This window comes from Thalassovita sp. (assembly GCF_965218685.1).
Lineage (GTDB): Bacteria > Pseudomonadota > Alphaproteobacteria > Rhodobacterales > Rhodobacteraceae > Thalassobius.
Genome location: NZ_OZ244657.1, coordinates 515,001 through 627,246, shown reverse-complemented (window position 1 = coordinate 627,246; position 112,246 = coordinate 515,001). Strand labels below are relative to the sequence as shown.

Sequence of the window (112,246 nt, the reverse complement as noted above, 5' to 3'; positions counted from 1 at the left end):
TCACGCACGTGCTGCGTTATGATCGACTTGCCTCAGAGCTGCCTATGTTGCTGAACTCCCTTGGGATACCTGATTTTTCGCTCAGAACCCGCGCGAAATCCGAGTATTCTCGGAAGGTGTTGATCACCCCTGACCAGGTGACGGCCGCGCAACGGGACAAAATTGAACGGGCCTTTCGCCCGACCACTCAGTTTCTAGGCCAGTTCGCCAATATCGACTGGTCGCAGCCCTAGGATCTATATGACCGAGCTCATTCAGAAACCCTATGAGAAACGCTTTTTGCTGGCGCTGGTGATCGTGGGCATTCTGGCCTACCTTTTCTGGACCGGCTCTCGTTATCCGGCGCTGAATGAAAAGGCGATGATGTCCGGCGCGATCCAGCTGGAGGACGTGCTGAGCTTTGAGGCCAGGTTCCCCATTACCCCCGAGATGAGCATTTTCGAGCGGATTTTCTGGTCAACGCTCAACTGGATCAACACCAACAAGAAAGGGATGACCTTTGGCGTCCTGTTCGCTGCGGCCTTTCTGACGGCCGTGTCCTATCTGCGGACCAAAAGCTTTCGTGGCGGGCTGGCGAACTCGTTCCTGGGGATGGCAATTGGCACGCCGCTGGGGGTTTGCGTGAATTGCGCCGCGCCAATTGCCCGAGGGATGTATTCCAGCGGGCTGAGGGCGGAAACGACGCTTAGCGCGATGATCGCCTCGCCTACCTTGAACGTGGTGGTGTTGACGATGCTGTTCAGCCTGATGCCGGTCTATATGGCCATCACCAAAGTTGCGTTCAGCCTGCTGATCATCCTGGCGCTGGTGCCCCTGATTTGCCGGTTCCTGCCGCAGACCCAATTGCCCGCAGATCAGCAGATTGCCAGCCCAACACCCTGGAGCACAGAAGAGCTGGGCGCGGCCCCCAAGGAAACGCTGCCCGAGGCGCTGATCGGGGTCGTCGTGGGCTATGCCAAGAACCTTTGGTACATCATCGTGAAAACCGTGCCGCTGATGCTGCTGGCGGGATTTTTGGGAACCGTCGTGGCCGTCGCCCTGCCCGGAGAGATGATCATGGATCTGCCGTTTTCGGTTCTGGTGCTGGTCGTTCTGGTGGCGATTGGGGTGTTCCTGCCCGTGCCCATCGGCTTTGACGTGGTAATGGCCGGTGTGCTTCTGGCCTCGGGGTTAGAGCATGGTTATGTCATGGCGCTGCTGTTCACCTTGGGCAGTTTCTCGGTTTATTCCTTCATGATCGTGGTGCAGGCGCTTGGCGCGCGTGCGGGCTGGATGATGGCTGCGGCCGTCGCGCTTTGCGGTGCGGTCACCGGCGCCGGGGTGCATTACTATCATGAATGGCAATCTGATCGCGCGCTGAAGATGCTGTATGGCGAGGCGCCGACGCCTTGGCTGGCGGCGCATGCGTCCACGGCCCAGCCTGATCCGGCGCCGCAGGTGACCAGCGCGGATGCCGCCGCAATCGCGATCTTGCAGAAGCCGTTTCAGCCGCAGACCAAGGGCGAGACTCCTTTTACCCGGGTCGAAGCCCGCACCCACGGTATCGACAAGCCTTTGGAATTTTCCTTTCGCGACATGTGGCCTCCGTTCTGGGAGGGGCGCAGCCTGTCCACCGCTGACATCGACCGTGACGGGGATCTGGACGTAGCCATCGCATCGACGGAACAAACGCTGTACCTGTATGAAAACGACGGCACGGGGCAGTTTACCCGCCTGACACCCGACCTTGGCCTGCTGGAGGGGCTGGAGCTGTTCAACGCTGCACTTGCGGATATCGATAATGACGGCTGGCCCGACCTGTTCCTGACCTCTTACGGCAAGGGCAACTATCTGTGGCGCAACGTGAATGGCCAATTCGGTCCCGAACCTGCCCAACCTGTTGCGAACAATCCCCAAACACCTCTGACACTGGCGCTTACCATGGCCGACGCCGATCAGGACGGCGATCTGGACGTTGCCTTGGGGAACTGGGCTGCGGGCTGGTATCGCCGCGTCCCCGGCGAGGAATCGCGCAACCGCATCCTGTGGAACCAAGCTGGCTCCCTGACCGGAGAAGCCTTCACTGATCTGCCCGGCATCCCCGGCGAGACGCTGACGATCCTGTTCTCGGACCTTAACCAGGACGGTGCGGCTGATTTGGTCGTGGGCAACGATTTTGACATCCCGGATTACTTTTATTTCGGCGATGGGCAGGGCGGGTTCCGCCAGATCACCCATGCCGACAAACTGATCCCGCATACGACAACCACGACCATGGCCATTGCTTCGGGTGATCTGACATCCGATGGCATCCCCGAGGTCTATATGGCGCAAATCGCCGGTCGTTCCTCGGGTGTGTCCAGTAAGCTGAAGATGCAGCCGCTGGAACATTATTGTGACGTGATCCAGAACCCTGACGATCTGGCCAAGTGCCAGCAGAACATGCAGATCAAAGGCTGGTACAAATCGGGCAACAACTTCGATCCGACCTATGCAAAGAACTGTCAGAAACTGTCTGGCCGCTATCAGGCCGAATGCAAGGCGATGCTGGTCAAGGACTTGGCAATCCAGCGCCGTGACCCTTCGATCTGTCAGCTGATCCCGGCCAGCCAGCCGGTGCCGCGAGCCTATTGCGATATTCATTTCATGCCCCCCCGGGCATTTACCAAGGCCGAGGCCGAGGACTCGATTCAGCAGGTGCTGCGCTCGAACGTGCTGCTGCAATGGGATGGCGCGCGCTATCAGGACATTGCCGGTGACCTGGGCCTGGAGATCGGAGGTTGGAGCTGGGACACCAAGCTGGGTGATTATGACAACGATGGCGATCTGGATGTCTATGTGGTCAACGGCACTTGGGTCCCGAACGAGGTGTCGCCCTCGAACCTGTTTTTTGAGAACGACGGTCAGGGCCATTTCACCGAGGCCAGCGGCCCGTTTGGTTTGGAAGATTACCTTATGACCGCCGCCGCGCTGCAGTTCGACATGGACAATGACGGCGATTTGGATGTGTTGACGCACACTGTCAACGGCCCGCTGGTGCTGTTCCGGAATAACAGCCAAAACGCCGCGCTGACGGTGGCGCTGCAGGACATGGCCGGAAACCGTGACGGCATTGGCGCTGTGCTGACTTTGACAACGCTGGACGGCCGCAAGCTGCTGCGTGAGGTGCAACTCGGCGGAGGTTTCATGTCCTTTGACGCCCCGGTTGCCCACTTCGGTTTGGGCACGGCATCGCAGGCTAAGCAATTGCGGATCAAATGGCCGGACGGGCAGGAAACCGTGATCCAGGGCCCGCTGAGTGCCGGCGTGACCTATCAGATTACCCGCGCCGCGCAGTAAGGCCGCCTAGTCAGACAGCTTGGCATGCACCTCGGCCAGATCAATTTGGCCAGTGGGCAGTTTGTTGCCCGGGTTCTCGAAATCATAGCGGAAGAGTTTGAAGTCCGATTTGTAGATCTCGTACATCAGGTGCATCGACAGGTCGTCAAAATAATCCTCGACCGGGTGGGCGCGCTTGGGGCCATGGCCTTCGGATTCGTTGAACCGCGGCATCGAGGTCAGATCGACAGTGTGACGCGTCTCGACGTTGTCCAACACGGTCTGCATCCCTTCATTGAACTTTTCGGTCCAGAAGATGTGATCGTATTTGCCGCCATTGCGGATGAACGTCGACACATGCCCCGAAACCGAGGACCAGTGGATGTCCGGGCCCATCGGTTTGCCAAAGCGGATGGTGTCGCGCACGAACAGAAGAAACCGGCGAAAGCTGCGGATTTGGTCGAACTCCTGAGTCCCGTCGGGGCCACCGACCTCGACCCCGTATTTCTGGATCAGCAGGGGGACCAGGTTTCCCCGATACCGGCGCCCGTTTCGCTGGATGCCGCAAATCTTGTCAAAGAACGAGCTCAGCACCCGCGTATAAGGATTGCGCACGCAGGTGAACGCATAGGTCTTGTGTCCGATCACGGCCGTTTTGATCAAAGGCTGGCTGTCTTCGAAGGCCCATTTATGCATCCCTGCATCGGCGTCATGAATGTCGCCGTCGTAGAATTCGCCGTGATCCGAATAGAACATGATCTGTCCGATGGTCGAACAGGCGCATTTGGGAACCACGCGATAGATGACGCTTTCGCTTTCGGTCATCCAGGTACCGGGAAAACCCATAGTGCTGCCTCCGCCTTGGGATCATGCCCAAGTTTATTCATTCGTTATCAACCTGTTTAGATAATAAAACATCTTGCGTAGGGTCAATCAATGCTTCGGCATCTTGCGGTTGGGTGTTGCCGCGAATTTCCAGGGACCCTGTTTCTTTGGGGGCGATTGGGGCATAAAGTGACGAAATCGTAATAGTTTGGACAGGCGCTACTCCGCATGGCGACGATTGCCTTCATACTTCTGTGCCACAAAGACCCCGAGGCTATCGTGCAGCAGGCTCAAAGCTTGACGGCCGCCGGGGATCACATGGCGATCCACTTTGACGGTTCGGCCAGTGACGCCGATTTCGAACGGATCAAACAGGGGCTGGCCGGTAATCCCAACGTGGTATTCGCCAAGCGTGTCCGCTGCGGTTGGGGGGAATGGAGCCTTGTGCAGGCGACGCTGAATGCCCTGGACAGCGCGCTGGAGGCGTTTCCGCGTGCCACGCATTTCATGATGGTTTCGGGCGATTGCATGGCGATCAAATCGGCCGAATTTGCCCATGAATTCCTGGACGCGGACGATTGCGATTACATCGAAAGCTTTGATTTCTTTGATAGCGACTGGATCAAGACCGGGATGAAAGAAGACCGGCTGATCTATCGGCACTACATCAATGAACGCAAACACAAGAGGCTGTTCTACTGGATGCTTCAGGCGCAGCGCAAACTGGGCCTGAAACGTGCGATTCCCGAGGATATCCAGGTTCAGATCGGCAGTCAGTGGTGGTGCCTGCGCCGCCTGACGATCGAATGGATCCGGGAATTCGTGGCGGATCGCCCGGACGTCGTTCGGTTCTTCAAGACAACCTGGATTCCGGACGAAACCTTCTTTCAGACCCTTGTTCGTCATCTGGTGCCCGAGGCGGAAATTCGCTCGCGAACGCTGACTTTCCTGATGTTCTCGGACTACGGGATTCCGGTTAATTTCTATAATGATCACTATGACTTATTGCTTAGTCAGGACTTTCTTTTTGCCCGAAAGATCAGCCCCGAAGCGCATGAGCTGAAAGAGAGGTTGGGTACGCTTTATGCCTCGAAAGGCGTCGAGTTCAAAATCTCGAACGAGGGGCGCAGCCTGTACAAATTCCTTACCGACCGTGGTCGAATCGGGCGCCGTTTCGGTATGCGTTTTTGGGAAACCGAAACGACGTTGGGCCGCGAACGCGAGCTGCTGATCGTGATCAGCAAGAAATGGCACGTGGCCAAGCGATTGCTGGCCTTCATACGGCAGAAAACCAACATCCCCGCGATCGAATACATGTTCAACGAAGAGGACACGGCCCTGCCTGATATGGGTGGGATTCAGAACACTCTGGCCAAACGAACGCGCCACCGGCGGGCGCTCATGCGGATGATGTTCGACTATTTCACAACAGACCGGATGATCCTGTGCATCGATCCCGCCAATATCGAATTGCTGAAGGACCTGACCGGAGACCGTTCGGTCACGCGCCTGCTTGAGATCAGTTGCGAGATGACGGACGAGTATCTGACCGGTCACGCCAAGCGCATTGGACTGGCAGGCGAGCATACCTCGGATGAGACCTGGGAGCGTCTTCTGCCCACCATCCGCAGCGATATCGTGTTCGAAAGCGATCGGATTCGTGATCAGGATTTCGAGAACTACAACAGGATCGAACAGCGCGCCGAACCCGCTGAGAACGCGGTAGCGTTGGCTGAATTCCTTGGGATCTCGACCGAATTGGCCGAAGAAATCACCGCGATTGATTACCTGTTCGAGGACTAGTGCGCCTGCGCCCAGTTCTGACCTTGGCCCGCATCCACCGTCAGCGGCACGGACAGATGCAGGGCGGGAGCTGCGGCGTTTTCCATCACATCGCGGGCGCGGGTGATGACATCGTCGGCCCGGTCGGCATCTACCTCGAACAACAGTTCATCATGCACCTGTAGCAACATTTTCGCGGGCAGATCGGCGATGGCGTCCTCCATCCGGATCATAGCGCGGCGGATCACGTCTGCAGCAGTGCCCTGGATGGGGGCGTTGATCGCGGCGCGTTTGGCAAAGCCGGCGCCGGGGCCCTTGGCGTTGATCTCGGGCGTGTGGATCTTGCGGCCGAACATCGTCTGGACATAGCCGTTGTCCTTGGCGAATTGCGTCGTCTGGTCCATGTAGGCGCGGATGCCGGGGAAACGTTCGAAGTAGCGGTCGATGAACCCCTGCGCCTCGGCCCGTGGGATGCGCAGGTTACGCGCCAGCCCAAAGCCCGAGATGCCGTAGATCACACCAAAGTTGATCGCCTTGGCCTGACGGCGGATGTCGGGGGTCATTTCGTCCAGCGGCACATCGAACATTTCACTGGCCGTCATCGCGTGGATATCCAGCCCATCCTTGAACGCCTGTTTCAGCGCGTCGATCCCGGCCATTTCGGCCAGAATGCGCAGCTCGATCTGGGAATAGTCGAGGCTCAGCAGCACCTTGCCCTCGTCTGCCACAAAGGCTTCGCGGATGCGGCGGCCTTCCTCGGTGCGGACGGGGATGTTTTGCAGGTTCGGATCGGTCGAGGCCAGACGGCCGGTGTTCGCTCCCGTCTGCACGTACGAGGTATGCACGCGGCCGGTGTCTGGGTTGATATGGTCCTGCAGCGCATCCGTGTAGGTGGATTTCAGTTTTTGCAGCTGGCGGTAATCCAGCACGCGAGCGGCGAAATCGTGTTCGGTGGCCAGATCTTCCAGCACGTTGGCGGGGGTAGACCATTGGCCGGTTTTGGTTTTCTTGCCGCCCTCAAGGCTCATTTCCTCGAACAGGATTTTACCAACCTGCGCGGGGGACTGAACGTTGAATTCGTGGCCTGCCAGTTCGTACAGCTCGGCCTCGTAGCCCGCCATTTTCTGGGCAAATGCGTTGGACATGCGCGACAGGGTATCGCGGTCAACCTTGATGCCGTGCATCTCCATCCGGGCCAGCACGGGCGAGAGGGGGCGTTCCAGCGTTTCATAGACGGTGGTCACTTGCGTCTGATGCAGCTGAGGCTTGAACAGCTGCCACAGGCGCAGGGTGATATCGGCGTCCTCGGCCGCGTACTTCACGGCGTCATCGACAGGCACGCGGTCAAAGGTGATTGCGGATTTTCCTGTGCCCAGCAACGACTTGATCGAGATCGGCGTGTGCGACAGATAGCGTTCGGCCAGCGCATCCATGCCGTGCCCGTGCAGACCTGCGTTCATCGCATAGGACATCAGCATCGTATCGTCATAGGGCGTGACGGTGACGCCATAGCGGGCGAAAATCTTGGCATCGTATTTCATGTTCTGGCCGATTTTCATCACCGAAGGGTCAGCCAAAAGCGGTTTCAGCATCTCTAGCGCCTGATCCAGCGGCATCTGCCCCTCGGCCAGGTTATCGCTGCCGAACAGATCGTCCGAGCCATCCTTGTGTGTTAGCGGGATATAGCAGGCCTGCCCGGCATCGACGCACAGTGAAATCCCCACCAGATCGACGCGCATTTCGTCCAGGCCAGTGGTTTCGGTGTCCACGGCGACATGGCCGCGTTCGTACGCGCGGTCAATCCACTTTTGCAGCGCGGCCGCATCGCGCACGCATTCGTAATCCTCGGGTTTGAAGGGTGCGGCTGCGGGTGTTTCTACCTTGCCGGGCTCGGCCCCTGCGGGATCAGTGTCGGCAATCACCGGTGCCTCGGCACCCAATTGATCGGCCACACGTTTGACCAGGGTGCGGAATTCCATTTCAGCCAGGAAGGGCAGCAGGACGTCCGGTTCAGGATCGCGGACCTCAAGGTCATCCAGGGTGAAATCCAGCTCCATCTCGCAATCCAGCTGCACAAGGCGCTTGGACATTTCGATCTGGTCGCGTTTTTCGATCAGAGTCTGGCGCCGCTTGGGTTGCTTGATCTCTTCAGCGCGGTCCAGCAGGGTTTCCAGATCGCCGTATTCGTTGATCAGCAACGCGGCGGTTTTGATCCCGATCCCCGGCGCGCCTGGCACGTTATCCACGCTGTCGCCGGCCAGCGCCTGCACATCCACCACGCGTTCGGGCCCAACGCCGAATTTTTCCAACACACCGTCAGAATCGATGCGCTTGTTCTTCATTGCGTCCAGCATTTCGACGCCGCCGCCCACCAGCTGCATCAGATCCTTGTCCGAGCTGATGATGGTCACCCGACCACCCGCATCCCGCGCCTGGCAAGACAGGGTGGCGATGATGTCGTCGGCCTCGAAGCCTTCGATTTCTTTGCAGGCGATGTTGAACGCCTCGGTCGCGCGGCGCGTCAGCGGGAACTGGGGTACCAGGTCCTCGGGCGCAGGGGGCCGGTTGGCCTTGTACTGATCATACAGATCATTGCGAAAGCTTTTGCCGGAATAGTCGAAAATCACCGCTACATGGGTCGGCGCGTCAGGCCCGGTGTTTGCTTCCACATATTTGTGGATCATGTTGCAGAAACCAGCCACTGCCCCGATCGGCAACCCGTCCGATTTGCGCGTCAGCGGTGGCAACGCGTGATAAGCGCGAAAAATAAAGGCCGATCCGTCGATCAGATGAAGATGACATCCCTTGCCGAATTGCATGGCGGCTTCCTTCCTGCGTTGCGCGTGCGGTATGTTTTGCCACGCAAATCAGGGCGCGACCAGATGCGATCAGGCCGCGTCGCTGCCTTTCAGCACGTATTTCGCGTCGCAATAGGGGCATTCCACATAACCGGTATCAGCAGGAATGGTCAGCCAGACGCGGGGATGGCCCAGGGCACCTTCGCCGCCGTCACAGGCGATCTTGGTGGTCTCGACAATCTTGGTTTCGGGCGCTTGCGTCGTCATTGGGGCTGTTTCCTTTTGGCTGCAAAACAACTAGTCCAGTTATGAGCGATAGGGCGAGCAGGGGCAAGAGCACCATGGGCGGCAACGCAATTGAAATCCGGGGTTTGCGCAAGGTTTATGGCGGAGCCAAGGGACAACCACGCAAAGAGGCGCTGAAGGGGGTCGATCTGGACATCCCGCAGGGGTCGGTGTTCGGGCTTTTGGGGCCGAATGGGGCCGGTAAATCCACCATGATCAACATTCTGGCGGGGCTGGTGGTCAAGACCGAAGGCTCGGTCAAGATCTGGGGCTTTGATCAGGACGTGAATCCGCGCCAGTCGCGCGCCTCGATCGGTGTGATGCCGCAAGAGCTGAACCTGGACCCGTTCTTTACTCCGCGAGGGGCTTTGGAGGTGCAGGCGGGCCTGTACGGCGTGCCGAAATCCCAACGCCGCAGCGACGAGATTCTGCGTCTGGTGGGGCTTGAGGATAAGGCCGAGGCTTATGCCCGCACCCTGTCGGGCGGGATGCGGCGGCGGTTGTTGCTGGGCAAAGCCCTGGTCCATCACCCGCATATTCTGGTGCTGGATGAACCCACGGCCGGCGTGGATATCGAGCTGCGCCAGATGCTGTGGGAAAACGTGCGCCAGCTGAATCAGCAAGGCATGACCATCATCCTGACCACACATTATCTGGAAGAAGCCGAAGAGATGTGCGACGAAATCGCAATCATCAACCAAGGCGAACTGGTCGCGCGCGACAGTACGGCCAACCTGCTGGGCAGTATCGACGCCAAGACAATGGTCGTTCTGCCCGAGGGCACGCCCGCCGCGCTGCCTCAGGCCGAGGGGATCGAGGTCAGCACCCGCGCTGACGGGGGCATCGCGCTTAGCTATCATGCGAACCAGACCAGCGCCGAACATGTGCTGGAAGCGGTGCGTGCTGCTGGCATTCGCATTCGGGATGTCAAAACCGAAGAAGCCGACCTGGAAGATGTCTTCCTGCAACTGACCCGCAGCCGTTAAGGGGCCACCCATGTCGCACGAACACCATCACCGCCCTGACCCCAATCTGGACAGCGGGGACAAGCGCGTGGTGATGGCGGTTGCGGTCAACTTTTTCCTGACGCTGGTGCAGATCGCGGCTGGGGTGATCTCAGGCTCGTTGGCGCTGATCGCCGATGCGATTCATAATCTGTCGGACGCGCTGTCGTTGGTCATCGCTTTTGCAGCCCGGCGGATCGGCAAACGTCCGGCAGATGACCGCATGACCTTTGGCTATGGCCGCGCCGAGGTGGTCGCCGCTCTGGTCAACTATACCACGCTGATCGTGGTCGCGATCTATCTGGCCGCCGAAGGGATCGAAAGGTTGCTGAACCCGCAACCCGTCGAGGGGTGGATCGTGGTCGTTGTTGCCGGGGTGGCGCTGGTGGTGGACACGGTGACTGCTTTGCTGATCATGCGGTTAAGCAAGGACAGCGCGAATATGCGCGCGGCGTTTTTGCATAACTTGGCCGATGCGCTGGGCTCGGTTGCGGTGATCGTCGGGGGCGCGCTGATCCTGTTGTATGACTGGCGCCTGATTGACCCTATCGTGACGTTGATGATTGCCGGTTACATTCTGTGGATGTCTTGGAAAGGTGTCGTGCCGGTGATCCGCATTCTGATGCTGGGCGCCCCCGAGGGCACCGACCTGCACGAGGTGATCAAGGCACTGGGCGAAATGCGCGGCGTGGACAGTGTCCACAATGTGCACCTGTGGCGCATGCAAGAACATGAATCGGGACTTGAGGCGCATGTGGTTCTGGATGGCCAAGAGAACGCCGAAAAGGTGAAGCAAGCGATCAAGACCCTGTTGCGCGAACGGTTTGGCGTCGCTCATTCCGTGCTAGAGCTGGAAGAGCTGGGCGTTCAAAGCGCAGAAGAGAAGATCATCGGGCATTAGGCCCTGCCGAATGCGCTTGCACTTGGGCGGGAAATGCCTCTGACTAAGGGCCCGAGGGACAAATGGGGTAGCCAAATGAGCAACGAGCAAGCGCGCGGACCAGGCCAGTGGCTGGATGATGTACTGGATGTCGAACAGGTCGAGCAGAACTATTTTCGCGGGATTGCAACGCCTCAGGGGCGGGGGCGGTCTTTTGGCGGGCAGGTTATCGGTCAGGCGCTGATGTCCGCCATTCGGACGGTTAGCGATGACCGACCTGTGCACTCGTTACACGCTTATTTCATGCGTCCCGGTGACGCCACGCAGCCTGTTCTTTATCAGGTCGAGCGCGACCGCGACGGGCGCAGCTTTGCCACGCGCCGGGTGATCGCTGTGCAGGCCGGTAAGCCCATCCTGAACCTTGCGGCCAGTTTTCATGGCGAAGAGCCGGGTTTTCACCACCAGGACGAAATGCCCGATGTACCCGGCCCGGACGAGCTGAAAGCCGATCATGAGGTCGGCGAGGAAATGGCTGACCAGCTGCCGCCCGAGTTCCTCAAGTGGTTGCGGTCGCCGCGTCCGGTGGAAATGCGCCCTGTTGGCCTGCGCCCCCCGTTCACCCGCGAGGCCCACGCGCCTTCGCATGCCATGTGGGTGCGTCTGCGTGGCGGTTTTGGGGAAGATCCGGCCATGCATCGCGCGGGCTTGGCTTATACGACCGATTATGGCCTGCTGACCACGTGTATGCTGCCATTCGGAAAGACGTTTACCGATCCGGACATGCAGTTCGCCAGCCTGGATCACGCGGTCTGGTTTCACGATCATTTTCGCATGGATGAATGGCTTTTGTACGTGATGGACAGCCCTTGGTCGGGTGGCGCGCGCGGGTTCAACCGTGGTCAGGTGTACTCGCGGGATGGACGGCTTGTTGCCTCGACCGCGCAAGAAGGCCTGGTGCGCAATATCAACTTCAAAGGCTAGGGCGCCGCGGCATCGAGGGGTGATCCCCCTCGGCCAGACGCCGGGCATAGAAGTCGCGCAAGTTTTTTCCGCGCTGGGGCTTGAAGGGTGGACCCTCGGTCAGATCGGCAATCCGGTCCAGTCGGAACGAGCGGAAATCTTCGCGCAGCTCGCACCAGCCAACCAAGGTCCAGACCTTGCCCCAATACCACAAACCCAAGGGGCGGATGCGGCGGCTGCTTAGCTGTTCGGACAGGTCTAGATAGGTCATGTCCAGGCTGATCTTTGCATTGGTCGCGTATTCAATCTTGTCCAGCCGTTCGCGCTGCAGATCGGACATGTCTGCCGTGCCAAAAGCGTGGACATGTACCTCGTCTGCTTGCGCGCGCGCAGCGTCTGGCAGCACGGCGTTTATCTTAACTAGGGCCTCTTCGGCGGCCGCGGCCATCTTGGCACCGCCCCAAGCCTTGATCATGCGGGCCCCGGCGACAAGCGCAACGATTTCATCCTGGGTAAACATCAGCGGCGGCAAGTCATAGCCTTCGCGCATCAAATAGCCGACGCCCGCCTCGCCCTCGATCGGCACGCCCGAGCCGATCAGGTCGGCGATATCGCGATAGATCGTGCGTGGAGTCACCTCTAGCCGTTCAGCCAATTGCGCGGCTTTCAGCAACCGACCGCCCCGAAGATATTGAACAATCTGAAACAGGCGGTCGGCGCGACGCATGGCTTAGTCCTTGTACTGGAACAGCCCGATGGTGTTGCCGTCGGGGTCGGTGGCATAGAAATACGAACCTGGTGGGATTTCAATATCGGGGCTTTGCACGGTGCCGCCAGCTGGGATCAAACGAACGCGCGTTGCCTCAAGCGAATCGGGAACGTTCAGGTGGACGATATTGCCGGAGCCTGCGGGAGCAGGAGTGCCTTGGATCAGATGCCCCGAGATGCCCGGATCGCCTGCGTAGCTGAAGACGGCCATGGGTTGAGGCCCCATATCGGAGGTGATGGTCATCTTGTTCTGCAACACATCGGCGTAAAAGGCGGTGGCCTTTTCCAAATCGGTGACACGGATTTCGGTCCAGACGACGGCGTCTTTGGGGGTAAAGGTCATTTTAAATTCTCCATCAGTTTGTTGATGAAGCCGGTATGTCATACCCCTCCTGACAGCATCCTGTCAGGAGGGTTTGGGCGCGGGCGATTTTATCCAATCCAACCCGTCCTCGGTGCGGGCTGCGGGGAAGTATTCACCGCTGACGTGGCCAGCATAGCCCTGCGCGTCCAGTTGGGCGAAGAAGGCCTGATAGTCGATGGCGCCTTTGCTGGGTTCGTGCCGCCCTTCGGCACTGGCGACCTGGATGTGGCGGGCGCGATGGCCGTGTTTGGCCCAGGTTGCTGGCATGTCGCCGGTGATTTTGTGGGCATGGTAGGCGTCGAATTGCAGCGCCAGATTGGGGGCGTCGATCGTGTCCAGAATGGCAGCGGCCTGGTCGAAATCATTCAGGAAATAGCCGGGCAAGTCGATGGGGTTAATGGGCTCGATTAGAAGCGAATGGTTTGGCGCACGCTGCGTGGCCCAGCGGAGGTTCTGTACAAAGGTCGCGTGGGCCGTTGGGCCTTTTGCAAGCCCGGCCATGATGTGGATGTGATCCGGGTTCAGCTGCGCAGCGTAGTGCAGGGCGGTTTCAAAGGAAGTCTGAAATTCCTGTTGGAGATCTGGCAGAGCCGCAAGACCGCGGTCCCCCGCGGCCCAGTTAGGGGCGGGGGTGTTGATCAGCGCAAGGTGGAGGTTGGCGTTCTTGAGGGCATGCGCCAGGTCTGGCGCGGGGGCGTCGTAGGGGATCAGTAGCTCGACGGCGGTGAAGCCGGCCTGGCGGGCAGCGTCGAAGCGTTCGAGCAGGGGAAGCTCGGTGAACAGGAGGGTCAGATTTGCGGCGAAGTTTGGCATGTGATGGTGGGGGATCGCCCCCCTCGGGCAGCGCCCGCCCACCCTCCCTGCTGCCCTCGGGGGGCGATGGGCGGTCAGGACAGGTCAGCGGATGGAATGATGGGGAAGAACTGACCGCCCGACCAGAGGCCGAACCAGTTGGTTCCGTCGATGGGGTGATGCGCGCCCAGATCGACGAGGCGGTAGAAGCTTTTGCGGTCGATCAGTGCCTCGAGATTGGTGCGGACAAGGACGTAGGGCGAGGGTTCGCCGGTTTCGGGATCACGGGTGACGCGTATAGGGGCGTCCGGACCGGCAGTTGTTACATCGCCCACATTGGTGTGGAAGGTAAGGGTTTGGTCCACGCCTTTGCCGGTGACGTCAAAATCGACGGCTACGAAGGGCGCGTCATCGACGGTGATGCCGACCTTTTCCACGGGGGTCACCAGGAAATATTTGTCGTCATCCTTGCGCAGGATGGTCGAGAACAGCCGCACCAGCTCGGGCCGGCCAAAGGGTGTGCCCAGGTAAAACCAGGTGCCGTCGCGGGCGATGCGGATGTCCAGATCGCCGCAGAACGGCGGGTTCCACAGGTGAACGGGCGGCAGACCCTTGCCCTTGGCAGCTGCTTTGGCCGAGGCAGCAATACTATTTGCCGATGGTTTCACGATCATTTGTTCGCTCATTGTTTTTGCCATTTCCCCCCAGCGCGATACACTCTTGGAAGAGGATATAGTTTGCGCAGGAGTTTTGCCATGACCGATCAGGACGATCTGGTGGCCCGGATCGAAAGTGTCGAGGAAAAGCTGGCCGAGGCGAAGGCCTCGATCACGCGGCGGTTCATTGGGCAGGAACAGGTGGTCGATCTGACCTTGTCCGCGCTGCTGTGCGGGGGGCATGGACTGCTGATCGGCCTTCCGGGCTTGGGCAAAACGCGTTTGGTGGACACACTGAGCACGGTGATGGGACTGCATGGCAATCGTATTCAGTTCACGCCCGATTTGATGCCAGCCGATATTTTGGGGTCCGAGGTATTGGATTCGGACGAGGATGGCAAACGCTCGTTCCGATTCGTGCCGGGGCCGGTGTTTTGTCAGCTTTTGATGGCGGACGAGATCAACCGTGCCAGTCCGCGGACGCAATCGGCGCTTTTGCAGGCAATGCAGGAAAAACACATTACTGTTGCCGGCGAGGATCGTGTTCTGGGCACGCCCTTCCACGTTTTGGCCACCCAGAACCCGATCGAGCAAGAGGGCACCTATCCGCTGCCCGAGGCTCAGCTGGACCGGTTTTTGGTGCAGATCGACGTGACCTATCCGGATCGTCAGACTGAACGCGACATTTTGCTGGCCACCACCGGTGTAAGCGAGGATGAGGCGCACGAGGTGTTCACCGCCGCCGAATTGCTGGAGGCACAGGACTTGCTGCGCCGGATGCCGGTGGGTGACAGCGTGGTCGAGGCGATTTTGGATCTGGTCCGTGCCTTCCGTCCCGATGATGACAGCGCGGATGAGCGCGTGAAACAGACCGTCGCCTGGGGGCCGGGGCCGCGTGCGGCGCAGGCGCTGATGCTGACAGTGCGGGCGCGGGCGATGTTGCAAGGGCGGCTTGCGCCCTCGATCGAGGATGTACGGGCCATGGCGCGCCCCGTCCTGTCGCATCGGATGGCGCTGAACTTTGCCGCGCGGGCGCGGGGTGACAACCTGGCCGATCTGATCGACACCACCGCCACGCGGATCACCCGGGTGGAGGCCGCTGCGTGAGCACTCCCCAGCATCTCCGGGCGCGGGCCGAGGATCAGGCCGCGCGCCTACCGCCGCTTTTGGCGCGGGCCGAGCATCTGGCAGGCACGGTCCTGCTGGGCGAACACGGCCGTCGACGATCCGGGATGGGGGATGATTTCTGGCAGTACCGACCCGTTCAGCCGGGGGACAGTCGGCGGATGATTGACTGGCGCCGGTCTGCCCGTGGGGATGCACAATACGTGCGCGAACGCGAATGGCAAATCGCTCAGAGCGTGATGCTGTGGGTGGATCAGGCGGCCTCGATGCGGTTCGCGTCGGGCAAAGAGCTGCCGGAAAAAATCGAACGCGCCCGTGTACTGGCCCTTGCGATCGCCATCCTGCTGGTCAGGGGCGGTGAACGTGTGGGGCTGACCGGCACCAACCTGCCACCGCGCCGGGGCAACAACCAGATCCTGCGCCTGGCAGAATTCTTTAGCGTCGATTCTGATGACGATTACGCCGAACCCGAGGCCCGGGCCATGATCCCTCATGCCCGCGCTGTGTTCATGTCGGATTTCATGGGTGACATCACCGCCGTTAGGCAAGCCCTGACCAAGGCCGCCGATCGCGGTGTGCGAGGGGTGCTGTTTCAGGTGCTGGATCCGTCCGAAGAGGCGTTTCCTTTCACCGGGCGTACTGTGTTTGAAAGCATGGGTGGCTCGCTGAAGCATGAAACCCTGAAGGCTGGCGATCTACGCGACCGGTATCTGACCCGCCTGGCCGGGCGCAAGGACGAGCTGTCCCAATTGTGCCGGGCCACGGGTTGGCAATTTCACGTGCATCACACGGGCGAAAGCGCGCAGGCTGCGCTGCTGTGGCTTTGGCAGGCGCTGAACAGGGGGACGGCATGATCCTTGGCCCAATAGGTTTTGCAACGCCTTGGCTGCTTTGGGCTTTGGCCTTGTTGCCGGTGCTTTGGCTGATCCTGCGGGCGGTGCCTCCGGCGCCTATCCGGCGGCGGTTTCCCGGTGTTGCGCTGCTGCTGGGGCTTAAGGACGACGACACGGTCACCGATCGCACGCCCTGGTGGCTGCTTTTGCTGCGGATGCTGGCTGCGGCAGCGGTGATCGTCGGACTGGCCGGACCTGTGCTGAACCCCCAGCCCGAGCGTACAGATACTGATATGCCCTTGCTGATCGTGCTGGATGGCGGTTGGACCGGCGCGCAGGACTGGACGGCACGCCGCGAACAAGCCGCGCAATTCCTGGCCGAGGCAGGCCGCCAGGGCCGCCCCGTCGCGATTTTGCAGCTCACCGATCCCAAGACTCCCAGCTTTCAACCGGCCGAGGCTTTGCGCGGACGACTGCCTGGATTTGAACCGCATCCGTGGGAACCCTCGGGCCCAGAGGTTCTGCAGCAGCTGGAAGCCCTTGAAACCCCTGCGTTCCAGACCTTCTGGCTGAGCGACGGGGCCGCGTGGAATGGGCAGCAAGAGGTGCTGGAACGGCTGGAAACCTTTGGCCCCCTAAGGGTGTTCGAAAGCGGCCGTGCGCTGGTGGCGCTGCGTCCTGCTGTCTTTGCCGACGAGGGGATCGCGCTGTCAGCCACGCGTTCGGTGCCCGGCCCCGCCCGTGAAGTGCAGATCGCAGCGCATGGGCGTGATCCGAACGGTGTGCAGCGTGTGCTGGCGCGGATGCCCCTGCGCTTTGATGATGCGCAGACCGAGGCCGAAGGCGTGCTTGTGTTGCCCTCGGAACTGCGCGCCCGCGTCACACGGTTCGAGATCGAGGGGCTGCGCTCGGCCGGGGCGGTCGCCCTGACTGATGACACTCTGCGCCGCCGCGAGGTTGCCCTGATCGCCGGCCGCGACGACCGTGAAGGGCTGGAGCTGCTGGCCCCGCTGCATTACCTGACGCAGGCGTTGTCTCCGACGGTCGAGTTGTTGGATTATCCGCTGATCGAGGTGATCCCAGCCAATCCCGATGTGATCGTTCTGGCCGATATCGCCACCCTGTCCCCCGCCGAGGAAAACGCCCTGACCGAATGGGTCGAAAAGGGTGGGATGTTGCTGCGGTTCGCCGGCCCGAAACTGGCGGCCAGCGATGTCAGCCGCGCCGAAGAACACCCCCTGATGCCGGTACGCTTGCGCTCGGGTGGGCGCAGCGTGGGTGGCGCCATGAGCTGGGGTGAACCCAAGGCCTTGGCGCCGTTCTCTGAGGAAAGCCCCTTTGCCGGTTTGGAAATTCCGGGCGATGTGCGCGTGTCCTCTCAGGTGTTGGCCCAACCCGATCCGTCACTGGCCGACCGGGTGATTGCACAGCTGACCGATGGCTCGCCTCTGGTGACGCGTAAACCTGTGGGCGCAGGACAAGTGGTGTTGTTCCACGTCACCGCCAACGCCGAATGGAGCACGCTGCCCCTGTCGGGCCTGTTCGTGCAGATGCTGGACCGGCTGGCCGTGTCCTCGTCTGTGGCTCAGCCCGAGGCAAGCGAACTGGACGGGACGGTCTGGAGCCCGGTTCAGGTAATGGACGGTTTTGGCCGGACCGAGGATGCCGGAACGCGGCCCGGTGTGGATGGTCCGATGCTGGTCAGCGCGCCCTTGGGTCCTGATCTGCGCCCCGGCATTTATCAGCACGAAGACCGGCGGCTGGCGCTAAACGCCATGACCGCTGATCGCGTGCTGCAGCCTTTTGCCTGGCCTGCGCGCATTCCGGTTTCGGGTCTGGCCCTTTCCGCTGAACGCCCGCTGGCGGGCTTTGTTCTGGCCGCTGCAATCGCCTTACTGATAGCGGATATCGTGGCCTCGCTGGCGCTGTCTGGACGTCTGATTGGCGCGCGGGGGGTGGCGACGGCACTGGTGCTGGGCATCTTGCCGCTTGACGCCAAGGCCGATGAGATGCGCGCCGTCACCGCCGCTGCCGAGGTCGTTTTGGCCTATGTCAAAACCGGCGATGCCCGACAGGATGAACTGTCTGCCGCAGGAATGCTGGGCTTGTCCGACGTGTTGTTTTTCCGCACCTCGGTCGAACCTGGCCCGCCCATAGGAGTGGATCTTGAACGCGACGAGCTGGCCTTTTTCCCGATGATTTATTGGCCGATCACGCAGGCACAGCCGATCCCCTCGGACGAAACCTATGCCAAGCTGAACCAATATCTGCGCGCGGGCGGAATGATCTTGTTCGACACGCGCGACGCCGATATCGCCCGGAACGGTTCGGCCGCCAGCCCGAACGGCCGCAAGCTGCGTCAACTGGCCGGGCCACTGGATATTCCTGCGTTGGAACAGGTGCCGCAGGACCATGTGGTCACGCGCGCGTTTTACCTGCTGCAGGACTTTCCGGGGCGCTTTAATGGCCGCGATGTCTGGGTCGAGGCCGCTCCGCCCGACGCCGAGCTGATCGACGGCATGCCCTTTCGCAACCTCAATGACGGGGTGACGCCTGTGGTGATCGGCGGCAATGACTGGGCCGCCGCCTGGGCTACGGACCAGCAGGGCAACCCTCTGTACCCTGTCGGGCGCGGCTATGCCGGAGAAAAACAGCGCGAGCTAGCGTATCGGTTCGGCGTGAATCTGGTGATGCATGTGCTGACGGGGAACTATAAATCCGACCAGGTGCACGTGCCCGCCCTTTTGGACAGGTTGGGCCAATGAGCGAAATTGTCTTTGATCCCCTGCTGCCTTGGGCGGTGTTGATGGCGCTGGCCGCGCTGGTCGTTCTTGGAATTGGTCTGGCGATGTGGCGCGGGCTGGCAGGATGGGCCATGCGAGCCTTGGCGGGGCTGGTGATCCTGGCTGCGCTTTCGGGGCCCAGTCTAAGGCAAGAGGACCGCAAAGCGCTTTCTGATATCGTGCTGCTGATGGTGGATCGATCCGCCAGTCAGGGCCTTTCGGATCGGCCAGCGCAGATTGACGCGGCAGCCGATGCGATGGAGGCCAGACTGGCCGCTCAGCCCAACACCGAGGTGCGCCGGATCGTGGTGCCTGATGGCACCGACAACGCGGGCACGTTGCTGATGTCGCGTTTGGCCGAGGTGATGGCGCAAGAGCCTAGCGGCCGCATCGCTGGCATCGTTGCCATGACCGACGGACAGGTGCATGACGCGGATCGCGCGCCTGACCTGCCAGCGCCGTTCCACGTGCTTCTGTCCGGACAGCCCGACGATTGGGATCGCCGCCTGATCGTAGAAAACGCACCGGCCTATGCCATTCTGGGTGAGCCGATCACCCTGCGCCTGCGGATCGAGGACATGGGCGCGGCGCCGGGTGACGTCACCACCAATATCGAACTGTCCATCGACGGGAAGGACGCGGGCATCTACGAGGTGCCGATCAACCGCCCGATCGAGCTGCCGCTGACGTTGGACCACGGTGGGCGCAACGTGATCCGCTTTGCCGTGCCCAAGGCGGACAGAGAACTGACTGACCGTAATAACAGCGCGATCGTCCAGATCAACGGCGTGCGTGACCGTCTGCGTGTGCTGCTTGTCAGCGGCGAGCCGCACCCCGGCGGGCGCACATGGCGCAACCTGCTGAAGTCGGACAGCTCGGTGGACCTTGTGCATTTTACTATTCTGCGCCCCCCGGAAAAACAGGACGGCGTACCGGTGGACGAACTGTCGCTGATCGCTTTCCCCACGCGTGAGCTGTTTCTTGAAAAAATCGACGACTTCGACCTGATCATTTTTGACCGCTACAAACGGCGGGGGATTTTGCCCTCGATCTATCTGGATAACGTTCGTGACTATGTCGAAAAAGGTGGGGCGGTACTGGTGGCTGCGGGCCCCGATTTCGCCAGCGCGGATTCGATTTTCCGATCGCCTCTTTCGGCGATCATGCCTGCTGCGCCCTCGGCCCGCGTGATCGAGCAGGGCTTTCTGCCCAGCGTCACCGAATTGGGCGAAAGGCACCCGGTGACCGCCGGTCTTTCAGTCGCGCAAAGCGCCCAGTGGGGCCGCTGGATGCGTCAGGTTGAGGTGGTGCCAAGCGCTGGCAACGTGGTGATGGCCGGGTTCGAGGATAAGCCTCTGCTGGTGTTGGACCGTGTCGGCGAGGGCCGGGTGGCCCTGCTTGCATCCGATCAGGCGTGGCTGTGGGATCGCGGCTTTGAAGGTGGCGGCCCACAACTGGAACTGCTGCGCCGTCTGGCCCATTGGATGATGAAAGAGCCCGAGCTTGAGGAAGAGGCCCTTTGGGCCGAACCCGTTGGTCAATCGATGAAGATCATTCGCCGTTCATTGACGCCCGATGTGGGGCAGGTCGAGGTGACCACGCCCTCGGGGGAGGTGACCCGCGCACCGATGGTTGAGGTGTCTCCGGGGCGGTTCGAACTGGACTATGACGGCCCCGAGATTGGCCTGTATCGCCTGGTGAATGGCGACAAACAGGCGGTGATCGGCCTTGGCCCCTCGGCCCCCAAGGAATTCGAGGCAACGATTGCCAGCATGGATGCGCTGTCGCCTGCGGTGGACGCCACCCGAGGGGGCGCGCTGCCGATCAGCGATGGTCTGCCCAGCGTGCGCGATGTCCGTCCGGGGCGTCCTGCGTCGGGACGGGGCTGGATCGGCCTGACCCCGCGCGAGGCGTTCGAGACACTGAACGTCGTGCATGTCCCGTTGATGCCGGCATGGCTGGTGCTGTTGCTGGTCATGGGGCTGACCGTGGGCGCATGGCTGCGCGAAGGGCGGCGCTAGCGCTTTAGCTCGACCCGCATGAGCGTCTTTGACCAGCCTTTGGTCGAACAGCTCGGACGGATGAAGATCACGCGCTCTCCGTCCGGGACCATCACGTCGAACAGGGAACGGGTAAAGGGCTGTTCTTGCACATGAGGATGCATCAGCTCGCGATATCCCAGGCTGTTGCCCTGACGGTCCAGAACCTCCCAGCCATCGGCATAGTGATCCCAGCCGCTGTCCGGGTGGGACAAGGTGACCGAGATGCGCCAACCCATGCCCGCGCGTTCGGTCGTGACGGATTCGACGATAGGCTCGTCCGCAAAGGCGGCGGTGCACAGGGTCCAGGTCAGGGAAAGGGCAAGCAGGTGCTTCATGCGGTTATCCTATCACTTGGCCGCGGGCTTGTCCTTTGACGATCCCGTGTGTCCCATCTGATCGGTCATCGAAATCAGAACCGAACGCGAGCGCGACGCGAATTCGCGCCGCCAAAGCACCGCGCAGGTGATGGCCACGGCCGCGATCAACGGAACCGAACCCAGCAGCCATGCCGTGGACCCCAGCGCGAAATAGACCGAGCGCAGCCCCTGATTATAGCTGCGTGCGCCGGTGATGTTGATCTCGCCCGCTTTGGCCGCGCGGGGCAAGGCAACGGGGTCAGATGGATCATTGGGCACCGCGCCCATCAGCACGGCGCAGTAGCCGAACAAGCGGTGAGACCAGACGAATTTCAGGAAAGCGTTGGTCAGGAAAATCATCGAGACCATCAGCTTGACCTCCCAGACGAACTTGGGATCGCGCGAGATCGACAGGTCCTGGGCCAGACCGACCAATTGCTCGGCATTGGCGATGGCGGCCAGAAGCCCCCCGATGGCCAGCATGGCGGCCGACGCAAAGAACGAGGTCCCCTGCCGCAGCGTGGACAGTGTCTGTGCGTCAAAAATCCGGGGTTGGCGGGTCACCATCTGGCGCATCCATTCGCGCCGGTATTCCCCCATCAGCTTGGACACGGATGGCCGTTTCGAGTTCGGATTGTCGATCATCCACCCGATACTCAGCCACGCGCCAAACATCAGGCCGACCGCGATCAGGTCCAGCAGGGAAAAGAGAGAGAAACGCTCGGCCCAGTTCATAAGGGGACTATGGCACGCTTAAAACGGTTTGACCACGACGACCCACAAGACGGCGATGGCCCCGAAAACGCTGATCTCGTTGAAGATGCGCAGGAACAGGTCGCTTTCCTTGAAGGCGCCAGCCTTGGCGCGTATCACCAGGCGGCCGGTCCAGATGTAATGCACCGCCAGCGCGGCCACCAAGGTCAGTTTCAGGTGAACCCAAGCGGGCCAGCCCAGATCATGTGCCAGCCACAGGCCCGTCGCCAACGCAATCACCGCCAGCCCCGCCGAGAATCGATACAGCCGGATCGTCAGATCCCCCAGCGGGCCAAATTCGCCCAGACGGTCGTATTCGCGTCTCCAGAAGATCAGCGCGCGCGGCACTGCGAAGATCGAGGTCATCCACCCCATCACGCAGAGAATATGTATGATTTTCACCCATTCCATGCGTCCTTGATGGCCCTAAGGCGGCCCCAGCGCAAGATGTCGCGGCCCCCTGGAAGGAAAAAGAATTGCGCCGCCCACTTTTTTGGTTATATTTGTTTACCAATTTAGGAGGTCAGCCATGGACATGCCGACACCAGACCCGTCTGTACTGAAAAACAAGGCTCAATTGGTCAACCGATTGCGCCAGGTTCTGCCCGAGGGCGCTGTCATTCATGACGAGGTCGAGACGCGCGCCTATGAATGCGACGCCTTGACCGCTTATAAATGCCCGCCGCTGTGCGCCGTGCTGCCGTCCTCGACCCAAGAGGTTTCGGATGTGCTGCGGATCTGTCACGAGATGGGCGTTCCGGTCGTGCCGCGCGGGGCGGGGACCTCGTTGGCGGGTGGGGCTTTGCCGACGGCTGATTGCGTGATCCTGGGCGTCGCGCGGATGAACGCCGTGCTGGAAACCGACTACGACAACCGCTTTGTCCGCGTGCAATCGGGCCGCACGAACCTAAGCGTCACCGGCGCCGTCGAAGAGGACGGGTTTTTTTATGCCCCCGATCCCTCCAGCCAGCTGGCCTGCGCGATTGCGGGGAATATCGCGATGAACTCGGGCGGGGCGCATTGTCTGAAATACGGGGTGACGACGAACAACCTGATGGGCGTCACCATGGTGATGATGGACGGCACCGTGGTGGAAATCGGCGGCGCGCATCTTGATGCCGGGGGGCTGGACCTGCTGGGTGTGATCTGCGGCTCCGAAGGGCAGCTGGGTGTCGTGACCGAGGCCACCTTGCGCATCCTGCACAAACCCGAAGGTGCGCGGCCCGTTCTGATGGGCTTTGACGATATCGTTGTAGCAGGCGAATGCGTGGCCGACATCATCAAGGCGGGTGTTCTGCCTGTTGCGATCGAATTCATGGATCGCCCCTGCATCCGCGCGACCGAGGCTTTTGCCGGTGCCGGTTACCCGGATTGCGAGGCGCTGCTGATCGTCGAGGTCGAAGGCAGTGAGGCCGAGATTCAGTCTCAACTGGAACGCATCATGGCCATCGCTCGCACCCACAACCCGGTCGAGCTGCGCGAAAGCACCAGCGCCGAGGAAAGCGCCGCGATCTGGCTGGGCCGTAAGTCCGCGTTCGGCGCCATGGGGCAGATCAACGATTACATGTGTCTGGATGGGACGATCCCGGTCAGCCAGTTGCCATATGTGCTGCGCCGCATCGGAGAGATGTCCAAGCAATACGGTCTGGACGTGGGTAACGTGTTCCACGCAGGCGACGGGAACATGCACCCCCTGATCTTGTTCGACGCCAATAAACCCGGAGATTTGGAGCTGTGCGAGGCCTTTGGCGCCGACATCCTGAAGCTCTGCGTCGAGGTGGGCGGTTGCCTGACCGGCGAGCACGGCGTGGGCATCGAAAAGCGCGATCTGATGGTGGACCAATATGCGCCCGAAGATCTGGAGATTCAGATGGCCGTCAAGGATGTGTTCGATCCCAAATGGCTGCTGAACCCGGCCAAGGTTTTCCCGCTTGCCTCGAGTGAAACGCGCCGGATCGCGGCGGAATAGGCCTTTAGCTATGAAAATGATGAAACCTGAAACCGAAACGGCCTTGGCCGCGATGATCAAGGGGGCGGATGCTCCGGTGCGGATCGTAGGGGGCGGCACCCGCCCGATTGGGGCCGTCAGCGGCCAAGTGCTGAGCACAACCGGCCTGTCCGGCATTAGCCTGTACGAACCCGGCGCGTTGACCATCGTCGCTGGTGCCGGAACGCCCCTGTCCACGCTGAACGAGGCTCTTGCCGAGGGCAACCAGCGCCTGGCGTTCGAACCGATGGACCATCGCGGCCTACTGGGCACCACCGGAGAGCCGACGATCGGAGGTGTGGTCGCGGCCAATGTCTCGGGTCCGCGCCGCATTCAGGCGGGCGCCTGCCGAGATGCCCTGCTGGGGGTACGCTTTGTCGATGGCTCCGGGCGCGTGTTGAAAAACGGTGGCCGGGTGATGAAGAACGTCACCGGCTATGATCTGGTCAAGCTGATGGCCGGCAGCTGGGGCACTTTGGGTGTGCTGACCGAGGTCTCGCTGAAGGTGCTGCCGGTTCCCGAGGCCGTCGGCGTGGTCTTGATCGAGGGGCTGAGCGACCGCGACGCTGTTCGCGCCCTTTCGATGGCGCTGGGATCCCCGTTTGACGTGACAGGGGCGGCGCATACCCCGCGCGGGATTGATGGCGCGCCGGTGACGATGATCCGTATCGAGGGGTTTGCGGATTCAGTCGCCTACCGCGCCGAGCAGCAGCAATCCTTGCTGGCCGAATTCGGACCCAGTACGGTCGAAACTGATCCCGCACGCACCTCGGCGGGTTGGAAATGGATCCGCGATGTCGAAGCGTTCCATGGGCAGCCGGGGGATGTTTGGCGGTTCTCGGTCAAGCCCTCGGACGGGCCTGAACTGACCGAGCGACTGGCGCAGCAGTGGCCAGAGGCGCAAGTTCTGTATGACTGGGGCGGTGGCTTGGTCTGGGCCTTGCTGCCCGAAGGTGCAGATGCGCGCGCGCCGGGCTTGCATGGGCATGCGACCCTGATCCGTGCCAGCGCCGAAACCTTTGCGCGGGTCCCGGCCTTTCACCCAGAACCTGCCCCCCTGGCCGCGATCAGCGCCGGGCTGCGGGCGAAATTCGATCCAAACGGCATTCTGAATCCGGGGATGATGGGCTGATGCAAACACATTTCACCGAAGCGCAATTGCAAGATCCCGGCACCGAGCGGGCCAATGAAATCCTGCGGGCCTGCGTGCATTGCGGGTTTTGCACGGCCACCTGCCCAACTTACCAGGTGCTGGGGGACGAACTGGACAGCCCTCGGGGGCGTATCTACCTGATCAAGGATATGTTGGAAAACGAACGGGTGCCGGACGCCAAGACGGTCAAGCATATTGATCGTTGCCTGTCCTGTCTGGCCTGCATGACGACCTGTCCCAGCGGCGTGCATTACATGCATCTGGTCGATCACGCGCGCGCCTATATCGAAAAAACTTACAAACGTCCCTTCAGTGATCGCGCCCTGCGCTGGATTCTGTCGCGGATTCTGCCCTATCCGGGTCGGTTCCGGCTGGCTCTGCTGGGGGCCAAGATCGGGCGCCCCTTTGCCTTTCTGATGCCCGATGCCCGGCTAAAGGCGATGCTGCAGATGGCGCCCAAAAGCATCCCTCCGGTCAGTCGCAACGACGATCCGCAGGTTTTTGCGCCTCAGGCGCCGCGCGTCAAACGCGTTGCGCTGATGACGGGCTGTGCGCAAAAGGCGCTGAACACCGATATCAACGACGCCACCATCCGTCTGCTGCAGCGGCTGGGCTGTGAGGTGGTAATTGCGCAAGGCGCAGGCTGTTGCGGCGCGCTGACCCATCACATGGGGCGCGAGGACGAAAGCCATGCCACGGCCGCCAAGAACATTCGCGCCTGGACGGCCGAGATGGACGCGGGCGGGCTGGATGCGATCGTAATCAACACCTCGGGCTGCGGAACGACGGTGAAGGATTACGGGCATATGTTCCGCAATGATCCTCTGGCCGCCGATGCCGCGCGCGTGTCGGGCATCGCCATGGATATATCCGAGCTGTTGATGCAACTGGACCTGCCTGAATTGCCCGACCAGAAGCTGACCATCGGCTATCACGCGGCTTGTTCGCTGCAACACGGGCAGAAGGTGAAAACTTTCCCCAAGGATCTGCTGAAACGAGCGGGTTTCAAGGTGGCCGAACCTGCCGATAGCCATCTGTGTTGCGGCAGTGCGGGGACTTATAATCTGATGCAGCCCGAAATTTCGGCTCAATTGAAAGAGCGCAAGGTGCGGACGCTGGAAGCCATCCAGCCTGATATCATCGCAGCGGGGAACATTGGCTGCATGGTTCAGATCGGCTCGGGAACCGAGGTGCCGGTGGTGCATACGGTCGAGCTGTTGGATTGGGCGACGGGTGGTCCGGTGCCGCCCTCGCTGAACGGTCAGGCCAAGCGCAATGACGGGGTGCCAATTCTGCGCTAACGCCGCAATTTCGCCCAATCCATCCGGTACGACCTTAAACTGTAGTGGAAACAGAGGTCCTCATGCGACGCGCGATTCTGGCGATAGTGGCATTTTGTGCAATGGTAACAGCGGCTTGGGCTGATGATTCGCCCTTGCGCCGCTTGAACACCATGGATGACAGTCGCGGCTGGGAGGCCGTAGGGCGGCTGGAATTGGGTGGCTCGGGGTTTTGCACAGGTGCGTTGATCGCTCCAAATTTGGTGCTGACAGCCGCGCATTGCCTGTTTGACCCAGCCACGAAAAAGCGGGTTGATTTCGGCTCGATCGAGTTCTTGGCCGGGCTGCGCGACGGCCGCGCCGAGGCCTATCGCAGGGTGCGCCGCGTGGTGATCCACCCCTCGTACCGCTATGACGGACAGGCCACGGCTGAGCGTGTGCGCAATGACCTGGCCTTGCTGGAGCTGCTCAGACCGGTGCAGTCTACCTCGATCACCCCCTTTAAAACCGGCCTGCAGTTGCGCAAAGGCGAGAGCGTCGGCGTTGTCAGCTATGCCATGGACCGGGCCAAGGCGCCCTCGTTCCAGGAAAGCTGCGGCGTGATGCATCGGCAAAAAGGCGTTGTGGTCCTAAGCTGCGACGTGAATTTCGGTTCGTCCGGCGCGCCAGTTTTCCGCATTCAGAACGGCGAGGCACAGATCGTTTCGGTCGTGTCGGCCAAGGCGGATCTGGACGGAACCCAGGTGGCACTGGGCGCCCAGTTGGACGGTGCGGTCGAGCTGCTGAAAACCCAACTGGCCAGCGGTATCGGGGTCACCGAGGACTTCATGCCCCGCATCAAGGGGGCCACGCCGGTAACCGGCCGTCTGCAAAGCCAGCGCAGCGTGGGCGGTGCAAAATTCGTCAAACCCTGACGGCCCCTTGAAACCTCTTTTTCGCATCCCCAGATGAATTGCACAGGGACGCCGAATGTCGGGTCCCTGACATCTGCCTGTCCAATTTCGGAAGGCGACATTCTGGTATTGCTCAAGAGAGGATCACCCATGCGTAGCTTTGACCTTGCCCCCCTGCACCGTGCCACCGTTGGCTTTGACCAACTGGCTGATATGATGGACCGCGTGTTCACCAATGACGTGGCACAGCCCAGCTATCCCCCTTACAACATTGAAAAAACTGACGAGAACGCCTATCGCATCTCGATCGCTGTTGCCGGTTTCACTGCCGATGATCTGTCCGTCGAGGTGAAGGAAAACGCGCTGGTCGTGTCGGCGCGTAAAGCTGATGAGCCCGATACTCGCACCTATCTGCATCGTGGCATCGCGACCCGCGCGTTCGAGCGTCGGTTTACCCTTGCCGACCACGTGAAAGTCACCGGTGCAGCCCATGCGGACGGTATGCTGCATATCGACCTGGTGCGCGAAATGCCCGAGGCGCTGAAGCCCCGCCAGATCGAGATTGCCACCGGTGTCTCCGCGCAAAAGGACGTAGTGGACGCCAAAGCGGTGAACTAATTCCCGCGAGACCCTGATCATGCGGCCCGTCTTGCCTTGCGCAAGGCGGGCCTTTTCGTGCTGATCACAAATTATGTCAGCTATATTGACTTAATTTCCCGACTCGGTGATGTTGCGCAACAAAGTTGCAGGAGTCGGTTATGAATTTGTCAGATATTTTTGCCAGTCGTATTCAGGGGATGAAGGCCTCGGAAATTCGCGAGCTGCTGAAGCTGCTGGATCAGCCTGACATCATCTCGTTTGCGGGGGGTATCCCTGATCCCGCGTTGTTCCCGGTCCAAGCGTTTCAGGACGCGATGGCCGACGCCCTGTCGAACGGCAATCACGCCGCCAGCCTGCAGTATTCTACCTCCGAGGGGTATCTGCCCTTGCGCGAATGGATTGCGGGGGAAATGGCGCGGCTGGGCGTGCCCTGCAATGCCGAAAATATCCTGATCACCAGCGGATCGCAGCAGGCGTTGGACTATCTGGGCAAACTGTTCCTGTCGCCGGGGGATACGGCTTTGGTCGGTTGGCCCACCTATCTGGGCGCGCTAGGGGCGTTCAACGCCTATGAGCCGCGGTTTGACCGGTTGCAGCCGGGCGGGAATCGCTCGGCTCAGGATTACGCGCAGGCGGCTGCGCCGGGGCGGGTGAAATTCGCCTATCTGTCGGTGGATTTCGCAAATCCCACTGGGGTAACCCTGACCCGGCCCGAGCGCGAAAACGTGCTGGATATGGCCGCCGCCATGGACTGCGCGGTGATCGAGGACGCGGCCTATCAATCGCTGCGCTACGACGGGGCCGCGATTCCGCCGATTCTGGCGCTGGAATGCGCGCGGACGGGGGATATCAACGCCTGCCGCACGATCTATTGCGGGTCGTTTTCTAAAACCCTGTCGCCAGGGTTGCGGATCGGTTGGGTTTGTGCGGCCAAACCGGTGATTGATCAGCTGGTCCTGCTGAAACAAGCCGGAGATCTGCACACGCCAACTCTGAACCAGATGGCCATTGCCGAGGTCGCAATGGGTGATTTCGAGGGGCATCTAGAGCGCATCCGGGCCTCGTATCGGGCGCGGCGCGACCGGATGCTTGCAGCGTTAGAGCAGCACATGCCCAAGGGCGTTGAATGGACCCGACCCGAGGGCGGTATGTTCGTCTGGTTGACCCTGCCCAAGGGGATGGACGGCGCAAAACTGCTGGCAGATGCGCTGAAGTCCGAGAAAGTGGCCTTCGTGCCGGGTGGGGCGTTCTTCGCCGATGGATCGGGGCAGAACAGCCTGCGCCTGAACTTCTCTAGTTCTTCGCAGCAGCAGATCGACGTGGGGATCGCCCGATTGGGGCGGGTTCTGACGGGCGCACTGCGCGCATAGAAAAACCGCGCGACCCGGTGGGGACGCGCGGCTGATTTTCTTGAAAGGCTGCGCTTAGAACGCGGCGTCGACCTTGCCGATCGAGAAGAACATGGTCTCGCCCGAGTGGTCATCCACACCGTCGTTGTCGGTGGACACGAAGGCGGTGCCGTCTTCCAGGATCGCCAGGCCTTCAACCTTGTCCAGCACGTAGCCGCCGGTCGATTTCAGGTCGGGCAGCAGGTCGCGGACCAGCTCTTTGGAGACCACCGGCAGATCACCACCCAGCGGGGCAGGAACCATTTCGGCGGCGGGGATGCGGTAGACCTTCTTGGTCACTGCGCGGTGGTCATGCTGGTTGTCACGCTCGATGACATAGACATGATCGCCATGAGCAGTGATTTCCGACAGGCCAACCCAACCGGTGGCAGGCTCGGCCTTTTCGTACAGAACGGCGCCCCATTCCTTGGTTTCCAGGTTGTAGGCTACCAGTTTGACGTGGTTTTTAGGATCGTCCTTCCATTCACGCTGAACGGCCATCCACAGGGTGTCGCCGATCTTGGTGATGCCTTCGAAGCCAAAGCGTTTTTCAACGGCGGCCAGCTCGGCGGGGATGCCGATTTCACCCTTCAGGTTCTTGATCTTGCCCTTGGCATTGACATGGTAGATCGCATGAGGGATCAGGCGCTCGGTGCGGCCTTCGGATGCGACGTAGAAGCCGCCCTTACCGTCCAGAGTGATGCCTTCCAGATCAAGCTTCTGAGCCGGACCCGAGGTGCGCTCGACGCGGATGACGTCTACGATGGTGGCGGGGGTGGTCTTGGTGTCGATCTTGAAGATCGAAGGCTGGAAGCCGTAGAAGCTGTCGTTCACAGCCCAGACGATCCCGTCCTTGTCGGCAACCATGCCCGAGATCGCACCCCAGCCGGTCAGCTCATCCATACCTTTGCTGGTCAGATGCGGGTACACGGCCGGCGCGTCCTGCATTTCAAACAGCATGACGTGGGCGCGGGCGCCGCCGTCTTCGATCAGGTCTTTTTCGTTGGCCGAGACCAGCAGGTTACGGCTGGGGATCACGGCATAGCCTTCAGGGCCAACGCCCGAGGGCAGCAGCTGTTTCAACACCGGCGCGGCGGGGTTGGTGACGTCATAGACACCAACGACCGAAGCGCGCTCGGCGCCCACGAACACATAGGGCGTGTCGCCGAACACACCAAAGGTGACCGACTCGGGCTCAACACCCTTGCTGTCCGAACGCTTGTCCGGGTAGTGGCCGATCTGGATGATCGCTTTTTCAAAGTCGGTGCCGTTTTCGTAAACAACGGTGCCGTCCTTGTTGAAGATGGTCCAGCCGCGCGAGCCGCCTTTGTAGTCACCTTCGTTGGCGGTGGCGAACATGTCATCGCTGATCCAGGTCACGGCGTCAGGCTCGCGCAGGCGGCCTTTTTGAGACTCGGTAAAGATCAGGGCGCCACGTTCGTCGGTGGCGTCGATGCCTTCCAGATCCACGCTGCCAGCCGAGAAATGGTTCAGCACTTCGCCGTCTTTCGACACGATGGCCAGGTGGTTGTTTTCCTGCATGGTCACGACGATCTCGCCCAGAGCGTTGATCGAGACGTATTCAGGCTCGGGGTCGGACCCGGCGACGTCGGCCAGACCGGTCAGATCGGCAAAACGCAGGGTGTCACAGGCCAGGGCGCCGTCTTTCAGGTCAACCAGCGCCAGGGTGCCGGCGGGCATCTGGGGGATGATGCCGTCGTTCAGGTCTTCGTCACGCTCGTTTTCGATGGCAACGGCGATGAACGAGCCATCGGGGGCCTTGGCAACGCTGTCGGGCTGACCGCCCAGATCACAGGCGCCGGTTTCGGTCTTGCTGGCCACGTCGACCGAGATCACCTTGCCCGAAGGAGCCACATAGCTTTCCGAGGTGTTCACGCCGACAAATGCGGTGTTGCCCAGAACGGCCACCGAGGTCGGCTCGCCGCCGACATCCATGTTGCCCAGCGGCTTGGGGTCATGCGCGTCGGTGATGTCGACAAAGCCGATCACTTCCAGCGGGCTGTCGGTGTAAACCAGCGTCTGGCCATCGGCGGTAACGTCGATGATCTCGGGCGAGGTTTCGCGCTTGGTATCCTCACCCTCGGCCATGTTCGACACGACGGGGAAAGAGGCAATGCGGTTGAAGTTCATGTCGGCATGCGCCAGGCCTGCGCTAAGCGCAATGGCCGAGGACACACCCAGAAGACGAGTGATCATGATGAGGTCCTTTGATGACATCAATGTGCAGAATGCCAATGACCGCCGCCGTTAACGCTTATGTGACGATTTCAATGCAGTTTTGTAATTCAAGGGGGCAGATCCGAATTGCCCGGCTGTGTTATTTGTTTGTGCTGATTTTTTAGGAGCTTTTCATGAAAGAACAGACCCTTGATCTCATGCGCCAAAGCTTCCCCGTGGTGTTTCAGCACAAGGCCGAGATTTCGCACCATTTCTACCAGCTATTGTTCCGCGATGCGCCGGAAACGCGCGCGATGTTCAGCACGAATATGGGCGAGCAACGCGAGGTCATGGCCTCGGTGCTGACGGCCTTGGCGAAGACGAGTATCGATCCCAATGCCGTTCAGGAAACCCTTGACCGATTGGCGCGTTCCCACGCAAATCTGGGGCTAACGCCCAGACAATTCGAGGTCGGAGAAGCCGCTTTGCGCAATGCGCTGATCTCGGCGATGACGGGCAAGGTCCCGGACGAGGTTTTGGCGGCATGGTTATTGGCTGTCCGGCGGGTGATCGAAGCGATGCAGGAACCGCCAGACAGCTAGATTTATTGTCCTCAGACCGACATGCAGATGTATTTCATCTCCAGGTAATCTTCTATGCCATGGTGGCTGCCCTCGCGCCCCAGACCGGACTGTTTCACGCCACCAAACGGCGCAACCTCGGTCGAGATTATGCCGGTGTTCACGCCAACGATGCCATACTCCAGCGCTTCGGCCACCTTGTAGACGCGGCTTAGATCCTTGGCATAGAAATACGAGGCCAGGCCAAAGATCGTGTCATTTGCCATGGCAATCACGTCGTCTTCGTCCTTGAATTTGAACAGCGGCGCCAGCGGGCCGAAAGTTTCCTCGGTCGCGACGGCCATGTCCTGTGTTGCGCCGGTCACGATGGTCGGCGGCAGAAAATAGCCGGGGCCCTGAATTGGATCGCCACCACCCAGGATAACCTTGGCGCCTTTGGCGGTCGCGTCGGACACATGCTCTTGTACCTTGGCAATCGCATCAGGTGTGATCAGCGGCCCCAGATCAGTGCCATCTTCCAGGCCATCGCCGACTTTCATTTTCTCGACGGCAATTTTTAGTTTTTCAGCGAAGGCGTCATAGACACCCTCTTGCACATAAATCCGGTTGGCGCAGACGCAGGTCTGGCCGTTGTTCCGGAATTTACACAGGATCGCGCCCTCGACCGCGGCGTCCAGATCGGCGTCGTCGAAAACGATGAACGGCGCGTTGCCGCCCAACTCCATCGAGCATTTCATCACCTGATCAGCGGCTTGGCGCAGCAGGATGCGGCCGACCTCGGTTGAGCCGGTGAAGGTGATTTTTCGCACGGCCGGGTTTTCGCAGAATTCCTTGCCGATCTCGGACGAACGCGATGAGGTCACGACCGAGAAAACGCCCTTGGGGATGCCTGCGCGTTCGGCCAGAACGGCCAGAACAATCGCGGACAGGGGCGTTTCAGCGGCGGGGCGCGCGACAAAAGCGCAACCGGCGGCCAGCGCGGGGCCGGCCTTGCGGGTGATCATCGCGTTGGGGAAGTTCCACGGCGTGATCGAGGCGGCAACCCCGATGGGCTGCTTGATCACGGTGATGCGCTTGTCGCGCTGGTGGCCGGGGATCGTTTCGCCATAGATGCGTTTGGCCTCTTCGCCGAAGAACTCGATAAAGGCGGCGCCATATGCGATTTCACCCTTGGCCTCGGCCAGCGGCTTTCCTTGTTCGGCGGTCAGGATGGTGCCCAGGTCATCCTGGTTTTCCATCATCAGGTCGAACCAGCGGCGCATTACGGCGGCGCGTTCCTTACCGGTCCAGCTTGCCCATTCTTTCTGAGCGGCCTCGGCTTGGGCAATGGCATCGGCGACTTGAGCGCGGCTCAGGTCGGCGACATTCGCGATCACGTCGCCGCGCGCCGGGTTGGTCACGGCGAATGTCTCGCCTCCTTCGCCGTCAATCCAGGCCCCTCCGGCATAGGATTTTTCGACCAGAAGGCTGGGATCTTTCAGTCGCGCTCGCAGATCGGTTTTGGTGTCCAGCATTGGGCTCCCCCTCGTTTTCCTCTGGCACAGGCAAATCACTTGACGCTAGTCTTGTCCAGAGACTGATTGGCTGGAATAAACTTAACAAGTTAAATAAAATGAGTCAAGAAAATCTGGACGACGCTTATGCCAACGCGGCCCATATCCCCGATGCGGATTTATTTCCCTCACGGTGGAATGCGCTGGCCGCTGGCTTTCGGGAAGGCATGACCGAGCAGGGTCAGGCCCAACTGGATCTGCCCTATGGAGACACTCCGCGGCAGAGATTCGATCTGTTTCACCCGGTCGGCACGGCCAAGGGGTTGTTGGTTTTCATCCACGGCGGCTATTGGCTGCGGTTCGACAAATCCGTTTGGTCCGGCTTTGCCGCTGGCGCGGTGCAGGCGGGCTGGGCGGTGGCGATGCCTTCGTATGATCTGTGCCCCACGGTCAGCATTGCGGATATCACGCGGCAGATTGCTCATATGATTCCCGTGGTTGCGGACATGGTGGCTGGCCCCATCATAATCGCCGGTCACTCGGCCGGAGGGCATTTGGCCGCGCGGATGTGTGTGCCGGGCGCGCTGCCCGAAACTGTTGCGCAGCGCGTGGTGCGGGCTTTGCCGATCTCTCCGGTGGCGGATTTGCGACCGCTGCTGCAGACTTCGATGAACGAGGATTTCAAACTGGATATGGCCGCGGCCGAGGCCGAAAGCCCTGTCCTGATGCAGCCCTGGCCGCATATCGAGATTTCAGTTTGGGTCGGCGCCGAGGAACGCCCCGCTTTTCTGGAGCAAGCCACTGCATTGGCCGAAGCCTGGGAATGCGCCTGCATCATTGATCCGGGCAAGCATCATTTTGACGTGATCGACGGGCTGAAGGATGCTGAGAGTCGCCTTATGGCGCTGCTGCTGAAGGATTGATCGGTCGGATCGCGCTGGCGGTCTCGATTCCCCTGACCACCAGCGCGTTGACAAACAGTGTCCGTGAGTGTGTTTCGGCCTGTCGTTCCTGACGTATTCCGGTCTTTATACATGACGTCTGGGGCCGGTAAACCGACCCTGTCCAAAAGGACAGGGTCCGGCCGTTATCCGTGCTTTTGGGCCCAGGTGGGTTGCGTGTCGCCCGGCGAGGCACTGGCGTGGAAAACCGCGCGCGCGATTGCACGGGCCATGACGGTTGCGGCTGCGTGACCCAGGTACAGCGTATCCGCAGGGGCAAAGCCCAAGGGCACCGCGCCGGTTGCCGCAGCAAAGATCAGGTCTCCGTCCATGGGGGTGTGAGACGGGAAAAGCCCGCGCGCGAATCCGTCATGGGCTGCGGTGGCCAGTCGGGTGCATTGCGATTGGGTTAGCTGCGCGTCGGTTGCGACGATCCCGATGGTTGTGTTGGCGTGTGCCGCCAGCTTGGTCGGCGGAATATGCGTGTCGGCATAGGTCTGGGCAACACCGCGGCCCCCGAACTCGTCGTTGATTTCAAATGGGGCGGACCAGAAATGGGGGCCGTCCCCCACCGTGGCAGACCCCAATGCGTTTACAGCCACCAGTGCGCCCACAGTGTGGCCCGAAGGCAGTTTGACCGAGGCAGATCCCAGCCCGCCTTTGAAATTCGCCGTGGTCGCGCCGGCGCCGGCTCCGGTGCTGCCAAGGGCGAAATCCTGCTCTGCATTGGCCAATGCCTCGGCCCCCAGTCGTTTATAGGGGTTTTCGGCCCAGTTCTTGTCGCCGCCGTTGATCAGGTCAAACAGGATCGCGCCGGGAACGATGGGCACCAGTTGATCGCCCACGGCAAAGCCGCGCCCTTGCGCTCGTAAGGCGTCTGCTACCCCCGAGGACGCATCCAACCCAAAGGCCGAACCTCCCGACAGGACCAGCGCGTCCACCTGCTCGACCGTTTTGTCGGGGCCCAGAAGGTCAGTCTCGCGCGTGCCGGGGGCACCGCCCATCACGTGAACCCCAGCGGTAAAGGGCACATCTGCAACCAGCACGGTCGCGCCGGTTTTTACGTGCTCATCCTGCGCGTTGCCGACCCGCAGGCCGGCCACATCGGTGATCAGATTGCGGGCGCCGGGCGTCGGAGTGCTGCTCATGATGTCGAAATTCCTTGGATTGCATCGCAAAACATCTTGCCAGATCGCGCACGATGAGCAAGGACAGGGATAAGGCAAGGCGATGGCGTCGCCACATGACCGCGCGTCATTCGTGCAGCATGGCCCCAAAACCGTCCTGAACGCCGGGACCTTTCTTTCACTAGGAGGGTCGAATGACTTCACGTCCTGAGATGTACCGTTTCCACAATGGCGAAAAGGCCAAACTGCCGTTTGCCGAAACTGAATATGCCGCGCGCCTGTCCGGCCTGCGCGCCATCATGACCGAGACCGGGGTGGATGCTGTTGTGTTCACTTCGATGCACTCGATCGCCTACTACAGCGGGTTCCTGTATTGCGCGTTCGGGCGGCCCTATGGGTTGGTCGTGACGCAGACCGACAATGTGACCATCAGCGCCGGGATTGACGCCGGTCAGCCGTGGCGGCGCTGTTTTGGCGACAACATCACCTATACCGATTGGCAGCGCGACAATTACTGGCGGGCTGTAAGTTCGGTTAGTGGGCAGGGCGTGGTCGTCGGTTACGAGGGCGACCACCTGACGCTGGTTCAGCGCGCCAAGCTGGAGGCGTTCCTGGCGCCCTCGAAGCTCGTGGATATCCATGTGCCAACGATGCGCCAGCGCATGCACAAATCCCCGGCCGAGATCGCTCTGATCCGCGAAGGTGCGCGCGTAGCGGACGTGGGGGGCTATGCCATCCGCGACGCTGTCAAGGCTGGCGTTCGCGAGATTGACGTGGCCATGGCGGGCCGCGACGCGATGGAGCTTGAGATCGCGCGCAGCTTCCCCGACGCTGAATATCGCGATACTTGGGTGTGGTTCCAATCGGGCCTGAATACCGACGGTGCGCATAACCCGGTCACCGGCCGGGTGCTGGAACGCGGCGATATCTTGAGCCTGAACACCTTTCCGATGATCAGCGGCTATTACACTGCGCTGGAACGCACGATGTTCGTCGAAGAAGTCGATCCCGCCAGCCTGAAGATCTGGCAGGCAAACGTGGCCGCCCATGAATACGGGATGAGCCTGTTGAAACCCGGCGCCACCTGCGCCGAGGTCACGCACAAGATCAACGACTTCCTGGAAGAGCGTGACCTGCTGCAATACCGTACGTTCGGGTATGGTCACTCGTTCGGGGTGCTGTCGCATTACTATGGCCGCGAGGCCGGGCTGGAACTGCGCGAAGATATCGACACAGTGCTGGAACCGGGCATGGTCATCTCGATGGAGCCGATGCTGACCATCGCGGACGGTCAACCGGGTGCGGGCGGCTACCGCGAGCACGATATCCTTGTTATCACCGAGGACGGAAACGAGAACATTACCGGCTATCCCTATGGGCCGGAATTCAACGTGGTCGGCTAGGTCCCGACCGCAGCGGGGGCGCTTTGGTGTGCCCCCGTCTGATAACCGCCGCAACGGGCGGGTTTCCCCTTTCCTTTGACGTCTGGGTTTGCAACACTTTCGGTGAAATTTTGGATGCCGGGGGATGTAAATCGGCTTCACATTCCCCATATGAGTGAAAATTATTCTTACTGGGAGAGTGTAATGGCCAATTTCGAGGCTCAGGTGTTGGAATCGCAAAAACAGGTCGCCGAAGCTCAGGCAAAAATCGCCGAGCTGACTGGCCGTATTGAAACCGCCCGCGAAAAAATCAAATCGGGCGACGATGCGATGATCGACATCGAGAATGCGACCCTGGATGACGTGCACGCCCATACCGAGGTGATGAACGCCAACATCGCCGAGCTGATCATGGGGCTGGACGATGTGACGGCCGCGTTTTCCAAGGATTTTGATGAAATGCGGACGAAAACCGGCTGGGAAAGCTTTGTCGGTATCTTTAGCCGCGGCAAATCCGAATCCTTGCGTCAGGAACGACTGCGCACCGCCAATATCGATGACAAACTGCAGGACCTGATTGGCAAGTCGGATGTGATTACCAACCTGCTGGAGGCGCAGCTGAACACGCTGAACGAGCAGAAGGCCAAGGTCGAGGTCAACCTGACCGAAACTTTGGACGAGCGTGAACTCACGGTGCAGGACCTGGAAAACGTCCGCGCCGAAATCCTGGCAATGGACCCCAAGATTATCGAGCTGGAAGGCAAGATTGCCGTCACCACGGATGCCGCCGAGCGCACCAAGCTGGAAACCGAACTGGCTGATCTGAACAAGGCCTATAACGCGCTTGTGCAGGATGAACAGGTCAAGCTGGCTAAATCTCAGACGCTCGAGCGATATATCGAGAAGGGTAAGACCTGGGTGGACAGCTTGCAGAACCAGGCGGCCACGCAGATGGTGCTGATCAACAAGCTGCAGACGGACACCAAGCAGCGGGTGGTGCTGTATGATGCGCTGACCAAATCGTTGAAGACTGCTCAGCAGCAGGACGTCGCGCACCGGATCAATGAAATCGGGGTGCAAACGGACAAAGAGGCTCAGGCCGCAATGGCCGCGATCGGCACGGCGACCAACCAGCGCATGGCCGACATGATGGAAAAACACGAAAGCCACATGGTGTTCGCGCGCGAGGTGCTGGAGGCCAAGGCCAAGGCCGACGAACGCTTTGCCCGCCGGTTCCAGGCGATTGTCGAGAAGCACGACAAGAACCTTTACGGTCAGTAAATGTCAGAAAAGGTCGAAATTCAGGCCGATCACGCCGCGCTGATGGAGACCCGCGCCAGCCGTCGGTATTTCGCCAAGTTCAGCGCCATCACTCAGCACGTCACTGGGGTAATCGCGCAGATGCATGCTCAGGGCAAGATGAGCGCGGACGAGGCGGATATCCTGGCACGCTATCTGGCGGAAATCGGCTACAGCTTCCGTGCTCTTAGCATGAAGTACTTGCTGGTCGGGCGCGATACGGGGCAATTCTTTGGTTCGCTTTCCATCGACACGGTGGACAGTGGTTTTCCGACGTTCAACGAGTTGTTGGTGATGGCCAATGACGCGATGCAAGCGGGGCGGCATTTGGACGGCATGCCCTCGACCGAGGCGTTGAAAAAGCAGATGGTCGAGAAGATCGTGGGCGAGCGCGAAATCCCGACCAAACTGCAATTCGCGCTTTCTCAGCGGTTGTATTACGAGGAACTGGCCAAAGGGCAACTTTTCTGGGCGCGCAATGATCCTCGGGTTATTTGGCAATCGGGGGTCGAGGATCGGCGCCGTTACCTGGTGCATTGGGCGGTCTATGACAGCCAGCTTAATCTGCCCGTGATTTACGTGATGGACCTGGAGGATACGGGTCGCGAAGCCCTGCCCAAGGACGAACGCCGCTGGCCCGAGGTGCAGGCACATCTGATGGGGCAATCCCTGGGCGGTCTGAAACTGGTGACCATCGCCAAGGGCTTTGACGAGCAGTTCAATGATCTGCATCCCAAACGGCTGCGGCGCATCCATCTGGGGCCGATGTACTCGCACACCTATACGCGGCAATCGGGGCCCCTGCGCGAGGTTCTGGCCGAGGCCGGTAGCCCCGAAGGGCAGGATTGGGCGCTGGCCTGGACCATGGAAGAGCTGGAAAGCGAACGCGTCACCGAAGAGAAGGTTGGTTGGTTCAGTACCGCCGAACGCGAGATCTTTGCCTTGGATCCATTCGGTGGGCGTGGCGTGGACACGGGCGCAACGCGCACCGAGCGCAGCATCATCATGCCCGAACGCCCCTATCAGGTGCTGGCGGAAAAGAACCCGCCGGGGTTTGCCAGCGTGCGGAAATATGTCGTGAGCGGTGGCGGTCGGGTCTTGAGTTTTTAACGTCGCCTTCGGCGAGAGTATTTTTTGAGCAAAGAATGGGTGGGGTACAATTGAGGCCCGTTGCCTGATCTGGGTGCCGGTGAGGAGAATTAACGGATGAGTTTGACCAGTGATCTGATGGAACTGCGCGAAGAGGAAATTCAGGCGCATTACGCGGCGGCGCTGACCTTGCTGGAAGGGTTCGATCACACGCCTCGGATTGGTCAGGCGCGGCAAGTTTCGGCGCAGCCCGAACGCTCGCCCGGGATCCCGCGGACGCGGCGGTTTCGGTCTACCACGCCAGGGATGGTGACGCGGTCCACCCAGCGGCCTGAAGGAGTGCGCCTGCTGGAGCGGATCGAGGCTGCAGATGGCGGGGATGCGCTGATTTCACCCCTGCAGGCGACGGTGATGAACAGTTTGCGCCGCAGTTTGGCAATTGCGCTGGCTATGGGGCAGAGCTTTTCCGAACGTACCGGTCTGGACGGGCTGAAACGCGCCAACTTGCAGGGGTCGTTGGCGGCCACTCAGAAACATGATTTCGCCGAGCTGCTGGCCGCCGAGGCGCTGGTGGTGATGCATGTTTTCGCCAATGCCACGGCCTATCTGCTGGCGCCGCATCAGGGCGAGATCTCGGTCGAGGTTGGCCAGCCTGGTGAGGTGCTGACGGATAATGCTCAGCTGGGTTTGCATGGCGTGTTGTGGGAGCTGGATCAGGATATCGCCGCGCATGCCAGTGACGAACCGCATCTGGTGGCCACCGTCGCCGCCTTTGCCGAACAATTGATGGAGCGTGTCGCCCTGCGCGCGCAAGAGGCCCCGCGTCTGGACCCGTTCAACAATTCCAGCTGGCGGGTTGAGGCGGACGATCTGACCATCCAGGGCTTCAGCCCCGCGCGTAAGGCTGCCGGCAGCACGCTGACCATGCAGTTCAAGAAACCGCATCAGGTGGTCGGCAACCATATCGCCAAGTATCAGGCGATGCGCTTGTCCAAGATGCTGATGGCCTATGATTTTGACCGCAAGCTGAACCCCTTTGCCGAATTAGGCGGGTTTATCTTTACCTTTATGGGCGATGGCGCGCCGGGCACGGGGAAAACCACCCTGATCCAGATGATGGCGGGGATGGTGAACGAGTATTGCCAGATCGCGGGCTATCCGTTTCGCTATCAGAACTTTGGCATCGACAATATCGACAGCTATCAGGGTAAATCCGGTCAGAATGCCAAGGCGTTTATTAACAATGTGCTGGACCCCGGCGTGATCGGTTTTGGCACGATTGATGACATTGACCAGATCGCGGGCAAACGCGGGGATCGCCAATCCAGCGCGGGTCAGCAAGAGGTCACCGCCGTGTTCATGGAGGCTTTTGCCGGCGCCAACACCGTCGTGCGTGGCAACTGTACCTTCGGCATGTTCAGCAACTACCCTGAGAACGTGGATGACGCGCTGCGCCAGCGGGCCGGGGCGCGGTTCCTGGTGGACGGGCCGCAAACGCGCGAGGATTACATCGATATTCTGGCGCTCTTGATGGGTAAGAAGCACGACATCCCGCTGGGTGATCACGATCTGTACGCCGCGCAGGAAATCAAACGCGCCGTTGCCCGATCCTTCGAGGCGCACGCCCGCCCGCAAGAGGCAGGGTTGTTAGAGGTCTTTGACCGCGTCCATGGCCAAATCGGTGGGCTGGACACCATCGCCAAGCTGGGCACCTATCTCAAGGCGATCCAGCAGGCGGACCCGCGTTTTACGGGCCGGGCGATCAAGAATATCACCGACGCGGTCAAGGTCCGCGCGATGGATTTCGAACTGCCCGACGAATGGATGGAGCAGCCCGACCTGTTCCTGTTCCAACCCTACGAGCGCAAATCGGCCATGATCGAGGATCTGCGCAAACCGATCACCGTGGACATGGTGATCCAGGAAATCAACCGCTACGCCGATTCAGAATTCCGCTATGCCGACAAATCCGACGAGGTCGCCATTGACAATATGGTCCGCGACTTCGCCCGCACAGAAGAGGCCAAACGCCGGTATCTGGAGGGGAAGGGATGAGCCAAGAGCCGGTAAAATCGCGCAAGGCTATTTGGCGGGAACCGCCATTTCTTGTCGGGGTTGCTCTGACCCTACTGGTTTGCGGTGTTTTCGCTTATTCACTTTGGTGCCTGCCAGTGGTTGATACGGATGGCTCCTACTTCACCAAATGGTCCTATTTAAAAGACGCAGCTCCGAATGAGATTGGGGACACCTTGGCCGGTGTCGCGGGGAGCCTGGCGTTTGTGTGGTTGGTTGTAACGGTTTGGCTGCAGGCCACGGAGCTTCGCGAACAAAGAAACGAGTTTGAAAAGATGGCCGAGGCGCAAGAAAAGCAGGTCGATTTACTTACCTTGCAAGGTAAGATTTTCGAAGATGAACAGCGGCAAAGAGAGGAAGAAAGAGCAAAGCTGCTTTTGAATGAGCGCCTGAAAACTCTTAGGGCTGAATTGGATCGGCTCCAATATCGCTGGACATTTGATGAGATGAACAAATCTAGAGAGAACCGCGGTTGCTCGGTTTGGCCTTTTGGGGCTAGCGGAACGCCAAAGGAGTTGTCCCTAGAAGAAGTACTAGGTCGTTTCTGTAGCTCAATGTCGAGGGGGCTGGAAGAAATTGAAACTGGCTCAAATTATCCTGGGATAAACAGCGCACCCAACCGTGAGAACTGGCAGGGGGTTTGCGACAAATTGAGCGAGATTAGTGGATCAAAAGCCGAACTTTCAGATGCTGATCAGGAGTTTGTTCGAAGAATAAATATCGAAGGCTTGCTGGGTGTTTTTCAGAGATATCTAAATGCAAATATCTGGGAAGGTGATGCATGAAACGCCTCATCGAAAAAGGCCTGATGTTTGGCAACCTGATCCATGTGTCCTCGCCTGCGTTGGTGGAGCGGTACAATCGTGCGCTGACGCATCTGACCGGCAAACAGACCCAGCTGACCGATTTTCATATCGACATCAGCGGCTATTCGCCCGAGGTTGGGGATGAGCTGGGGGATATGCAGTACCTCAATCAGGGGGGGTGCAACCGGCAGTTCATCCTGCTCAGCACTGCGCAGAAATCAGCCCCTTTGCTGAATGCGAAATTCTCGATGTCGCGCAGCATTTTGCGCCAGTTCATCACCGAAAACGAGGCGCAGCTGTTCGCCCTGACCACACAGGACGCAGTTGCCGGAGAGCTGCTGAACTCGGTCTATTCCGTCTCTGACCCGGCGCGCCTGCTGGACATCCGCAAGATCGAGATCGAGGCCGACACGACCTCGGGGACCGTGCGGGATGCCGAAAAACTGGGCCAGATGGTGGACCGGTTCATGGGCGAAGATGACGCCTGGTTCGATGATGTGTTGATCGCCGACATGATCGGGCTGGCGCAGAAAACCGGGGATGTGACACGCAATCCCGTGCGGCTGAAGCAGATGGAATTCCGGCAGGAAAATTTCTGGACGGCGCATTTCGGTGGGGCCTATCTGTTTCGTGACGCGGACAAACCGACGGTCATTGCGCGGGATAAATCTGCGCTGAACGGGTTGGGCGTCGAAAATGTCTATGGTTTCAACGAGCGCAATTGGATCGCCCAGTTCCTGGACCGCAACGGGTTGGTTGAACCCATCGTAAAGGCGCGCGGCATCGACGCGGGCGCGATCTTGCGGCAGAAGATGGATTTCATCGTGGTCGATTCTGCTCAGGATCGTGGAATTGACCTGACTGGTGCCACCCGCCGCGAGATCCGGGCCTTGGCGCGGGCGCATGCGGAGGCGCTGCCCGAAGAGTTTCACGCCCTGCAATCCTTGGTGCGTTGGGCCGAGGACGAGGGCCCCTGGCCACGCATTGTCAGCAATCATCCCGCGTATTTCTATACGATCAGGGCGGCCAATCATCCCGATCGCGACCTGGTGAACATGCTGCTGGCTGAACTGGCGCCCAAGGACGTGCGCCAGTTGTTCATCTGCCACAAGGAACTGTTCTACCGGCTTTATGCGGGCTGGTCCGACACCAAGAAATCCTATGTTGCCGATTTCCTGGAACGCGAATACCAAGCTGACAAAGCCGGCGCCCGTGCAGCTTTGTTTGGGCATGACGCCCCCTTGGCCGAAGAGCGCGCCGAGGATCTGATTGACCAGGTTGGCCCGTGGGGGGCCTTGCGGCAGGCAAAGCCATCAGCTGGGTCAAAGTCGAAAAAGAAGACGTCGAAGAAAAAGAAGCCCAAGGTCAAAGGGCCTTGGGGGGGTTAACCGGAAAGGAGCACACACATGCTGGCATTAGGACGTTTGATCGTCGTGGGCTTCGTGGTTCTGTCGATCATCTATGTGATCGTCTCGGTCTGGTCGCGGCTTACGCGGCGCCGCAAACTGATCCGCGCCTGGGAGGCCGAGGGCCGTCCGGGGGATCGCGACGAATATCTGCGCAAAGGGCTGGATGAGTACGACGATTCCTTCCGCCCCAAGCTGATCTTGCTGGTTTACATCGTGCCGGTGGTGGTGATCACGCTGATCATCTACCTGACGAATTTTCACTAAGGAGGACCGCGTGATGGTCTATGTCAAATGGGCGTTCTGGATCACCTTCTGGGTGATCACGGCGGCGTTCTTTCACTATACCCTGCCGCAGCACGATATCGTGCGGGTGACGGATACCTATGAAAAGCGGATCGACTTTGGTGAAAACTCGATTTTCTGGGCCGCGCCAGACGTGGGCAATGACACCACGACGGTGAACCGCGATGTGTTCTTCATCCAAACCCGGATGGCCAACGATAAAGTCATGGTCTACCGCAACGAGGACACCGGCTGGGGCTGGCCACCCTATTTCAAGTTCGACACCTCGAACCTGCAAGCCGAGGCCGCGGACCTGAAATCGGGCGCTGACGCCCCGCAATGGGTGGCGATCAAGCATTATGGCTGGCGGAACGAGTTCCTGTCGATCTTTCCCAATGCAGTGGGTGCGCGCGCCGTCGCGGGGCCGGACGTGACGATCATTCCTTGGCTGAATATCGTGATCTTGGTGATTTTTGCCGCTGTTGTTTGGGCGATCTGGGTGCGCTGGCGGCGGTTCCGTGCGGCGCGTATCGATCCGGTGATCGAAGACTTGGGCGACAGCCTGGATGCCGCTGGGGACAACCTGGCCGAAAAACGCGGACGTCTTTCGCGCTGGTTGGACAGCTGGAAATCCAAGAAATAAGCAAAGGCCGGGTCAGACCCGGCCTTTCATTTTCCGGCGTTGATCAGGCGCAGGGCATCACGGGCAATCTGTCGTTCTTCGTCGGCGGGGATCACATGCACAGGGATGTCGCCTAAAAAGGACAGGTGACCCATGATCTGTTCCCGCACCGGGGCGGCGTTTTCGCCGATGCCACCGGTAAAGGCCACAGCATCCACCCCGCCCATCGCGACGATGGCCGAGCCCGCCTGCCGTGCCGCCCAATAGCAATAATGATCCACAGCAAAGCGCGCGGTTTCGCTGTCCGAGGCCAGAAGGGCGGCCATGTCATTGGTCCCGCCCAGCCCCTTCAGCCCGCTTTCCTTGTTCAGCAGGCGAGTGGCCTCGTCAAAGCCGTAATCCTCGGCGATGCGCAGCACGGCCATGCCGTCCACCTCGCCGGGGCGGGTGCCCATGACCAGACCGTCCAGCGGCGAATACCCCATCGAATTGGCGACCGAGCGCCCTTCGACGATCGCGCACAAACTAGAGCCGTTGCCAAGGTGCAGCGCCAGCAAGCGGCGGGGCAGGTCGGGGCCCAGATTTTCGACCAAGCTGGCGTAAGAAAGGCCATGGAACCCATAGCGGCGGATCCCCTTGGCACGTTCGCTGGCGGGAATGGCATAGGTGGTGGCAAGCGCGTCATTGCCCGCATGAAAGGCCGTGTCGAAACTGGCGTATTGCGGCAGATCGGGCATCAGCTCGGCCAAGGCGCGGATGGCGGACAAGTTGTGCGGATTATGCAGCGGCGCCAAGGTGTTGAACTGTTCGATCTGCGTCAGGGTTTTGGCGCTCAGATGTACGGGGTCGGTCAGGTCGGCGCCCCCATGTACGATCCGGTGTGCGGCGGCGGTCAGGCCTGTAACCGGATGGCCGTGCGCCTCTAACGTGTCCAGAATGGCACCGAACCCGGCCTTGTGATCAGGGGCGGCAATGGCCTCGGCGCGTTTGCCCAGTTTGATCCGGGCGTCCCCGCCGATCTCGGTGACTTTTCCTTCCAGGATAGAGGTCAGGCCAAGGTCAAACAGCTCGACCTTGATCGAGCTGGAGCCAGCGTTCACAACAAGGATCATTCCGGGGCCCTCGCGGCGATGACGCCCAAGGCTGCCGAGGCGATCCGCGCCGGTGCCGCCTGAGCGCGCGAGGTTAGCAGGATCGGAACCTTGGCGCCCAGCACCAGCCCGGCCGCGCAGCAGCCCATTCCCAGAACCATCAGTTTGAATACGGCGTTGGCGGTGGTGATGTTCGGGCTGAGGATGATGTCTGCATCGCCCGAGACCTGCGAATCGAAGCCTTTGATCCGCGCGGCTTCTTTCGACAGGATCAGATCCATCGCCATTGGTCCGTCGACAATGCAATGGGGCAGGGCGGCCTTGGCCCAAAGGGCGATTTCGCGGGCCTCGACCGAATTGGGCAACGAGGGAATAGGGTCCTCGGTTGCCGACAGAATTCCGACCTTGGGATTGGGGACACCCAGCTGGTGCGCCAGTTTGACCGCGTGCCGCAGGCATTCCTTTCGGGTCTCGACGTCCGGGTCGACGTTCAGCGCGCCATCGGTCATCAGCAATGGCCGGTCCGAGCCTGGGGTGGTGACGTGAAACACATGTCCGCAGCGCGTTCCCGGTGCCCGCAGCCCCGCCGAGCTGGGCAGCAGCCCCTTAAGAAAGGTCGAGGTGTGGATCTGCCCCTTCATGATCGCCTGCGCATCCCCGGCGCGGGCCAGTTCAGCCGCCTTCGAGGCCGCGGCAGCATGGGGGGCGTGGATCAGCGGCAGGCCCGAGATGTCCCACTCGATCTCGTCGGCGACGGCTTTGATCTTGTCGGTGTCACCAATCAGAATGGGATTGGCAAGGCCGGCCTCGGCGGCCTCGCGGATACCGGCCAGGGCGGTAACTGACCCGGCGTTGACCAGGGCCACATCCGGAGTGGGAAGCCCCTTGGCCTGGGTCAACAAACGCTGAGGAGCCTGGGCCGAATAGGGGGACAGGAACGGAAACGGATCACGGGCGGAAACTTGCATCAGACCTCTCTTGAAATGGGCGCGCATGCGAAAACTATGGGGCCAACGTAACAAAGCCATTGCCGCGGGTCAGGCGTATCGTCGCGGCAGTGCGGATTTTATCAGAGTTTGGACAGGGTTTGTGCAATCAGCCTGATCCCTTCGGGTATTCGGGCGGACGAGATCGAGGAATAAGCGAGCCTGAAAAAGTTGCTGGGTGGCTGGGGGCCGTGGAAAAAGTGCTGACCGGCCTCGATCAACACGCTTTGATCCCAAAGGTCGGCAGCCAGTTGGCGAGTATCCACGCCCTCGGGTGCACGCATCCAGATAGACGAGCCTCCGAAAGCGCCGCTGCCTGCGATCTGCAGATTGTGGTCGTGAATGGCTTGTTCCATCACGCGGCGGCGCTCGGCCAGGACGGTACCCATCTTGCGGATTTGCGCATCATAATGGCCAAGTGACAGGAAATAAGCGGCCGTGCGCTGAATGTGGCCGGGCGGATGACGCAGCACGCTGGCGCGCAGGGCGCGGGCTTCGCGGATGAACGCCTCGGAGCCGACCAAATAGCCAAGCCGCAGCCCCGGAAACAGCGATTTCGAGAAGCTGCCGATGTAGATAACCCGGCCGTCTTCATCCAGGCTTTTGAGCGCGGGCGAGGGCGCGGACAAAAAGGACATCTCGAATTCATAGTCGTCCTCGACGATCAGGGCATCCATTTGCCGGGCGCGCTCTAACAGGGCTTGCCGCCGTGCCCGAGGCATGGTCGAGGCGGTGGGGCATTGGTGCGAAGGCGTGGTGAAAATGACGTCGCATTGGGGCACCTGATCTGGCGGCAGGCCTTCTGTATCCACGTCCACGGGAACCATGTGGCAACGGGACTGAGACAGGATGTCCGTCTGCGCCGGATAGCTTGGGTTTTCGACCACGGCGACGCGGCGCTGCGTCAGCAAAACCTGTGCGGCCAGCCAAAGCGCATTCTGCGCCCCCAGCGTCAGAAGCACCTGCGAAGGCTGGGCGATGATCCCGCGGCGCGGCAGTGAATGGCGCAGGATATACTCGATCAGCTGCGGGTCGTCCTGATCATAGTAATCCTTTGTCAGTGCTGTAAAATCCCGTTGGCCAAGGGCGCGCAAGGCACAGGCGCGCCAGTTAGCATGGTCGAACAGTGCCGGGTCCGTCTGGCCATAGATGAACGGGTATTTGAAGCGGTTCCAATCGGGCGGCCGGGTTGGTGTCGCCCCACCCGAGAACCTTTGACCGATGGCGCGAGACCAGTCCACTGCGTCGTCCTTGGTCACATCCGGCGGTGCGTCGGGCGGCTTTGGCGCTGTATCTGACACAAAATAGCCCGAGCGGCCCCGCGCGCTAAGGTAATCCGAGGCCACAAGCTCGGTATAGGCCAGCGTCACCGTGATCCGGCTGACCCCCAGATGCGCCGCCAACTTGCGCGAGGAGGGGAGCTTGTCTCCTCGGATGAAACGACCGGACAGGATGCCTTCGGCCACCATCTGCTGGATCTGCGCCTGCAGTGTGCCCTGCGCTTGCGGGTCCAGGAAAAACATGTCTGCCGAAATTGCCATGGCTCAGCGTAAACTGGACTTAAACCGGGTGCAATCTGGCGTGATCGTGACTTGGCCCGCCAGATGGGCCACAGTGGAGGAAGCTGGAGGACTGATATGAAAATCGCAGTAATGGGCGCAGGGGCCGTCGGGTGTTATTACGGGGCAAAGCTGGCGATGGCCGGGCACGAGGTCACTTTGATCGGGCGCCCTGCTTTGGTCGATGCCGTCAGTGCCAACGGTTTGATCCTGGAAATGGCTGGTCAGCAGCATGTGTGCGCTGTCGCGGCAACTACGGACCTTGCCGCCATAGAAGATGCAGAGATGGTGCTGTTCTGCGTGAAATCCGGGGACACCGCCCAAGTGGGGGCGTCAATTGCCTCCCATCTGCGTTCGAATGTACCTCTGCTGAGTTTGCAGAACGGTATTTCGAACCCTGACACCCTGCACAAGGTCACGAACCACCCGGTTATCGCGGCAGTGGTTTACGTAGCCAGTGGGATGATTGCGCCCGGGGTTGTGCGGCACGAAGGGCGGGGGGATCTGGCCATCGGCGGCGCGGGGGCCGGCGCAGTCGCCGAAATCCTGAACGGCGCTCAAATCCAGACCGAGGTTTCCGAAAATGTCATCGGCCTGCTTTGGAGCAAACTGGTGGTCAACTGCGCCTACAACGCCATCTCGGCAATCGCGCGGCAACCCTACGGCACCTTCGCGCCTCGTCCGGGCATGACGGCGTTAATCGAGGATATCGTGGCCGAGTGTCTGGCGGTAGCCAACGCAGAAGGCATTGATGTTCCGCCTGCGACGATGGACACGGTTCGTGGGGTCCCTGAATGGATGCCGCAGCAATATTCATCGACGGCCCAGGACATCATGCGCGCCCGCCCCACCGAGATCGACTTTCTGAACGGAGAGATCGTCCGCCGCGCGGCCAAGCATGGCATCGACGTTCCGATCAACCGCACGCTGACCTTGCTGACCAAGTTGCTGGAACCCGAGTGAAACCTGTTGCACGAAGCGTCGGCTCGATATAACTAAAAAACTAGTTTAATCGAATCGAGGTCGCGTCATGGAATGGGAAACAGCAGCGGGCGGCTTCGCCGCCATGGGGTCCGAGGCCCGGTTACAGGTGCTCAAAACGCTGGTCCGCGCGGGCGAGCCTGGCCTGACCGTCGGAGAAATCCAGAAACGCACGGGAATCGCGCCTTCGACCTTGGCGCATCACCTGAAGTTTCTGGCCGCGGGCGGGGTCGTCGAGCAGGAACGCCGGGGCCGCAGCACCGTAACACGCGCCAAGTTCAGCGAGCTTCAGGCTTTGGCGGATTTCCTGCTGGCCGAATGTTGCGCTGACCTGTGTCGAAAGGCGGCGAACGATGTCTGATATCTCGCAAAACCCCCGCATGTCGCTGCGCGATGCCGCGTCTTATCTGACCTCTCCTTGGGCGCTGATCGTGATTATCGTGGCTTTGGTCGCGTTGCTGGACGGGTCGAGTTTGGTCTCGGTGGTCACGTTCGCGGTGAACGCTCTTCTCCATACGCTTCCGTATATTGTGTTCGCGGTGCTGCTGCTGGCCTATCTAAAAGCCACCGGTGCCGAGGTTCTGGTCGCTCGCGCCTTCGAGGGGCGGGAAACCCGGATGATCCTGCTGGCAGCCCTGTTTGGCGGGCTCGCCCCGTTTTGCAGCTGCGAAGTGATCCCCTTTATCGCGGGCCTTTTGGCGCTTGGCGCTCCGTTGCCTGCAGTCATGGCCTTCTGGCTTAGTTCGCCTTTGATCGACCCTCCGACCCTGCTGATTACCGCGGGTGCGCTGGGCTGGGAATTCGCCATTGGTAAGGCCGTCTTTGCGGTCGCCTTGGGTCTGTTCGGTGGGTTTACCCTTAGATCGATGATGCGCCACGGGGCCTTTGTCAGCCCGCTGAAAACACAAAAATCCAGCGGTTGCTGTGGATGTAGCGGGCCGAAACTGGACGGAACACCCCTGTGGAAATTCTGGAATGAACCTGCACGCCGGGCCACATTCGGGCAGGAGTTTCGCACCAATGCGCTGTTCTTGCTCAAATGGCTGGCCTTCGCCTATGTGCTCGAGTCGCTGTTGGTTCATTATGTGCCCGCCGATCTGATCGCCAAGGTTGTTGGGGGAACCGGCATTGTGCCCATTATCACGGCCGCGTTCGTGGGGATGCCGGCCTATCTGAATTCCTATGTCGCGCCGCCCCTGCTGGCTGGCCTGATCGAGCAAGGCATGACCGCTGGCGCCGCGATGGCCTTTATGATTGCCGGTGCCGTTAGCTCGATCCCTGCGATGGCCGCTGTCTGGTCGCTGGTCAAACCGACTGTGTTCGCAGCCTACCTAACCCTGGGCGTGGTCGGAGCGGTTCTGGCAGGGCTGTTGTTCCAGTTGGTCTGAGGTCGGCCAAAGGACGCCCAGTCAAGATGCAAAACGCCCCCTCATCCTTAAAGGATAGGGGGCGTTTCATCGTTGCTGAAGCGCCTTGAAAAAAGGCTGCGTTTCCCTTTCAGGACGGAAACTATCGGCGGTGCGTTCAGCCGAACACCTTAGTCAGGGCCTTGTCTACGGTGTCGCTGATCAGGTCCACGTCCTCGGGGGTGATGATCAGCGCGGGCGAGAAATAGAGCCCGTTGTTCCGCTCTGGCATTGACCGGTTCGACGCGCCGATGATCACACCGTTGGCCCCGCATTCGGCGACCACGGCAGCGATATCCGCCTCGGCCACCGGCTCCTTGGTGTCGCGATCCTTCACCAGCTCCAAACCCTGGAACAGGCCTTTGCCGCGCACGTCACCGATGATTTCGTGCTTTTCCTGCAGCGCCAGGAAGTTGGCCATCAGGCGCTCACCCATCTTGGTGCAGTTTTCCAGAAGGCCCTCATCCTCGATGATTTTCATGTTCTCCAGCGCTGCGGCGGGGCCAGCAGTGCAGCCGCCAAAGGTCGAGATATCACGGAAGTGGTCCAGCTTGTCCGACGGATCGGATTTGAACATCTCGAACACTTCTTCGGTGGTGACGCAGATGGCGATCGCGGCATAGCCGCTGGCGACGCCCTTGGCCATGGTCACGAAATCCGGCTTGATGCCGTAGTGCTGGTAGCCGAACCAATGTGTGCCGGTCCGGCCGATGCCGCAGACCACCTCGTCAATATGCAGAAGGATGTCGTATTTCTTGCAGATTTCCTGCACGCGGTCCCAGTAGCCCTCGGGCGGAGTGATAACGCCTCCGCCAGCGGTGACAGGTTCCAGGCACAGTCCACCCACGGTTTCGGGGCCTTCACGCAGGATGACGTCCTCGATCAGATTGGCGGCGGCGATACCAAATTCGCGGCCGGACAGGTGGCCCAGACCCAGCTCTTCCTTACGGTACTCCATGCAGTGGGGCACGCGGATGAAGCCGGGTGCGAAGGGGCCGTACTGCATCCCGCGTTCGTCCTGACCGCCCGCCGACATCGTGGCCAGAGTGCCACCGTGATAGTCGCGGTCGCGATACAGGATCTTGTACTTTTTGCCGCCGTACTTCTTGTGCGCGATCTGGCGGATCATCTTGAACGCCTTCTCGTTGGCTTCGGACCCCGAGTTGGTGTAGTAGACGCGGCTCATGCCGGGCATCTTTTCGATCAGCTTTTCGGCGAATTGCGAACCGGGGACCGAGCCGGCGGATTGCGCGAAATAGCACAGCTTCATGATCTGGTCGCGCACCGCATCGGCGATCTGTTCGCGACCATAGCCTACGTTCACGGTCCATACCCCGCCGGACACGGCGTCCAGGTATTCTTTGCCGTTCTGATCCCACACGCGCATACCCTTGCCCTCGATGATGATCCGGGGATCCGTGGTCTCAAAAGGTTTGTGTTGGGTCAGGTGGTGCCAGACATGGGCGCGATCCGCGTCCACTACGGCCTGGATATCGTTTTCCAATGCGCCATCCATCATTGTCGCCTCCGTCAGGTGAATCTGTTCAGAAATTACGCCAGCCTTGGCGTTGTCTTCGCCGCCATTACACACCGGCGCGCGCCAGATTTATAGGTCCAGATTGTTCTGACGATATATCCAGAAAGCGCAGAGGGTATGATTTGAAGCATCAATTCAGGGAGGCTTTGTAAAAGATGCACATGAATTCATCGAAATGACCGGCACAGTGCCACGGGATGGCGGGTAAATCGGGGCTTGCGGTTTTGGCTCAGATTGTCAGGCTTTGACGAAACGGATTTGCACTGACCCGAGGACTCCATGACTGCCACGACACCTGATGAAAAGCTGTTGGTTCAGATGTTCGAGGCCGCGATCAAGGCAGCGGATCCCAAAGCGGCCCTTGCGGCATATTTGCCGGCCAAGCCAAAGGGCCGGGTGGTTGTCATCGGTGCGGGCAAGGGGGCGGCGCAGCTGGCGCGTGCCTTCGAAGAGCTGTGGGACGGACCCGTCGAAGGCGTGGTTGTCACGCGCTATGGCTATTCCTGCGAATGCGATTCTGTTCAGGTTCTCGAGGCCGCGCATCCCGTTCCCGATCCGGCTGGGTTGGTCGCGTCTCAGGCGATGTTCGATGCGCTCGCGGGCCTGACCAAGGACGATCTGGTGGTCGCCCTGGTCTGCGGTGGCGGGTCCGCGTTGCTGGCCGCGCCCGCACCGGGGCTGACGCTGGAGGACGAGGTCGCGCTGAACCAGGCCCTGTTGGCCAGCGGCGCGCCTATCGGGGCGATGAATGCTGTCCGCAAGCAGATCAGCGCGATCAAGGGTGGGCGTCTGGCCGCCGCCGCCTATCCTGCGCGGGTGGTCAGCCTGATCGTCTCGGATGTGCCGGGGGATGATCCGGCGCAGGTTGCCTCGGGGCCGACGGTGCCCGATGCGGTGGGCCGGGCCGAGGCGCTGGCGGCCGTACGAGACCACAAGATTGTGCTGCCCCCAGCGATTGCCTCGTTCCTGGACAGCGCGCCCGAGGACGCGCCCGACCCTGCCGACCCGATATTTGCAAAGAACGAGGTGCACGTGATCGCCTCGGCCGCGAAATCACTCGAAGCTGCGGCAACGGTTGCCGAAAACGCAGGCATCAGCGCCGTGATACTGTCTGACTCGATCGAAGGTGAGGCGCGCGAAGTCGCCAAGGTTCACGCGGCAATCGCCCGCGAAATTGGCACCAAATCACGTCCCTTTAACCCCCCTGTCGTGCTGTTGTCGGGCGGTGAGACAACAGTGACTTTGCGCGGCGCAGGCAAGGGTGGGCGCAACAGCGAATTCCTGTTGTCCTTTGCGTTGGAAGTCGAAGGAGCGGCTGATGTCTCGGCCCTGGCCGCAGACACGGACGGCATTGACGGGTCCGAGGACAACGCGGGCGCCTTTGTCAACGGGCAGACCACGGCGGCGATGCGGCAAGCCGGGATCGATCCCGCCGCCGCTCTGGCAAATAATGACGCTTGGACGGCTTTTGACGCGGTGGGCGGGCTGTTTGTCCCCGGTCCTACCGGCACGAACGTGAATGATTTTCGGGCAATTCTGATCCGTTGATCAGTCCGTGTTCAGCAAGATCGCCTCGACCCGGCGGTTGGCCTCGCGGCCGGCGTCGGTTTGGTTAGGTGCAATCGGGGAAAGATAGCCCATGCCCTCGGCCTCTAGCTGTGCGCGCGGCACGCCGTAGGCGCTGACCAACCTTTCAAGCACTGCCGAGGCACGGCGCTTGGACAGCGCCAGGTTCTGTTCCAGTTGGCCGACCGCGTCGGTATGGCCCACCAGAACGATACGGCGATCGGGGTTGGCCAGTAGATACCCCGAAAGCGCCTGAAGCGAGGCAAATGTCCCCTCGGCCAACGCGGCCGATCCGGTTTCAAAGCTAAGATCCTGCAGAATGGTGCGGCCGTGCGCTTCGAGCGTCAGCAGGTCTGGCGTTCCCGCCTGGGCCAGCGCGGCTGGCTGGACCAGCGTGGGCGTCTCAAGCGAGGCCTGTTCCTGCGCGGGCGTGACCCGGATCATCTGCACAAAACCCGAGTTGTTCGAGCGGCTGACAAGCAGGCTCAGGTGGTCATCGCTGCCTTTTTTGGCCGACAGGAACCGAAAATCGGTCAGGTCCACGTGCATGTCCGGGGCGGGCAGGACCTCGGTTTCAAAGCGGAAATCGAACCCCCCGCATTCGGCACCGCCACATTCGAACAGCACGGTATAGCCTGCCTCTTGCAGCTGGTCGCGCAGGGGCGAGAACAGTTGCAACGAGGTCAGGCTTTCGCTGCCGATCTGCCAGGATTTACGGGTGACCGAACCCTCCAGCCGTTCGCCCGGCAGCGCGCCGTTGGCGAATGGGCCAGTGGGCAAGACATAGTTATCGGCCGCGCTTTGCTGATCGGCCAGGGGCTTGGACGCCTCGGGCAGAGTCAGGGTCAGCGCATGCGAGGCCCCGGCTGGGACGGCCGCCAAAGCGGCCAGGAAAACGGCAAGGCGCAGCATCAACGGAATTGGGCGTGGTACTCGTCATTGGGACGCATATCCAAGGCCGAGGCCACGCGGTTGGTCATGTTATAGAACGCAGCCGTGTTGGCGATGTCCCAGATATCGCGATCGGTCCAACCGGCATCGCGCAGGGCCTGGCGGTCTTCTTCTTCGATCGTGGCACTGGCCTTGGTCATCTTCACGGCGAAATCCAGCATCTCGCGCTGTTTCGGGGTCAGGTCGGCCACGCGATAGTTCATCACCAGCGCCTCGCCCAGCATCGGATCGCCAGACAGCTGACGTACGGCCGCACCATGGGCAGTCAGGCAGTAGAAACACTTGTTTTCCGAGGATACGGTGACCGCGATCATCTCGCGCTCCAGCTTGGTCAGGCCGCTATCGCCCAGCATGATGTCGTTATACAGCGCGGTGAAGGCGTTCAGCTTGTCGATGTCAAAAGCGTGCGCCATCAGGACATTGGGGACCATGCCCAGCTTTTCCTGACAGATGTTGAAATACTTGGCGGTTGCCTCGGGCAGCGGATCAACGGGCGGCAGGTCCAGTGCAATGGGTCGTTTGGGTGTGCTCATATCAAAAGTCTTCTTCGTGTTTTCTGTAATGGTACTGGCCAACAATCGACATGCCCAGATCGGAATACAAGGCGTTGGCGGCTTCGTTATCCTGCGTGCACAGAACCGAGACATGCGTGGCCCCGTTGTCGCGGGCCCAGAAGGCCGCCAGACGCATAAACCAGCGGGCCATACCCTGCTTGCGTTGATGCGGCAGCACATAGATCGCGTGGATCATGGCGATGCCGTTATGGATGCCAGCAAAGGCAGTGCCGGCGGGTGAATCCCTGAGCCTGCCCAGAAGCGATGTCTTGGGCTGCGGCGCACGGTTCATTACCTCGATGCGGCCTGGGCCGACGTCTCCGGCAGCCCACATATCGATCTGAATCGCCAGGGGCTCCCATACGCTGAAGGCGGTCACGGGCGGAGGGAACTGCGTGGCCAGATCCTCGACCGGCGCGACCCACAGGTTGACCGGGTCGACGATGCGATAACCGTTTTCGTCCAGCAGGGAATCCAGCGCCTGATCGTCCTTGCGGATCTGGAACAGGCGCGGTTGGTTCAGCGCCTGCATAGCCGTTTCGGCCTGCGCAAGATCGGCGGCCGTCACCGGCCCCGTCGCGATCGCGGCCGAGACACGTTGACCGCCGCCCAGCCCCTCGCGGATCAACCACGGACCGACTGTCCGTGTCGAGGCTGCTGGCCAGGTGGTGTCGACCACATCATAAAGCTGGTTTTCAGTGGGCAGGGTCATCCAAACAGCTCCGACAGGCGGGTCATCGCGGCATCCACCTGGGCACCGTCATGGCCGCGGATCACGATGTTGGCGCCATAAATGCCATTGCTAACAAAGGGATACGACCCGATGGAAAGGTCCGGAAACGCCTTGGCCAGATCGGACAGAGGGCCGGCGATCTCTCCTTCTCCGCGTTCGATCCGCATGGACTGCGACAGCAGCGGATCACCCCCGGACAGGCTGGGAAGAACGCTGGCGACCATTGCCTCGAATACGGCGGGGACACCGGCCATGACATGGACATTTTCGATGGTAAAGCCCGGAGCGATGGACACCGGGTTGTCAATCAGAGCGGCCCCGTCTGGAATGCGCGCCATGCGCAGGCGGGCCTCGTTCAGCTCGGCCCCGGTGCGTGCGTAATGCGCCTCAAGCAGGGCGCGTGCGTCGTCGCGGATACCGATCGGCATGTCAAAGGCCGCCGCCACACATTCGGCCGTGATGTCGTCATGCGTCGGGCCAATCCCGCCCGAGGTGAACACGTGTTCGTAGGTCGCAGAAAGTGCCCGAACGGCGTCGATGATCGCCTGCTCATCATCCGAAACAACCCGCGCCTCGGCCAGGTCAATGCCAGCGCGGGTCAGCTCTTTGGCTAGGTAGTGCATGTTGCTGTCACGGGTGCGGCCGGACAGGATTTCATCCCCGATCACCAGCATGGCTGCCTTAGGATTGGTCATGATATCCCTCCGTCATCTTGCGAAATTACCCCCATCGGTATAGGCGCTGGATATGCGCTTTCCTACCCCTCTTGTGCCCGCCACGCTGATCAAACGATATAAGCGGTTTCTGGCCGATTGCCGGCTGGAGGACGGGCGGGAAGTGACCGCTCATTGTGCCAATCCCGGCTCGATGATGGGTCTGGCCGAACCGGGGATGCGAATCTGGCTGGAACCCAATGATGATCCAAAGAAAAAGCTGAAATTTGGCTGGCGGTTGGTGGAACATGCGGACGGGCATTTTACCGGGGTCGACACCTCGGTCCCCAACCGGGCACTGCGGGCCGCACTGCAGGCGCATCAGGTGCCGGGTCTGGAGGGGTATGAAACCGTTCGCGCCGAGGTGAAGTATGGCGAGAAAAGCCGTATTGATTTCCTGCTGACGGGCGATGGTCGGGACACCTATGTCGAGGTGAAGTCAGTGACGCTCTCGCGTCAGCCAGGTCTGGCCGAATTCCCCGACAGCGTCACCGCGCGCGGGACGAAACACCTGCAGGAACTCTCGGCCATGGTCGCACAGGGGCACCGCGCCGTGATGTTGTACCTGGTGCAAAGGACCGACGCAGAGCGGTTCGCGCTGGCAACCGATATCGATCCGGCCTATGCGGCGGCCTATGCCAAGGCGCGTGCAGCCGGCGTCGAGGTTCTGGTGATCGGCACGCGGATCTCTCCTGATGGGATTACCCTTCACGCGCCGATTGCCTTGGCCGTTTAGCCGCACTGGCCCTTGGCAAAAAATCGCGCTAGAACCTGTCAAAACGCCAATCCGCCACGGAGAAGACCTTTGCAAACCAAGCACGACGGCCGCGTAACGCGTGAAGGCATTCGCATCCACGAAAACGCTGATTTTGCTGGTATGCACAAGGCGGGTCGCGTCGCGGCCGAGATCCTGGACGAGATCGGCGAGCATGTATTTCCGGGTCAGACCACGGCAGCCATCGACAAGATCATCGAAGAGAAGGTGATCGAGAAGGGCACGACCTCGGCCACTATCGGGTACAAGGGCTATAAGCACGCCAGCTGTATCAGCATCAACCACGTGGTTTGCCACGGGATCCCCGGTGAAAAGACGCTGAAGGACGGCGATATCCTGAACATCGACGTCACGGTGATTGCGGATGGCTGGTTCGGCGATACCTCGCGGATGTACGTGGCCGGCAAGCTGAGCCGTAAAGCCGAGCGGCTGATCCAGGTGACGCATGACGCCCTGTTCAAAGGGATCGAGATGGTCAAACCCGGCAATACTTTCGGGGATATCGGCCACGCCATCCAATCCTATGTCGAGGCCCATCGGATGAGCGTGGTGCGCGACTTCTGCGGGCATGGGCTGGGCACGGTGTTCCACGCGCCGCCGAACGTGCTGCACTATGGCCGTCCGGGCACCGGGCCGATGTTGGAGGAAGGCATGTTCTTCACCATCGAGCCGATGGTCAACCTGGGCCGTCCGGAAACCAAGGTCTTGTCCGACGATTGGACCGCTGTGACCCGCGACAAATCCCTGAGCGCGCAGTTCGAACACTCGATCGGGGTGACTGCGGATGGGTATGACATCTTTACCCTGTCCCCTGCCGGAACCTTTCACCCAACCTATACCGCGTGATCCAACGGTGCGCGCTGACGCGCGCGCCTGATGTCTCGTCATCGGCCTTTGGCCGCTTCCTCGGGGTGCTGCTGCCGTATTGAGGGGTGCGTTTTGCCGCGATCTTGGCCGTCGGCGCCGATTTCGCGGTCAGAACGGGTGCTATCGGTTGCGCTAAAGGGTGCAGGGATATAAGCGCGGGGCGAATGCTTGAGCGGCCTAAAGGGCCGTGCTGGGCTTTATGACAGTTGAACAAGGGGTGTAGCGCCAGCGTCAGGCCCCTTTGACGGAGGCGCGGAAGCCTATGATTTCTCTTTCTTCCTATGGCCGGGAATGGACCCGGAACGTGAAGGGCGATTTGCTGTCGGGGCTGGTCGTGGCCCTGGCTTTGATCCCCGAGGCGATTGCCTTTTCCATTATCGCAGGGGTGGATCCCAAGGTGGGGCTGTACGCGTCATTCTCGATTGCGGTGATCACTGCGATTGTGGGTGGGCGTCCTGGGATGATCTCGGCGGCGACGGCAGCGACTGCAGTGCTGATGGTGACGCTGGTGAAGGAACACGGGCTGCAATATCTGCTGGCCGCGACCATTCTGGCGGGCGTCTTGCAGGTGGCTGCCGGGATTTTGCGGCTGGGCTATGTGATGCGGTTTGTGTCGCGCTCGGTCATGACCGGGTTTGTGAATGCCTTGGCGATCCTGATTTTCATGGCGCAGCTGCCGGAATTGATCGGGGTGCCGTGGCTGACCTATGTGATGGTCGCAGCCGGGTTGGCCATCATCTATCTGTTCCCGCTGCTGACCAAAGCCATTCCGTCGCCCCTGGTCTGTATCGTTCTGCTGACGGCGGTTTCGCTGTCGATGGGGCTGGATCTGCGCACCGTGGGCGACATGGGCGATCTGCCCGACACGCTGCCGATCTTCTTGCTGCCCGACATTCCGCTGACCTTTGAGACGCTGATGATCATCCTGCCTTACTCGGCCGCAGTGGCCGCAGTGGGCCTGCTGGAAAGCCTGATGACACAGAATCTGGTGGACGAGCTGACGGATACGACCTCATCCAAGAACCAGGAATGCGTGGGCCAGGGCGTGGCCAACTTCTTTACCGGGTTCATTGGCGGCATGGCGGGCTGTGCCATGATCGGTCAGTCGATGATCAACGTTAAATCGGGCGGGCGCGGGCGTCTGTCGACCTTTGTCGCCGGGGCTGTGCTGCTGATCCTGGTGGTGTTCTTGGGGGACATGGTCGCGCGTATTCCGATGGCCGCGCTGGTGGCGATCATGATCATGGTCTCGGTCGGGACGTTCAGCTGGTCGTCGCTGAAATCGCTGCGGGACCACCCGCCCAGCAGCTCGATCGTGATGGTGGCAACCGTGGTCTTCGTGGTCTTTACCCATAACCTGGCGATTGGCGTTCTGGTGGGCGTGCTGCTGTCGGGCATCTTCTTTGCCTGGAAGATTGCGCAGCTGTTTGGTGTCCGGTCCGAGCTGTCCGAGGATGGGCGTGAACGTCGCTATATCGTCGAGGGCCAGCTGTTCTTTGCCTCGTCCGAGGACTTCATGAAGGCCTTCGATTTCCGTGAGGCGCTGGAGAAAGTCACCATCGATGTCAGCCGCGCCCATATCTGGGACATTTCTTCGGTTGCGGCGCTGGACATGGCTGTGCTCAAGTTCCGCCGGGAAGGTGCCGAGGTGGAAATTATCGGCATGAACAAAGCGTCTGAAACCATCGTTGACCGTCTGGGCGAGCATGACAAGCCCGGCGCGATGGACAAGCTTTTGGCACATTAAGGAGAGAGCCATGACCGGAAAGATCATCGCATTGGTGGATGGCTCGGCCTATTCCGAGAGCGTTTGCCACCACGTGTCCTGGGTTGCTGGCCGCACTGGCGCCCCGGTCGAGCTGTTCCACGTGCTGGGACGGCGCGAGGGCAATACGGGCGATCTGAGCGGCAACCTGCGGCTGGGCGCGCGGACGAAAATCATGGGCGAGCTGGCCGAGCTGGATGCCCAACGCGCCAAGCTGGCGCAGGCCCAGGGCCGCGCTATTCTGGATGACGCCAAAGAGATCATCGAAGGCGATGGCGTGGCAGACGTTGCCTTGCGCCTGCGCCACGGAGACATTGTGGAAACCGTGACCGAGCAGGAAGAAGGTGCCTCGTTGGTCGTGATCGGCAAGCGCGGTGAGGCGGCCGATTTCGCCAAGATGCATCTGGGTTCCAACCTTGAACGCGTTGCGCGGGCCACCAAGGCGCCGGTGTTCGTGGCCAACCGTGCCTTCAAACCGATCGAGACCGTACTGATCGCCTATGACGGCGGGGTTTCTGCAATGAAGGCCGTGGATTACGTGGCGCGCGATCCGCTTTTTGCCGGGCTGGCCTGCACGCTGGTTACCGTAGGCAAACCCAGCGACACGGTGCAGCGCGGGCTGGAAGACGCGCGTGCAACCCTGTCTGCGGGCGGACACGAGGCCGATATCAAGATCGTTGAGGGCGCGCCCGAAACCGCCTTGGGCGAGCTGGTGGACACCGAGGGTTATGACCTGCTGGTGATGGGCGCCTATGGGCATTCGCGCATCCGCTCGATGATCATCGGGTCCACGACCACACAGATGATCCGGACCTGCAAGGTGCCGGTGGTGCTAGTGAAGTAAGGCCTACGCCTCGAGCAGGGTAATCGTGGTATCGCCGTAGCGGCGCGCGTCCAGTTGGGTCAGCGCCGGCGGCGGGGTGATTGCCGTGTTTTCCTCCCACACGATCAGGGCTTCGGGGGCAACCCAACCCAAATCCAAAGCAACCTGAATGGCGCGTTCGCCCAAGCCTTTGCCATAAGGCGGATCGAGGAAGATCAGATCATAGGGTGCGTCCGGGTTCTGCGGCAGCTTTCGGGCGTCACGGCGGATGATTTTCGTTTGGGCCTTGGCCTCGCAGATCTGGATATTCTGACGCAAAAGCGCGTTGGATTTGTTGCCGTCATCCACAAAGGTTGCATGGGCCGCGCCACGCGAAAGCGCCTCGAGCCCAAGCGCGCCTGTGCCCGCGAACAGGTCCAGCACACGGGCATCGGTGATGGGATCGCCAAAGCGGCCCCCGCCAAGCATGTTGAACAGGCTTTCGCGCGTGCGGTCGGTGGTTGGACGCAGATGAGCACCGGGGTCCCCCTTGCCGACGGCGGCAAGGGCGCGACCCTTGAAGGCTCCGGCAACGATCCTCATTTCATCAGCGATTTCAGCTCGGTTTCGGGGTTCGCGACGGCCTCGGCGTCAGGGGATTTCCCGCTGTCGATCAGGCGCTTGCCGATCATGTAGGCGCGCGGGTCATTGGCGGCGTCAACGGCCAGCAGCGTGTCCCCCTGATAGTACCAGAATGACATCGCGCCGGGCTTATCGCCATTGCGCGTGATCACGCGATCATAACCGGTGTTCAGGCCCGCGATCTGCAGCTTGACGTCGTATTGATCCGACCAGAACCAAGGTTTAGGGACATAGGTTTTTTCGGCGCCCAGGATGTTTTCAGCCACGCATTCGGACTGGTCGATGGCGTTGGGAACGGATTCCAGCCGGATACGCTGCCCGCGATAGGGGAACGAGGCGCAATCCCCCGCTGCCCAGATCGCCGGATCGCTGGTGCGGCCCTGCTCGTCCGTCTTGATGCCGTTTTCGATGTCCAGACCTGCGGCCTCGGCCAGCGCGGTGGCGGGGGCGATGCCGACGCCGACGATCACGAAATTCACGTCCAGTTCGGACCCGTCGGTCAGGCGCGCGCCGGACACACGGCCGTCGCCCAGCAACGTATCCAGGCCGACGCCCTCGCGGATGTCGACGCCGTGCTGCGCATGTAAGTCGCGGAAATAGCTGCTGGTTTCGGGCGAGGCTACGCGCTGCAGGATGCGGTCGGCCATCTCGACCAGAGTGACTTTCAACCCCTTCGAGGCCGCAACTGCGGCTGCCTCAAGTCCGATATATCCGCCGCCCACGATCAGCACCTTGGCGCCGTCTTTGAATGCTGGGGCCATGGCATCGACATCGTCCAGCCCACGCACCACGAAAACACCATCCAGTGCACCGCCGATCTTGGCGGGCAGGCGGTTGGGAACCGAACCGGTGGTCAGGATCAGCGCATCATAAGGCAGCTGTTGCCCGCCGGCGCTGACCATTTTTGCAGTGCGATCGATCGCATCGACGCGGGTATTCAGCGACAGGGTGATACCGTTTTCGGCGTAAAAGCTTTCCGGACGCAGGTACAGTCGTTCAACCTCCATTTCACCCAGCAGGTATTTCTTGGACAAAGGAGGGCGCTGGTAGGGCGGAGCGCTTTCTTCGCCGATCAGGGTGATTGTGCCCTCGAAACCCGATTTGCGCAGTTGAGCGACGGCGGCAGATCCTGCCTGACCTGCCCCGACGACCACGATATTCTTCATTTTTCTCTCCCCTGCCAAAACTTCTGGCCTGCTTTGTCGCGCAGCCTATATCTTTGCAAATGGAAAACGCAACGTAGGACGGAAGAACATTCATGGGAATTTCACTAGGGGAAACGCTGCCCGAGGCGAATTTGCTGCTTATGACGGACGAGGGGCCTCAGACCGTGGCACTTGGCGAAAAACTGAAGGGGCGGAATGTCGTGATTTTCGCGGTGCCGGGCGCCTTTTCAACGACCTGCCACGTAGCGCATATGCCCAGCTTTATCCGCAACAAGGACGCCTTTGCCGAAAAGGGCGTGGATGAGATCATCTGCGTGGCTGTAAACGACCCATTCGTGATGAAGATGTGGGCCGAGGCATCGGGCGCCGACAAGGCGGGGATCACCTGTCTGGCGGACGCTGATGGGGCCTATGCAAAGGCTTTGGGGCAGGACTTCGACGCGGCGGTGGTGGGCTTTTACGGCCGCTCGAAGCGCTATGCGATGTATGTCGAGGACGGTGTGGTGAAGGTGTTCCACCCTGAAACCACGCGGGGCTGCGAGACCTCTAGCGGTGAGGCTCTGCTGGCTGAGATCTGATCGCCGATCTCGATTAGGGCGTAGGCTGAAAAGCCAGTGCAGTTGAGTATTTGCATGAGCAAAGAAGGGGCCGGGCGGGTGGGCGCGGCCCCTTCTTGGGGTTAACTGGCCTGGTTGATCAGGGTTTGCGTGGGGAAGGGGATATCAATCCCGGCCTCGTCCAAAGCCTCTTTCACGGCGCGTTTCATGTCGGCCTGGAAGGCAAAGAAATCGCCCGAGTCCACCCAGACACGCACCAGAAAATCGACCGAGAAATCGCCCAGGTTGTTGACCTGGATAAAGGGTTCAGGATCGGTTTTGGCGCGCGGGTCGGCCATGATCGTGTCGAGGATCACGGTTTCGGCTTTCTTCAGATCAGCGCCATAGCCCACGCCGAACATCCATTCGGCCCGGCGGGTCGGGTAGATCGAGAAGTTGGTGATCGTGTTGCCCCAAACCTGGGCGTTGGGGATGATCACCTGCACATTCGCGGCGCTGGCCAGCTCGGTATAATTCAGCGAAATGGATTTGACGGTGCCCATTTCCCCGCCGATCTGAACGAAATCGCCCAGCTTGATCGGGCGGAAGACGATGATCATCACACCCGCCGCGACATTGGACAGGGTGCCTTGTAGTGCAAGGCCGATGGCCAGACCGGCAGCACCGATGATCGCGACAAAGGACGTGGTCTGAACGCCAAAGGTGTTCAGGATAAACAGCCCGGCAAAAATCAGGACCACATAGCGCGTGATATTGCCCAGAAAGATGAACAGGGTGTCATCCAGTGCTTCATATTTCAGGCCCAGCCGGATGATGCGGCGGCGGGCCCATCCGGCGACAAAGAAGCCCAGGATGAGGATAGCGATTGCGGACAGCACGCTTCCCAGGACCGAGGTCAGAAACTCGGCGGTCAGCATGTCGCCAAGGGTGATGCCATTGGTGATCTCGATCGCAAGAATATCGGTAAGGGTCATGATGTCAGTTGATCCAGTTTTCGGGCCAGTTTCACGTCCTGCGCGCTAAGGCCGCCCACGTCATGCGTGGTCAGCGTCACCGTCACTCGGTTCCAGATATTGGTCCATTCGGGGTGGTGGTTCCATTTCTCCGCCCACATAGCCGCACGGGTCATGAAAGCGAAGGCTTCCGTAAAGTCAGAGAACTCATAGGTCTTGGTGATCGCGTCGCGCCCGTCCAGTTGTTGCCAGCCGGCATCCAGCAGCGGGTGAAGCATAGTTTTGCGTCCGGTATCGCTGAGTTTCTCGGTCATTGGTGGTCCTCCGTCTGGGCCTTTTTGAAGGGGCCGTAATCGGTCAGAATCTCGATCTCTTCGGTGACAGCGCGGCGTTCGCCGTCCAGGAATTGCTCCACTGCGCGGGCAAATCCGGCATCTGCGATCCAGTGAAGCGAGTGCGTTTCCACAGGCAGATAGCCGCGCGCCAGTTTGTGTTCGCCTTGTGCCCCGGCCTCGACCTTTTGCAGGGCATGGGTAATGGCATAGTCGATCGCCTGATAATAGCACAGTTCGAAATGCAGGCAGGGATGATCCTGCACGCAGCCCCAATAGCGTCCGAACAGGGTGTCCTTGCCTATGAAATTCAGCGCGCCGGCAATTGGGAACCCGTCGGCTTCGGCAATGACCATCAGGATGTCGTCACGCATCTTGGCGTGGGCAATCTCGAAGAACTCTCGGGTCAGATAGGGCGACCCCCATTTGCGCGCGCCGGTGTCTTGATAGAACTGCCAGAATGCATCCCAGTGATGCGCTTTGATGTCATCCCCGGTCAGTTGCCGGATCGTGCCGCCAAAGGCTTGGGCCACGCGGCGTTCCTTGCGGATGGTTTTGCGCTTGCGCGAGGACAGCTCGGTCAGAAAAGCCTCGAATTCGGCATAGCCCTTATTGAGCCAGTGAAACTGCTGCCCGGTGCGGTGCATCAGGCCCATTTGCTGTCCGGCCAGGGCTTCTGCCTCGGTGCAAAAGGTCGCGTGCAGGGACGAGACCTGGTGTTCAGTTGCCAGATGCACGGCGCCCTGGATCAGGGCGGACATGCCGGTTAGCTCTTGCCCCGGCAGGGTCAGGAAACGCGGGCCGGTGACGGGGGTAAAGGGCACAGCCAATTGCAGTTTGGGGTAATACCGCCCACCCGCGCGTTCGTAGGCATGTGCCCATGAATGATCGAAGACATATTCGCCCTGGCTGTGGGATTTGGCGTAAAGCGGCGCGCAGGCGATCAGGACTTCGCCGCGTTTGGCCAGCAGATATTGTGGCTGCCACCCCGTGCCCGGCCCGACCGAGCCGCTGTCCTCGAGCGCGGACAGAAACCTGTAGGTGGTGAACGGATCGGGCGCGCGGCCATCACCGGCCCGTGCGCAGGCATCCCATGCGGACGGGTCCACCTGGTTCAGGCTGGAAAGCACCTGAATCTCTATGGTCTCTTCTGCCATTTTGTCCCTTGCGTCCCTTTTGGCAGTATCTGAGCCGAAGGCCCCCGGGATCAAGCGGGGATCGCGGCGGGATAGCCCTCGAAGGTCACATTTTCCGCGATTTTTCTCGCCTCTGCCTCGGCTTGCGCCGAACGGATGGTCCAGCACAGCACATGCGCCCCGCGTTGTTTCAGCTGCGTCACGCGGGGGCGGGGCAGATCGGCGGCCTCGTGGCTGATGAAACAGGCGCCGACGGTGTCATAGTCGGGGATCTCGCGCAGCCGATCGCGCGTGCGGGCGGGCAGCAACTGCCAATCTTCGCGCGTATAGGCGCTGGTGGTCAGCCCGCGCGGCACGTCCGGCGCGTGGATCTGCATTTGCAGCATCGAGTTCGGGTTAAAGGACATCACCGCCACGTCGCCGGCATATCCGGCCAGCGCCTCGGCCGTCGCGCGCTCCAGAATGCCGACATTCGCGCCCATTGCGCCGTCTTGGTCCTTGAGTTCGACCAGCAGGGGGGTGCGTCCGTCAATCAACTCCAACACCTCAGAGAAAGTACGGATCGTATCATGGCCGCCCGTCAGCGTGATCTGGGCCAGTTCCGCGGCCGTCCGCCCCCGGATCGGCCCCTTTTCGCCGGTCAAGCGCCCCAGATCATAGTCGTGAAACACCATTGCCTGTCCGTCCTTGGACAGTTGCAGGTCAATCTCGACCCCATAGCCGGCCTCAATCGCGGCCTGAATGGCGCTGACCGAGTTTTCCACCCGGCCAGCGGTGATGTCATGATAGGCGCGGTGCGCGATGGGGGCCTTTAGAAACCCCGCAGGCAGGGACGTCATTTGATCTGGAAAATGGCTTCGATTTCGACGGCCACGCCCAGTGGCAAAGCGGCGGCGGATACGGCCGAGCGCGCGTGGCGGCCCTTATCCCCCAGCGCCTCGACCAGGAAATCCGAGGCGCCGTTGATCACCTTGGGCTGTTCCACATAGTCGGGGGTCGAGTTCACGAAGCCCACCAGTTTCACCACGCGCACCAGCCTGTCCAGGTCGCCGTCACAGGCGGCTTTGAGCTGGGCCAGAAGGCTGATCGCGCAGGTCTTGGCCGCTGCCGCGCCGTCCGCAGTGTCCATGTCCGCGCCCAGTTTGCCGGTGATCAGACCGGCCGCATCCGACGAGATTTGCCCGGACACGTAAACCATGTCGCCCGCGATCACATAGGGCACATAGTTGGCGGCGGGTGCGGGGGCGTCAGGAAGGGTAACGCCCAGTTCAGCCAGTCGGGTTTCGATGGTTCCGGTCATGTCGGTATCCTTGCGATATGATTTGCCCGCAGGCTAGCGCGCCTGCGCCCAGATGCAAGGTGCCTACTCGCGAAAGGCCTTGGTGAAATAGTCTGACAGGGGTTTGACCAGATATGCCAGCGGTGTGCGGTCGCGCGTGCGGATGAAGGCATCCACGGGCATGCCCGGCAGCAGGGTGCTGCCATCGGGCAAGCGATCCAATTCGCCTTCGTTCACATCGATCTCGACCCGATAGAAGCTGGCGCGGCTGGCTTCGTCCACGAACGCATCGGCAGACACCTGAGCGACTTTGCCGAATAGTTCAGGCGTGGCGCGCTGGTCGAAGGTGGAAAACCGCAAGGTCACGTCCTGCCCCACGAACAGCTGATCCACATGGATCGGTGAGACTTGCGCAGCGATCACCAGCGGGCGGTCCTGCGGCACCAGGAACAGAACCGGATCGGCCGCCCGAATGACCGAACGCGGCGTGAAGAACTGCATCCCGTAGACGATCCCCGAGACCGGCGCGCGAATATCCAGACGGTCCAGACGTTGCAGGATGGCGCGGCGTTTTTCGGCGGACTCAAGCTCGCGGTACTCCAGATCACGCAGGGTGGTGATGGCGTCCTCGCGGCGCTTGGTGCCCAGTTTCAGGATCTCGATTTCGATCTCGGTGATGCGGCCCTCGGACTGAGCGCGCGAGGCGGTTAATTCGCCGACCTCACCGCTTAAACGAGAGCGTTCTCGTTGCAGCGACAACACGCGCGAGGCCTGGGCCAGGCCCTTGTCCAGCAGGGCTTGTTGGCTGGCCAGTTCCTGATCAATCAGGGCCAGCTGGTCGCGCAGCGCCGAGCGTTGGGCATCAACGCCGTCGATCTGGTTCATAATCTGAGAGCGGCGTTTTTGAAGCTGCTCGATCTCTTTCGCGACCGAGGCTGAGCGGGCCGCTAAAAGCCGCTGTTGTCCTTCGATCTGCGCGGCGATGTTAGAGTCCTTGGCGGCGATTTCCAGCAATAGCGGATCGAACTCGGCGATCTCGCGGCCGTCGCGTTCAGCCTCCAGCCGGCCGCGGCGGGCCATCAGCTCGAACAGCTGCCCCTCGACGATCTTCAGCTCTGAATCCAGCTCTGATGGGTCCAGGCGGATCAGCAACTGGTTGGGTTCGACGAAATCGCCTTCGTCCACAAGGATCTCGGTAATGACGCCGCCATCGGGGTGCTGCACCACTTGGCGGTTCTGGTCTACTTCGACCAGCCCCGAGGCCACGACGGCGCCCGCGATGTTGGTAAACGAGGCCCAGCCACCAAAGACACCGACCAGCAGCATCAGTGCCAGCAAACCGACGGTCATCGGGCCGGTGACGGGAAAGCGGGAATTGACGTCGCGGCTCATTGGACGCTTCCTTTGTTCGGTTCGCGCGCGATCTGCTGGTGGTTCTGCACCATGCGTTTAAGCACTTCGTCCTTGGGGCCGAATGCCTTAACCTGGCCAGCTTCAAGCATCAGCAGCAGGTCGCATTCCTGGATCGCAGCGGGGCGGTGGGCCATGATCAGAACCGATTTGCCCTCGGACTTCATAGAGCGAATGGCACGGTTCAGGGCTATGCTGCCCTCGTTGTCCAGGTTCGAGTTCGGCTCGTCCAACACAAGGATCACCGGGTCGGAATACATGGCGCGGGCCAGTCCGATACGCTGAATCTGGCCACCGGACAGGCGTCCGCCCGACGCCGCGACGCGCGTATCGTACCCATCGGGCATTTGCAGGATCATCGCGTGCGCGTCTGCTTTCTTGGCGGCGTCGACGATACGTTCGGCATCGGGATTGGGGTCAAGTCGCGCGATATTCTCGGCGATGGTGCCGTCGAACAGCTCGACCCTTTGCGGCAGATAGCCGATCAGCTGCCCCAAAACATTGGGGTCGTATTGGTCCAGTGCTGCGCCATCCAGACGAATTTTGCCTCCTGCCGGGCGCCACAGGCCGGTCAGCGCCCGCGCCAGCGTGGACTTGCCTGCCCCCGAGGTGCCGATTACCCCGACGGCGGTACCGGGGTTGATGGCAAAGTTCACCATTCGCAAGGTCGCTTGCGCCTGTCCGGGCGGTACGATGGTTAGTTGCTGTACCTCCAGCTTGGCGGCGGGGGTGGGCAGAGGCGTGCGCTCGGGTTCAGGCGCGACGGTGCCCAGCAGAACGGCAAGGTTGTCCCAACCTTTCTTGGCGCGCTGGAACATGGGCCATTGACCAAGGGCCATCTCGATCGGGGCCAGTGCGCGGCCCATCAGGATCGAACCGGCGATCATTGCGCCGGGCGTCAGTTCTCCGATCAGGACCAGATAGGCGCCAAGCCCCAGCATGGCCGACTGCAGGAACAGCCGGAAGGTCTTGGTCAGTGAGTTAAACAGCCCGCCTGCGTCCGAGGCATTCAGCGATTCACTCAGCGCCTTGTTGCGGGCGCTTTGCCAGCGATGGAACGAGGCATCCCGCATCCCCATCGATTGCACCATCTCGGCCTCGGACAACATCTGCCCGGAAATCTGCTCGGACTGAACAACGGCCATGTTGGCAAAAGCAGTGGGGCGCCGGGTGGTGATCTGGTTCAGGATCGCCAGAACGATCAGCAGCGCGCCTCCGACCAGAGCCAGATAGCCCAGCCAGGGATGGAACAGCAAAATCCCGGCCAGAAACAGCGGCGTCCACGGCAGATCAAACAGCGCCATGAACGGGGGGGAAATCAGCAGGCGCTGAATGGATTCCAGATCACGCAACCCCGTTGCGCTGCTTTCATCCGGCGCGATGGCGGATTTGCGGATCACTGCCTCGAACACCCGTTTGTCCAGCCGCGCCTGAAAGCGCGAGCCGATGCGGGCCATGATCCGGGCCCGAGAGAAATCCAGCAGCCCCATCATGCCGTACAAAAAGGCCACGATCAGGGTCAGCCCGAACAGCGTCTCGAAGGAACGGCTGCCCAGCACCCGGTCATAGACCTGCAGCATATAAAGGGGACCGGTCAGCATCAGCAGGTTGACGAAGAAGCTGAAGATTCCCGCCGTCCAGAACAAAGAGCGACTTTCCTTTCGGACCGAGCGAAGCTCGTCCAGTCCTGCTTCGATGCGTGGGTTCTTCATAGGGTAACTGCTGCCATCTTTTGTCATCGGCCGGCAAAAAGACATTTATCTCTGATGCGGGCTTGTTTACTTTGTCTGCTTAACGCCCTGTGTAACGCCCTGTCGCCTTATTGTCACAGGTAGGATGCGCGACCGTGTGTCCGGCTGGGTTTTGTTAATACATCGACTAAATAAAACACCGAAATTAAATTTGTGGAACAAAGTTGTGTTGGTACAGCGATACAGGTCCTTTTTGCGCCCTTCAATGGCGGTGTTCGCTACGTTGGCCGTTTTCTCGGTGGCTGCATGCTCGACCCCCGGTCCGGATTTTCCGGCCGCCGATGTTTATGACCCCTATGAAGAGGCGAACCGCAACACCCATGCGCTGAACAAAGCCGTGGACAAGGCTGTGCTGCGCCCAGTCTCTAAGGCCTATGTGGCCGTGCTGCCAGAAGAGGCCGTTATCTCGGTTGGCAACTTCGCCGATAACCTGGGTGAGCCCGCCAGCGCCGTGAACCATCTGCTGCAGGGTGATCTGCGCGGCGTGGTTCGGAACGTGACGCGTTTCGCGGTGAATTCGACCCTTGGATTTGGCGGGCTGTTCGATGCGGCCGCTGATCTGGGCGTTTACCCGGACGAGGCCGATTTCGGCGAAACCCTGCATGTATGGGGTGCCCCCGAGGGCGCCTATATTGAGCTCCCGCTGCTTGGTCCGTCGAACGAAAGGGATGCCGTCGGCAAGGTGGTTGATCTATTCACCGACCCGCTGGACACCGTTCTGACCGTTCGACAGGCGAATGTTGGCCGAACGACCAAGGTGCTGAAACGTGTCGGCGATCGTGGGCGCTATGCTGATACGGTCGATTCGCTGCTGTATGACAGCGCCGACAGCTATGCCCAGGGCAAGCTGCTGGGGACGCAAAATCGCCGTCACGAACTGGGAATCGACACAGAAGACACCTATATCTCGCCCGAAGACATAGACACCGAAGGTTTTTAAGATGTTTACCCTGTCACGACGTTTTTTCCTGACCTCTTCGGCCGCGACCCTACTGGTGCCAACGTCAGCCCTGGCGCTGAACGACGGGCAGGCCAGGCGGCTGGTCGACGGTTTGGTCGGCGAGATCAACACGGTCATCGATTCGGGTAAAACCGAAAGCGCGATGTACAAGGAATTCGAGCGGATCTTCCGTAAGTTCGCTGACCTGCCCTATATCGCGGCCTATGCGCTGGGCGTGGATGGGCGCCGGGCCACCGGAACGCAGAAGAAGGCCTTTACCAACGCGTTCACGGGCTACGTGTCGCGTAAGTATGGCAAGCGTTTCCGCGAATTCATCGGTGGCCGTCTCGAGGTGCAGGGCGTGAAGCAAGTCAAAAGCTTCTATCAGGTTCGCACGATTGCCCACCTGCGCGGAGAAGCTCCGTTCGAGGTGGATTTCCATGTCTCGGATCGTTCGGGCAAGGACCTGTTCTTCAACATGTATATCGAAGGCATCAACATGCTGCTGACCGAGCGTGAAGAGATCGGAGCCATGCTGGATCGCCGCAAGGGCAATATCGACGCCTTGATCCGGGACTTGAAAACCGCCGGGTAATTAAAAGTCAGGCTTGGACCGCAAGGGCGCAGCATACAACTGCGCCCTTTTTTAGTGGTTGGTGCCCAGCAGATCGTCCAGCAGCTTCTCGATCCCGCGTTTGGTCTTGTCTTCTGGCTTGGTCATGCGCGGCTCCGAGCCGCCCTGCATCATCGGCAAGGGCGAGGGGGGCACGCCCTCGTGGACCCGCACCATGGTCTCGTGCCAGATTTCAGCCGGCAGGCCTGACCCAGTGACCCCGGTCAAGGGCGTGTTGTCGTCATAACCCATCCACACCCCGGCCACGTAATCGGCGCTAAATCCGATAAACCACGCGTCCCGCGCAGCCTGAGTGGTGCCGGTCTTGCCAGCGATCTGCCGGTCGGACAGGGCGGCACGGCGGCCGGTGCCCTCGGTGGCGGCGACATACATCATCCAGGTCAGCTCTTGCGCGGCTTCTCGGCGGATCACCCGCTCGCCGATGCCGCCGGTGGCAGTCATCAGAGGGTCTTTGTCGCCCTGCATCCGCAGTTCGACCAGCCCATAAGGTTTAACCGAGCTACCGCCGTTCAGGATACCGGCATAGGCGCCCGTCATTTCGATTAGCGTGGATTCCGAGGCCCCAAGCGCCAGCGCCGGTCCCTGCGCCAGATCCGAGACCAATCCGAAATCAGCAGCCACACGGCGGACGTTTTCCAGCCCTACCTCTTGCGCCATCTTCACCGCCGGGATGTTCAGCGAGGTGCGAAGCGCCTCTTTCAGGGTCACGCGGCCGTGGAATTTGCGGTCATAGTTCTGTGGGCTCCAGGGACCCGAGCCGGGGATGTCGATCGTGATCTCTTCATCCAGCACCACGTCATTCGAGGACCAGCCCATTTCCAGCGCCGTCGCATAGACGAAGGGTTTGAAGCTGGAACCCGTCTGTCGCAGCGCTTGCGTGGCGCGGTTGAAGGCCCCGGCGACCTTTGTCTTACGCCCGCCAACCATGGCACGCACGGCGCCATCTGCGCTCATGACCACGATTGCGGCTTGGGCTTTCGACCCTTCGCGAACCTTGTTTTCAAAGATATAGGCCAGCGCCTCTTCGGCGGCAGTTTGCAGGCGCTGATCCAGCGTGGTCTTGATCACCACGTCGGTGGTCGAGTTGCGGGTAAAGAATTCCGGACCCGAGGACATGACCCAATCGGCGAAATAACCCCCGGCGCGGGCCTCGGCGGCCTCGGACAGCTGGGCGGGGTTGTCCAGCGCGGCTTGGGCCGCGCGATCGGACAGATATCCCTGGTCTTTCATCAATCCGATTACAACGCCTGCACGGTTTTGCGACCTGGTCAGGCTGTTGGTGGGGGCAAGGCTGGTGGGCGCGGTCAGCAGACCGGCCAGCATCGCGCCCTCGGCTGGGTTCAGTTGCGCGGCGGGCTTACCGAAGAAACGCTGAGCGGCGGCCTCGGCGCCAAAGGCTCCTCCGCCCATGTAGGCGCGGTTCAGATATATGCTGAGGATCTCGTCCTTGGTGTACTTGGCTTCCATCGCCAGGGCAAAGACCGCCTCTTTGCCCTTGCGCCAAAGCGACCCGCGCCGACAGTCGGCCTCGTAGTCGGCCTCGCTGTCCCATTGGGTTTCGTCATAGACAACACCCAGGCACAGCAGTTTCGCCGTTTGCTGCGTGATGGTCGAGCCGCCGTGACCCGACAGGGGCCCGCGTCCTTCGCGCAGGTTAATGCGCACGGCGCTGGCGATGCCGCGGGGGCTGAGGCCCAGATGACGATAGAATCGCTTATCCTCGGTCGCGATTACCGCGTTTTTCAGGTGAGGCGAGACAGAATCGGCCGTGACCACGCCGCCGAAGGTGTCTCCGCGCCAGGCAAAGATCTTCTCGTCCCGATCCATCATGGTGACCGAGCCTTTGGCGCGCCCGTCCAGCAGTTCCGACACCGGGGGCAGGGTGGTGTAGGTATACCCGACGGCCAGCGCCACCAATGCGCAGCAGATCAGGCCGATGCGCCAGGAAAACCCCCAGACAAGGCGAAAGATCCAACGAAACAAGGCCAAAAAGGCGTTGATGATGGGGTTGCCCTTACGAGCAGGCTTTCGCGCCGGTTTGCGTTTTGGGGCGGGTTTCTTCTTTGCAGGCTTCTTGGCAGCCGGTTTCGAGGCCGCCTTTGCACCGGTTTTTTTCGCCGTGGATTTCTTGGCGGACCCATACCGTCTGTCCGCAACCAAAGGAGGCTTCTTGCGCCCTGAATCACTCATGTCTTGCCCTGCCCGAGCCTGCTGTTTTGCCCATCATACTCGGTGAATGCGGGATTGTTGAGGTAGTGATTTGTTCACAAACGCGTTTTTAAGTCGCCCATTTTTTGTGCAAATGAGCAGCCTCGCCCAAAAAATAGGCGTTCAATCCCAATATTAGGCGCTTTTTTGGGCTGATCTCTTCACGCACACCCTCTTCCTCGTGTTTCTCTGCGGATGCAAACAGCGGGGCTTCCCGCAGCATAACGACAAGGGGATCAAGGTGAAACTCATCATTGCTACGATCAAACCGTTCAAGCTGGAGGAGGTCCGCGAGGCGCTGACCGACATCGGCGTGCGCGGCATGATGGTGACCGAAATTAAAGGTTTCGGTTCGCAGTCCGGCCACACTGAAATTTATCGCGGTGCAGAATACGCGGTGAACTTTGTGCCGAAAATCAAACTGGAAATCGTTGTGAATGCTTCGATGGCCGATCAGGTCGTTGAAACCATCACCAACACTGCCCGCACCGGCAAGATCGGCGACGGCAAGATTTTCGTGCTGGATGTCGCACAAGCAGTTCGCGTGCGTACCGGCGAATCGAACGATGACGCGCTGTAAGTCGCGCACGGGGGAAACTAAGGAAATGACTATGAACCTGACGAAAAAACTGGCCCTGGTCGCCGCGCTGACCGCGCTGCCCAGCCTGGGTCTTGCAGACGAAGGGCCGGTTGCGGGCGTAAATCCGTCGACCGATACCGTCTTCATTCTGAACTCGTTGCTGTTCCTTGTGGGCGGCTTCCTGGTGTTCTTCATGGCCGCTGGCTTTGCCATGCTGGAAGCCGGCCTGGTGCGTTCGAAAAACGTTGCCATGCAGCTGACCAAGAACATGGCGCTGTTCGGTCTGGCCGCCATCTTCTACTACCTGATCGGTTATAACCTGATGTACCCGCTGGGTACCTGGTCGGTCGAAGGTATCCTGTCCGGCGTTTGGGGCCCTGGTGTCCTGGAAGCTGTTGGCGTGACCGCCGACGCAGCCGACGATTACTCGTACGCCTCGACCGGTTCGGACTTCTTCTTCCAGCTGATGTTCTGTGCCGCCACCGCCTCGATCGTTTCGGGCACTGTGGCCGAGCGTATCAAACTGTGGCCCTTCCTGATCTTCACCATCGTCCTGACTTCGATCATCTACCCGTTCACCGCATCGTGGACCTGGGGCGGCGGTTTTGTTGGCGAAGCTGGCTTCTCGGACTTCGCTGGTTCGACCATCGTGCACTCGGTCGGCGGCTGGGCTGCTCTGACTGGCGCAATCATCCTGGGCCCGCGTATCGGCAAGTACAAAGATGGCAAAACCATCCCGATGCCCGGTTCGAACCTGCCCCTGGCAACCTTGGGTACGTTCATCCTGTGGCTGGGTTGGTTCGGCTTCAACGGCGGTTCGCAGCTGGCCATGGGCTCGGTTGGTGACGTTGCCGACGTGTCGCGTATCTTCTCGAACACCAACACTGCAGCAGCAGGCGGCGCCATCGCAGCCCTGATCCTGACGCAGATCCTGTACAAGAAACCTGACCTGACCATGGTGCTGAACGGCGCGCTGGCTGGCCTGGTGTCGATCACCGCAGAGCCGCTGACCCCCTCGCTGGGCGCAGCAACCCTGATCGGTATGGTCGGCGGTGTGATCGTGGTCTTCGCGGTTCCCTTCCTGGACAAGCTGAAAATCGACGACGTTGTCGGCGCGATCCCGGTCCACCTGCTGGCTGGTATCTGGGGCACCATCGCTGTTGTCTTCACCAACGGTGACGCAACCCTGGGCGCTCAGCTGTACGGTATCATCGTCATCGGCGCGGCCACCGTGGTCATGTCGGCTGTGACCTGGTTCATCCTGAAGATGATCATGGGTCTGCGCGTCAGCGAAGAAGACGAGATCAACGGTCTGGATATGGCCGAGCTGGGTATGGAAGCGTACCCCGAGTTCTCCAAAGGCTGATTTATCCTTCCTATCAGCTTTGAACCTTGCCCGGGCGGTCATCGCCCGGGCTTTTTCTTTTGTGACATAGGCGGGCGAACAAAGCGGGAATTCCCATTGGCAGAATCGGCGCGGGTCATGCTACAGGTTGGGGTATGTCTCAGGCCAACCCCAAGATATCCACAGATCAGCCCGTTATTCGGCAGCTGGACGACGCCGCAATCAACCGGATTGCGGCGGGCGAAGTTGTTGAGCGCCCCGCCTCGGCCGTTAAGGAACTGGTGGAAAACGCGCTGGACGCTGGCGCGCGCCGGATCGACATCGCGATCGCGGACGGCGGCAAGACCCTGATCAAAGTCACCGATGACGGATGCGGGATTGCGCCCGAACAGCTGCCGCTGGCCCTGTCGCGGCATGCGACCTCGAAAATTGACGGGACGGACCTGCTGAATATCCACAGCTTCGGCTTCCGCGGCGAGGCGTTGCCCTCTCTGGGGGCTGTCGGGCGGCTGACGATCACCAGCCGTGCGGTCGGACAGGACGCGGCCCAAATTGCTGTTGCGGGCGGGGAAATGTCCCCCGTCAAACCCGCAGCGCTGACCGTCGGTACCGTGGTCGAACTGCGCGATCTGTTCTATGCTACGCCAGCTCGTCTGAAATTCCTGCGTACCGACCGAGCCGAGATGCAGGCGATCACCGACATCGTCAAACGTCTGGCCATGGCCGAACCTTTCGTGGGTTTCACCTTGCGCGATGTCTCGGGCGGGGGTGAGGGGCGCGTGACCTTCCGTGCGGATCCCGAAAGCGGTGATTTGTTCGATGCGCTGCATGGCCGTTTGGCCCGCATTCTGGGGGCCGAGTTTGCCGAGAATTCGCTGAAGATTGATGCCGAGCGTGAGGGTTTCATGCTGACGGGCTATGCCGCGCTGCCCACCTATTCGCGCGGCTCGGCTGTGGCGCAGTTCCTGTTCGTCAACGGCCGCCCGGTGCGGGACAAGCTGCTGATCGGGGCGCTGCGTGGGGCGTATTTCGATTTCCTCAGCCGGGATCGGCATCCCGCCGCCGCGCTGTTCATTGAATGCGACCCGCATAAGGTGGACGTGAACGTGCACCCCGCGAAATCCGAGGTCCGGTTCCGTGATCCGGGCGTGGTGCGCGGGCTGATCGTGTCCGCGCTGCGGCACGCACTGGCCGAGGCGGGGCACCGCGCCTCGACCACCGTTGCAAACGCCACGTTGGGCGCTTTTCGTCCCGAGCCTGTGGACGCCCCCGCGCGGGTCTATCAGATGGACCGGCCCTCGAATGGGGCGATGCGCGCCAGCTATCAGGCGCAAGCCCCCGCGCCGGGTTTCGCTGATTTGGGGGAAACCTACAGCGCTCGCGTCGAAGAGGTGGCCGAAGCGCCCGAGGAAACGCCGCTGGAACGGTTGCCTTTGGGCGCGGCGCGCGCGCAGGTGCATGAGAATTACATCATCGCGCAGACCGAAACCGGCATGGTCATCATCGATCAGCACGCCGCCCACGAACGTCTGGTCTATGAAAAGCTGAAGGCGCAGATGGCCAAAAACGGCGTGCCCTCGCAGGCCTTGCTGATCCCCGAGATCGTCGAGCTGTCCGAGGGCGATTGTGCCCGCATTCTGGAGCTGTCCGAGGACCTGCAGAAACTGGGCCTGTTCATCGAAGCCTTCGGCGGCGGCGCGCTGGCCGTGCGCGAAACCCCGGCCATTCTGGGCGAGGTGAACGCCCGCGCCATGATCCTGGATATTCTGGACGAGCTGGCCGACCTGGGCAGCAGCCAGACCGTGCAAGCCCGGATCGAGGCGATCCTGTCGCGCGTGGCCTGCCATGGCTCGATCCGATCCGGGCGCCGTATGCGCGCCGAGGAAATGAACGCCCTGCTGCGCGAGATGGAGGCAACGCCCCATTCCGGCCAATGCAACCACGGCCGCCCCACTTATGTCGAACTGCGGCTGGCAGATATCGAACGCCTATTCGGACGGACAACATGACGATCAACGGACAGACCTATGACCTGAGCGACCCTTTGATGCTGGCTGCTCTGGCAGGTGGGGGCGTTGTGCTGCTGGTGCTGATCCTGCTGATCATGGCCGTCCGCGCGTCGGGCCAATCCGCGCGCATGGCCGCGCCCCTGTCGCAACAGATGCAGCAGTTGGGTCAGCGCGTGCAAATGCTGTCTGACGGGCAGCAGCAGCTTGCGGGCGGTCTGACTCATGTATCCGAGGCGCAGGCGGCCTCGCAGACCAGTATGTTGCAACTGATGGAAAAACGTCTGGCGCAGGTGAACCAGAACATGTCCGAGAACCTGCAAGGCTCGGCCCGCCGTACGGCGCATTCGCTGGGCGAGTTGCAGCAGCGCCTGCAAGCCATCGACAAGGCGCAGGACAATATTACCAAGCTGTCCGGCGATGTTCTCAGCCTGCAGGACATCCTGTCGAACAAACAGACCCGCGGGGCTTTCGGTGAAATTCAGCTGCGTGATATCGTGTCCAAGGCGCTGCCCGCTGATAGCTTTACCTGGCAAGCGACCCTGTCCAATGGAAAGCGTGCCGATTGCCTGATCCACTTACCGAACCCTCCGGGCCCCATCGCGATTGACAGCAAGTTCCCGCTGGAACCCTACGAGGCGCTGGTCCGTGCCGAAACGCAAGAGCAATTCAACCGCGCGGCCACAATGCTGCGGCAGGCCGTGCGCGCGCATATCAAAGCGATCTCGGACAAATACCTGATCGAGGGTGAGACTGCTGACGGCGCGCTGATGTTCCTGCCGTCCGAGGCCGTCTATGCCGAGCTGCATTCGCGCTTCCCTGAACTGGTGCGCGAAGGGTTCGACAAACGGGTCTGGATCGTGTCGCCCACCACTTGCATGGCCACGCTGAACACGATGCGCGCCATCCTGAAAGACGCAAGGATGCGCGAACAGGCCGGCGCGATCCGCAAGGAACTGGCGCTGCTGTTTGCTGATGTTGAACGTCTGGGCACGCGCGTGGAAAACTTGGACCGGCATTTCGGGCAGGCAGCCAAGGATATCTCGGACATCAAGATCAGTGCTGACAAGGCAGGGCGCCGTGCCCGTCGGCTGGATAATTTCGACTTCGAGGAACTGGCCCCTGACACCGACCCGCCCGTGGTGCCTATCGACCGCCCGAAAGGCGCCTAAGCGGCATTTGCCCCAGATCAAAGCGCAGGTCAGCGGTTCGGGCCACTCTGTCCGTTGACGAAGCGCAGACAGGAGAGCACCGATGCTACAGATCAATTTGACCAAAATTGCGAATGTCATTCTGATGGCGCGCGAGCTGGACCGCGCCGAAGGTGAGCTGCGGGCCTTTCTGGATCGGCTAACCGAAGAGGAACAGGTGGATCTGGTCGCCGTGATGTGGATCGGGCGCGACAGCTTTGATGCAGACGAGTTTGAAGAGGCCCGCGCGACCGCCATTGCCGAGGCCACGGTACCCACGCCAGACTATCTGATCGGCACACCGCACCTGTCAGACCACCTTGAAACAGGGCTTGAGGCGCTTGGTTTGTCCGTTCAGGACGAAGAGGACGACCTGATCCGCGGAGGCTGATCGCTTTCTTGGGATTAAAAAATTGTCTTCAAGGGCGGAAATCGACGTTTTTGCCTCTGTGAAAAAGCGTGAGAATTGCCCCGATTTCATGCTGCGCTGCAGCGAAAATCCAAGAATTTCATAGACTTGAACGCTCACAAACATGTGTCGTGCACAAATGCAGAGGTGTTCTGAATTTTCGCACGTATTTCAGTGGGTTGCGGCGCTTGTGTGTCGACCATTTCCGCCCCATCTCGGGTTCAGATCGAACAACGATCATTCAAAAACGGAAAGGAAATACACTATGAAAATCGCAATCATCACCGCTATCGCCGCCCTTGGTTTTGCCGCTCCGGCCGTTGCTCAGAACGTTGATGGTGACGCCATCGTCATGACCCGCAACGCACCTGCCGAAGCCGTCTTTGGCCCCGCAGACTCGGGTTTGAACCTGAACTCGGTTTCGGTCACCTTCGGCGAGCAGATCGTCACCGATCTGGGCGTCTCGGACACTCCTTCGGTAAACGGCGTGACCACCGCTTATGTCTTTGACGGCGCTGGCGACACCGGCAACAACGACTTCGTGGCATACTAAGTCTATGCTGCATGAAAGACGCGCCTGTCACTCCTCGCAGGCGCGTCTCGACCTTCGGGTCAGACGTGGGTCACGACGGCCAGATGCTGGGCCAGGGTGTCAATCTGCGTCAGCCATTCTTCCAGCAATTTCGGATCTGACGGCGCCGCGCTGACACCTGCGGGAATCGCCCTTGCCTGGACGGCCTGAACCGCCAGCGACACGGGAACCGAGACCAGCCGTGCCATCGCACTGCCGCGCGCGTCCCCCCAAGCATCCATCGTATAGGTCTGATGCCAGACGGGCTGTCCGTCTTTTTCCGCCTTCAAGGCAACGCACATGACCACGCGGTCAGGCTCGTCCTCTTCATAGGCGTTTTCGGCCCAGAACTGATCAGACATTTCGGCCAGGCGCGCCTCGCCCTTTGGGCCTTCCAGCGTTTCAATCTCGGTGAATACATCCGCCCAAGCCTGGGCCCAGCCGTTCAGACGCAAGGTGCCGCGGACGAACTCTTTGACCCGCCAGTCGGGATCGAACTTGTAATCCGCCATGAAGGGCAACGAGTCACGGTTGGGGTATACCTCGAAGGTTTCGGGCGCAGGCAGCGGAGCCGCAAAGCTGCTGATCGCATCCCACGGGCGGTTCACGTCCAGTTGCGTAAAGTCCCGGATCGAGCGCGACGGCGAGCGCAGCGCCTTCAGTACGCCCAGAGGCGACCAGCTGAATTTGTACCGGAACGGGTTGGGGTGCTTGGGGATGCCACCGCAGTAGGAAATGAATGACAGCGTGTTGCCAGCGTCATACGCGTCCGAGGCGCGGTAGGCTGCGACCAGCTTGTGTGCCATCAGGTGGTCGATGCCCGGGTCCAGGCCAACCTCGTTCACAAAGCGCAGACCATTTTCACGCGCGGCATCATCCAAGGCGCGCATCTCGGGCGAGATATACGAGGACGAGACGAAATGCGCGTCCTTGGTTAGGCACAGTTTGGCCAGCGGGACGTGCCAGTCACCCGGCAGCATGGACACCACGATATCACCGGGGGCCAGAACGGTGCCCAGGGCGTCGATGTCAAAGACGCGGATATCATCGGTCAGATCACCGACGGCCTCGGTCGCCTTGGCGGTGGTCCGGTTCCAGACGGCGACGGGTTCGCCCTGCTGCAGCAGGCGCCGCAAACCGGGAATGGCCGAAAGGCCAGTGCCACACCAATGGATCATGCTCAAACCTCCGTCACATGTTTCTTGAACTCGGCTTCTGCCCGGCCCCAGACTCCCGCGCTTAGATCATCCAGCGTCAGAAGCGAGGGCAGCAGCTGTTCGGCATAGTCTTCCGAGCTTTCAACCGGCAGCATCGAGGGCAAATTGTCAATCGCCATCACATCCATCACCGGGTCATCGGCCACGCGCAGGGCGGGGGCATCCCAGGTGGTGGCGCGGTCATAGACGGGGACGGGGTTGTAGTCGCTGTCAGGATCGCAGGCGATGTCTCCGATTGCCGTTAGGTTACGTGGGGCGGTCAAGGCATTCGCAGGCACAAAGACCGGCGTGCCAGGACGCGCAAAGATACAATTCAGAAAAAGGTCGTGATCCAGAATCTGGGGGAAGGGGCCTCCGCTGGCTGTCTCAGCCATATCCCACTTGGTTACTTCGATACCCATGGCGCTGCACAAATCTGCCGCGCCCGAGCCGACGCGGCCAAGCGCACCGATCACGATGGCGCGCGGGCGGTCGGGGCCAAGCGCGTCCAGTTCGGCCAGAAGTTCGGCGTTCAGTGCGTCCTTGCTGGGGTAAACTCCGACCGGCCCGCAAAGGGCGTCGCGTTGTTGCGCGGCCCAGGCCTTCAGCGTCACCGCAGCGCCTGCATAGCCCGCCCAGTACCCAAAAGCGGCAACGCGCCGCCCGGCCTGATCCACCAAGTATTCAAGATCATAAAGCGTACCGCCGCCGGCCTTGAACCGTTTCAGCAGCGCCTTCCCCGAATGCTGCCCTTTGTAGGCATGGCCGAACATAATGTGCTTGTGCGGAAGTGGCGTTCCATCGTCGGGCAGTTCCTTCAGGCCGAAGATAATCGCGTCCAGCGGCGCCGTGGGCCAGCTGTTTTCGGGCGCGATTTCGGCGCCCGCATCAATGTACCCCTGCAGGGGGATCGCGCGGGTTTTGCTTTCCTCGACCGTCACATGGATACCGGCTGCGATCAGCGCCTTTACGCCTTCGGGCGTCAGGCCAACGCGGTCTTCGTTAGCGCGCTGCTCGGCGCGGACCCAAAGATGTGTCATGGCTGCTTCCTTTGATTACAGGTGCGTTTGGGCGAACTGGCGGTCAGGTCGATCCAGATGCGGGATGGCGTTGAACTGCGTCATGCTCAGATCGTCTCCGATCCGGTGCAGCCGGTGCATCGAGGTGTTCATGATCGCCATGCAGGTGCGCGAAAAGGCGGTTACGTCCAGCCGCATCGCCTGTTTGAAACACATGCCGATCAACCCGCCCGAAGTCACCACCAAGGAAGGCCCGCGGCCCTGATCAATGTCCAGAATCGCTTCCCACACGCGGGATTCGAACTGCTCAAAGGTTTCATAGGGGTCCTGAATCTCGCCCGCCTGCCACTTGCTCAGCATCATCGGCATATAGGTCACGAAATCTTCGCGGTTTTTCGGCAGGGGAATGCCTTGCTGGTCCAGCAAGAGATTGGCGAGCGTGAAGAACTCCATCTCGTTCAGGCGCGGGTCCTGAATGATTTCGGCGTGGGTATGGGCACGCATTTCCTCGGCCGTTTGGCGATGGCGGCGCAGGGTGCCACAGTAAACGCGCTCGAAATGCTCGCCTGTGTCGTCCAGGTGATCGCCCAGCCACGTGGCTTGCTGACGACCCAGATCGCTGAGATTGTCATAGCTGTCTTCGTCTTGGGCGCTGGTGTTGGCCTGACCGTGACGAATAAGTGTAATGGTGGACATGGGCGCTCCGGCTTTGCTTGGGACAGGGGTAGGCAAAGCCAGAGCAAGGTTCAAGCGCCGTTGATCAAACTGACGCCAAGTTTGGCGTGATCACGCCAGCAGAATGATCGAAGATTCACCGATGCTGCGACGTTTGTCATGCAGAGCGGCCAGTTCCGCGTCCTCGAACCAGTTCATGGCGCTTTCACGGTCGGGGAAGGAAAGGATGCCCGCCATGTCCGGTTCGTTAACCGGGCCTTCCAGCTTGGTCGGCTCGGGCACAACTGTGACGAAACCACCTCCGTGTTTGGCCAGCGCGTCTCCTGCCTTTTCGCGGTAGGCCAGCATGGCGTCGTGGTCGTCGATTTTCAAATGAACGAATGCATAGATCATGGGGTTTCTCCTGAGTTGATACCCGAAAATTGCGCGGGGTGCGGCGCAAAGAAAACGCGTGTCTTTGCTTGCAGATTATGCGAAAATGCATGTCATGGAGATATCGTGGGATGATCTGCGCACGGTTCTTGCCGTGGTTCGTGGGGGGACGCTGGCAAAGGCGTCTCAGGCGCTTGGCGTGAACTACACGACCGTGGCGCGGCGCGTGTCCCGGTTAGAGGCGGCCTTGGATACGCGCCTGTTTGATCGTTTGGCCGATGGGTACCATCCGACACCGGCCGGACTGGCAGTGGCCCGCCGCGCCGAGGCAATGGACACCCAAAGCCAAGACCTGCTGCGCGAGGTATCCAGCCTGCAAGAGGATGTCGCCGGGCCCTTGGTCGTGACCGCGCCTCAGTTGTTGATCGCCTCGCATCTGCACCAGGTGATTGGCGATTTCATGCAGGCCTACCCGCAGGTTGATTTGACGGTGCGGGCTACGAATGACCTGTTGGATCTGAACCGACGCGAGGCGGATCTGGCCATTCGCATTCAGCGAAACCCCCATGAAACCCTGGTTGGGAAAAGGCTTGCCGCGCAACAGACTGCGGCCTTTGCCTCGGCTGAGCTGGTGCAGCGGATGCGGGATGGCAAGGCATGGGGATGGTTGGGGTTTACCAACTGGACGCAGCCACCTCAGGCCTCGTTGCGGCGCTTTCCGGATGCTCGGATCTTGCTGCGATTTGACGACATGATCGCGGTCATCGCTGCGGCCAAGGCCGGCATAGGTGTGGCGCGGATGCCTTTGTTTGTGGGGCGGGACAACGGGCTGCAGCAGGTCGATGTGATGGAGTCGCAGGACTATGCCGATATCTGGGCGCTGTCGCATCGCGACATTGCGCGGGTCCCCAAGGTGCAGGCCTTTCGCGACATGCTGGACCCGTTTTTTCGGGCGCATCGGCAGGATTTCGTGGATCAGGCGCGCAAATAACCACGCTTCAAGGTGCGCTTTCTGGCTTTGTCGGCGGCCTCGGAGGCTTTGCGCAGGCTGTTGAAAATATCGATGCGCGTTGCACCGCGCCCGCCCTGAAGGCCCCATTCGCGCAGAAGGGAAACCTCCTCGAACAGGTTATAGCAGAGTTCCACACGGTAATATCTGGCGCGCCCGGTTTTGGGGCAATCGCGGTACATCAGGCAGCTGAGCATACCCCAGCGTATCGTGACGCCGAATCGGGTGCAAGAGGGTAAGCTGCTGGCTTGATTAAGGAAAACTTAGCGCCAGTCGACGTCGCCCAGGAAAATATAGCCCGCGCCATAGATTGTTTTGATCAGGCGCGGGTTTTTCGGGTCTTCCTTCAACTTGGTGCGCAGCCGCGAGATGCGAACATCCATTGCCCGATCAAAGCTTTCCCCCGCTGCACCGCCCAGCGTTTCTTGCATCAGTGCGCGCGAGATCAGGCGCTTGGGGCGTTCCAGGAACAGGCGCAGCACCTCGCCTTCGGCATGTGAAAACGGGGTCTCGGTGCCAGTGTCGTCTTCAAGGATATAGCGGTCGAAATGGGCGTTCCAGCCGTTGAAAACCGCGGTGTTTCCGCCCTGAGGCGCCGGCTTGTCGCGGCGCAGGCGGGCACGGATGCGGGCGACGACCTCGGATGGATCGAAGGGCTTGATGATATAGTCATCGGCGCCCAGCTCCAGCCCGGTCACGCGGTCCTGCACATGGGCGCGCCCCGAGATGATGATGACGATCGCGCCTTGCTCCAGCGCCAGACGGTGCACCAGCGTCAGCCCATCGCGATCGGGCAGGGAGAGGTCCACAAGGCAAACGTCTGGGGTCGCGCTTTTCAGCGATGCTTCGAATTCCGTCGCGCGGGCAAAGCTCATGGTGCGGAAACCGGCCTCTTCCAAAGCATCGGACAGCATCGAGCGGATGGCCGGTTCGTCGTCAAGAATGGATACAAGCGGTGTGTTGGTCATGGTGTCGGTTGTGTCGTCTGAAGCAGCGTGGCCAGTTGGGCCTGATTAAAGGGCTTGGGCAAGACCGGAGCCATCTGCACGGCGTCCATGAACAGCGGGTGTTCCGTCGCCAGTGAGGTCATGAGGTAGCAGGATGGATGCCCATTTGGAAGAGCGCGCAGAAAATCAACGCCGGTCATGTCCCCGGCCAAAGAGATGTCGGACAGGATATGGGTGATCTCTGGCAGCTCGGATTGCAGCAACAGGGCCTCTTCGGCGGACGAGGCTTCGATCACCGTGTGACCAAGGTCGGTCAGCATCTCGCGGATGCCGGTACGCAGGTCCGGACTGTCTTCAACAAGCAGAACCAAGCCCGGTTCGGCCACCGAGTTCACCACCCGTAACGGCAGGCGAAGGATCACCTGGCCGCCCCCGTCCTCGGTATTGCGCAGTCTCACGCGGCCACCGGCAAGTTTGGTCATGTCATAGACCATCGCCAGCCCCAGCCCCGAGCCCTCGCCGCCCTTGGTGGTAAAGAATGGCTGCAGGGCGTTTTCCAGCGCTGCGTCGGAAAAGCCGGGGCCGTCATCCACCACCGCAAATTCAACCCAGATCCCCTGCACCGGTGAGGCTGTCAGAGTAATCTTGCCCTTGCCCTGACAGGCATCGCGCGCGTTAAGGATCAGGTTCAACAAGCTGTCCTGCAACATGCCGGTATCCAGCATCAGCATATCGTCCTTGACCAGATTGTTGACGTGCAGCCGGATCGTGTCGGGCAGGGCGGGCAGGGCGGGCAGGGCCAGGGTTTTCATGTCGCGCAGCAAGGCTGACAGGCTGGCAGGCTGGGGGTTCCAGTCACGCGCGCCGGTAATGTCTGCCAGACGGTTCAGCAGGGTGCCCCCGCGCTGGGCGGCCGAAAGGGTGGTGGTCACCAATGCGCGCGCAGGGGCTGGCAGTTCCATTTTTTGCAGGCGGCTTTGGCTGCCCAGCATGATCGTCAGCAAGTTGGAAAAGTCATGCGCCAGCCCGCTGGTCAACTGGGCAGCCATCTCGCGGCGGCGGGTTTGTTGCAGCGCGGCGCGGGCCTGAGTTTCTTCGGTGACGTCCATGGACATAATATAGACCCCGGCGACCTCGGCCTCGTCTCTGTTCTGATCGGGGGTGAACGAGACTCGGATGCGGCGGCTGCTTTGCTCGTCATTGAATTCGAACACCGAAGGGGTGCCCAGAAAGGCCGTATCCAGATGCGGCCTGATCGCGTCATAGGCCGCCTGGCCAAGGGCATCGCCGATGAACATGCCGACAATATCCATGGGACGACCGGGCATCACGGACGACAGACGCCGGTTCGAGAAAGTATAGCACCGGTCCAACCCCACATGAGCGATATGAGCGGGCATCATCTCGGTTGTCAGGCGGGTGCGGGCCTCGATTTCGGTCAGGCTGCGCTTGGCCTCTTCCAACGCGCTGATGGTGGATTCCAGTTTGCGGTTGGCGGTGGACAGTTCCTCGGCATAAGCCAGCACCTTGTCTGTCAGCTCTTCCGAGCGGGCGCGCAGCAGTTCCTCTTGTTTCTTGATCCGGGTGATGTCGGTATAAACGGCAACCCAACCGCCCTGCGGCAGGGGGCTTCCCTCGATCGAGATACGTTGACCATTCGGTCGCGTACGTTCCAGATAGTGCGGAGCGAAGGCCAAAGCCTGTTCGACCCGTTGCTGCACGACCCGATCGCCATCAGTCGCGTCCCCGTATTCACCACGCTCGGTCAGGAACCTGATCGTGTCTTCAAAGCTGGCGCCGGGGGTGACTAATTCGTCGGGCAGGTCGAACATTTCGCGAAACCGACGGTTGCAAACGACCAGCTTCAGCTCGGAATCATAAATCGAGAGCGCCTGCTGAATCAGATTCAGCCCGGCCATGGTCAAGGTGCGCGTATCGCGAAACAAGATCGACTCTCCGATATATAAGCTTCTGTTTTTCAAGCCATAAACAAGAAAACCAGCGCGGGTTCAGGCAGGAAAAACAGCGTGGGTTCCCTACTGTTATCGCCATTTGTGACAAAGAAATAGACCCTGTTACAATTTGTAATGATTGGGAAATGTTCACGAAAAAGTTGACCGCGAAAGATTAGTGCGCACCCTAGCAAACGGGAGAATCGTCGTTCGCGGGCTGCACAGGCCATCAAGAACGGCCATTTGGGAGGAACAGATTTGGCACAGTCGTCACAGGCTGCCGGTGGGCTTTCGTCCATCCCGGCGCTTTTGCAGCGTAACGCCACCGAGTTCGGGGATCGCCCCGCATATCGGGAAAAAGAGTTCGGCATCTGGCAGAGCTGGACGTGGAGTGAGACCAAGCGCGAGATCAACAATCTTGCCCGCGGCTTGATCAACATGGGCGTGAACGAGGGCGATTTCATCGCCATCATCGGTCGGAACCGTCCGCATTTTTATTGGTCGATGGTTGCAGCCCAGTCAGTGGGCGCTATCCCGGTGCCGCTGTACCAGGACAGCGCTGCCGAAGAGATGGCCTATGTGCTGGACCACTGCGGCGCGCGCTTCATCATCGCGGAAGATCAGGAACAGGTCGACAAGGTGATCGAGGTGCAGGACCGTCTGCATCAGTTCGAACACATGATCTATGTCGATCCGCGCGGAATGCGCAAATACGACCACACGCAGCTGCATGAATTCAGTCACATTCAGGAACAGGGCTTTGCTGCACGCGACGAGCTGACCCCCGAACTGGACCGCCGCAAGGCTAAGCTGGACTACGACAGCCAATGCGTGATGCTGTACACCTCGGGGACGACCGGCAAGCCCAAGGGCGTGGTGCTGTCCAACCGCAACGTGATCGAAAGCGCCAAGAACTCGGCTGAGTTTGACCACCTGGCAATCGACGAGGAAATCCTGGCCTATCTTCCGATGGCCTGGGTTGGCGACTTTATCTTCTCGGTCGGTCAGGCCTATTGGTGCGGTTTCTGCGTGAATTGCCCCGAAAGCGCCGAAACGATGGGGACGGACCTGCGCGAGATTGGGCCCAGCTATTACTTTGCCCCGCCGCGCGTTTTCGAAACCCAGCTGACCAATGTGATGATCCGGATGGAGGACGCTGGCAAGTTCAAGAAGGGCCTGTTCGATTACTTCATGGCACATGCCAAAAAGGTCGGCCCGGCCATTCTGGATGGCAAACCCGTCGGCGCCTTGGACCGTTTCAAGTACTGGCTGGGGGATCTGTTCATCTATGGCCCGCTGAAGAACACCCTTGGTTTCACCAACGTCCGTGTCGGCTATACCGCGGGCGAGGCGATCGGGCCTGAGATTTTCGAGTTCTACCGTTCGTTGGGGATTAACCTCAAACAGCTTTATGGTCAGACCGAAGCAACAGTGTTCATCACGCAGCAGCCGGATGGCGAAGTGCGCAATGACACGGTGGGCGTGCCCTCGCCGGGGGTTGAGCTGCGGATCGATGAAAACGGTGAAGTGTTCTATCGCAGCCCTGGCGTGTTCGAGTCCTACTACAAGAACCCCGAAAGCACGGCCTCGACCAAGGACGCCGAAGGTTGGGTGGCTACGGGGGATGCGGGCTTTGTCGAGCCTGACACCGGCCACTTGCGGATCATCGACCGCGCCAAGGACGTTGGCAAAATGGCAAACGGCAAGATGTTCGCCCCCAAGTATGTCGAAAATAAGCTGAAATTCTACCCGAACGTGTTGGAGGCTGTCCTGTTCGGTAATGGCCGCGACAAATGCATGGCCTTCATCAACATCGACATGAGCGCCGTGGGTAACTGGGCCGAGCGCAACAACATCGCTTATTCCAGCTATCAGGAACTGGCGGGGCATCCGAAGGTTCTGGAAACCATCAAAAGCCACGTCGAAGAGGTGAACAGCTCGGTCGCGGAAGACGAGATGCTGTCAGGCTGTCAGATCCACCGCTTCCTGGTGCTGCACAAGGAACTGGACGCGGATGACGGCGAAATGACCCGGACCCGTAAGGTGCGCCGCCGGATCGTCGAAGAGAAATTCGATGACCTGATCAGCGCCCTGTATGACGGTAAGGACGAAATCTACACCACCACCGAAGTGACTTACGAGGACGGCCGCAAGGGTTCGATCAGTGCCACGCTGAAACTGATTGACGCTGCCGTGGTCCCGGTGAAAACGCAAAAGGTGGCCGCAGAATGAGCCAGGTTATGCAAGAAGAAGGCTACGTCACCGCAGACGGTCGCAAGATCGGCGGCACCCTGATGGAGATGAAGAACATCACGCTGCGTTTTGGCGGGGTGAAGGCGATCACCGACATCAGTTTCGACATTAAGGAAGGCGAAATTCGCGCCATCATCGGCCCGAACGGCGCCGGGAAATCCTCGATGCTGAACGTGATCTCGGGGTTCTATATTCCGCAGGAAGGCGAGGTCTGGTTCAAGGGCGCACGCCGCCCGCAGATGCGCCCCTATGAGGTCGCGCGCCAAGGCATCGCCCGGACGTTTCAGAACATCGCGCTGTTCGAAGGTATGACTGTGCTGGATAACGTGATGACCGGCCGTCTGAACTATATGAACACCAACCTGCTGCAGCAGGCCATCTGGAAGGGCAAGGCCGAGAAGGAAGAGGTGGAGAACCGCGAAGTCGTTGAGAGGATCATCGACTTTTTGGAAATCCAGTCGATCCGCAAAACGCCTGTGTCGCGACTGCCTTATGGCCTGAAGAAACGTGTCGAACTGGCCCGTGCTCTGGCGGCCGAACCGATGTTGCTGCTGCTGGACGAACCCATGGCCGGCATGAACGTCGAGGAAAAAGAGGACATGTCCCGCTTTATCCTGGATGTGAATGATGAATTCGGCACCACCATCGCGCTGATCGAGCACGACATGGGTGTGGTGATGGATCTGTCTGACCGCGTCGTGGTGATGGACTACGGCAAGAAGATCGGCGACGGCACACCCGACGAGGTGCGCAACAATCAGGCCGTCATCGACGCCTATCTGGGGGTGAGCCATGACTAAGACCTTCAAAAACATTAGCAGTGGAGGCCAATCCAATGCCTGAACAACTCCTTTACGGCGCCGAGGTTGTCCTGAACGGTCTGATGGCGGGTGTACTTTATGCGCTGGTCGCCTTGGGCTTTGTGCTGATCTACAAAGCGTCCGGAATTTTCAACTATGCTCAGGGTGTTATGGCCCTGTTTGCTGCGCTGACGCTGGTTGGCATCATGGAGGGCCAGGTGCCCTTTGCCCACCTGATCAACGTGATCTTCGGCACCGAAATTCATCACTTTGGCTGGCATGTGCCGGGCGTTCTGGCGATCATCATGACCATGGGTGTGATGGTATTGCTGGCCTGGGCGGTGAACCATTTCGTGATGCGTCACCTGGTCAACCAGGAACCGATTATCCTGTTCATGGCAACCATCGGTCTGGCCTATTTCATGGAAGGTGTCGGAGACCTGATGTGGGGCTCGGACATCAAGACGCTGGACGTTGGTTTGCCCCAGGGTGGCAGCCTGTGGATCGAGGAAAACACCCAGTGGCTGGGTTTTGGCAACGATCGTTTCTACGGGTTCTTCCTGGATAAACTGGACATGATCGCGACCGTGGTCGCCGCCATTCTGGTGATCGCTCTGGTTCTGTTCAGCCAGTACACCAAGCAAGGCCGCGCCATGCGCGCCGTGGCGGATGATCACCAGGCAGCCCTGTCGGTTGGCATCTCGCTGAACTTCATCTGGGTGATGGTATGGTCGGTCGCGGGCTTTGTCGCGCTGGTTGCGGGCATCATGTGGGGCGCCAAGTCGGGCGTGCAGTTCTCGCTGTCGCTGATCGCACTGAAGGCCCTGCCGGTTCTGATGCTGGGCGGCTTTACCTCGATCCCCGGAGCGATCGTTGGCGGGCTGATCATCGGCGTGGGTGAAAAATTGTTCGAATTCTCGGTCGGTCCCTACATCGGCGGCGCGACCGAGAACTGGTTCGCCTACGTTCTGGCACTGATCTTCCTGGTGTTCCGTCCCCAAGGCCTGTTCGGCGAAAAAATCATCGAGAGGGTCTGACCATGAGCAAGCTGATTGCCATCATCAACGTGATCTCGTGGTCGGGGTTCTGGGCCTTTGGGTATATCGCCCTGACAGCCTCGGAGCTGACGCAAAGCCAGATCCTGATCGCAGCGGTCCTGGCCGGCGTCGCCTTCCTGACGGGTGTCATCGCCTATCTGAAGCTGTCGCGCGGTCACAAAGTCAACAATTCGGCGCTGGGGTTCACCCACGCCAACGAGCAGGGGTAAGGAAACATGTTCTATCGTGAAGCGGGCGATTTCAAAACGTCCTATACCGAGGACAACCAGACCTTTCCGATCAAGTTCGACCGGTATCGGTACTATGCGGTTCTTTTGATCGCCTTTCTGGTCGTGCCCTTCGTGGTCAATGACTACTGGGTCAACGCAATCTTTCTGCCGTTCCTGATCTACTCGATCGCAGCGATCGGTCTGAATATCCTGACGGGCTATTGCGGGCAGGTGTCGCTGGGGACCGGGGGATTCATGGCTGTGGGCGCCTATGCCTGCTACAAGCTGATGACCGCGATGCCCGAGGTAAACATCTTCTTCCACATCCTGCTGGCGGGGGGCATCACCGGTATCGTCTGTGTGCTGTTCGGTCTGCCCAGCTTGCGGATCAAGGGCTTTTACCTGGCCGTGGCGACGCTGGCAGCGCAGTTCTTTCTGGTGTGGCTCTTCAACCGGGTTCCGTGGTTCTACAACTACTCGGCCTCGGGTCAAATCAACGCGCCCGAGCGCACCGTCTTTGGCGTGGCCGTCACCGGCCCCAACACCGATGCGTGGGCGACCTACATGTTCTGCCTGGTCTTTGTGACCATCAGCGCGATTATCGCCCGTAACCTGACCCGCGGCACACAAGGCCGTCGTTGGATGGCGATCCGTGACATGGATATCGCCGCCGAGATCATCGGCGTGAACCCCCTGAAGGCCAAGGTCAGCGCCTTTGCAGTGTCGGGCTTTTTCGTCGGCATCTCGGGCGCGCTGCTGTTCGCGGTGTTCCTGGGTGCGGTCGAGGTCGGCGAGGCTTTCGGCATCACCAAGTCGTTCCTGGTGCTGTTCATGATCATCATCGGCGGTCTGGGTTCTATCTTTGGCAGCTTTGCCGGCGCCGCGTTCCTGGTGGTTCTGCCTGTGGTGCTGAAGATCGTCGGCGTGGATTGGCTGGGCTGGCCCACCGACATGGTGGCACACTTGCAGCTGATTATCGTGGGCGCCCTGATCATCATTTTCCTGATCGCGGAACCGCACGGGCTGGCACAGCTGTGGCGTGTCGCGAAAGAGAAATTACGACTTTGGCCCTTCCCCCACTAGGGCGGGCCATCACTAATACGGCCCGGGGCGCGGGGACGCGCCCCAGCCACTCCATCGGACAAAACCAAGGGAGGAGAAACCCGATGAAAACGAAACTGGCAACTCTGGTACTGGGCGCGGCCCTGGCCGCAGGCCCTGCGATGGCGGACCTGGTGTTCCCGTCGCTCAGCTACCGTACTGGCCCCTTTGCGGCAGGCGGCATCCCGTTTGCGGATGGCTATTCCGACTATTTCACCCTGCTGAACGAACGTGATGGCGGGATCGGCGGCGAAATGATCTCGGTTCCCGAGTGTGAAACCGCTTATAACACCGAAAAAGGCGTGGAATGCTACGAGGCCACCAAAGGCGAAGGCGCGCTGATCTATCAGCCGCTGTCGACCGGCATTACCTATCAGCTGATCCCCAAAGCCACCGCGGACGGCATTCCCGTTCATACCATGGGCTATGGCCGGACCTCGGCGAAAAACGGTAAGGTTTTCAGCCACATCTTCAACTATCCGGTAAACTACTGGGATGGTGCCTCGGTTGGTGTGAAACACTTCAAGGACGTCTCGGGCGGCTCGCTGAAGGGTAAGAAAATCACCCTGCTGCACTTCAACGGCGCGTACGGTAAAGAGCCGATCCCGACCCTGGAGAAACTGGCAGAGGTCGAAGGCTTTGATTTCAATGCGATCCCGATCGACTATCCCGGTCAGGAACAGAAGTCGCAGTGGCTGCAAATCCGCCGCGAGCGCCCTGATTTCGTGATCTTCTGGGGCTGGGGCGTGATGAACCAGGTTGCCGTTCAGGAAGCTGCGAACATCCGTTTCCCGATGGAAAACTTCATGGGTATCTGGTGGTCGGGCGCCGAGCTTGATGTTCTGCCCGCCGGTGCCGGTGCAAACGGTTATAAGGCGCTGCAGTTCCACAATGTGGGCTCGGATTTCCCGGTGTTTGACGACATCAAGAAATACGTCGTTGATGCAGGCAAAGCCGCAGGTGCTGGCGATCAGATCGGTACGGTTCTGTACAACCGTGGTGTCTATGCGGCCTTCCTGGCTGCCGAAGCTGCCAAGGATGCACAAGCCGCCAACGGCACCTCGCAGATCACCGCAGCCATGATGCGTGATGCAATGGAGAGCCTTGAAATCACCGCAGCCGAAATGGAAGCCGCTGGCCTGCCGGGCTTTGGCCCCGAGTTCAACGTGACCTGTGAAAACCACGGTGGTGACGGCATGGCTGCTGTTGCTCAGTGGGACGCGGGAGCCAAGAAGTGGTCGCTGATCACCGACTTCACGCCTTCGGATGCATCAATTGTTGGTCCGCTGATCGAGGCCGACTCGGCCGCGTTCGCCAAGGAAAACAACATCGCGGAACGCTGCAACTAAGCGTTTGAAATTGTCCCGGCCGGGCCGTGTCTGGCCGGGACCCCCGAATTTCGACAGGAAAGACAACGCACATGCTTGACGCCGATCACAGCCAGGAAACGCTTCTGGAGGTCAACAACATCGAGGTGATCTACAATCACGTGATCCTCGTGCTCAAAGGGGTCAGCCTGAGTGTACCCAAGGGCGGCATCACCGCGCTGCTGGGGGGCAACGGTGCTGGGAAATCCACCACTTTGAAATCCATTTCCAACCTGCTGCGATCCGAACGCGGCGAGGTTACCAAGGGCTCGATCAACTATCGCGGAGAACGGATCCAGGATCTGAACCCCGCCGATCTGGTGCGCCGCGGCGTGATCCAGGTGATGGAGGGCCGCCACTGTTTCGAACACCTGACCGTCGAGGAAAACCTGCTGACCGGTTCGTACACCCGCGGTGTCTCGCGCGGGGATATCGATGCCGATCTGAACATGGTCTATGAATACTTCCCGCGCCTGAAGACCCGCCGCAAAAGTCAGGCTGGCTATACCTCGGGCGGCGAGCAGCAGATGGTAGCAATCGGCCGGGCGATCATGTCCAAGCCTGAATGCATCCTGCTGGACGAACCCTCGATGGGGCTGGCACCGCAGCTGGTCGAGGAAATCTTCAACATCGTGAAGAACCTGAACGAGAAAGAAGGCGCGACCTTCCTTCTGGCCGAACAGAATACCAACGTGGCCCTGCGGTTCGCACATTATGGCTATATCCTGGAATCCGGCCGCGTGGTGATGGACGGCCCGGCCGCCGAACTGCGCGAGAACCCGGACGTGAAAGAGTTCTATCTGGGTATGTCTGACGAGGGCCGCAAATCTTTCCGTGACGTCCGCTCGTACCGCCGCCGCAAGCGTTGGCTCAGCTAATCGCCCCCTTTGCATTGACCCGCCACGTGCCCCGGCCAGGAGACCAGTAAATGACCCGCTACTTTGACGACCTTGAAACGCGCAGCGCCGATCAACGTGCTGCTGCCATTGCCCAAGATCTGCCTCGGCAGATCGCAAGGGCGAAGGGGTTGCCGGGCTTTGCCGACGCGCTGGCCGAGGTCGATCCCAAGGCGATCACCGGGATCGAAGATCTGGCCGCACTGCCGGTTCTGCGCAAATCGGATCTGGTCAGCGCACAGGCCGCGGATGCGCCCTTTGGTGGACTGACAACGCGGGGTGTTTCCGGGTTTGCACATATCTTTCAGTCTCCGGGTCCTATCTATGAGCCCGGGGGAACCGAGCATGACTGGTGGCGCATGGGGCGTTTCCTGCATGCCTGCGGGATTGGGCAGGGCGACATCGTGCAGAACTGCTTTGGCTATCATCTGACCCCGGCGGGAATGATCTTTGAATCCGGGGCGCGGGCGGTTGGGGCCGCTGTGCTGCCGGCCGGTACTGGCCAGACCGAACTGCAGGCCCGTGCGGCCGCCGATATCGGTGTCACTTCCTATGCTGGCACCCCCGATTACCTGAAGGTCATTCTGGACAAGGCCGAGACGATGGGCCTGAAGATGAACATCACCAAGGCGGCCGTTGGCGGTGGGGCGCTGTTCCCCTCGTTGCGGCAGGAATATGCGGATCGCGGGATTTCCTGCCTGCAGTCCTATGCCACTGCGGATCTGGGCAACATCGCCTACGAATCCGAAGCGATGGAGGGCATGATCCTGGACGAAGGCGTGATCGTAGAGATTGTTACACCTGGGACTGGCACCCCTGTGGCACCCGGCCAGGTCGGCGAGGTCGTGGTAACCACACTGAACCCGGACTATCCGCTGATCCGGTTTGCCACCGGCGATCTGAGCGCGGTGATGGATGGAACCAGCCCCTGCGGACGTACCAACACCCGTATCAAGGGCTGGATGGGTCGCGCTGACCAGACCACCAAGATCAAGGGCATGTTCGTGCGCCCCGAGCAGGTGGCTGCGCTGGTCTCGAAACACCCGGAAATCGTCAAAGCACGCGTGATCGCGGGCCGTGAAGGCGAGATGGACACGATGACGGTGCAAATCGAATCAGAAGGCGGCTCGGCGAACGCATATGCCGACTCGGTCGTGGATGCCCTTAAACTTAAAGGGAAAATTCAGGTCGTCGCACCGGGGTCATTGCCTAACGATGGAAAAGTTATCGAAGATCAACGCACTTACGACTAAGCTGAAAGGCAGTTCCCTAAAGGAGGTCTGCCATGTTGAGCTTTCGATCGATTCTAGGGGCCGTGGCACTGATTGTGTCCACGGCCTTGCCGTCCCTGGCCGAGGATTTTGCCTTGGTCCTGACCAACCGTTCTTATCCCGCGCGTGCGGATGCAAAGGATGTGGCGCGGCATAACGGGTTTAAATCGGCGCTGGAACGGGCCGGGTTCTCGGTGCTGCAAGGACAGGACATGGACGCTCAGGAAATGTCCCGTCTGGCCGCAGATTTTCATGCGCGGCTGCGCCGGGGGCAGGTCGATCGCGTGATTGTGGTGCTGTCCGGACATTTCGTGGATGGCCCTGCGAATTCCTGGCTTTTGGCGCGCGACAGTCGCGCACTGAACGCCTACAGCGTCGGACAGTTCGGCCTGTCGATGGCCGCAATCAATGATACGCTGGCCCAACATGCCGGTAAAGCGATGCTGGTACTGACACCGTCTGGTGCGAATCTGGAGCTGGGCGCGGGTCTGCGCAAAGGGACCGCGCGCGTAAGTCTGCATCATGGGGTGACCATGATGCAGGGGCGCGCTGACCCGGCACTGGATATTTTGCGCAGTCGGGTTTTGGCGGGCCATTCCCTGCGGCGCGTTGCGCGTGATGCGGCTGGCGTGACCTTGTCCGGCTATCTGCCCGACCAACCCTTGGGGGGCATCACCGTCCCGCCGCGCCGCGTTGTTTCCGAGGCCGAGGAAAGTTTCTGGCGGGCAGCGCGCAGGCTGGATTCGATTGAAGGCTACGAGGCCTATCTGCGGCGCTATCCGAACGGGGCCTATGTGGACACCGCCCGCCAGCGGATTGCCGAGCTGCGCGATGGTCCCCGCCGCACAGCCAAAGATGCCGAGGACGCGCTGAAGCTCACCCGTGCCGACCGCCGGGAAATCCAGCGCAAGCTAAGCTATCTGGGCTTTGATACCCGCGGCGTTGACGGCGTTTTCGGCAGAGGAACCCGCGCGGCCATTGCAGAGTATCAACGCTCCAAAGGCGTGCCGGCCACGGGCTATCTGACCGGCAACCTGATCGTAATGCTGAACCGTGATTACGAAGGTGCCGGCCGTGACCGCCGCTCTGACGAGGAACGGGCGCGCATCGCCTGGGAACAGGTCAGCGCCGAGGATACGATCGAGGCTTATCGCGATTTCATGCGCCACTATCCGAATTCTCAGTATCAGGCCGAGGCTGAAGCGCGGGTTCAGGAGCTGCTGGAAGACAGGAGCAACCGCAAAGCCATCGAGCGTGACAGGGCAGAAGAGGAAAAGTTCCTGCGAGGCAGCAATGCACGTCTGTTGATCGAGAAGGGGCTGCAGGCGCGGGGCTATCAGCCCGGCTTTCTGGACGGGAAATTCGACAGAACTGCCCGCCGTGCCATCCGCAAGTTTCAGCGGGACAGTGGGATGACGCCCACCGGCTATGTCTCGCACAAGACGATGCTGCTTTTGATGATCCCGGTCGAAAGGAACTAGTCCAGGAACACGTAGCTGCCGGGTGCCGCCATCAACGGAGGCAACCCGGCATTCGGCGCCCCCATCTGCGGGGGCGTTACGGGCTGCTGATCCCCCTGATGCTTCGACAGCCAGCTTGACCATTCGGGCCACCACGAGCCCTCGTGGATCTCGTGATTTTGCACCCAGGTGTCTGGGTCCATGTACAGCGCGCCGGGTTTGCGGTGGCCAATGCGGTAGTGTCGCCGGGGATGGCCGGGCTCGCTGACGATGCCGCCGTTATGGCCGCCTTTGACCAGAACGAAACTGGCGTCCCCGTCGGTGAACAGTTTGGTCTTATAGACCGAACGCCATGGCGCGATATGGTCTTTTTCGGTGCCGACGATGAAGAACGGGATCTTGATATCCTTCAACGCGATCACCCGCCCATCCACGGCATACCGCCCTGCAGTCAAACGGTTTTCCATGAACAGCCCCCGCAGGTATTGCGAATGCATCTTGGACGGCATCCGCGTGGCATCCATGTTCCAAACCGAGATATCGGCGGCCTTATCCTCGATTCCCATCAAGTATCGGCGCACCGCGCGTGTCCAGATCAGATCTTCGGCGCGCAGAGCCTGAAAGGCGCCGCTCATTTGCCGCTGATCCAGATAGCCCTGGTCCCACATCATGTCCTCAAGATAGGCGACCTGGCTTTCGTCCAGAAACAACATCAGCTCGCCGGCCTCGGTGAAATCGGTCTGCGCGGCCAGCAGAGTGATTGAGCCCAGCCGGTCATCGTGGTCCCGCGCCATGGTGGCGGCGGTGATGGACAGGATCGTGCCCCCCAGACAATAGCCGCAGGCATGGATTTTCTGGTCTGGAATGATGGCGGAAACTGCGTCTACGGCGGCCAGAACGCCCTTGGTGCGATAGTCGTCCAGCTCCAGATCATGCTGCTGGGCCGTGGGGTTCACCCAAGAGATCGCAAAGACGGTAAATCCTTGCTCGACAAGATAGCGGATCAACGAATTATGCGGGCTGAGATCCAGGATATAGTATTTCATGATCCAGGCGGGCACGATCAGGATCGGTTCGGCCTGAACCTTTTCGGTTTTGGGCGAGTACTGGATCAACTCCATGATCTCGTTACGGAAAACCACCTGACCTTCGGTGCAGGCCAGTGTTTCTCCTACTTTGTAATCGCCGTTGTTCTGATGGGTTTCGCCTGTGACCGCGTCTTCGGTGTCCTGCATCAGTAGGTTCAGCCCGTCGATGATCGACTGCCCCTTGGTTTCGCGCGCCTTGTTTAGAATCTCGGGGTTCAGGGCCGGCAAGTTCGAAGGAGAGATCATGTCCAGCATCTGCCGCACCATGAAACTGACGCGATCGGTGTTTTGCGGCAGGGCGCCGGGCACGCAGCACGTTGCATGGTCCCACCAATCCTGTGTGGCCAGGAACCCTTGCTGCATTAAATCGTACGGAGGTTTGGCCCAGTTGGGATCGGTAAAGCGGTGATCCTCGGGCTTGGGATGGAACGGAGGCTTTGTTTCGCCGTTCATCTGCCCGGCCCAGAAAGCGGCCAGTTTCGCGGCGTTCCGCTGAGCGTGCTCGACCATTTCCACCTGCCGGCCGGGGGCGGCGGCAAGATGCACCAGCCAATCGTTCCAGGCCGCAACAGCCGCATAGGGTGACAACCCCGAGGTCATCCTTGCCATGGCTGCGCGCAATGCACGGTCAAAGGTCTCGTGTTTGTGCGTCAGCGGTTTCGCTGCGGGGATGGGGCTGGTCTTGGGCGCGGAATCAGTCATCGTGGCCTCTGCATATCGACGTTTGGTCATAGGCCACATGACACGCTAGGCATGTCGGTATTTTGACGCCGATCAAGTTTACGCTGCGTTTGCAAAGAAAAAGACCGCCTCGGGTGAACCGAGGCGGTCTTTTGCATAAACTCTGATCGAGTTCTTAGCCCTGACGAGCTTTGAAACGACGCTGAGTCTTGTTGATCACGTAGACGCGGCCTTTGCGGCGCACGACACGGCAATCGCGGTGACGCTGCTTGAGCGAGCGGAGCGAGTTCTTGACCTTCATGGTCTTCTCCTTCATTCGCGGCGCCGGGCGCCTTAGGTTACGGGTCGCTTCGAAAGAAGCGAAAGAAATGGTGGGCGATACAAGGATCGAACTTGTGACCCCTTCGATGTCAACGAAGTGCTCTACCGCTGAGCTAATCGCCCGAATTTGTCCAGTTTGGCCCCTTGCCCCTAATGAAAGGGGCGCGGAATTCCGCGCCGGTTCGCGCTCTATAAAAGGAGTCGGCGGGGGGATCAAGGGCTTTTGGTCACAAGATTATTCAGTCTATGATATTTCTTGTGTAAGGAGATTTCATGATCACGTCCGCCTTTAGCCTTTCGATGCCAGAAACACGCAGTTCCAGCGTTGTTTTTGCCTCTCCGCACAGTGGGCGCGAGTATTCTGCAGGGTTTTTAACCCAATCCGTGCTGGATGACGTGACAATTCGGTCTTCGGAAGATGCGTTCGTGGATCAACTGTTCGCGGATGCGCCCTCGTTTGGGGCTCCTTTGCTGATGGCGACCGCACCGCGCGCCTATGTGGATCTTAACCGCAGCCCGGATGAACTAGACCCTGCATTGATCAAGGGAATTCGCACCGTCAGTCATAATCCCCGAATCGTTTCGGGTCTGGGGGTGGTGCCGCGGGTGGTGGCCAATGGACGCTGTATTTACCGTGGAAAACTGTCTTTGGACGACGTGCAGGGCCGGCTGCGCCGATGCTGGCAGCCCTATCACGACCAGTTGTCTTCGCTTTTGGCGGACAGCCATGCCCAGTTCGGCGAGGCGATCTTGATCGATTGCCACTCCATGCCGCACGAGGCGTTGGACAGCGTGGCCCGTACCATGCCGTGCCGCCCCGAGGTGGTTTTGGGGGATCGGTTCGGCGCCTCCGCCTCGCGCGAGGTGATGGACATGCTTGAGGCTGCGTTTACCGCCGAAGGTCTGCGTGTGGTGCGCAACGTTCCTTTCGCAGGCGCATATACGACGCAGCATTACGGGCGCCCCTCGCGCAATCAGCATGTCGTGCAGGTGGAAATTGACCGCTCGCTTTACATGAACGAGCAGTTGATCCGGCCCAATGGCAATTTCAAGGCGATGAAGGCGGCGATGAACCGCGTGATTGCCAAGGTCACCGAGTTTGGCCAACCCAAGCAGCGCCTGGCGGCCGAGTGATCAGCGCAGTGCGCGCCCTTTCATGATGGCATCCTTGCCGAATTTGCGCCTGATCTCGTCCGTGGCGCGTTCGGCGCGGCCTCGGGTTTCGGCCTGCGGGTCCAGCAGATCCCCGACCAGGGCTGCCTGCGATTCAGGCGCCAAATTCGAGATGCCCACTCCGATCAGGCGATAGGGGCCTTCGTCTCCGACCTGATCATACAGCGCTCGCGCGGCACGATAGATGGTGTCGGCCAGTTGAACAGGCTCACGCTGGCTTTGACGGCGGGTCAGGCTGCGGTGATCGGCGCGCTTCAGTTTCAAGGTCACCACTTGGCCGGCCAGTTCGCGCGCCTTTGCGCGGCTGGCGACCTTTTCCGACAGGCGCCACAGGTGGCCGTCCAGAACGTCGGTGTCCCAGGTGTCTTCAAAGAACGTGGTTTCATTCGAGATCGATTTTATTGGCTCGTGCGCCGAGACACGCCGCCGGTCCTGACCCCGTGCCAGATGCCACAGCCGGTCGCCCATCGCCCCAAAACGCAGATGCAAATCCTGCCGGTCCCAGCGCAAAAGGTCCGTAAAAGTCCGAATTCCCGCCTTTTCCAGCGAGGCCTGCGTGGCCTGGCCAACGCCCCAGATCATACGCACCGGTTTGTCGCGCAGGAAATCGGCGGTTTCGGCCTGACCGATCACCGAGAAACCGTTGGGCTTGTCCAGGTCCGAGGCCACCTTGGCCAGGAATTTGTTGTGACTCAGCCCAATCGAGCCTGTCACCCCCAGTTCGTCTCGCATCCGTTTGACCAGTTGCGCCAGCATCACCGCGGGGGGGACACCGTGAAGACGCTCGGTTCCGGTCAGGTCAAGGAAGGCTTCGTCCAGGGATAGGGGCTGGATCGAGGGTGTCATCTCTTCCATCATCGCGCGGATGGCACGGCTGACCTCGACATAAACCTGCATCCGGGGCTTGATGACCACCGCATCCGGGCACAATTTCAGCGCCTGGAACATCGGCATGGCCGAGCGCACACCGCGAATGCGCGCCACATAGCAGGCGGTCGATACCACGCCTCGCCGCCCCCCACCGATGATCACCGGCTTGTCGGCCAGATCCGGGTTGTCGCGCTTTTCCACGCTGGCATAGAACGCGTCACAATCCATATGCGCGATGGACAGATTGAACAATTCAGGGTGCGATATCACCCTGCGCCCGTGACAGGACGGGCAGCGGGGGCCATGATCGAAGGGAATCAGGCAGTCTCGGCACAGTGTTGGCATCTGTTCAGAGTTTCGTGACATGAATAGAAGGTAGCGACAGGCCTACTATATGACGCATATGAGCGAAGATACAGATTTCCGAGGCGCCAAGCTGGCGCTGTTCATTGGTGGCCAGTTGGCGGTGATCATGCGCGACGACACGCTTGGCTTGCCTTGGGCGGCGCATCTGGACCTGCCCGGAGGCGGGCGCGAGGGGGTGGAAACCCCCGAAGATTGCGCCTTGCGCGAGACCCAGGAGGAACTGGGGCTGGTTGTTCAAAAGACCGAACTGATCTGGCGTCGCCGTTATACCGCCAGCAACGGCCAGCCGGTGTGGTTCTTTGCGGCCATGCTGCCCGAGCACCGGGCGCAGGATGTGAAATTCGGAGACGAGGGGCAATATTGGACCCTGATGCCCCCTGCCGATTACTTAAACCACGACCGTGCCATCCCGCATTTCGCAACGCGGGTGGCCGATTTCCTTGCAACGCTATCGTCGCAAAGAGCTTGATTTCAGACCTTGGAGATTTCGTCCAGGATCGCCAGTGCCGATTTGCGCGGGTTCGGTGAGGCATAGATCGGGCGGCCCACCACGATGTGATCAGCCCCATCCGCCAACGCCTGCGCAGGGGTGGCCACGCGTTTCTGATCGCCCAGGGCGGCCCCGGTCGGGCGGACGCCGGGGGTGACGATCAAGCGGCCTTTGGATTCGGGCAGAGCGCGGATCAACGCGGCCTCTTGCGGGCTGGCGATCACGCCATCTGCGCCAGCTTCGAGTGCTTTTGCGGCGCGCTCAAGCACCAGGTCTTTGACGTCACCGGGTTTGATCAGGCCCGCATCCAGGTCAGCGCGGTCCAGCGAGGTCAGGATGGTCACCGCCAGGATTTTCAGGTCCTTGTCGCCAGCGCCTTCCTTGGCGGCGCGCACCACGTGCGGATCTCCATGTACAGTCAGGAAATCCAAGTCGAACTGCGCCACGCCCCGCACCGCGCGTTCCACTGTGGCGCCGATGTCAAAGAACTTCATGTCCAGAAAGATGCGCTTGCCGTGCTCTTGCTTCAGCTCGTTCGCCAGGGCCAGCCCGCCACCGGTCAGCATGCCAAGGCCGATTTTATAAAAAGACACGGCATCGCCCAGCTGTTCGGCAAGGTCCATCCCAGCCAGAACATTGGGGACGTCGAGGGCTACGATCAGGCGGTCGTCGGACATTTGGGCGCTCCTATATGTGGGTTGCGCCCTTTTCGCGCCATCGGGGCAAAGGGTCAAGCCTAGCCGGCCTGTCGCATTCTGCGGTGTTCAGGCATTCGCGACACAAGGCGCATCGCCTCATCGATCAGGGCAGCGCGCGGACCCGTGTCACCGCACGAGGCAACCCTGCACAGAAGGATATATGTACGCTTGCCGTCCGTTTGGATTGTCACGACCCCCTGGATGCTGCCATCATCTGTCTGACCGGGCAGGCGGCGAACCGAAAGTTCCGTTACATTCATGCTGTGGCCCCCTTATGATCTTTTCATAAGGAAGTGCCGGTTAAGCTTGGGTTTCCAAGGGGCGAAAATTTGCGCGAATCGCAGGGAGGAACCCTTGAAGCGGGCAGGCGGAATTGCCACCTATAGGGCAAGGTCCGAAACAGGATGTGCCGCATGGGTGGGCATCGCAAACCGGACGCTTAGTAAAAGGAGAGAACCATGGACTTGAACAAGTTCACGGAGCGGTCGCGCGGTTTCATTCAGGCCGCTCAGACGATCGCCATGCGGGAAGGGCATCAGCGCCTTGTTCCCGAGCACATTCTGAAAGCATTGATGGACGACGATCAGGGGCTAAGCGCTAACCTGATCAACAGCGCGGGCGGGAACGCCGCTGCGGTGATCGAGGCCGCGAACGCGGCGGTCGATAAATTGCCCAAGATCTCGGGCGATGCGGGGCAGACCTATATGGATGCCGCGACCGGCAAGGTTCTGGCCGAGGCCGAAGCTATCGCCAAGAAAGCCGGCGATAGCTTTGTCCCGGTTGAACGAGTGCTGATGGCGCTGGCCATGGTCAAATCCAAGGCCAAAGACGCGCTGGATGCAGGGGGCGTTACGCCTCAGAAACTGAACGGCGCAATCAATGACATCCGTAAGGGCCGCACCGCTGACAGTGCCTCGGCCGAAGAGGGCTATGACGCGCTGAAGAAATACGCGCGCGATCTGACCGAGGCTGCAGAAGAGGGCAAGATCGACCCGATCATTGGCCGCGACGAGGAAATCCGCCGCTCGATGCAGGTTCTGTCGCGTCGGACCAAGAACAACCCGGTGCTGATCGGCGAACCCGGCGTGGGTAAAACCGCGATCGCCGAGGGCATGGCCCTGCGCATCATCAATGGCGACGTACCCGAATCCCTGCGGAATAAGAAGCTGCTGGCGCTGGATATGGGCGCGCTGATTGCCGGTGCAAAATATCGTGGAGAGTTCGAAGAGCGCCTGAAGGCTGTCCTGACCGAGGTGACCGAAGCCGCCGGTGAGGTTATTCTGTTCATCGACGAAATGCATACTCTGGTCGGGGCGGGTAAAACCGATGGTGCAATGGATGCGGCGAACCTGATCAAACCGGCGCTGGCGCGGGGCGAGCTGCACTGTATCGGCGCGACCACGCTGGATGAGTATCGTAAATACGTGGAAAAAGACGCAGCCCTGGCCCGCCGTTTCCAGCCTGTCGTGGTCGAAGAACCCACGGTCGAGGATACGATCAGTATTCTGCGTGGCATCAAGGAAAAATACGAGCTGCACCACGGTGTGCGGATCTCGGATTCCGCGCTGGTATCTGCGGCGACGCTCAGCCATCGCTATATCACCGATCGGTTCCTGCCCGACAAAGCGATCGACCTTGTGGACGAGGCGGCAAGCCGTCTGCGGATGGAAGTGGACAGCAAACCCGAAGAACTGGATCAGCTGGACCGCAACATCCTGCAAATGCAGATCGAGGTTGAGGCCCTGAAACTGGAGGATGACGCCGCCAGCAAGGACCGCCTGGAAACTCTGGAAAAGGAACTGGCCGATCTGCAGGACCGCAGCGCCGAGCTGACCGCCAAATGGCAGGCCGAACGCGATAAACTCGCTGGTGCCCGCGACCTGAAGGAACAGTTAGACAAGGCCCGCGCCGATTTGGAAATCGCCAAACGCGAGGGCAATCTGGCCAAGGCCGGAGAGCTGTCCTATGGCGTGATCCCGAACCTGGAAAAGCAACTGACCGAGGCCGAACAGGCCGAGGATCAGGGCATGATGGTCGAAGAGGCCGTGCGCCCTGAACAGATCGCTCAGGTCGTGGAACGCTGGACGGGCATCCCGACCGCGAAAATGCTGGAAGGCGAGCGTGAGAAGCTGCTGTCGATGGAAGACGGTCTGCATAAACGCGTCATCGGCCAGAATGCCGCCGTCAAGGCTGTGGCAAACGCCGTGCGCCGTGCGCGCGCCGGGCTGAACGACGAAAATCGGCCTTTGGGCAGTTTCCTGTTCCTTGGCCCGACCGGCGTCGGGAAAACCGAACTGACCAAGGCCGTGGCCGAGTTCCTGTTCGACGACGACAGCGCCATGGTGCGGATCGATATGTCCGAGTTCATGGAGAAACACTCGGTCGCGCGACTGATCGGTGCGCCTCCGGGCTATGTCGGCTATGACGAAGGCGGTGTCCTGACCGAGGCCGTGCGACGTCGCCCCTATCAGGTGGTGCTGTTCGACGAGGTCGAAAAGGCGCATCCGGACGTGTTCAACGTGCTGCTGCAAGTTCTGGATGACGGCGTGCTGACCGATGGTCAGGGTCGTACCGTGGACTTTAAGCAGACGCTGATCATCCTGACTTCGAACCTCGGCGCGCAGGCCCTCAGCCAACTGCCCGAGGGTGCGGATAGCGCCGACGCCAAGCGCGATGTGATGGATGCCGTTCGGGCGCATTTCCGCCCTGAGTTCCTGAACCGTCTGGACGAGTTGATCATCTTTGATCGTCTGGCGCGTCAGGACATGGACGGGATCGTCGATATTCAGCTGGGTCTGCTGGGCAAACGTCTGGCGCAGCGCAAGATCAGCCTGCAACTGGATGAGGCCGCGCGCAAATGGCTGGCAGATGAGGGCTATGACCCTGTGTTTGGTGCTCGTCCGTTGAAACGTGTGATCCAGCGCGCCTTGCAGGACCCGTTGGCCGAGCTGCTGCTGAGCGGGGACATCAAAGACGGTGCCATTGTTCCGGTGACTGCCGGGGCCGAGGGCCTGATTATCGGGGACCGGGTCGGCAACTCGACCCAGGAACCGCCGCAAGACGCGGTTGTGCACTAAATGAAAAGCCCGCCTTAACCGGCGGGCTTTTTCTTAGGCGTAGGGGATCAGTCTTTTCGCGGGCTCTTGCGCGGCGTCATAAGAATGGCGGGCGGTGCGGATCGCGTCATGCTGACCGTCTGCCCAATCCAGCAAATGCGCCAACGGGGCCATGAACGAGTGCCCCATATCGGTCAGGGCATATTCAACACTGGGCGGTTTGGTGGGAAAGACCGAGCGCGAGATCAGCCCGTCCCGTTCCAGGTTCCGCAGGCTTTGCGTCAGCATCCGTTTCGAGATGTCCGGCACTCCGCGCTGCAGTTCCGAGAATCGCTTGGGCCCCTCGGCCAGAATGATCAGTAAAAGGGTCGTCCATTTTTCACTGACCCGATCCAAAACGTCGCGGACGGGGCAGGCGGTGCTGTCGAATTCCTCGCCCTTCCAGGACCAGAAACGCTGCAAAACGTCGGTGGGCAGAGGGTTACCTGTATGTGACCTGGGCATGAAAAGGTGCCTCCTTACGCGAGTCGATTATGCGGTCTAGATAAGAGACCATATCTTATTTGTAGACTGAAAGGAAGCCACCATGGCCCCCACCATCCTGATCACCGGCGCCAGCGGACAGCTGGGCAAACTGGTTCTGACCGAACTGCTGAAAACCACCCCTGCTGACCAGATCGCCGCGCTTGTGCGCCGCCCCGAAGCCGCCGCAGAGATCGAGGCTCTGGGCGTGACCGCGCGGATGGGCGACTACACCGACCCCGCCGCGCTGAGCGCCGCGATGGACGGGATCGAAAAACTGCTGCTGATCTCCTCGTCCGAGGTCGGCCAGCGTGCGCCCCAGCATCGCAATGTGATTGATGCGGCCAAGGTCGCAGGCGTGTCGCTGATCGCCTATACCAGCTTGCTGCGCGCCAACAGTTCGCCCCTGGCGCTGGCCGCCGAGCATGTGGAAACCGAGGCGTATCTGGCCGAAAGCGGTGTGCCCCATGTGCTGCTGCGCAACGGCTGGTATACGGAAAACAACGTGGGCACCGCCGGAATGGCGATCGAGCACGGCACTTATATCGGCTCGATCGGAGAGGGCCGGATTTCGGGCGCTGCTCGTGCTGATTATGCGGCGGCTGCGGCGGCTGTTCTGACCTCGGACGATGCGCAGGCCGGGAAGGTTTATGAACTGGCAGGCGACGCGTCCTATTCGCTGAATGACCTGGCCCAGGAAACCACGAAACTGGCGGGCAAACCGATCGCCTATACAGACCTGCCCGAAGCAGATTACGCTGGCGCACTGGTGCAGGCTGGTCTGCCCGAAGGGTTCGCGGCTGTGCTAGCGGATTCGGATGTCGGCGCGTCGAAAGGTGCGCTGGAAGAGAATGGCAAGACGCTGAGCGCCCTGATTGGCCGACCTACCACGCCGTGGCAGGACACGCTGGCCGACGTTTTGGCCTGATAAAGAAGGCCCGGCAGAACTGCCGGGCCGTTCCTTTACTCCATCCCGATGGCCGTGCGGGCGATGCTATCCAGAAGGGCCTGGACCTCCTGCATCGGGCCTTCGGGGAATTCACGATAGCCGATGATAGTCTGATCGGGATTATCGGGCATCTGGGCGACGAAAATGTCATAGGGGCAGAAACGGATATTCATCGGATCGGCCTCCATCACCTTGCGCGACAGGTTGGCCGAGCAGAAGGAATAGATATCTGCCTTGATGAACACGGTGATATCCGATCCGACATCCGCTCGTGTACGTTCCAGCATGTCGCCAACATGCGAGGTGCCGTCGATCACCAGCCCCTGGTCCAGGATGGCACTTTCAAGCCCGAACACGACATCATCAAAGGCTTCGTCCGTTGTATAGCTGACCAGGCCGTCCGCCATGGCGCTGCCTGCGGCCATGACAATTCCTGCCGCCAGTGCAAGAGCTTTCATTGTATATTCTCCTCCGGATGTTAGGGTCGGCCCGATTGTGCGGGCGAATGGTATAAAGCTTAACCTGACACTTACCTTTGTTGTGCACATTGACGTATATCAAAAGGAAGATGTGATGACCTTCGCGTTGAATGTTTTAATCGTTCTGGCGTTGCTATTTGTTCTGGTTTTGGGGGCGGCGTCGCTTATTGCGCTGTTCCTGTATATTGCTGACAAGACGCAAACGGGGGATGCGATCCGGCGAAACTATCCGGTGATTGGCCGTTTTCGCCACTTGTTTACCACGCTGGGCGAGTTTTTCAGGCAGTATTTCTTTGCCATGGACCGCGAGGAGATGCCCTTTAACCGGGCGCAGCGCGATTGGGTGTATCATTCGACTTCGGGCAAGGGGAATACCGTGGCTTTTGGCTCGACCCGTAACCTGACTATTCCGGGGACGCCGATCTTTGTGAACGCGGTTTTCCCGCCGCTGGATGACGAATTCGCCGCGACCAAGCCGATGATCATCGGCCCGACCGCAGCGATTCCATACCGGGCCAAGTCGATCTTTAATATTTCGGGGATGAGCTATGGTGCGATCTCGCGCCCCGCTGTCGAGGCGCTGAGCCGTGGGGCCGCACGCGCGGGCGTCTGGCTGAACACCGGCGAAGGCGGCATGTCGCCTTTTCACCTGAAGGGGGGGTGCGATCTGGTCTATCAGATCGGCACCGCGAAATACGGTGTGCGGGACGAAGAGGGGAACCTGAACGACGATAAATTGCGCGAGGTCGCCAACCATCCCCAGATCAAGATGTTCGAGCTGAAGCTGGCTCAGGGCGCCAAACCCGGCAAGGGCGGCATTCTGCCAGCCGAGAAGATCGACGAGCAGATCTCGAAAATTCGCGGTGTGCCGATGGGCAAGGACAGCATCTCACCCAATCGTCACGCCGAGATTGACTGCTTTGGCGACCTTCTGGACATGATTGGTCACATCCGTGAGGTTTCGGGGAAGCCGTGTGGCTTCAAGACAGTGATCGGTTCGTCGGACGCATGGGAAGAGATGTTCGAGTTGATTCAGAAGCGTGGCGCCGATTGCGCACCGGATTTCATCACCATTGATGGTGGCGAGGGCGGAACTGGCGCAGCGCCCATGCCTCTGATTGACCTGGTTGGCATGCCTCTGCGCGAGGCGTTGCTGCGGATCGTTGATTTGCGGGACCGGTATGGGCTTAAGGACCGCATTCGCATCATTGCCAGCGGCAAGCTGGTGAACCCCGGCGATGTAGCTTGGGCCATCTGCGCGGGCGCGGACTTTGTGGTCTCGGCGCGGGGGTTCATGTTCTCGCTTGGCTGTATTCAGGCGTTGAAGTGCAACAAGAATACCTGCCCGACCGGCATCACCACGCACGATCCGCATCTGCAACGGGGACTGGTGGTCGAGGATAAGTGGAAGAAGGTGGCGAACTATGCGACCTCGGTCATCAAAGAGGTCGAAATCATCGCCCACTCGGTTGGTGTGGCCGAACCGCGCCTGATGCGTCGGCGCCATGTTCGGATCGTCCAGTCGAATGGCGACTCGATCCCGCTGAACAAGATCCGGCCCAGCTTCGGGACCTAACGTTACAGTCCGGGCACGCAGTCGTGAGATTCTGTTGGTTGGCCGGTCCGCATGGGCCGGCCTATCTTTGTTCAAACGGAATGAAGAGGGACACATGGCGCATCGTTGGACGAATGACCTGAGTCGGGCAGACATAACGCCCGAACATATCTATATGAACCGTCGCCAGATCATGGCGGGTCTGGCAGGGGTAGGACTGGCCGGTATCGCGGGACAGGCCCAAGCCAGCCAAGGATTGACCCCCAACAGTTGGGACGACATCACCAACTACAACAACTTCTATGAATTCGGCACCGGGAAAGAAGATCCGGCGCGCTATGCCTCGGCGCTGACGACCTCGCCCTGGACGATAAAGATTGACGGGATGGTGGATCGCCCCGGCGAATATGCCTTGGGTGATATCCTGTCCAAGATGACGATCGAGGAACGCATCTATCGTTTCCGCTGTGTCGAGGCCTGGTCGATGGTCATCCCTTGGAACGGATTCGAGCTTTCTGACCTGTTGGACATGGCCGGCGTTCAGGACAGTGCCAAATACGTTGCATTCGAAACGCTGTACCGGCCCGATGAAATGCGCGGGCAAAAATTCTCTACGATTGACTGGCCCTATGTCGAAGGTCTGCGACTGGACGAGGCCCGCCATCCGCTGACGATCATGGCAACGGGGCTGTATGGCAAAGACCTGCCCAAACAGAATGGGGCGCCGATCCGTCTGGTGGTGCCGTGGAAATATGGGTTCAAGTCGATCAAGTCCGTGGTGCGTATTACGCTGACGGATCGCCGGCCTCCTACCAGTTGGAACAAGCTTATCCCGCGGGAGTATGGCTTTTATAGCAATGTGAATCCCAAGGTGGATCACCCGCGCTGGTCGCAAGCATCCGAAAGGGTGGTCGGAGGAGGGCTGTTCTCGCGCCGGCAGGACACGCTTATGTTCAATGGGTACGAGTCCCAGGTTGCCTCGCTTTACAAGGGCATGGATCTGGCCAAGAACTTCTGATGAACCACGTTAACCAGTTACTGCGCCGCTTGCCGGCTTGGTCGATCTATATGGGCGGTGTCGCTTGGGCGGCCCTGTTGTTCTGGCAGGGGCTTACCGGACGTCTGGGGGTCGAGCCGATCCAGACACTTGAACATGAATACGGCATCTGTGCTCTGATCCTGCTGGTCATTGGCCTGTCAGTCAGCCCGCTGCGCCGCTTCACCGGATTGAACCTGCTAAAGTTTCGGCGGGCGATCGGTGTGACGGCCTTCTTCTTCGTGTTGGCGCATCTGCTGGTCTGGGCGGTTCTGGATCAGGGTACGCTGGCGCGGATCTGGGCGGATATCCTAAAGCGGCCCTATATCACCGTCGGGATGTTGGCCTTGGTGTTGGCGGTTCCCCTGGCCGTAACCTCGAACAATGCCTCAGTCCGCTGGCTGGGTCGGGGATGGCGCAAGTTGCACAGGCTAACCTATCCGGTGGTCCTGCTGGCGGGCGTCCACTTCGTAATGCTGCGCAAGGGCATCCAATTGGAGCCGGTGCTCTACCTGATGGGAATCACTGGCCTGTTACTTCTGCGACTGCGTTTGCCCGCGAGTCGGCAACGAAGGGCGTGATTCACGTAAGTGACTCGGACCTGAATCGGTGATTTGCCGCGTATATTGTGGGTAACCTTGGGGATAACTCTAGATCGTGAATCGCTCGATGCTGTTGTGCAGCATTGCGCCTGCAGCGGCTAAGAATTCCCAAGCAAAATGACCCTTTAAATCTGTTAGAAATCAATGTGTTAAAAGAAACGTCAAAAAAAGATGACGTTTTTTGCAAAAAGGGGTTGCGGGTATTGGGTGATAACCGTAGAACCCCCCTCACCGGCGGCGCTGAGGCGCACAACGGGACGCCAGACGGCGCTGAGGAGCAAGGCTCTGAAGGGACGGACGGTAGGAAAAATTGAGGTAGATGAGGCGGGTCGCGCTAAGAAGTTTCAGCGCAGCCGGTTGATTTTGTCTCTGGAGTTTAGGTTTTTGCCTGGGTTCCGCGCTCTTTGACATTGATAATATCTGAAGAGATATGTGGGCGGTTTGGTTCATTCGATGAATGAATGACTGCACATATATCAACTACCTAGGAGACG

At 60.4% G+C, this 112,246-nt stretch carries 104 protein-coding genes and 1 tRNA gene (1 of these 105 running past the window's edge); 60 read left to right on the top strand and 45 right to left on the bottom strand.

Going from position 1 to position 112,246, the window contains the following annotated elements:
- Together ACOQOQ_RS03310 and ACOQOQ_RS03305 are read left to right on the top strand one after the other, a co-directional pair.
- Positions 1–233, top strand: the 3' end of a protein-coding gene (locus tag ACOQOQ_RS03310) for a hypothetical protein (protein WP_420568719.1). The gene continues 436 nt to the left of window position 1, outside the view; only the last 233 of its 669 coding nucleotides appear in the window; its start codon lies off the left edge, out of view; its stop codon occupies positions 231–233.
- A gap of 7 nt (positions 234–240) precedes the next feature.
- Positions 241–3,318, top strand: coding sequence for an FG-GAP-like repeat-containing protein (locus tag ACOQOQ_RS03305; RefSeq protein WP_420568718.1), 3,078 nt, complete (start codon positions 241–243; stop codon positions 3,316–3,318).
- Positions 3,319–3,324: 6 nt separating this feature from the next.
- Here ACOQOQ_RS03305 and ACOQOQ_RS03300 read toward each other — a convergent pair whose 3' ends face one another.
- A complete protein-coding gene (locus tag ACOQOQ_RS03300; RefSeq protein WP_420568717.1) occupies positions 3,325–4,143 on the bottom strand; it encodes a sulfotransferase family protein in 819 nt (272 codons plus the stop codon).
- A 207-nt stretch (positions 4,144–4,350) separates the two neighbouring features.
- Between ACOQOQ_RS03300 and ACOQOQ_RS03295 the strand changes: the two genes are divergently transcribed.
- Complete coding sequence (locus ACOQOQ_RS03295) at positions 4,351–5,925, top strand: DUF5928 domain-containing protein (RefSeq protein ID WP_420568716.1); 1,575 nt, start codon at positions 4,351–4,353, stop codon at positions 5,923–5,925.
- Here the strand turns inward: ACOQOQ_RS03295 and polA are convergent.
- Positions 5,922–8,723: a DNA polymerase I gene (gene polA, locus ACOQOQ_RS03290; RefSeq protein WP_420568715.1), complete on the bottom strand. Its 2,802-nt coding sequence runs from the start codon at positions 8,721–8,723 to the stop codon at positions 5,922–5,924. The genes ACOQOQ_RS03295 and polA overlap by 4 nt on opposite strands.
- Before the next feature lie 69 nt (positions 8,724–8,792).
- On the bottom strand, positions 8,793–8,969 hold the full coding sequence (locus ACOQOQ_RS03285) for a zinc-finger domain-containing protein (protein WP_420568714.1): 177 nt from the start codon (positions 8,967–8,969) through the stop codon (positions 8,793–8,795).
- 74 nt (positions 8,970–9,043) lie between these two features.
- Here ACOQOQ_RS03285 and ACOQOQ_RS03280 point away from each other — a divergent pair, with 74 nt between their 5' ends.
- The 3 genes from ACOQOQ_RS03280 to ACOQOQ_RS03270 all read left to right on the top strand — a co-directional run bounded on the left by ACOQOQ_RS03280 (position 9,044) and on the right by ACOQOQ_RS03270 (position 11,852).
- Positions 9,044–9,973 (top strand): ABC transporter ATP-binding protein, encoded by a 930-nt coding sequence (locus ACOQOQ_RS03280; protein WP_420568713.1) that lies wholly within the window; start codon positions 9,044–9,046, stop codon positions 9,971–9,973.
- A gap of 10 nt (positions 9,974–9,983) precedes the next feature.
- A complete protein-coding gene (locus ACOQOQ_RS03275) occupies positions 9,984–10,892 on the top strand; it encodes a cation diffusion facilitator family transporter (RefSeq protein ID WP_420568712.1) in 909 nt (302 codons plus the stop codon).
- A 75-nt stretch (positions 10,893–10,967) separates the two neighbouring features.
- The gene (locus ACOQOQ_RS03270; protein ID WP_420568711.1) at positions 10,968–11,852 is read left to right on the top strand and encodes an acyl-CoA thioesterase; all 885 of its coding nucleotides are present in this window, start codon (positions 10,968–10,970) and stop codon (positions 11,850–11,852) included.
- Here ACOQOQ_RS03270 and ACOQOQ_RS03265 read toward each other — a convergent pair.
- The 4 genes from ACOQOQ_RS03265 to ACOQOQ_RS03250 form a co-directional block, all read right to left on the bottom strand.
- Positions 11,842–12,558, bottom strand: a complete 717-nt coding sequence (locus ACOQOQ_RS03265; protein WP_420568710.1) for a helix-turn-helix transcriptional regulator — start codon at positions 12,556–12,558, stop codon at positions 11,842–11,844. The genes ACOQOQ_RS03270 and ACOQOQ_RS03265 overlap by 11 nt on opposite strands.
- 3 nt (positions 12,559–12,561) lie before the next feature.
- Positions 12,562–12,942: a VOC family protein gene (locus ACOQOQ_RS03260; RefSeq protein WP_420568709.1), complete on the bottom strand. Its 381-nt coding sequence runs from the start codon at positions 12,940–12,942 to the stop codon at positions 12,562–12,564.
- 63 nt (positions 12,943–13,005) lie between these two features.
- Positions 13,006–13,776, bottom strand: a complete 771-nt coding sequence (locus ACOQOQ_RS03255; protein WP_420568708.1) for a hydroxypyruvate isomerase family protein — start codon at positions 13,774–13,776, stop codon at positions 13,006–13,008.
- A gap of 74 nt (positions 13,777–13,850) precedes the next feature.
- Positions 13,851–14,441: a DUF1285 domain-containing protein gene (locus ACOQOQ_RS03250; protein ID WP_420568707.1), complete on the bottom strand. Its 591-nt coding sequence runs from the start codon at positions 14,439–14,441 to the stop codon at positions 13,851–13,853.
- Positions 14,442–14,510: 69 nt separating this feature from the next.
- Between ACOQOQ_RS03250 and ACOQOQ_RS03245 the strand changes: the two genes are divergently transcribed.
- The 4 genes from ACOQOQ_RS03245 to ACOQOQ_RS03230 are packed head-to-tail and all read left to right on the top strand — an operon-like array spanning position 14,511 to position 21,173.
- Complete coding sequence (locus tag ACOQOQ_RS03245) at positions 14,511–15,518, top strand: AAA family ATPase (protein ID WP_420568706.1); 1,008 nt, start codon at positions 14,511–14,513, stop codon at positions 15,516–15,518.
- Positions 15,515–16,390: a DUF58 domain-containing protein gene (locus tag ACOQOQ_RS03240; protein ID WP_420568705.1), complete on the top strand. Its 876-nt coding sequence runs from the start codon at positions 15,515–15,517 to the stop codon at positions 16,388–16,390. Before ACOQOQ_RS03245 ends, ACOQOQ_RS03240 begins: the two co-directional genes overlap by 4 nt.
- Entirely contained in the window at positions 16,387–19,134 is a 2,748-nt protein-coding gene (locus ACOQOQ_RS03235) for a DUF4159 domain-containing protein (RefSeq protein ID WP_420568704.1), read from the top strand. The genes ACOQOQ_RS03240 and ACOQOQ_RS03235 overlap by 4 nt, the downstream gene beginning before the upstream one ends.
- Entirely contained in the window at positions 19,131–21,173 is a 2,043-nt protein-coding gene (locus ACOQOQ_RS03230) for a hypothetical protein (protein WP_420568703.1), read from the top strand. The genes ACOQOQ_RS03235 and ACOQOQ_RS03230 overlap by 4 nt, the downstream gene beginning before the upstream one ends.
- On the opposite strand, the gene ACOQOQ_RS03225 is transcribed toward ACOQOQ_RS03230, so the two are convergent.
- From ACOQOQ_RS03225 to ACOQOQ_RS03215, 3 genes are read right to left on the bottom strand one after another with little or no spacing between them, the layout of a single operon-like run.
- Positions 21,170–21,529, bottom strand: a complete 360-nt coding sequence (locus tag ACOQOQ_RS03225) for a hypothetical protein (protein WP_420568702.1) — start codon at positions 21,527–21,529, stop codon at positions 21,170–21,172. The two genes, ACOQOQ_RS03230 and ACOQOQ_RS03225, sit on opposite strands and share 4 nt — an antisense overlap.
- A gap of 12 nt (positions 21,530–21,541) precedes the next feature.
- Complete coding sequence (locus ACOQOQ_RS03220; RefSeq protein ID WP_420568701.1) at positions 21,542–22,285, bottom strand: DUF599 domain-containing protein; 744 nt, start codon at positions 22,283–22,285, stop codon at positions 21,542–21,544.
- 18 nt (positions 22,286–22,303) lie between these two features.
- Positions 22,304–22,714 (bottom strand): CopD family protein, encoded by a 411-nt coding sequence (locus ACOQOQ_RS03215; protein WP_420568700.1) that lies wholly within the window; start codon positions 22,712–22,714, stop codon positions 22,304–22,306.
- Positions 22,715–22,832: 118 nt separating this feature from the next.
- Here ACOQOQ_RS03215 and ACOQOQ_RS03210 point away from each other — a divergent pair, with 118 nt between their 5' ends.
- From ACOQOQ_RS03210 to ACOQOQ_RS03185, 6 genes are all read left to right on the top strand, one after another.
- Positions 22,833–24,272, top strand: coding sequence for an FAD-linked oxidase C-terminal domain-containing protein (locus ACOQOQ_RS03210; protein WP_420568699.1), 1,440 nt, complete (start codon positions 22,833–22,835; stop codon positions 24,270–24,272).
- A gap of 19 nt (positions 24,273–24,291) precedes the next feature.
- On the top strand, positions 24,292–25,422 hold the full coding sequence (locus ACOQOQ_RS03205; RefSeq protein ID WP_420569725.1) for an FAD-binding protein: 1,131 nt from the start codon (positions 24,292–24,294) through the stop codon (positions 25,420–25,422).
- The gene (gene glcF, locus ACOQOQ_RS03200) at positions 25,422–26,744 is read left to right on the top strand and encodes a glycolate oxidase subunit GlcF (protein WP_420568698.1); all 1,323 of its coding nucleotides are present in this window, start codon (positions 25,422–25,424) and stop codon (positions 26,742–26,744) included. The genes ACOQOQ_RS03205 and glcF overlap by 1 nt, the downstream gene beginning before the upstream one ends.
- A 62-nt stretch (positions 26,745–26,806) precedes the next feature.
- Positions 26,807–27,637, top strand: a complete 831-nt coding sequence (locus tag ACOQOQ_RS03195) for a trypsin-like serine peptidase (protein ID WP_420568697.1) — start codon at positions 26,807–26,809, stop codon at positions 27,635–27,637.
- Positions 27,638–27,766: 129 nt separating this feature from the next.
- The gene (locus tag ACOQOQ_RS03190; protein ID WP_420568696.1) at positions 27,767–28,234 is read left to right on the top strand and encodes an Hsp20 family protein; all 468 of its coding nucleotides are present in this window, start codon (positions 27,767–27,769) and stop codon (positions 28,232–28,234) included.
- A 140-nt stretch (positions 28,235–28,374) separates the two neighbouring features.
- Complete coding sequence (locus ACOQOQ_RS03185; RefSeq protein ID WP_420568695.1) at positions 28,375–29,586, top strand: PLP-dependent aminotransferase family protein; 1,212 nt, start codon at positions 28,375–28,377, stop codon at positions 29,584–29,586.
- Between the two features lie 54 nt (positions 29,587–29,640).
- On the opposite strand, the gene ACOQOQ_RS03180 is transcribed toward ACOQOQ_RS03185, so the two are convergent.
- Positions 29,641–31,821, bottom strand: coding sequence for an esterase-like activity of phytase family protein (locus ACOQOQ_RS03180; RefSeq protein WP_420568694.1), 2,181 nt, complete (start codon positions 31,819–31,821; stop codon positions 29,641–29,643).
- A gap of 155 nt (positions 31,822–31,976) precedes the next feature.
- Here ACOQOQ_RS03180 and ACOQOQ_RS03175 point away from each other — a divergent pair, with 155 nt between their 5' ends.
- On the top strand, positions 31,977–32,384 hold the full coding sequence (locus ACOQOQ_RS03175) for a globin domain-containing protein (protein WP_420568693.1): 408 nt from the start codon (positions 31,977–31,979) through the stop codon (positions 32,382–32,384).
- A gap of 11 nt (positions 32,385–32,395) precedes the next feature.
- Here the strand turns inward: ACOQOQ_RS03175 and ACOQOQ_RS03170 are convergent, their stop codons facing one another.
- Positions 32,396–33,877, bottom strand: a complete 1,482-nt coding sequence (locus tag ACOQOQ_RS03170; protein ID WP_420568692.1) for an NAD-dependent succinate-semialdehyde dehydrogenase — start codon at positions 33,875–33,877, stop codon at positions 32,396–32,398.
- 98 nt (positions 33,878–33,975) lie between these two features.
- Between ACOQOQ_RS03170 and ACOQOQ_RS03165 the strand changes: the two genes are divergently transcribed.
- Positions 33,976–34,779 (top strand): alpha/beta hydrolase, encoded by an 804-nt coding sequence (locus tag ACOQOQ_RS03165; protein ID WP_420568691.1) that lies wholly within the window; start codon positions 33,976–33,978, stop codon positions 34,777–34,779.
- 164 nt (positions 34,780–34,943) lie between these two features.
- Here ACOQOQ_RS03165 and ACOQOQ_RS03160 read toward each other — a convergent pair whose 3' ends face one another.
- On the bottom strand, positions 34,944–35,945 hold the full coding sequence (locus ACOQOQ_RS03160; RefSeq protein WP_420568690.1) for a P1 family peptidase: 1,002 nt from the start codon (positions 35,943–35,945) through the stop codon (positions 34,944–34,946).
- Between the two features lie 173 nt (positions 35,946–36,118).
- Here ACOQOQ_RS03160 and ACOQOQ_RS03155 point away from each other — a divergent pair, with 173 nt between their 5' ends.
- The 8 genes from ACOQOQ_RS03155 (at position 36,119) to ACOQOQ_RS03120 (ending at position 44,907) form a co-directional block, all read left to right on the top strand.
- Positions 36,119–37,327: an aminopeptidase P family protein gene (locus ACOQOQ_RS03155; protein WP_420568689.1), complete on the top strand. Its 1,209-nt coding sequence runs from the start codon at positions 36,119–36,121 to the stop codon at positions 37,325–37,327.
- A gap of 183 nt (positions 37,328–37,510) precedes the next feature.
- Positions 37,511–38,587, top strand: coding sequence for a hypothetical protein (locus ACOQOQ_RS03150; RefSeq protein WP_420568688.1), 1,077 nt, complete (start codon positions 37,511–37,513; stop codon positions 38,585–38,587).
- On the top strand, positions 38,588–39,715 hold the full coding sequence (locus ACOQOQ_RS03145) for a hypothetical protein (RefSeq protein WP_420568687.1): 1,128 nt from the start codon (positions 38,588–38,590) through the stop codon (positions 39,713–39,715).
- Positions 39,716–39,811: 96 nt separating this feature from the next.
- Entirely contained in the window at positions 39,812–41,749 is a 1,938-nt protein-coding gene (locus ACOQOQ_RS03140; RefSeq protein WP_420568686.1) for an ATP-binding protein, read from the top strand.
- Positions 41,746–42,552 (top strand): hypothetical protein, encoded by an 807-nt coding sequence (locus tag ACOQOQ_RS03135; RefSeq protein WP_420568685.1) that lies wholly within the window; start codon positions 41,746–41,748, stop codon positions 42,550–42,552. The genes ACOQOQ_RS03140 and ACOQOQ_RS03135 overlap by 4 nt, the downstream gene beginning before the upstream one ends.
- Positions 42,549–43,961, top strand: a complete 1,413-nt coding sequence (locus ACOQOQ_RS03130; protein WP_420568684.1) for a DUF6638 family protein — start codon at positions 42,549–42,551, stop codon at positions 43,959–43,961. Before ACOQOQ_RS03135 ends, ACOQOQ_RS03130 begins: the two co-directional genes overlap by 4 nt.
- 18 nt (positions 43,962–43,979) lie before the next feature.
- On the top strand, positions 43,980–44,246 hold the full coding sequence (locus ACOQOQ_RS03125; RefSeq protein ID WP_420568683.1) for a hypothetical protein: 267 nt from the start codon (positions 43,980–43,982) through the stop codon (positions 44,244–44,246).
- A gap of 13 nt (positions 44,247–44,259) precedes the next feature.
- Complete coding sequence (locus tag ACOQOQ_RS03120) at positions 44,260–44,907, top strand: DUF1523 family protein (RefSeq protein ID WP_420569724.1); 648 nt, start codon at positions 44,260–44,262, stop codon at positions 44,905–44,907.
- A 26-nt stretch (positions 44,908–44,933) separates the two neighbouring features.
- Here ACOQOQ_RS03120 and ACOQOQ_RS03115 read toward each other — a convergent pair whose 3' ends face one another.
- The 3 genes from ACOQOQ_RS03115 to ACOQOQ_RS03105 form a co-directional block, all read right to left on the bottom strand.
- A complete protein-coding gene (locus ACOQOQ_RS03115) occupies positions 44,934–45,998 on the bottom strand; it encodes an acetate/propionate family kinase (protein WP_420568682.1) in 1,065 nt (354 codons plus the stop codon).
- Complete coding sequence (locus tag ACOQOQ_RS03110) at positions 45,995–46,945, bottom strand: phosphate acyltransferase (RefSeq protein WP_420568681.1); 951 nt, start codon at positions 46,943–46,945, stop codon at positions 45,995–45,997. Before ACOQOQ_RS03110 ends, ACOQOQ_RS03115 begins: the two co-directional genes overlap by 4 nt.
- A 101-nt stretch (positions 46,946–47,046) precedes the next feature.
- Entirely contained in the window at positions 47,047–48,504 is a 1,458-nt protein-coding gene (locus tag ACOQOQ_RS03105; protein ID WP_420568680.1) for a PLP-dependent aminotransferase family protein, read from the bottom strand.
- A 96-nt stretch (positions 48,505–48,600) separates the two neighbouring features.
- Here ACOQOQ_RS03105 and ACOQOQ_RS03100 point away from each other — a divergent pair, with 96 nt between their 5' ends.
- From ACOQOQ_RS03100 to ACOQOQ_RS03090, 3 genes are all read left to right on the top strand, one after another.
- Positions 48,601–49,485 (top strand): ketopantoate reductase family protein, encoded by an 885-nt coding sequence (locus ACOQOQ_RS03100; protein WP_420568679.1) that lies wholly within the window; start codon positions 48,601–48,603, stop codon positions 49,483–49,485.
- A 67-nt stretch (positions 49,486–49,552) separates the two neighbouring features.
- The gene (locus ACOQOQ_RS03095) at positions 49,553–49,864 is read left to right on the top strand and encodes an ArsR/SmtB family transcription factor (RefSeq protein ID WP_420568678.1); all 312 of its coding nucleotides are present in this window, start codon (positions 49,553–49,555) and stop codon (positions 49,862–49,864) included.
- Entirely contained in the window at positions 49,857–50,891 is a 1,035-nt protein-coding gene (locus tag ACOQOQ_RS03090) for a permease (RefSeq protein ID WP_420568677.1), read from the top strand. Before ACOQOQ_RS03095 ends, ACOQOQ_RS03090 begins: the two co-directional genes overlap by 8 nt.
- A gap of 136 nt (positions 50,892–51,027) precedes the next feature.
- Here ACOQOQ_RS03090 and ACOQOQ_RS03085 read toward each other — a convergent pair whose 3' ends face one another.
- Positions 51,028–52,425 carry an aspartate aminotransferase family protein gene (locus tag ACOQOQ_RS03085; RefSeq protein WP_420569723.1) on the bottom strand — a complete coding sequence of 466 codons (1,398 nt, stop codon included), beginning with the start codon at positions 52,423–52,425 and terminating at the stop codon, positions 51,028–51,030.
- A 300-nt stretch (positions 52,426–52,725) separates the two neighbouring features.
- On the opposite strand from ACOQOQ_RS03085, the gene ACOQOQ_RS03080 reads away from it, so the two are divergent.
- Complete coding sequence (locus ACOQOQ_RS03080) at positions 52,726–53,994, top strand: glycerate kinase type-2 family protein (RefSeq protein WP_420568676.1); 1,269 nt, start codon at positions 52,726–52,728, stop codon at positions 53,992–53,994.
- On the opposite strand, the gene ACOQOQ_RS03075 is transcribed toward ACOQOQ_RS03080, so the two are convergent.
- From ACOQOQ_RS03075 to ACOQOQ_RS03060, 4 genes are read right to left on the bottom strand one after another with little or no spacing between them, the layout of a single operon-like run.
- Positions 53,995–54,924, bottom strand: coding sequence for an OmpA family protein (locus tag ACOQOQ_RS03075; RefSeq protein WP_420568675.1), 930 nt, complete (start codon positions 54,922–54,924; stop codon positions 53,995–53,997).
- Entirely contained in the window at positions 54,924–55,496 is a 573-nt protein-coding gene (locus tag ACOQOQ_RS03070; protein ID WP_420568674.1) for a peroxidase-related enzyme, read from the bottom strand. Before ACOQOQ_RS03070 ends, ACOQOQ_RS03075 begins: the two co-directional genes overlap by 1 nt.
- 1 nt (position 55,497) lies before the next feature.
- On the bottom strand, positions 55,498–56,229 hold the full coding sequence (locus tag ACOQOQ_RS03065; protein ID WP_420568673.1) for a GNAT family N-acetyltransferase: 732 nt from the start codon (positions 56,227–56,229) through the stop codon (positions 55,498–55,500).
- The gene (locus ACOQOQ_RS03060) at positions 56,226–56,945 is read right to left on the bottom strand and encodes a competence/damage-inducible protein A (protein WP_420568672.1); all 720 of its coding nucleotides are present in this window, start codon (positions 56,943–56,945) and stop codon (positions 56,226–56,228) included. The genes ACOQOQ_RS03065 and ACOQOQ_RS03060 overlap by 4 nt, the downstream gene beginning before the upstream one ends.
- Positions 56,946–56,997: 52 nt before the next feature.
- Here ACOQOQ_RS03060 and sfsA point away from each other — a divergent pair, with 52 nt between their 5' ends.
- The 4 genes from sfsA to ACOQOQ_RS03040 all read left to right on the top strand — a co-directional run bounded on the left by sfsA (position 56,998) and on the right by ACOQOQ_RS03040 (position 61,214).
- Entirely contained in the window at positions 56,998–57,699 is a 702-nt protein-coding gene (gene sfsA, locus ACOQOQ_RS03055) for a DNA/RNA nuclease SfsA (RefSeq protein ID WP_420568671.1), read from the top strand.
- 69 nt (positions 57,700–57,768) lie between these two features.
- Complete coding sequence (gene map, locus ACOQOQ_RS03050) at positions 57,769–58,584, top strand: type I methionyl aminopeptidase (protein WP_420568670.1); 816 nt, start codon at positions 57,769–57,771, stop codon at positions 58,582–58,584.
- Between the two features lie 283 nt (positions 58,585–58,867).
- Entirely contained in the window at positions 58,868–60,352 is a 1,485-nt protein-coding gene (locus ACOQOQ_RS03045) for a SulP family inorganic anion transporter (RefSeq protein WP_420568669.1), read from the top strand.
- 10 nt (positions 60,353–60,362) lie between these two features.
- The gene (locus ACOQOQ_RS03040; RefSeq protein ID WP_420568668.1) at positions 60,363–61,214 is read left to right on the top strand and encodes a universal stress protein; all 852 of its coding nucleotides are present in this window, start codon (positions 60,363–60,365) and stop codon (positions 61,212–61,214) included.
- Positions 61,215–61,217: 3 nt separating this feature from the next.
- Here ACOQOQ_RS03040 and rsmD read toward each other — a convergent pair whose 3' ends face one another.
- Both rsmD and ACOQOQ_RS03030 read right to left on the bottom strand, forming a co-directional pair.
- Positions 61,218–61,775 (bottom strand): 16S rRNA (guanine(966)-N(2))-methyltransferase RsmD, encoded by a 558-nt coding sequence (rsmD, locus tag ACOQOQ_RS03035; protein ID WP_420568667.1) that lies wholly within the window; start codon positions 61,773–61,775, stop codon positions 61,218–61,220.
- Positions 61,772–62,980 (bottom strand): NAD(P)/FAD-dependent oxidoreductase, encoded by a 1,209-nt coding sequence (locus ACOQOQ_RS03030; protein ID WP_420568666.1) that lies wholly within the window; start codon positions 62,978–62,980, stop codon positions 61,772–61,774. Before ACOQOQ_RS03030 ends, rsmD begins: the two co-directional genes overlap by 4 nt.
- A 92-nt stretch (positions 62,981–63,072) precedes the next feature.
- Between ACOQOQ_RS03030 and ACOQOQ_RS03025 the strand changes: the two genes are divergently transcribed.
- Entirely contained in the window at positions 63,073–63,558 is a 486-nt protein-coding gene (locus tag ACOQOQ_RS03025; protein ID WP_420568665.1) for a peroxiredoxin, read from the top strand.
- A gap of 101 nt (positions 63,559–63,659) precedes the next feature.
- Here the strand turns inward: ACOQOQ_RS03025 and ACOQOQ_RS03020 are convergent, their stop codons facing one another.
- The 7 genes from ACOQOQ_RS03020 to ACOQOQ_RS02990 all read right to left on the bottom strand — a co-directional run bounded on the left by ACOQOQ_RS03020 (position 63,660) and on the right by ACOQOQ_RS02990 (position 70,359).
- Positions 63,660–64,511 (bottom strand): mechanosensitive ion channel family protein, encoded by an 852-nt coding sequence (locus tag ACOQOQ_RS03020; RefSeq protein ID WP_420568664.1) that lies wholly within the window; start codon positions 64,509–64,511, stop codon positions 63,660–63,662.
- A complete protein-coding gene (locus tag ACOQOQ_RS03015) occupies positions 64,508–64,804 on the bottom strand; it encodes a 4a-hydroxytetrahydrobiopterin dehydratase (RefSeq protein WP_420568663.1) in 297 nt (98 codons plus the stop codon). Before ACOQOQ_RS03015 ends, ACOQOQ_RS03020 begins: the two co-directional genes overlap by 4 nt.
- Positions 64,801–65,979, bottom strand: coding sequence for a GNAT family N-acetyltransferase (locus ACOQOQ_RS03010; protein WP_420568662.1), 1,179 nt, complete (start codon positions 65,977–65,979; stop codon positions 64,801–64,803). The genes ACOQOQ_RS03015 and ACOQOQ_RS03010 overlap by 4 nt, the downstream gene beginning before the upstream one ends.
- A gap of 50 nt (positions 65,980–66,029) precedes the next feature.
- Positions 66,030–66,797, bottom strand: coding sequence for a glycerophosphodiester phosphodiesterase family protein (locus ACOQOQ_RS03005; protein WP_420568661.1), 768 nt, complete (start codon positions 66,795–66,797; stop codon positions 66,030–66,032).
- Entirely contained in the window at positions 66,794–67,258 is a 465-nt protein-coding gene (locus ACOQOQ_RS03000; RefSeq protein ID WP_420568660.1) for a RidA family protein, read from the bottom strand. The genes ACOQOQ_RS03005 and ACOQOQ_RS03000 overlap by 4 nt, the downstream gene beginning before the upstream one ends.
- 63 nt (positions 67,259–67,321) lie before the next feature.
- The gene (locus tag ACOQOQ_RS02995) at positions 67,322–68,629 is read right to left on the bottom strand and encodes an HlyD family type I secretion periplasmic adaptor subunit (RefSeq protein ID WP_420568659.1); all 1,308 of its coding nucleotides are present in this window, start codon (positions 68,627–68,629) and stop codon (positions 67,322–67,324) included.
- The gene (locus ACOQOQ_RS02990) at positions 68,626–70,359 is read right to left on the bottom strand and encodes a type I secretion system permease/ATPase (RefSeq protein ID WP_420568658.1); all 1,734 of its coding nucleotides are present in this window, start codon (positions 70,357–70,359) and stop codon (positions 68,626–68,628) included. Before ACOQOQ_RS02990 ends, ACOQOQ_RS02995 begins: the two co-directional genes overlap by 4 nt.
- A gap of 244 nt (positions 70,360–70,603) precedes the next feature.
- Here ACOQOQ_RS02990 and ACOQOQ_RS02985 point away from each other — a divergent pair, with 244 nt between their 5' ends.
- Together ACOQOQ_RS02985 and ACOQOQ_RS02980 are read left to right on the top strand one after the other, a co-directional pair.
- Positions 70,604–71,338, top strand: a complete 735-nt coding sequence (locus ACOQOQ_RS02985) for a VacJ family lipoprotein (RefSeq protein ID WP_420568657.1) — start codon at positions 70,604–70,606, stop codon at positions 71,336–71,338.
- 10 nt (positions 71,339–71,348) lie between these two features.
- Positions 71,349–71,933 (top strand): MlaC/ttg2D family ABC transporter substrate-binding protein, encoded by a 585-nt coding sequence (locus ACOQOQ_RS02980; protein WP_420569722.1) that lies wholly within the window; start codon positions 71,349–71,351, stop codon positions 71,931–71,933.
- A 51-nt stretch (positions 71,934–71,984) separates the two neighbouring features.
- Here ACOQOQ_RS02980 and ACOQOQ_RS02975 read toward each other — a convergent pair whose 3' ends face one another.
- Entirely contained in the window at positions 71,985–74,162 is a 2,178-nt protein-coding gene (locus ACOQOQ_RS02975) for a transglycosylase domain-containing protein (RefSeq protein WP_420568656.1), read from the bottom strand.
- Positions 74,163–74,421: 259 nt separating this feature from the next.
- On the opposite strand from ACOQOQ_RS02975, the gene ACOQOQ_RS02970 reads away from it, so the two are divergent.
- The 6 genes from ACOQOQ_RS02970 to ACOQOQ_RS02945 all read left to right on the top strand — a co-directional run bounded on the left by ACOQOQ_RS02970 (position 74,422) and on the right by ACOQOQ_RS02945 (position 80,263).
- Positions 74,422–74,760: a P-II family nitrogen regulator gene (locus ACOQOQ_RS02970; RefSeq protein ID WP_420568655.1), complete on the top strand. Its 339-nt coding sequence runs from the start codon at positions 74,422–74,424 to the stop codon at positions 74,758–74,760.
- 31 nt (positions 74,761–74,791) lie between these two features.
- Positions 74,792–76,126: an ammonium transporter gene (locus ACOQOQ_RS02965; RefSeq protein WP_420568654.1), complete on the top strand. Its 1,335-nt coding sequence runs from the start codon at positions 74,792–74,794 to the stop codon at positions 76,124–76,126.
- A gap of 134 nt (positions 76,127–76,260) precedes the next feature.
- Entirely contained in the window at positions 76,261–78,114 is a 1,854-nt protein-coding gene (mutL, locus tag ACOQOQ_RS02960; protein WP_420568653.1) for a DNA mismatch repair endonuclease MutL, read from the top strand.
- Positions 78,111–79,283 carry a DNA recombination protein RmuC gene (locus ACOQOQ_RS02955; protein ID WP_420568652.1) on the top strand — a complete coding sequence of 391 codons (1,173 nt, stop codon included), beginning with the start codon at positions 78,111–78,113 and terminating at the stop codon, positions 79,281–79,283. Before mutL ends, ACOQOQ_RS02955 begins: the two co-directional genes overlap by 4 nt.
- Positions 79,284–79,365: 82 nt before the next feature.
- Complete coding sequence (locus ACOQOQ_RS02950) at positions 79,366–79,692, top strand: DUF3775 domain-containing protein (protein WP_420568651.1); 327 nt, start codon at positions 79,366–79,368, stop codon at positions 79,690–79,692.
- 283 nt (positions 79,693–79,975) lie between these two features.
- Positions 79,976–80,263: a hypothetical protein gene (locus ACOQOQ_RS02945; protein WP_420568650.1), complete on the top strand. Its 288-nt coding sequence runs from the start codon at positions 79,976–79,978 to the stop codon at positions 80,261–80,263.
- Positions 80,264–80,322: 59 nt separating this feature from the next.
- Here ACOQOQ_RS02945 and ACOQOQ_RS02940 read toward each other — a convergent pair whose 3' ends face one another.
- The 4 genes from ACOQOQ_RS02940 to ACOQOQ_RS02925 form a co-directional block, all read right to left on the bottom strand.
- Positions 80,323–81,459: a saccharopine dehydrogenase family protein gene (locus ACOQOQ_RS02940; protein ID WP_420568649.1), complete on the bottom strand. Its 1,137-nt coding sequence runs from the start codon at positions 81,457–81,459 to the stop codon at positions 80,323–80,325.
- 2 nt (positions 81,460–81,461) lie between these two features.
- A complete protein-coding gene (locus tag ACOQOQ_RS02935; protein WP_420568648.1) occupies positions 81,462–82,517 on the bottom strand; it encodes a saccharopine dehydrogenase in 1,056 nt (351 codons plus the stop codon).
- A gap of 15 nt (positions 82,518–82,532) precedes the next feature.
- A complete protein-coding gene (locus ACOQOQ_RS02930) occupies positions 82,533–83,192 on the bottom strand; it encodes a histidine phosphatase family protein (protein ID WP_420568647.1) in 660 nt (219 codons plus the stop codon).
- Positions 83,193–83,282: 90 nt separating this feature from the next.
- Positions 83,283–83,564 (bottom strand): DUF1330 domain-containing protein, encoded by a 282-nt coding sequence (locus ACOQOQ_RS02925; protein WP_420568646.1) that lies wholly within the window; start codon positions 83,562–83,564, stop codon positions 83,283–83,285.
- A gap of 58 nt (positions 83,565–83,622) precedes the next feature.
- On the opposite strand from ACOQOQ_RS02925, the gene ACOQOQ_RS02920 reads away from it, so the two are divergent.
- Positions 83,623–84,534: a LysR family transcriptional regulator gene (locus ACOQOQ_RS02920; protein WP_420568645.1), complete on the top strand. Its 912-nt coding sequence runs from the start codon at positions 83,623–83,625 to the stop codon at positions 84,532–84,534.
- Here ACOQOQ_RS02920 and ACOQOQ_RS02915 read toward each other — a convergent pair.
- The 3 genes from ACOQOQ_RS02915 to ACOQOQ_RS02905 form a co-directional block, all read right to left on the bottom strand.
- Positions 84,519–84,749 (bottom strand): WGR domain-containing protein, encoded by a 231-nt coding sequence (locus ACOQOQ_RS02915; RefSeq protein ID WP_420568644.1) that lies wholly within the window; start codon positions 84,747–84,749, stop codon positions 84,519–84,521. The genes ACOQOQ_RS02920 and ACOQOQ_RS02915 overlap by 16 nt on opposite strands.
- A 66-nt stretch (positions 84,750–84,815) precedes the next feature.
- Positions 84,816–85,520: a response regulator transcription factor gene (locus ACOQOQ_RS02910; RefSeq protein ID WP_420568643.1), complete on the bottom strand. Its 705-nt coding sequence runs from the start codon at positions 85,518–85,520 to the stop codon at positions 84,816–84,818.
- Positions 85,517–87,418 (bottom strand): PAS-domain containing protein, encoded by a 1,902-nt coding sequence (locus ACOQOQ_RS02905; protein ID WP_420569721.1) that lies wholly within the window; start codon positions 87,416–87,418, stop codon positions 85,517–85,519. The genes ACOQOQ_RS02910 and ACOQOQ_RS02905 overlap by 4 nt, the downstream gene beginning before the upstream one ends.
- A 291-nt stretch (positions 87,419–87,709) precedes the next feature.
- On the opposite strand from ACOQOQ_RS02905, the gene ACOQOQ_RS02900 reads away from it, so the two are divergent.
- The 9 genes from ACOQOQ_RS02900 (at position 87,710) to ACOQOQ_RS02860 (ending at position 97,887) form a co-directional block, all read left to right on the top strand.
- The gene (locus ACOQOQ_RS02900) at positions 87,710–89,683 is read left to right on the top strand and encodes an AMP-binding protein (protein WP_420568642.1); all 1,974 of its coding nucleotides are present in this window, start codon (positions 87,710–87,712) and stop codon (positions 89,681–89,683) included.
- Entirely contained in the window at positions 89,680–90,504 is an 825-nt protein-coding gene (locus ACOQOQ_RS02895) for an ABC transporter ATP-binding protein (RefSeq protein ID WP_420568641.1), read from the top strand. Before ACOQOQ_RS02900 ends, ACOQOQ_RS02895 begins: the two co-directional genes overlap by 4 nt.
- A 35-nt stretch (positions 90,505–90,539) precedes the next feature.
- Positions 90,540–91,541, top strand: coding sequence for a branched-chain amino acid ABC transporter permease (locus ACOQOQ_RS02890; protein ID WP_420568640.1), 1,002 nt, complete (start codon positions 90,540–90,542; stop codon positions 91,539–91,541).
- Between the two features lie 2 nt (positions 91,542–91,543).
- Positions 91,544–91,771 carry a hypothetical protein gene (locus ACOQOQ_RS02885; protein ID WP_420568639.1) on the top strand — a complete coding sequence of 76 codons (228 nt, stop codon included), beginning with the start codon at positions 91,544–91,546 and terminating at the stop codon, positions 91,769–91,771.
- A gap of 6 nt (positions 91,772–91,777) precedes the next feature.
- A complete protein-coding gene (locus ACOQOQ_RS02880; RefSeq protein WP_420568638.1) occupies positions 91,778–92,854 on the top strand; it encodes a branched-chain amino acid ABC transporter permease in 1,077 nt (358 codons plus the stop codon).
- Between the two features lie 83 nt (positions 92,855–92,937).
- On the top strand, positions 92,938–94,221 hold the full coding sequence (locus tag ACOQOQ_RS02875; protein ID WP_420568637.1) for an ABC transporter substrate-binding protein: 1,284 nt from the start codon (positions 92,938–92,940) through the stop codon (positions 94,219–94,221).
- Positions 94,222–94,292: 71 nt separating this feature from the next.
- Positions 94,293–95,117: an ABC transporter ATP-binding protein gene (locus tag ACOQOQ_RS02870; protein WP_420568636.1), complete on the top strand. Its 825-nt coding sequence runs from the start codon at positions 94,293–94,295 to the stop codon at positions 95,115–95,117.
- Positions 95,118–95,167: 50 nt separating this feature from the next.
- On the top strand, positions 95,168–96,388 hold the full coding sequence (locus ACOQOQ_RS02865) for a phenylacetate--CoA ligase family protein (protein WP_420568635.1): 1,221 nt from the start codon (positions 95,168–95,170) through the stop codon (positions 96,386–96,388).
- A gap of 32 nt (positions 96,389–96,420) precedes the next feature.
- The gene (locus tag ACOQOQ_RS02860; protein WP_420568634.1) at positions 96,421–97,887 is read left to right on the top strand and encodes a peptidoglycan-binding protein; all 1,467 of its coding nucleotides are present in this window, start codon (positions 96,421–96,423) and stop codon (positions 97,885–97,887) included.
- On the opposite strand, the gene ACOQOQ_RS02855 is transcribed toward ACOQOQ_RS02860, so the two are convergent.
- From ACOQOQ_RS02855 to ACOQOQ_RS02845, 3 genes are all read right to left on the bottom strand, one after another.
- Positions 97,884–99,656: a PHA/PHB synthase family protein gene (locus ACOQOQ_RS02855; protein ID WP_420568633.1), complete on the bottom strand. Its 1,773-nt coding sequence runs from the start codon at positions 99,654–99,656 to the stop codon at positions 97,884–97,886. The genes ACOQOQ_RS02860 and ACOQOQ_RS02855 overlap by 4 nt on opposite strands.
- 154 nt (positions 99,657–99,810) lie before the next feature.
- Positions 99,811–99,936, bottom strand: coding sequence for a type B 50S ribosomal protein L36 (gene ykgO / locus ACOQOQ_RS02850; RefSeq protein ID WP_012177066.1), 126 nt, complete (start codon positions 99,934–99,936; stop codon positions 99,811–99,813).
- Between the two features lie 68 nt (positions 99,937–100,004).
- A tRNA-Val gene (locus ACOQOQ_RS02845) sits at positions 100,005–100,079 on the bottom strand.
- Positions 100,080–100,229: 150 nt separating this feature from the next.
- On the opposite strand from ACOQOQ_RS02845, the gene ACOQOQ_RS02840 reads away from it, so the two are divergent.
- Positions 100,230–101,090: an N-formylglutamate amidohydrolase gene (locus ACOQOQ_RS02840; RefSeq protein ID WP_420568632.1), complete on the top strand. Its 861-nt coding sequence runs from the start codon at positions 100,230–100,232 to the stop codon at positions 101,088–101,090.
- On the opposite strand, the gene ACOQOQ_RS02835 is transcribed toward ACOQOQ_RS02840, so the two are convergent.
- Positions 101,091–102,344: a DNA polymerase IV gene (locus ACOQOQ_RS02835; RefSeq protein WP_420568631.1), complete on the bottom strand. Its 1,254-nt coding sequence runs from the start codon at positions 102,342–102,344 to the stop codon at positions 101,091–101,093.
- A 58-nt stretch (positions 102,345–102,402) separates the two neighbouring features.
- On the opposite strand from ACOQOQ_RS02835, the gene ACOQOQ_RS02830 reads away from it, so the two are divergent.
- Positions 102,403–102,834 carry an NUDIX hydrolase gene (locus ACOQOQ_RS02830; RefSeq protein ID WP_420568630.1) on the top strand — a complete coding sequence of 144 codons (432 nt, stop codon included), beginning with the start codon at positions 102,403–102,405 and terminating at the stop codon, positions 102,832–102,834.
- Positions 102,835–102,836: 2 nt separating this feature from the next.
- On the opposite strand, the gene pyrF is transcribed toward ACOQOQ_RS02830, so the two are convergent.
- Complete coding sequence (gene pyrF / locus ACOQOQ_RS02825) at positions 102,837–103,532, bottom strand: orotidine-5'-phosphate decarboxylase (protein WP_420568629.1); 696 nt, start codon at positions 103,530–103,532, stop codon at positions 102,837–102,839.
- A gap of 479 nt (positions 103,533–104,011) precedes the next feature.
- Here pyrF and clpB point away from each other — a divergent pair, with 479 nt between their 5' ends.
- Entirely contained in the window at positions 104,012–106,630 is a 2,619-nt protein-coding gene (clpB, locus tag ACOQOQ_RS02820) for an ATP-dependent chaperone ClpB (protein WP_420568628.1), read from the top strand.
- A 33-nt stretch (positions 106,631–106,663) separates the two neighbouring features.
- Here clpB and ACOQOQ_RS02815 read toward each other — a convergent pair whose 3' ends face one another.
- Positions 106,664–107,113: a winged helix-turn-helix transcriptional regulator gene (locus ACOQOQ_RS02815; protein ID WP_420568627.1), complete on the bottom strand. Its 450-nt coding sequence runs from the start codon at positions 107,111–107,113 to the stop codon at positions 106,664–106,666.
- Between the two features lie 82 nt (positions 107,114–107,195).
- Here ACOQOQ_RS02815 and ACOQOQ_RS02810 point away from each other — a divergent pair, with 82 nt between their 5' ends.
- Positions 107,196–108,059 carry an SDR family oxidoreductase gene (locus ACOQOQ_RS02810; RefSeq protein WP_420568626.1) on the top strand — a complete coding sequence of 288 codons (864 nt, stop codon included), beginning with the start codon at positions 107,196–107,198 and terminating at the stop codon, positions 108,057–108,059.
- A 35-nt stretch (positions 108,060–108,094) separates the two neighbouring features.
- Here ACOQOQ_RS02810 and ACOQOQ_RS02805 read toward each other — a convergent pair whose 3' ends face one another.
- Positions 108,095–108,538, bottom strand: a complete 444-nt coding sequence (locus ACOQOQ_RS02805; RefSeq protein ID WP_420568625.1) for a DUF302 domain-containing protein — start codon at positions 108,536–108,538, stop codon at positions 108,095–108,097.
- 115 nt (positions 108,539–108,653) lie between these two features.
- Here ACOQOQ_RS02805 and ACOQOQ_RS02800 point away from each other — a divergent pair, with 115 nt between their 5' ends.
- The 3 genes from ACOQOQ_RS02800 to msrQ all read left to right on the top strand — a co-directional run bounded on the left by ACOQOQ_RS02800 (position 108,654) and on the right by msrQ (position 111,731).
- Complete coding sequence (locus tag ACOQOQ_RS02800) at positions 108,654–110,135, top strand: FMN-binding glutamate synthase family protein (protein WP_420568624.1); 1,482 nt, start codon at positions 108,654–108,656, stop codon at positions 110,133–110,135.
- A 94-nt stretch (positions 110,136–110,229) separates the two neighbouring features.
- On the top strand, positions 110,230–111,132 hold the full coding sequence (msrP, locus tag ACOQOQ_RS02795) for a protein-methionine-sulfoxide reductase catalytic subunit MsrP (protein ID WP_420568623.1): 903 nt from the start codon (positions 110,230–110,232) through the stop codon (positions 111,130–111,132).
- Positions 111,132–111,731 carry a protein-methionine-sulfoxide reductase heme-binding subunit MsrQ gene (gene msrQ, locus ACOQOQ_RS02790; protein ID WP_420568622.1) on the top strand — a complete coding sequence of 200 codons (600 nt, stop codon included), beginning with the start codon at positions 111,132–111,134 and terminating at the stop codon, positions 111,729–111,731. Before msrP ends, msrQ begins: the two co-directional genes overlap by 1 nt.
- Positions 111,732–112,246: the final 515 nt, after the last annotated feature.

Coding starts and splice junctions, on each gene's coding strand:
- ACOQOQ_RS03305 (WP_420568718.1), top strand. CDS start 241: ATGACCGAGCTCATTCAGAAACCCTATGAGAAACGCTTTTTGCTGGCG.
- ACOQOQ_RS03300 (WP_420568717.1), bottom strand. CDS start 4,143: ATGGGTTTTCCCGGTACCTGGATGACCGAAAGCGAAAGCGTCATCTAT.
- ACOQOQ_RS03295 (WP_420568716.1), top strand. CDS start 4,351: ATGGCGACGATTGCCTTCATACTTCTGTGCCACAAAGACCCCGAGGCT.
- polA (WP_420568715.1), bottom strand. CDS start 8,723: ATGCAATTCGGCAAGGGATGTCATCTTCATCTGATCGACGGATCGGCC.
- ACOQOQ_RS03285 (WP_420568714.1), bottom strand. CDS start 8,969: ATGACGACGCAAGCGCCCGAAACCAAGATTGTCGAGACCACCAAGATC.
- ACOQOQ_RS03280 (WP_420568713.1), top strand. CDS start 9,044: ATGGGCGGCAACGCAATTGAAATCCGGGGTTTGCGCAAGGTTTATGGC.
- ACOQOQ_RS03275 (WP_420568712.1), top strand. CDS start 9,984: ATGTCGCACGAACACCATCACCGCCCTGACCCCAATCTGGACAGCGGG.
- ACOQOQ_RS03270 (WP_420568711.1), top strand. CDS start 10,968: ATGAGCAACGAGCAAGCGCGCGGACCAGGCCAGTGGCTGGATGATGTA.
- ACOQOQ_RS03265 (WP_420568710.1), bottom strand. CDS start 12,558: ATGCGTCGCGCCGACCGCCTGTTTCAGATTGTTCAATATCTTCGGGGC.
- ACOQOQ_RS03260 (WP_420568709.1), bottom strand. CDS start 12,942: ATGACCTTTACCCCCAAAGACGCCGTCGTCTGGACCGAAATCCGTGTC.
- ACOQOQ_RS03255 (WP_420568708.1), bottom strand. CDS start 13,776: ATGCCAAACTTCGCCGCAAATCTGACCCTCCTGTTCACCGAGCTTCCC.
- ACOQOQ_RS03250 (WP_420568707.1), bottom strand. CDS start 14,441: ATGAGCGAACAAATGATCGTGAAACCATCGGCAAATAGTATTGCTGCC.
- ACOQOQ_RS03245 (WP_420568706.1), top strand. CDS start 14,511: ATGACCGATCAGGACGATCTGGTGGCCCGGATCGAAAGTGTCGAGGAA.
- ACOQOQ_RS03235 (WP_420568704.1), top strand. CDS start 16,387: ATGATCCTTGGCCCAATAGGTTTTGCAACGCCTTGGCTGCTTTGGGCT.
- ACOQOQ_RS03230 (WP_420568703.1), top strand. CDS start 19,131: ATGAGCGAAATTGTCTTTGATCCCCTGCTGCCTTGGGCGGTGTTGATG.
- ACOQOQ_RS03225 (WP_420568702.1), bottom strand. CDS start 21,529: ATGAAGCACCTGCTTGCCCTTTCCCTGACCTGGACCCTGTGCACCGCC.
- ACOQOQ_RS03220 (WP_420568701.1), bottom strand. CDS start 22,285: ATGAACTGGGCCGAGCGTTTCTCTCTCTTTTCCCTGCTGGACCTGATC.
- ACOQOQ_RS03215 (WP_420568700.1), bottom strand. CDS start 22,714: ATGGAATGGGTGAAAATCATACATATTCTCTGCGTGATGGGGTGGATG.
- ACOQOQ_RS03210 (WP_420568699.1), top strand. CDS start 22,833: ATGGACATGCCGACACCAGACCCGTCTGTACTGAAAAACAAGGCTCAA.
- ACOQOQ_RS03205 (WP_420569725.1), top strand. CDS start 24,292: ATGAAACCTGAAACCGAAACGGCCTTGGCCGCGATGATCAAGGGGGCG.
- glcF (WP_420568698.1), top strand. CDS start 25,422: ATGCAAACACATTTCACCGAAGCGCAATTGCAAGATCCCGGCACCGAG.
- ACOQOQ_RS03195 (WP_420568697.1), top strand. CDS start 26,807: ATGCGACGCGCGATTCTGGCGATAGTGGCATTTTGTGCAATGGTAACA.
- ACOQOQ_RS03190 (WP_420568696.1), top strand. CDS start 27,767: ATGCGTAGCTTTGACCTTGCCCCCCTGCACCGTGCCACCGTTGGCTTT.
- ACOQOQ_RS03185 (WP_420568695.1), top strand. CDS start 28,375: ATGAATTTGTCAGATATTTTTGCCAGTCGTATTCAGGGGATGAAGGCC.
- ACOQOQ_RS03180 (WP_420568694.1), bottom strand. CDS start 31,821: ATGATCACTCGTCTTCTGGGTGTGTCCTCGGCCATTGCGCTTAGCGCA.
- ACOQOQ_RS03175 (WP_420568693.1), top strand. CDS start 31,977: ATGAAAGAACAGACCCTTGATCTCATGCGCCAAAGCTTCCCCGTGGTG.
- ACOQOQ_RS03170 (WP_420568692.1), bottom strand. CDS start 33,877: ATGCTGGACACCAAAACCGATCTGCGAGCGCGACTGAAAGATCCCAGC.
- ACOQOQ_RS03165 (WP_420568691.1), top strand. CDS start 33,976: ATGAGTCAAGAAAATCTGGACGACGCTTATGCCAACGCGGCCCATATC.
- ACOQOQ_RS03160 (WP_420568690.1), bottom strand. CDS start 35,945: ATGAGCAGCACTCCGACGCCCGGCGCCCGCAATCTGATCACCGATGTG.
- ACOQOQ_RS03155 (WP_420568689.1), top strand. CDS start 36,119: ATGACTTCACGTCCTGAGATGTACCGTTTCCACAATGGCGAAAAGGCC.
- ACOQOQ_RS03150 (WP_420568688.1), top strand. CDS start 37,511: ATGGCCAATTTCGAGGCTCAGGTGTTGGAATCGCAAAAACAGGTCGCC.
- ACOQOQ_RS03145 (WP_420568687.1), top strand. CDS start 38,588: ATGTCAGAAAAGGTCGAAATTCAGGCCGATCACGCCGCGCTGATGGAG.
- ACOQOQ_RS03140 (WP_420568686.1), top strand. CDS start 39,812: ATGAGTTTGACCAGTGATCTGATGGAACTGCGCGAAGAGGAAATTCAG.
- ACOQOQ_RS03135 (WP_420568685.1), top strand. CDS start 41,746: ATGAGCCAAGAGCCGGTAAAATCGCGCAAGGCTATTTGGCGGGAACCG.
- ACOQOQ_RS03130 (WP_420568684.1), top strand. CDS start 42,549: ATGAAACGCCTCATCGAAAAAGGCCTGATGTTTGGCAACCTGATCCAT.
- ACOQOQ_RS03125 (WP_420568683.1), top strand. CDS start 43,980: ATGCTGGCATTAGGACGTTTGATCGTCGTGGGCTTCGTGGTTCTGTCG.
- ACOQOQ_RS03120 (WP_420569724.1), top strand. CDS start 44,260: ATGGTCTATGTCAAATGGGCGTTCTGGATCACCTTCTGGGTGATCACG.
- ACOQOQ_RS03115 (WP_420568682.1), bottom strand. CDS start 45,998: ATGATCCTTGTTGTGAACGCTGGCTCCAGCTCGATCAAGGTCGAGCTG.
- ACOQOQ_RS03110 (WP_420568681.1), bottom strand. CDS start 46,945: ATGCAAGTTTCCGCCCGTGATCCGTTTCCGTTCCTGTCCCCCTATTCG.
- ACOQOQ_RS03105 (WP_420568680.1), bottom strand. CDS start 48,504: ATGGCAATTTCGGCAGACATGTTTTTCCTGGACCCGCAAGCGCAGGGC.
- ACOQOQ_RS03100 (WP_420568679.1), top strand. CDS start 48,601: ATGAAAATCGCAGTAATGGGCGCAGGGGCCGTCGGGTGTTATTACGGG.
- ACOQOQ_RS03095 (WP_420568678.1), top strand. CDS start 49,553: ATGGAATGGGAAACAGCAGCGGGCGGCTTCGCCGCCATGGGGTCCGAG.
- ACOQOQ_RS03090 (WP_420568677.1), top strand. CDS start 49,857: ATGTCTGATATCTCGCAAAACCCCCGCATGTCGCTGCGCGATGCCGCG.
- ACOQOQ_RS03085 (WP_420569723.1), bottom strand. CDS start 52,425: ATGGATGGCGCATTGGAAAACGATATCCAGGCCGTAGTGGACGCGGAT.
- ACOQOQ_RS03080 (WP_420568676.1), top strand. CDS start 52,726: ATGACTGCCACGACACCTGATGAAAAGCTGTTGGTTCAGATGTTCGAG.
- ACOQOQ_RS03075 (WP_420568675.1), bottom strand. CDS start 54,924: ATGCTGCGCCTTGCCGTTTTCCTGGCCGCTTTGGCGGCCGTCCCAGCC.
- ACOQOQ_RS03070 (WP_420568674.1), bottom strand. CDS start 55,496: ATGAGCACACCCAAACGACCCATTGCACTGGACCTGCCGCCCGTTGAT.
- ACOQOQ_RS03065 (WP_420568673.1), bottom strand. CDS start 56,229: ATGACCCTGCCCACTGAAAACCAGCTTTATGATGTGGTCGACACCACC.
- ACOQOQ_RS03060 (WP_420568672.1), bottom strand. CDS start 56,945: ATGACCAATCCTAAGGCAGCCATGCTGGTGATCGGGGATGAAATCCTG.
- sfsA (WP_420568671.1), top strand. CDS start 56,998: ATGCGCTTTCCTACCCCTCTTGTGCCCGCCACGCTGATCAAACGATAT.
- ACOQOQ_RS03045 (WP_420568669.1), top strand. CDS start 58,868: ATGATTTCTCTTTCTTCCTATGGCCGGGAATGGACCCGGAACGTGAAG.
- ACOQOQ_RS03040 (WP_420568668.1), top strand. CDS start 60,363: ATGACCGGAAAGATCATCGCATTGGTGGATGGCTCGGCCTATTCCGAG.
- rsmD (WP_420568667.1), bottom strand. CDS start 61,775: ATGAGGATCGTTGCCGGAGCCTTCAAGGGTCGCGCCCTTGCCGCCGTC.
- ACOQOQ_RS03030 (WP_420568666.1), bottom strand. CDS start 62,980: ATGAAGAATATCGTGGTCGTCGGGGCAGGTCAGGCAGGATCTGCCGCC.
- ACOQOQ_RS03025 (WP_420568665.1), top strand. CDS start 63,073: ATGGGAATTTCACTAGGGGAAACGCTGCCCGAGGCGAATTTGCTGCTT.
- ACOQOQ_RS03020 (WP_420568664.1), bottom strand. CDS start 64,511: ATGACCCTTACCGATATTCTTGCGATCGAGATCACCAATGGCATCACC.
- ACOQOQ_RS03015 (WP_420568663.1), bottom strand. CDS start 64,804: ATGACCGAGAAACTCAGCGATACCGGACGCAAAACTATGCTTCACCCG.
- ACOQOQ_RS03010 (WP_420568662.1), bottom strand. CDS start 65,979: ATGGCAGAAGAGACCATAGAGATTCAGGTGCTTTCCAGCCTGAACCAG.
- ACOQOQ_RS03005 (WP_420568661.1), bottom strand. CDS start 66,797: ATGACGTCCCTGCCTGCGGGGTTTCTAAAGGCCCCCATCGCGCACCGC.
- ACOQOQ_RS03000 (WP_420568660.1), bottom strand. CDS start 67,258: ATGACCGGAACCATCGAAACCCGACTGGCTGAACTGGGCGTTACCCTT.
- ACOQOQ_RS02995 (WP_420568659.1), bottom strand. CDS start 68,629: ATGAGCCGCGACGTCAATTCCCGCTTTCCCGTCACCGGCCCGATGACC.
- ACOQOQ_RS02990 (WP_420568658.1), bottom strand. CDS start 70,359: ATGAAGAACCCACGCATCGAAGCAGGACTGGACGAGCTTCGCTCGGTC.
- ACOQOQ_RS02985 (WP_420568657.1), top strand. CDS start 70,604: ATGGCGGTGTTCGCTACGTTGGCCGTTTTCTCGGTGGCTGCATGCTCG.
- ACOQOQ_RS02975 (WP_420568656.1), bottom strand. CDS start 74,162: ATGAGTGATTCAGGGCGCAAGAAGCCTCCTTTGGTTGCGGACAGACGG.
- ACOQOQ_RS02965 (WP_420568654.1), top strand. CDS start 74,792: ATGAACCTGACGAAAAAACTGGCCCTGGTCGCCGCGCTGACCGCGCTG.
- mutL (WP_420568653.1), top strand. CDS start 76,261: ATGTCTCAGGCCAACCCCAAGATATCCACAGATCAGCCCGTTATTCGG.
- ACOQOQ_RS02955 (WP_420568652.1), top strand. CDS start 78,111: ATGACGATCAACGGACAGACCTATGACCTGAGCGACCCTTTGATGCTG.
- ACOQOQ_RS02950 (WP_420568651.1), top strand. CDS start 79,366: ATGCTACAGATCAATTTGACCAAAATTGCGAATGTCATTCTGATGGCG.
- ACOQOQ_RS02945 (WP_420568650.1), top strand. CDS start 79,976: ATGAAAATCGCAATCATCACCGCTATCGCCGCCCTTGGTTTTGCCGCT.
- ACOQOQ_RS02940 (WP_420568649.1), bottom strand. CDS start 81,459: ATGATCCATTGGTGTGGCACTGGCCTTTCGGCCATTCCCGGTTTGCGG.
- ACOQOQ_RS02935 (WP_420568648.1), bottom strand. CDS start 82,517: ATGACACATCTTTGGGTCCGCGCCGAGCAGCGCGCTAACGAAGACCGC.
- ACOQOQ_RS02930 (WP_420568647.1), bottom strand. CDS start 83,192: ATGTCCACCATTACACTTATTCGTCACGGTCAGGCCAACACCAGCGCC.
- ACOQOQ_RS02925 (WP_420568646.1), bottom strand. CDS start 83,564: ATGATCTATGCATTCGTTCATTTGAAAATCGACGACCACGACGCCATG.
- ACOQOQ_RS02915 (WP_420568644.1), bottom strand. CDS start 84,749: ATGCTCAGCTGCCTGATGTACCGCGATTGCCCCAAAACCGGGCGCGCC.
- ACOQOQ_RS02910 (WP_420568643.1), bottom strand. CDS start 85,520: ATGACCAACACACCGCTTGTATCCATTCTTGACGACGAACCGGCCATC.
- ACOQOQ_RS02905 (WP_420569721.1), bottom strand. CDS start 87,418: ATGGCCGGGCTGAATCTGATTCAGCAGGCGCTCTCGATTTATGATTCC.
- ACOQOQ_RS02895 (WP_420568641.1), top strand. CDS start 89,680: ATGAGCCAGGTTATGCAAGAAGAAGGCTACGTCACCGCAGACGGTCGC.
- ACOQOQ_RS02890 (WP_420568640.1), top strand. CDS start 90,540: ATGCCTGAACAACTCCTTTACGGCGCCGAGGTTGTCCTGAACGGTCTG.
- ACOQOQ_RS02885 (WP_420568639.1), top strand. CDS start 91,544: ATGAGCAAGCTGATTGCCATCATCAACGTGATCTCGTGGTCGGGGTTC.
- ACOQOQ_RS02880 (WP_420568638.1), top strand. CDS start 91,778: ATGTTCTATCGTGAAGCGGGCGATTTCAAAACGTCCTATACCGAGGAC.
- ACOQOQ_RS02875 (WP_420568637.1), top strand. CDS start 92,938: ATGAAAACGAAACTGGCAACTCTGGTACTGGGCGCGGCCCTGGCCGCA.
- ACOQOQ_RS02870 (WP_420568636.1), top strand. CDS start 94,293: ATGCTTGACGCCGATCACAGCCAGGAAACGCTTCTGGAGGTCAACAAC.
- ACOQOQ_RS02865 (WP_420568635.1), top strand. CDS start 95,168: ATGACCCGCTACTTTGACGACCTTGAAACGCGCAGCGCCGATCAACGT.
- ACOQOQ_RS02860 (WP_420568634.1), top strand. CDS start 96,421: ATGTTGAGCTTTCGATCGATTCTAGGGGCCGTGGCACTGATTGTGTCC.
- ACOQOQ_RS02855 (WP_420568633.1), bottom strand. CDS start 99,656: ATGACTGATTCCGCGCCCAAGACCAGCCCCATCCCCGCAGCGAAACCG.
- ykgO (WP_012177066.1), bottom strand. CDS start 99,936: ATGAAGGTCAAGAACTCGCTCCGCTCGCTCAAGCAGCGTCACCGCGAT.
- ACOQOQ_RS02840 (WP_420568632.1), top strand. CDS start 100,230: ATGATCACGTCCGCCTTTAGCCTTTCGATGCCAGAAACACGCAGTTCC.
- ACOQOQ_RS02835 (WP_420568631.1), bottom strand. CDS start 102,344: ATGCCAACACTGTGCCGAGACTGCCTGATTCCCTTCGATCATGGCCCC.
- ACOQOQ_RS02830 (WP_420568630.1), top strand. CDS start 102,403: ATGAGCGAAGATACAGATTTCCGAGGCGCCAAGCTGGCGCTGTTCATT.
- pyrF (WP_420568629.1), bottom strand. CDS start 103,532: ATGTCCGACGACCGCCTGATCGTAGCCCTCGACGTCCCCAATGTTCTG.
- clpB (WP_420568628.1), top strand. CDS start 104,012: ATGGACTTGAACAAGTTCACGGAGCGGTCGCGCGGTTTCATTCAGGCC.
- ACOQOQ_RS02815 (WP_420568627.1), bottom strand. CDS start 107,113: ATGCCCAGGTCACATACAGGTAACCCTCTGCCCACCGACGTTTTGCAG.
- ACOQOQ_RS02810 (WP_420568626.1), top strand. CDS start 107,196: ATGGCCCCCACCATCCTGATCACCGGCGCCAGCGGACAGCTGGGCAAA.
- ACOQOQ_RS02805 (WP_420568625.1), bottom strand. CDS start 108,538: ATGAAAGCTCTTGCACTGGCGGCAGGAATTGTCATGGCCGCAGGCAGC.
- ACOQOQ_RS02800 (WP_420568624.1), top strand. CDS start 108,654: ATGACCTTCGCGTTGAATGTTTTAATCGTTCTGGCGTTGCTATTTGTT.
- msrP (WP_420568623.1), top strand. CDS start 110,230: ATGGCGCATCGTTGGACGAATGACCTGAGTCGGGCAGACATAACGCCC.
- msrQ (WP_420568622.1), top strand. CDS start 111,132: ATGAACCACGTTAACCAGTTACTGCGCCGCTTGCCGGCTTGGTCGATC.